Origin of the sequence: Nitrincola alkalilacustris (assembly GCF_008973755.1) — a bacterium.
In the GTDB taxonomy this organism is placed as follows: domain Bacteria; phylum Pseudomonadota; class Gammaproteobacteria; order Pseudomonadales; family Balneatricaceae; genus Nitrincola; species Nitrincola alkalilacustris.
On record NZ_WBOM01000001.1, the window covers coordinates 518,265 to 620,662 of the forward strand.

Here is a 102,398-nt window from a genome sequence, read left to right on the forward strand (position 1 = left end):
GTATCAGGGTGTCGTTACGTTCTTTGATATTCAGCTCGATCTGCTCGAGCAATGTCTGTTTCAGCCCGGTGGCGTTGGTCAGTTGATCCAGATCTCTGGCCTCAATGGCTGAGCGTTCTGCTTCCAACTGCAACTTCAGTTGCTCAAAAAGCAAAATGCCCTGGCGAACCAAGGCAAAGAATTCTTGTGTCAACTTATCGGACATATAGACTCATCAGTTGAAAAGTTTATCAAACTGCAACATCTTGTCTGCTATGCGACCGCTATCCACCTGATAGCTACCATCTGCGATGGCGGCTTTGATGCCGGCAATGCGCTCTGCATCAACATCAGGCACTGTGTCCAGACGTTTCCCGGCTTCCTGCAGTGCCTGGGCAGCATCACTCAGCTTAACGGTGTCACTGGCAAGCTGGTTCGGAGTGCTGTTATCACTCTTGTCGGCTACCTGTGAGTTGCGCTGCGATTCGGCACCTTTGCCGCGGGCTGCTGTCGTCTGGTTTGAGGACAGGCCGTTGAGATCTATAGCCATCCTGACATCCCTCGTAAACTGTTCATGCTAGGGTTATCGGTCAGGCTCTGGATTTCTTTAGGATTATCTTAAAGAATTTTTGCCTGAATATTTTCACGTCCCTGTAACACCGCATGGGCATGTTGCATACAGTGAAGTGTAGCGGAATGAGAGGGTTTCAGCCAGTCCTGCTCTGTCAGTGTTGTCGAGCTGCTGTCATGGAACCCGGACTACGCCGTTGCCAACCACTACGGCGCGCAGTTCAATTCCGGAACGCTCATTGCGTACCGAGATCTGCTCATTGATACGCCCATCTTCGAGCGCAACACCTGGAGTGCGGATCACTAATCCACCGCGCCTGGCCTCTATCGCAACACTGTCGCCACGATTGACTGCCAAAGCTGCTTCCAGCATGCGCGTCGTAATAATCTGATTGCTGCCGATATGGCGTCTGGCCAGTTTTCCAAGCAGGTCCTGCTCACGGGTAAAATACTCCTGGTTGAGGCGGGAAATATCCTGCTCCTGCATTTTCAGGTCTTGCGCTGAAATTCTGCCGTGCCTGACAATAGGACGAGCGGCGACAACTACCGTCATGAACTGGCGCACCTGCGCGGTTACGGTAATACTCCATTGAGGGGCGTTGCAGCTGGCTCTTGCCGTCACCCGTTGCCCACTGTTGAAGGGTAATGATATGGTCAGTGGATGGCTGCACTGAGGCAGGCCCAATGTCGGATTAACAGGTGAAACATTGACCTCAATCCGGCTGTCGGGCAGGCGGTTCTGGAACTCTTCCGTGATGAAGTGACTGACGGCCTGCTCAATCTCTTCGGCGGTTGTGGTTGCCGAAAAAGCAGGGGAAATCAAAAAAGTGGCGAAAAGCACGATAACTAGTGTTAAATTAAACATATTCACATGTGTGCTCTGTCCTAAGTGGCTGAACGCAACTCATAAAAAGAAAGCTTGGGGTTGATTGAATCATGTCAGGTATCCTGGATAGTGTAAACCTACGTACTCAGATGGTCGGGCAGAACCGCCTGGAGCTGCTGCTGTTCAGTCTTGAAACTTCGCAGCGTTATGGGATTAACGTGTTCAAGGTACGCGAGGTATTGCAGTGCCCTGACTTGACAGAAGTGCCGAGACAGACAACGGTTATCAAAGGGATGGCGCACATCCGTGGTGAAACCATTCCTGTGCTGGATCTGTCTGAGGCGATCGGTCGCCGGCCGATACCGCCAGAAGATGAGCGCTCCTGCTTTCTGATTGTTGCCGAGTATAATAAACGTACTCTTGCATTTCTGGTGCGTAAGGTCGACAGAATTCTGAATACCAACTGGGATCAGATCATGGCGCCACCGGCCGAGATAGGAACCGATAACTACCTGACAGCCGTATTTGAGCATGAGGGCAAGTTGATCGAGATCATCGATGTTGAGCAGATCCTGGCTGATCTCTATCCTGCGCCGACCGATGTCAGCGAAGATGTGGCCAGCAAGGATGTTCGCCAGGAAGCTCATCAGTACCATGTGCTGATATGCGATGACTCTGCTGTAGCGCGTAACCAGATGCAGAAAAGTCTCGAAAGCCTGGGGTTGAAGGTAACGGTCGCCAAGAATGGGCGTCAGGCCTGGATGCTGCTGAAGGAGATGGCTGACAAGGATGTGGATGTGACAGAGCATTTTCTGATGCTGATCTCCGATATCGAGATGCCGGAGATGGATGGTTACACCCTGACCTCCATGATCAGAGGTGACAGCCGGATGCAGAAAATGCATGTTGTGCTGCATACATCACTCAGTGGCGGATTCAACGTCTCGATGGTGAAAAAGGTTGGTGCTGATGGCTTTCTTGCCAAATTCAATCCTGATGAACTGGCTGGTGTCGTCGTCAGGCGTATGCAAGCGGTCAGATAACCTGACCCAACTTGAGGCTGCTTGAGTGAAGAGTGGATTTACGATCTCAACTGACGAGTTCAGGAGTTTCAGCCAGTTTCTGGAAAAGAGCTGCGGTATTTTGCTGGCCGACCACAAGCAGTATCTGGTTCAGAGTCGTCTGAACCGGATCATGCAGCAGGAGGGTTTCAGCAGCCTGTCGGAGCTGGTTTCCAAACTCAGTCAGTATGGCGGAACAACGCTGAAAGAGCAGGTCATCGATGCGATGACAACCAATGAAACGCTCTGGTTTCGTGATATCCATCCTTTCGATATTCTTCGTGACAAGCTCCTGCCGGAGATGACAGGAAGTGGCTCTCAAAAGTTGCGAATCTGGTCTGCTGCCTGTTCGACTGGTCAGGAGCCCTACTCCATCAGCATGGTGATGGAAGAGTATAAACAGATTAAGCCTGGTGCCTTGATGACGGCCCCTGAAATAGTGGCTACGGACATCTCAAGCAGTGTGCTGAATCAGGCTCGCCGTGGTGAGTATGAGATGCTGGCACTGGGGCGCGGTCTGTCTCAGGATCGCCTTAAGCGCTTTTTTCAGCAGTCGGCTGATGGTGTCTGGCAGGTCAGGCCTGAGATCAAAAGTCGGGTCAAATTTCAGAGCCTCAACTTGTTGGGTCAGTATTCGGCTCTGGGCCAGTTCGATATTATTTTCTGCCGTAACGTACTGATCTATTTCTCTTCTGATGTAAAGGCCGAGATCCTGCGCAAGATGCGTAAGCAGCTTAAAACCGGAGGGTATCTTGTGCTGGGTGCGTCTGAGTCCCTGTCCGGAATGCCTGATATCTACAAGATGATCCATTGCCGTCCCGGCATCATTTATCAGGCGATTTGATGCCGCTTCGGTTTCGTTTGGATTCACACTTGCCGCTCGGGCGGTAAATCATTGCCGCTTTAATGGCAAATGCCCTCTTCAACTACGCCCCTCTCTTTTTAAATCAATGACTTGAGTGTTATGGTACGCCTTTTGCATTTTTTCTGCATAGAGTGAGTTTTTGCAATCACAAAAGAGTTCAGAGGCGAGTATGGCAATCAATTTCAATAATGCACTAGGTATTCATCCCGACGCGCTGTTGGTGCACTCCCGTCGCAGTGAAATTATTGCCAATAATATTGCCAATGCAGATACACCAAACTTCAAGGCGCGTGATATCGATTTCAGATCAATACTGGCGGGTGAGCAGAGTGCTCTGGAGCCGGTGGCCTTGAAGGCAACCAAGGCGGGTCATTTTTCCTCTCTGGTGTCACCTGATTTTGCCGCGGATCTGCTCTATCGTCAGCCTTTGCAGCCATCTATCGATGGCAATACTGTAGAGGTGCAGGAGGAGATTGCACGCTTTACCGAAAACTCGATCCGCTTTCAGGCCTCCTTTGAGTTTTTGAACAGCAAGTTCAGTGGCCTCAACTCAGCGATCAAGGGTGAATAATCATGTCTTTATCTAATGTGTTCACTATCGCCGGTTCCGCCATGAGTGCTCAGACGATTCGTTTGAATACAACGGCCAGCAATATGGCGAATGCTGAAAGTGTCAGCTCAAACGAGGGTGAGACCTATCGTGCGCGTAAGCCTGTTTTTGCACTGCGCTCACCTGAAGAGTCTGTGATGCAGAGCGGTGAGTCAGGTTTGTCTCCAGGCCAGGGTGTTCAGGTGCTGGATATCGTTCAAAGCCAGGCGGCACTGCGTCAGGCGTATGAGCCGGATCACCCGATGGCCGATGAGCAGGGCTATGTGTTTTACCCAAATGTGAACATCATGGAGGAGATGGCAGACATGATTTCGGCGTCTCGCTCTTTCCAGATCAATGTTGATGTAATGAATACAACCAAACAGATGCTGCAGAAAACACTGACTCTGGGTCAGTGATCAGAGTCGGTGATTAAAGTTGAATAGAGGGTATACCTCATGAGTACTATTAACGGTACTGGTCAGAATGTTTTTGACAAGATAAATCAGAATAACCAGTCTGAGGCGCAGAAGGCCAATGGACAGGGCGACGAAAGTCAGATGTTCATGAAGCTGATGATTGCTCAACTGCAGAACCAGGATCCGACAAGTCCTGCGGACACGACCGACTTCATGCAGCAGATCTCCAGCATGACCATGGTCGAAAGCATGACGAGTCTGACCAAAACGGTTGAGAGCATGAGCAGTTCACTGCTCAGCTCTCAGGCTGCGCTGCAGGCTTCGGCCATGGTGGGTCGCAATGCCTACGTCAAGACAGATGTCGGCATTCTGGAGGAGGGGCGAGCGGTCCGCGGCATGGTGCCGCTTGAAACAAGCGTATCTGACCTGCGGGTATCAGTTTACGATGCCGGGGGCAACCTGGTTGATGCTGTCAATATGGGATCAAAAAGTGCTGGTGAGCATAACTTTGCCTGGGCTGGATTGGATCTTGGACCAGGCAAGTATCGCTTCGTTGCCGAGGTTCGCCAGGGGGATGGCGCGTATCAACCCGTTGAAAGTTATATTGCGCATACCGTCAACAGCGTGACGCTGGGACAGAACGGTATCGGTATGAAAGTTAATACAGATGGCGGATCGGTTGGTATCAACGACGTCAGACAGATTGGATAAATGAGAGGTTAGCCATGTCATTCAATACCGCCATTACAGGCCTCAAGGCCGCCTCCACCATGCTGGATGTGACGGGTAATAATATAGCCAACACCAGTACGGTGGGCTTCAAATCATCGCGCACTCAGTTTGGTGATATCTATGCCACCGCTGTTGTCGGTGCCGGTTCCAGTAATACGCCGGGTTCTGGTGTGACTGTATCAAGTATCTCGCAGGACTTCAGCGCCGGTACTATCGAGTTCACCAACAACAACCTGGACCTTGCGATCAATGGCTCAGGGTTTTTTCAGTTGGATGATGGCCAGGGTGGGGTGACTTACACCAGGGCCGGTAATTTTGAGCTCGATAAGGATGGCTTTATCATATCCAAGAGCGGCAAGTTTCTGCAGGGCTATGGGCTTGATGATGCCGGTAACCGCTTACCGATTGGTAATCTTGCGGTGACTCAAAAAGAGAGCCCGCCAAAAGCAACCGAAAGCATTGATCTGTCATTCAATATTGATGCGCGTGCTGATGCTACAAAGTTGCTGCCCGTCTACAACAAGGATCAACCAGGATCGTTTACCTATACGACAACTGTCAGAACCTTTGACAGTCTGGGTAATGAGCATACGATCAAGTATAACTTTGCCGAGCAGCGCCCTGTGAGGGAGACTTACTCATTTGATACTGATGGTGAGGCAACCATCAGGCTGTCTGGTGTAGACATTACGGTTGCGGATATCGGTGATATAATTCCTGGTGCTACTTTTGCTGATCAGCCTGCAAATGCGCAGGCATTAATTGCTGCATTGGAAGCCGCTGATGATCGTATTGACCCATATAGTTTGAGGTTGGATGGTACTGCGCTGACTTTTGAGTTGCATGCAAGAGCAACAGAGTCTGGTGATATTGTCGCTACCAAAACTGATACAACGCCACTTGAATTGAATGAGAGATCTGAGCGTCCAGCAAATGAGGTGAGGAGCTATGAAATCGGTGCAGGGGGTGATGGTCAGATTATCATTGGTGGTGTTGCTTTTACGGTTACCAGTACTGAAACACCCCAAGCGATAGCAACTCGCATAGCCGAAAGAGAGGCAGAAATTCTCGATCGAAATCCTGCTATTGAACAGATTGTTGCGGATGGTCCAAATATTCGTATCATCTTTAAAGCAGACGAGGGTAATATCGCCGCTAATCTCTTTCGGCCGGAGGTAACAGGCACAGCCAGTATTGGGGATGATTCCAGTGGTGAAATTGAACCAAACGAGGTGGTAGAGGGCGATAACTCCTATCGTGGTTTTTATCGAGTGTATGCCTACCTGAATGGTGAGGAATTGCTTGATCTTGGTAAGGTAAAGGATCCGGGAGAGCCTGGCCATACTGATGGTGAGACGGAAATTGGGCCTATACTGATTCAGTTCAGCCCGACTAACGGTTTGTTGCGCTCAGTCAATGGCCAGACCTTTCCTGCGGGTGGTCAGGTACCACCCATTACAATTTCAGGGGCTGACCCGGCCAACCCGTTGACAACGATTCAGTTGGATCTGACTAACTCGACTCAGTTTGCATCTGCGTCTATCGTCAAGAATCAACAGCAGGATGGTTACACAAAAGGCGACCTGATCGGTGTGACCTTTGCGCCAACCGGTGAGATGATTGCCTCCTTCAGTAATGGTCAGAATCAGGCGCTTGGCGTTGTGGCTTTTGCAACCTTCGAGAACCAGAATGGCCTGCAACCCAGTGGTGACACCGAATGGATAGCAACCCTGACATCGGGTAATGCGATTCTGAATCCACCGGGAACCGGTCTTAACGGTACACTGCGTTCAGCATCGCTGGAGCAGTCCAACGTGGATCTCTCGACCGAACTGGTGAACCTGATTCAGGCTCAGCGTAACTTCCAGGCTAACTCGAAAACCCTGGAAACCGCCAACAACATCACACAGACAATTCTGAATATCTGATCAGATTGTCTGAATTGCTGCAATGGGCGGCTCGGCGCATGGATGCTGAGCCGCTTTTTTCATCTTATCCCCCTTTGATTTCCTTGGCTGCCTGGTCTGTTTTCAGGTTATGGCACAGGCCTTGCATTATTTCTCTGTAGTAACTCTGGGCGGCAATTTTTTACCTTAGATATTTACCCATGAGACAGGAAAGATAATGGATAAGTCACTGTATATCGCCATGACTGGAGCCAGAGAGAATATGCTCGGGCAGCAGGTGCGAGCCAACAATCTTGCCAACGTCACCACCAATGGTTTCAAGGCCGATTTCGAGCAGGCGCGTGCCATGCGTGTCTTTGGCGAGGGGCATGCGTCACGTGTCTACTCACAGAGTGAGCGCCCGGGTACCAATCTCAGCAGTGGTGCATTGATTGAAACCGGCCGTAGCCTGGACATTGCCATTCATGGGCCAGGCTGGATTGCCGTTCAGTCGCCCGATGGGACTGAAGCCTACACGCGAGGTGGGGAGCTGCAGATCAATGCCGCTAACGAGTTGGTGACAGGCAATGGTTTGCCGGTGCTGGGTGCTGGTGGTGCGCCGATTGTTTTGCCACCGGCACAACAGATCGATATCTCTTACGATGGTGCAATCACTATTCGCCCTGAGGGTGACCCTGCTGCTGCACTGGCGCAGATTGATGTGATCAAGACGGTGCTGCCGGAACCGGGTACCTTTTTTAAAGGACCGGATGGCCTGATGCGCACAGATGCCATGGAGCCTTTACCTGTTGCAGAAGGCGTACAGTTGCGCTCCGGTTATGTTGAATCCAGTAATGTGAATGCCGTCAGTGAGCTGACATCCATCATCAGTCTGTCGAGACAGTTTTCCATGCAGGTGAAGATGATGAAGAATGCCGAAGAAAATTCGAATGCTGCAGGCAGAATATTGCAAAACTGATCTGGCTGATAATTAAAACAAGCGCTAATTGCTTCAGATGTAGCGCTGAGCTGTTAACTGAATTGGAGTGGACCCCATGCATGGTGCCTTACATGTTGCTAAAACCGGATTAAGTGCACAGGACACTAATCTGAAGATCATCTCAAACAACCTGGCAAACGTCAGTACGGTGGGGTTCAAGAAGGATCGTGCCGTCTTTGAAGATCTTCTGTATCAGATTCGTCGACAGCCGGGAGCCCAGAATGCTGAGGATACACAGTTGCCCTCAGGTTTGCAGGTAGGCAACGGGACCCGTCTGGTCAGCACGCAGAAGATGTTCCAGACGGGTGAGATGCAGGTCACGGATAATGCCTTTGATCTGGCGATAGGTGGTGCTGGTTTCTTTCAGGTGCTGCTGCCCAACGGGGAAACCGGATATACCCGCAATGGTCAGTTTCATCTGGGACCAGAGGGGCAATTGGTAACAGCTGAGGGTTTTCCACTTTTGCCCGAGATCAATGTTCCACAGGATGCTATCGAGGTGAGCATTGGTTCTGATGGCACAGTGCAGGCAGTCGTTGCTGGTCAAGTGGAGCTTGATGATCTTGGGCAGATCGAGTTGGCCAACTTTATCAACCCGCAAGGCTTACAGGCGTCAGGTGCCAATATTTTTATTGAAACTGCAGCCAGTGGTGCACCTCAGGTGGTTATTGCCGGGGAGGAGGGAACCGGTTTTATCAACCAAGGTTGGGTCGAAGGGTCCAACGTTAATGCCGTTGAAGAGCTGGTCAATATGATCACGACTCAGCGAGCGTACGAGATTAACTCCAAGGTGATCTCAACAGCAGATCAGATGCTGTCCTTCGCGACGCAGCAGCTGTAATCAGAGTAGTGAGTGAGCCTGGTCAGTCAGACCAGCTAGTTGGATCGGATGGTTGTAATGAGCGTAATGAGGTACGTGGCATGAAAATGGTGATCAGATCGACGCTGATGTTGCTGGCAGCCTGGTTGCTCAGCGGGTGTGTGAACAGCCCGCCTCAGCCGGACAACCCTTATTATGCGCCGGTGCAGCCGCAGATGATGCAGGCACCAAAGCCTGTAAATGGTGCCATCTATAATGCTTCCACCAGTATGAGCCTGTATGGCGACGGGCGTGGGCATAGGGTTGGCGACATTATCACGGTTAATCTCACTGAGCGGACGCAGTCATCGAAGAGCTCCAGCACCTCTACCGACCAGAGCACCAACGTCAATATCGGTGCACCCAATATTGCCGGTCGTGATATGGCGGTATTTGGCAACCCACTCAGCGCATCTGTCAGCGGTGGTGGCTCATTCGATGGCTCTGGTTCTTCTGATATGAGTAATCGTCTGACCGGCAACATCACTCTGACTGTTCATGAGATCTATCCTAATGGGGTGATGCTGGTGCGCGGTGAAAAGTGGCTGACCCTGAATCAGGGAGATGAGTATATCCGGGTAAGTGGTCTGGTTCGACCTCAGGATATCCGACCGGACAACACGATTGATTCCACGCGCCTGGCTGATGCGCGTATCAGCTACAGTGGCACAGGTGCAACTCATGATGCCAATGTGATGGGCTGGGTGACCAGATTTTTCTTCAGTCCGCTCTGGCCTTTTTGACGGTGGCCACTTTCAGATTGTCTTTTAAGACAGGAGATACAGGTATGAAACGCTTACTGATCATCATGCTGCTGGCTAGCCTCTACAGTACAACAGCCTTTGCCGAGCGTCTGAAGGATCTGGTCTCGGTATCCGGTGTTCGGAGCAACCAACTGGTGGGTTATGGCTTGGTCGTGGGCCTGGATGGCACAGGTGATAAAACCAATTTCACCTCACAGACCTTCCGTAACATGCTGAATAATTTCGGTGTGGCCATTCCGCCGAATATCAATCCCAACTCCAAGAATATTGCGGCCGTGGCCATTCATGCCGATCTGCCACCCTTTGCCAAGCCGGGTCAGATGATTGATGTGACCGTGTCGACCATCGGTGATGCCAAGAGCCTGCGCGGAGGCTCGCTGTTGATGTCCCCTCTTAAAGGTGCGGATGGCGAGGTTTATGCCATGGCACAGGGTAGTCTGATTGTGGCGGGGTTTGGCGCAGAAGGGCGCGACGGTTCACGCCTGTCGGTCAATGTGCCCAGTGTCGGGCGCATCCCCAATGGCGCGTCGGTGGAGCGTGTGGTGCCGAATGCTTTTTCTCAGGGTGACAGCCTGGTACTGAACCTGCACAACCCGGACTTTACTACGTCTCGGCGTGTTGCAGAGCAGATCAACAGTCTGCTGGGGCCAGACGTGGCAGCATCACTGGATGCGACATCGATCCGGGTCAGAGCGCCGCGCGATGCATCGCAGCGTGTCTCCTTCCTGTCGGTGCTGGAAAACCTGCGAGTTGAGCCGGCAGAGGAAACAGCCAAAATCATTATCAACTCACGCACCGGCACCATTGTGATTGGTCAGAATGTGCGCGTATCTCCTGTGGCGGTGACGCATGGTGGCCTGACGGTATCGATTACGGAAGAGTTTGATGTCGATCAGCCCAATATTCTGGGGCAGGGCAGGACGGTCGTCACCCCGCGGACAGGGATCGATATTGAAGAGGGATCAGGCAGAATGTTTGAGTTTGCGCCGGGCACCTCTCTGCAGGATATCGTAGAGGCTGTTAACCAGGTCGGGGCTGCACCGGGTGACCTGATGGCAATACTCGAAGCACTGAAGCAGGCTGGCGCACTGCGCGCCGAGCTGGTGGTGATCTGATATGGATATCAATAAATTCGGCCAGGCCAACCCACAGCTTTATACCGACCTGAATCAGTTGCAGTCGCTGAAAGCCAAGGCTAACAGTGATGAGAAGGCTGCGCTCAAAGAAGCGGCACAGCAGTTTGAACAGCTGTTCCTGAGCATGATGCTGAAAAGCATGCGGGAAGCGAATGCGGCATTCGGTGAGGATAACATCTTCAACAGCAGTGAGACTGAGCTGTTTCAGGAGATGCTGGACCAGCAATCTACCCTGAGTATGGCTAAAAGTGGGGGTATCGGTCTTGCTGATGTGCTGGTTCGACAGCTCAGCCAGGGGTTGGATATAAAACCCACGCAGGATGATGACGACGAGAAGCAGAACAAGTCGGATACCGAACAGATGCTCAACCGAGCATTTGATTCCACTGCAAATGCGGCAGCTTCTGCGATGTTGGGGCGTATCTATCAAAGCGGCCAGCAAGGCAGCCGGCAGGAAGATCCAACTGATATTGAAAATCCTGAAGGGTCAGAGGCACGGATTCAGGCAGGGGACGCAGTTGCAAATGGAACGGCGACAGATAAGACCATTCGCAATTCGGAACCTCTGCCGGGCAGGTTTGAATCACCCGAGCAGTTTGTCGAGGCGCTGCTGCCATTGGCAGAAGCAGTTGCAGGAGAGTTGGGTGTCGATCCAAAAGTACTACTGGCTCAGGCGGCTCTGGAGACGGGCTGGGGGCGTTTTATCACTCAAGATCAGCAGCGTAACAGCTATAACCTGTTCAATATCAAGACCGGCAGCCGCTGGGAAGGGGATCAGGTGCGTGTATCGACTCTGGAATACAACCAGGGCGTTCCTCAGCGGGAGATGGCCAGCTTCAGAGCCTACGATTCCTATGAGGACAGCTTCAGGGACTATGTCAATTTTTTGAAAAACAGCCCCCGTTATCAGATAGCGCTGGAGCACGCCGATAATCCAGCACGCTATCTTCAAGAGCTGCAGGCAGCAGGGTATGCGACTGATCCAGCCTATGCGGACAAGATCGAAAGAATATTTTCCGGTGCAATTCTGGCACAGGCTGGAACTGGCACGGCTCAAGATAGTTAATCGCTGGCCGATAACAGGACAGCAACGTTAAAGCAGTCATTGTGCTGCTGCGGGAGTAAGAGATGGCTTCATTATTGTCAATTGGTGTTCAGGCGGTTCGTGCCAATCAGGCAGCGCTGGGCGTTGTCGGCAACAATATCTCGAACGTCAATACACCGGGCTATACGCGCCAGATTCCTCAGTTTCAGAGCGAGCTGGGTGGTGGTGTCCGACAGGAGAGCACGCAGCGCATTGCCGATAAGTTCATCACAGCACGCGTCTGGGCGGATAACTCCCGATTTGAAGCGGCCAAATATTTTGAAGGCCTGGCAAATCAGCTCGATAATACCCTGGCGAGCGACAGTACCAGTCTTTCGCTGAAGCTGGATGACTACTTCGCAGCCCTGCAAGGGGCGAATGATGATCCCTCATCATTGACCAACAGAGAACTCTTCGTTGCAGAAGCCAATGCAACTGTGCGCCGTTATAACGATCTGTACCAGCGAATCTCGGAGCAAAGCTCAACAATCAATACCCGTATTCGTGAGCTGGCTGAAGAGATCACCAGTCAGTCTAAGCAGATAGCTGATTATAATGATCGCATTCGTATCGCTCAGGCAGCCGGTAAGGAGTCGTTCGAGTTGCTGGATCAGCGTGACGCGGCGATAAAGGAGCTGTCTTCGCTGATTGATATTCGAGTGATTGACCAGCCGACAGGAGAGGTCAGTATTTTCATCGGGAATGGACAACCTCTGGTTATTGGTCAGACTTCCAACCCGCTGGTGGCCAGGCCCAACGAGTTTGAGCCCAGCCAGTATGATGTGGGAGTTGTGATAGCCAACCGTTTCAACAGTCTTGATGGTCTGATATCAACCGGGCAGCTGGGTGGTGTGCTGGAGTATCGGGATGATGTGCTGAACAAGAGTCTGGATGAGCTTGGACGACTGGCAATCATCTTTGCAGACACCATGAACGAGCAGCACCTGAAGGGAATGGATCTGGACGGCAATATGGGCAAGTTGCTGTTTCGGGATGTCAACGACGGCGCTTTGGTTAAGTCGCGTTTGCAGTCAGAATTTGCGGATGGCGGCGTCAGAATCACCGACAGCTCAAAGCTGCTGCCCTCTGATTATAAGCTGGTTTTCACCTCCAGTGAGACATTCCGATTGACACGCCTGTCGGATGGAGCGAGCTGGACACAGGCATCTTTCAATGATGTAGGGGCGGATATCAATGATGTTGATTCAAACAAGGATATCTATTTTGATCCGGCCTCCGGTGACTTGCGGCTTGAAATAGACGGTTTCAGACTGGATATCAATAAACCGACCCCTTTTGTCACAAATGAAACCATGCTGGTCAAGCCGGTGCGAACGGGTGCGGAAGATATGCGGCTGGATATCAGCAGTGGGCGGCAGCTTGCGCTGGCGTCGCCGGTCTCAATAGCGGCTGAAGCGGGTAACACTGGCACAGGTGCAGTGACTGTAAAGGTGAGCGAGGTTAATCCACTGCAGTCTACACCGGAAAGCGCACTGTCCAACTTGCTGTTGTCGGATACGAACTTTTATATCAGACTGACCAAGGACTCCTCCAATCCCGACGAATACTCTGCGCAGTTACAGGATGAAGACGGTAATGCACCTCCACTGCTGCCACCGCCGCCGATGCTGACGGTTGATGCCACTGATCCTCGAAGCCTGGTGATCAGAAATGCAGACCCCGAACTGCCTGGTGAACTGGTAGTTTCTGTACAGGGCGTGCCGAATGATGGTGACGAATTCACTATCAACTTCAACTTTGAGGTTGATGGTGGTGATAAGGTCAATATCGGTATCTCCGATAACCGCAATGGTGTCATGCTGAGTGATCTGATGCGAGCCAAGACCTCACTTGAAGGCTCTTATCAGGATACCTATGGCCGACTGGTTGAGCGCGTGGGGATTACAACCCGCGTGGCCCAGATGGACCGGCAGGCCTCTGAATCCGTACTCAAGAACTCGATCAATCAGCGTGAAGAAACAAGTGGTGTCAATCTCGATGAAGAAGCTGTCAGATTGATTCAGTTCCAACAGGCCTATCAGGCCGCAGCGCAGCTCATTACCGCTTCGCAGCGGACCTTTGATGCTCTGATAAACTCAATATAAATGGGGAGGTAAGTGATGCGACTTTCAACCCAGCAGTTTTACATACAGAATCTGGATAATGTGAATCAGAGCAATGCGCGTCTGTTCAAGGTGCAGCAGCAGTTAGCTACCGGGCAGAAGCTGTCTCAACCATCGGATGATCCACTGGCTGCAACTCAGATCAATAAGTATGAGCGTGTAATTGCTCGAAATGAAGTATTTGCGAATAATGTTAATGTTTCTGAGCGCAGGCTAAGGCTTGAGGAGAGTACACTGACGGCAATCACCGAGTCAGTGCTTAATATCAAGGATCTGGCGATACAGGCGAATAATGGCGCCAATTCAGATAATGATCGTGCGATCATCGGTGAAGAGATGCGCCAGATTCTGGGGCAACTGGTTGGTGCATTGAATACCCGGGATGCGCAGGGTGAGTATCTTTTCTCGGGCTTCAAGGGAGGTACGGAACCTTATCAGCTTAATGCGGATGATAACTATGAATACAGGGGAGACTCCGGCCAGCGTTTTCTGGATATAGGAGAAAATGCCACGATTGCAGCCACTGATCCTGGCAGTACTCTGTTCGGGTCTGGTGAAGACAACCTGTTGAATGTCGTCAACAGCCTGGCGTCACTGTTGAAGGGTGACAGACCGCTGGATGCAGCATTTGAAACGATTACGGAAGAGGTGTCTGATCTTCAGGGGCAGGTTGATCAGTTCTTTGAAACACTGGTAACCAAGCGTTCGGAGCTGGGTGCCCGGCTGCGTGTGCTGGATGATCAACGTGATGCACTGGCAGATATCAAACTCTTCACCCAGAACACCCTGTCAAAATTCAAGGATACCGATTATTACGAAGCGACCAGTCAGTTACTATTGGAGCAGAATGCTCTGCAGGCCGCCTATGCCAGCTTCGGTAAAATACAGCAGCTTTCGCTGTTCAACTATGTGAATTGATATGGCAGTTGAATCGCTGGATAAACTGGAAGCTTTGCTGGAGCAGCAGGAAAAGGCGCTTGAAGCAGCAGATATTGAGAAGCTCACGGCGCTGGAGGCTGAAAAAGTTGAGTTGTTGCAACGATTGAATTGGCCTTCATTGGCGCAGCAGCCGGATACTCAGTCGCGCTTACAGTTGTTGATTAAGCAGAATGAATCGATAGCCGATCAATGCGCCAACATCAGGTCGGAACTGGCCAATAAAATCACCGAGTTTCAGCAGCACAACAAGGCCGCCCAGAGGTATGAAGACTTTTCCGGCTCATGACGTATTACCTGACAGCGCAATCTTCTGGATTGAGTGTGGGTTGACAAGGGACAAAAAGGCCACAATAAGCTAAAGTTTAATCAGTCACAGCCGATATATCCTCTATAGGTATACAATCGGCTGGATGAAAACAAGATTGGCTTCTGGCTAACAAGCGGAGAGTGGTCATGGCAATTGATTCTTCTATGGGCGCCACAGGTGCTGAACGGGTAATGCCCCAGCAAGGTGATGTCGGCCTTCGTGCAAAAGTGGAAGCCGGGCAGGTTGAGGCGCGTGCGGTCGAAGCCGCCTCTCAAAGCACGGCGCAGAAACGACCAGATCCAGAGGCAGAAGCCAACGCAGTGCAGGAGGCGGCCAAGCAGTTAAGCGGCTTTCTGAATGTTATCAACAGCGACCTGAACATCTCCGTAGACCGGGATGTCAATGCTACCGTCGTTAAAGTGATCAACCGTCAGAATGACGAAGTGATTCGGCAGATTCCCTCCGAGGAGGTGCTGTCATTGATGAGGCGGATGAACGAAATATCAGAACAGGTGTTCGGTGATTCAACTGGTGTTCTGATCAAAGACCAGGCCTGAGCACACTGTGTGAGGCGGTCTTAATTTGCTAAGTGGGGTGTAACAGTGTCTGGTATCTCTTTTTCAGGTGTGGGCTCGGGGCTTGATACCAAGGCTATCGTGAACGCATTGGTTGCTGCCGAGATGGTGCCTCAACGTGAAGCGCTGAAAACACGGCAGAGCAATATTACCAATCAGCTCTCGGCCTTCGGACGCCTTAGAAGTGCGATGACAGCCTTTCAGACCACTTTGAATGACCTGCGTAAAGAGACCAATTTCCAGCAGCGCTCGGCTACACTCAGCGACGATAAATATTTCGGTATCTCGACGACAGCAAAAGCGGTCCCAGGTCAGTTCAGTGTTGAAGTCCAGAGCCTGGCGGAGCCTCAGAAACTGATCACTCAGGCTGGAGCGTTTGCAACTTCCTCGTCTACTGTTGGGACTGGTTCACTTGAGATAACCTCTGGCAGTGACAGCTTCACTGTGAATATAGGTGAAGGGAGAAAAACACTGGCTGGTATTCGTGATGCCATCAATTCAAGCAAGAATAACAACAGTGTCAATGCCTCTATCGTCAATGTTGATGATGGTAATGGGGGGACTGAGGCTCGGTTGATACTGACTGCACGAAACCCCGGGCTGGATAATGAAATTTCAGTAGTGGCCAATGATACCGATGCTGGCAATGGGCCGAATGAAGGCCTGAACCGCCTTTCATCCTCCAATCTGGTTGAGCAGCAGGCTGCAACCGATGCTTTGATTCTGGTTGATGGATTGCCAGCGACGCGTTCCAGTAATTCAATTTCTGATGTTATTGATGGTGTGACGCTGGACCTCAAGCAAGCTGAGCTTGGTAAGCAGACTGTCGTAACGGTTGATATCGACAAAAAGAAAATAGGCGATAATGTTCAGAAATTTGTTGATGCCTACAACACGCTCCGTGGTGTGATGAGAGATCTGTCGGGCAATGAGAACAGTGCGCTGCTGGGCGACTCAACCCTCAGAACCTTGAATATTCAGATGCGTAACGAAATTTCATCACCCGTTGCTACGGCAGAAAGCAATAATAATATTCTGAGCCTGGTGGGTGTAACCATCAACAAAGATGGTCGAATGAGCCTGGATAGGACAAAACTCGATAAAGAGATAGATGCGAATCCCTCTTCCATTTCGTCTCTATTTGCCAGTGAAGATGGTGTGGCAAGTCGCTTGTATGATACTGTGCGCAGCTACACGCAGGCAGGTGGTTTGCTTGAGAACCGTACCAAAGGGCTGGATGCGCGGATGAAGTCTGCAAACAGTCAGGAGGAGCGTCTGGACTTGCGGGAAGAGAACCTTTTCAATCGTCTGTCGCGTCAATATAACGCCATGGACTCCCTGGTAGGGAGTATTCGCAGCTCCGGCGACTTTCTTGTGGCTCAATTATCGGCCATGAATAATAACCGCTTTTAATCTGATCTTGTGACTTTCGGGGAATGTATGAATAAGGGTATTAACCAGTACCAGCAAATTAATGTTGAAACCTCCCTGACCAATGCGAGTCCACATCGTCTGGTTCAGATGCTGTATGAAGGTGCGCTCACTAGCCTTTCAGCTGCGAAAGGTGCGCTAAAGAGCGGTACATCTGTACAGGCAGCTTCCCATTTGAAAAAAGCTGCGAATATCATTGCCGGGCTCGAAGAGGGGCTGGACTTTGACAAAGCCGGAGAAGAGGGGCGTCAGCTGGCCAGCAACCTGGAAAATCTCTATCAGTATATGCAGGATCAGCTGATCAGTGCTCAGGTTGAACAGAGTGAAGCTAAAATAGACCATATCATCAATCTGCTTGTTGAGCTCAAATCTGGCTGGGATCAGATTAAACCGGATGCGGCTGATGTCGGCTCTGCTGGCTGATCTGTTTGAAGAGAAGTACCCAATAGGGCGTAGTGACAGCTACGCCTTTGTTTTTTAAAAATATCTCTGTTTTCCTGCTTTATGCTCTGCATTGCATCTGTTTTACCCGCCTGAAAAAAAGTTTAAAAAAATCCTCAAGCAACACCTCTGACCGCCGATAACCTAATCACACGAGAGATTAAGTACGCACTTCTAGCGTAATGTGAGGAGATACAAAATGGCTAACGTCGTCGCAACAAACATGTTTTCACTGACCGCGCAGCGCAATCTGTCTACTACAGAAGGCGGAATGAAGACTGCGATGGAAAGATTGTCATCCGGTCTGCGCGTTAACAGCGCAAAGGATGACTCGGCTGGTCTGGCTATCGCAGAGCGTATGAACGCTCAGATTCGTGGTATGAACGTAGCCATTCGTAACTCAGCTGATGGTATTTCACTGGCTCAGACTGCTGAAGGCGCTCTGCAGCAGGTATCAGATACTCTGCAGCGTATGCGTGAGTTGGCGGTACAGTCTGCGAACGGTACAAACGCAACTACTGACCGTGCCAACCTGGATAAAGAGTTCTCTGAACTGGCTAAAGAAGTGGACCGTATTCTGGGTGCTACTCAGTTCAACAGCCGCGATATATTCACCTCTTCAGGCGCTGGTGCAACTGTCTTCCAGGTAGGTGCCAACAATGATGTCACCAACCAGATCACTGTCAGTACAACAGCACTGAGAAGTGCAGCTGCTATCACTGCTATCACCAGTGGTGGGTCAATTACTGCTGCTAATGCAACTTTGAGTGCCCAGCAGGCTGCTGCTCAGGCGATGATCGATACCATCGATACTGCAATTGATGAGATCACCACTCAGCGTGCGACTTACGGTGCTGCTATCAACCGTTTTGAAGCCACCATCATGAACCTGCGAAATGCGTCTGAAAACCAGTCAGCTTCACGCAGCCGTATCATGGATGCTGACTTTGCAGTTGAAACAGCACAGCTGACCAAGTCCCAGGTACTGCAGCAGTCCGGTATTGCGATTCTGTCGCAGGCCAACCAGGCGCCACAGGCTGTACTGGGTCTGCTCCGATAAGAAAGTCTTGAAGCAGAAAAAGGCAGCGAAAGCTGCCTTTTTTTTCGACTCTATGTCAGACTCGTTGGCTATTGCAAGTATTCGAAGAGGGCAGACAAAGGATGATACTGAGCTGGGTAAAAAATCAGTTTAATGAGCCATATCTGTTTGAACTTCATCGAGACAGGTTTGCGAACAGTTGCTCTTTCGATTTATATGAAAAGCGTTTTCAGAATTTATTGGTTCCAGGGCAGTTCACAGTGTTTGTGGGATCTGACTCAGGGTTGCTGATTCCATATCTTGAAGCACGTATTGAAAAAAATGCGTCAGAGAAATATCTGATCGTAGAGGAGCCAGCCGTATTGGCTGAGCTTGCAGATAAGGTATCTATCCAGTCAGACAATATCATTATGTGCACCCTGGATGCTTGGAGTGAGAGTCTGGATGCCCTGGGTTTTCAGCGCTTTATTTTCATGTCTAAAGTCAGGCTGCTGAAGTCGTTTGCCTGTATGGATAGTTATGCAGAATGTTATCAGGAACTATTCACGAGTGTTGAGAGCAGCTTTGTTCGAGAGAGACTGCTGATCCAGGCAAGCACTATCGGGAGCCGTAAATTTCTTGAGCTTCAGCTGATCAATGTCCCTGATTATCAGCATCCAGCAACAGAGATTGTGCCTGTCATTCAAGGTCGAGATGTTCTGATACTTGCAGGCGGGCCATCACTTGAGAATCTGCAGGATTGGCTTATAACACATCGAGAACACTTTATTATCATCGCAGTTACTCGCGTCGCCGGTTTTCTGAAGATACTGAATATCAAACCGGACTACTATATTACGGTCGACCCTAACCCCATAAGCTTTAGTATATCTAGAGATGCACTGGCGCATTCCGTTGATGTGCCACTGATCGCCTCTAATCATGCCAATGAGACGCTAGTGAGTAACTGGATCTCTCCTGTCTATACACTTGATGACCGTCTGGCTTGGCTATCTGATCTTAACTTGCCGTCTTTGCCCTCGGCAATGCCTACAGTTACCCATTCGGCCATATTAGTTGCGCTGGAAGCCAAAGCCCGAAGAATTTTTATGGCAGGCATGGATCTTTGCTATGGTAAAGGCCATAAGAGCCATGTGATTGGTACCGCTGAAGCAGCCAACGGTCCAAAGCTGAGCGGCAGGACTTTTCCAGTTAAAACTTACAGTGGTGCCATGGCAGAAACAGATAGCAGATTGTTGTTATCCATCCAGTTTGCGGAAAAGCTGGCTCAGGATGCTCATGAGCAGGGAGTACCGGTGTTTAACCTGTCATCACAGGCAGCGGTGGTTCCGGGTATCGAATATATGGACTGCAGCAACGTTTCGTTCGATGCCACCCAGGGGGCCGTATCACTGGACACGAAGGAGGATAATGCAGCGGATCAAGTGTACCTGCAAGCTTTACGTGCTGAGCTTCAGGCTTTTGATAATGACCTCGCTGGCTTGCAGGTACAGTTGAAAAGTCGTTCATCCAGCCTGCCCAGGCTGTTTAATCAGACAGGTGTGCTCAATAATTCCGTGTGGGATGAGGTCAAACAGATCGATGAGTTGGTTGCTGAACTGGGTGAATCCAGAGTACGTTTTTTCATGATCTGGGGCTTTGGGTATTTTTTCGAAACACTGGATAACAAGGCCATTGATCAGATCACTGCCCACGAGTTGCAGGGTTACTTCACCGCTCATTACAAAAATCACCTCCTCATTATCAAAGAGATTCGACAGACACTGAAGGTCGCCTTACAGAAGTGTGAACGCAGGCTCAAAGAGTTTGATTCAAATCATTTAGCTGAGCTAGTTGATGAATGGCTCGCAGTGGATGAGTATTTTCGAATTTATCATATGACAAAATTACATCCAGAGCTAAAAGATCAGTCGAATTATCAGTCAGTCTGCTTGCGTTTGGCATCTGCATATGACGCCCTTTCGGAAAAAATTGATGCTGAGGAGTATGCCCGTTGTAAGAGGAGGTCTGGTAAATCCAGTCTAATCCAAAAAGCGCTTGATATGTTCAAACGTGGAGCGATCGAGCAGCTTAAAGACATACAGCATCTGCTCCTGACAGATAATCACTCACGCTATCCCGCATCCTTGTATGATCTGGTAAGAGCCTATATTGCTGAACTTGAGAAGGATCCGGAGCAGGCGCTGTCTGCATATGAAAGTATTCTCATGCAGGAGGATCCTGAGTTGTTGATGCCGGTATTGAAGCGAGTTCTGGTTATCAGCAGTGAGCGTGGTGATCAGCAGCAGGCTTTGCAGGCCATAGAGTGCCTCAGTCTGTTGGATAAGACTTATCTCAAATATTATGCTGAGTTTCTACTGCGTACCGGTGATACAGACAGCGCGTTGGATAAACTGGCTGATTACCATCAGGCATATCCTAACGATATTGATAATCTTGCACGTATCGCCGAGATCTATCTGGATACCAATCATCCGGAGCAGGCTCAGGAGCTGATCAGTAATCTGCTCACGGAGTATCCGGATCATTATGGTGTTAAGCGTGTGGCGCAGAAAATTGCCAAGCGAGTGACATCCCATTGAAACAGGCTAGTGTGCATAAGGCGGTTGTGCCGGTATGAACTGTTTGACGCTGGTGCCTTTTTCAAAAGATCAGGCTGAGCTCACGCTGAGCTGGCGTAACCAGCAGCGGGTGAGGGAGAACTCAATCAATGATCAACAGATCGCACTCGAGGCACATCTGGCATTTATTGAGCAGTTGCAGCAGGATAGCAGCCGCGAATATTTTGTCATCAAGCTGGGTTGCAAAGGGACGGGGGTCATCTCCTTTACCGGTGTGGGATCTGCAGATGTAAGTTGGGGCTGTTATTTTGCGCAGGACACTCTGATACCAGGTCTGTTTGCAGCATTGCTCTTTATCGCAGCGGACCATGCATTTACACATATCGATGCAGAGCGATTGTGCAGTGAGGTGCTGGCGCACAATAAACAGCCTCAGCAAATGAATGCGTGGCTGGGGATTCCCGTGACGGGGCAGCATGAGATTGTCCGCAGCGGTGGTGTTCAGGTCAGTGTTCTGGAATATACACTTGGCCGCGAGCAGTGGCGCGAGATGAGAGAAGGTATGTTGAAAAAACTGCCCTCATCAGCCCGGCATCTGGCGCAGACCTATACTATTGAGAATAGAACATGAGTTACCGCGAAAAAATTGTTGAGTTACTGCATGAAGCACTTTTCATCACGGAGTCTGAGTTGAGTGGTGAGCTTCAGGATATGACCCCCTTACTGGGAACAGGTCTGGACTCACTCGGGTTTGCCATACTGGTTGCCAGACTGGAGGAGGAGCTTGGGTTTGATCCTTTTGTAGAGATGGACGAAGCGGTCTATCCACGGGTATTCGGGGAGTTTGTTGCCATCTATGACAAGCACTCTACCAACCATTAACCTGTATGAGGTTCTGACAGCGCTGCCAGGCGATCGCCCACTGTTGCAATATGAGCAGGAGTCACTGACAGCGGCAGAGTTGCTCGAACGTGTGGAAATGTACCGACAGCAGCAGGCGGCGCCAAGTGCCTTTGTGCTGCATGCAGGTAACCCTGTTGCTGCACTGATACAACTGATTGCGTTGGATGGTGTGGCGAGCCAGGTATTTCTGGTACCCGAGAGTCTGGCTGAGAGTGATGATTTTGCTCTGTTGTGCGAGCGGTTCAGTGACTATTGCAGTGCCTCTGGCCATAAACAGTCTGGTGCGACCCAGTGGTTACTGGCAACCTCCGGAACCACGGGAACCCCCAAGCTGATTGCGCATGATACTGCGAGTCTGACCCGTGCACTGAAACACAATCCCGAACGTGGAGCCGGTTATCGCTGGGGGCTGGTGTATGAACCCTTTCGCTTCGCCGGTCTTCAGGTACTGTTACAGAGTCTGATGGCGGGTTCCGAGCTGATTATCTGCCATCAATTGCCTTTTTCTGAGCAGTTGAGCTGCCTGAGGGATGCAAAGGTCAACGCCCTCTCTGCCACTCCGACCTTCTGGCGTAAGGTGCTGTTTCACGGCGGGCTTGAGGGCACCCCCCTGCAGCAGGTTACCCTTGGTGGTGAGCCGGTGGATCAGACGTTGCTGGATGCACTGCGCAAATATTTTCCTCAGGCACGCCTGACCCATATCTATGCTGCAACAGAAACCGGCGTGGGCTTCGCCGTGACCGATGGCCATGAAGGCTTTCCAGCCAGTTGGTTGCAGACAGGTGTTCGATCATCTACTGGGAATACTAAGCTAAAAGAGACCCCAGACGGCACTTTGGCGTTGGGACGTCCTGAGCAGATGGGCGGTGAATTTATCGACACAGGGGATCGGATTGAGCGTCGTGGGGAACGGATCGTTTTTATCGGGCGCCTGTCCGGTGCGATCAATGTGGGTGGTAACAAAGTGATGCCTGAAGAGGTGGAGCTGGTAATACGCCAGGTTCCGGGTGTTGCCGACGTGCGTGTTCAAGGCAAAGGCAGCTCCTTGGTCGGTGAGTTGGTGTCCTGTCAGATAGTGCCAACATCGGATGCTCCCGAGCCTGATCTGCTGAAACAGGCTATTCTGGAAACATGCAGGGCGTCACTGGCGCGTTTTAAAGTACCGGCCTTGATCGGGTTCACGACAGAGCTTGAAACAAACGCGACAGGTAAACTGGTCAGGAAATGAGATGGATAAGGTACTGATTACAGGAGGAACCCGGGGCTTGGGACTGGCAATCGCCAGACATCTGGTCGAGCGTGGATATGGTGTGATTATTGTTGGTCGCAGCCTGTCGGATGAGGCCGCACAGTGGCTGCAGTGTGAGGATAAGGCGTCGTTCGAGCCTTTCGACCTGACAGACATCGATCAGATTCATGATTTTGCCCAGACGATATCCAGGCGGCACGGGCGGCTCTATGGTCTGGTCAACAATGCTGCCCTGGGCCTGGATGGGGTATTGGCGACCATGCATGAGTCAGATATAGGCCAGGTGTTGCGCGTCAATATCGAAGCCCCGATTCTACTCACCAAATATCTGTTGCGTCCAATGTTGATCAATCAGCGCGGACGGGTGATCAATATCACATCCATTATCGGCAGTACGGGATTCAAGGGGTTGTCGGTGTATGGCGCGTCAAAAGCCGCACTGCATGGATTTACCCGTTCACTGGCACGTGAAGTCGGCAAAGCGGGCATTACGGTGAACAGTGTGGCGCCCGGCTATATGGAGACCAGCATGACTCAGGCGTTACAGGGGGATAAACTGGCCTCTATCAAACGTCGCAGCCCGTTAGGCAAACTGGCGGATGTCGATGATGTGGCGCAGATGGTAGGCTTTCTGATGGGGCCAGAGGCGGCTATGATCACAGGCACTGAAATCACGGTCGATGGCGGCAGCACCGCCTGAGCTTCAGGAGCGCAGTATGCAGATAAATGGCGTCAATATCGGCCCGGGTTACAGGCCTTATATTATTGCAGAGCTGTCTGCCAACCATAATGGCAGCCTTGAACGTGCGCTGGCTACGATCGATATGGCCAAGACGCGTGGCGCGGATGCGGTCAAAATACAGACCTATACCGCCGACACCATGACGCTTGACTGTGATCGCGATGAGTTTCTGATCAAGGGCGGGCTATGGGACGGCTATAACCTTTATCAGCTTTATCAGGAAGCACAGACCCCCTTTGAATGGCACGAAGCCCTCTTTGAACATGCCCGTCGCCTGGGTATTACGCTGTTCAGCACCCCTTTTGACGAAACAGCAGTCGATCTGCTAGAGAGCCTGAATGCACCTGCCTATAAGATCGCGTCCTTCGAGGCTGTGGATCTGCCACTGATTCGTTATGTGGCCGCGACGGGTAAACCCATGATTATCTCCACGGGTATGGCAGATGTTGAAGAGATCGGTGAAGCGGTGACTGCCGCCCGTGAAGGCGGCTGTCGGGATCTGGTCCTGCTGCACTGTATCAGTGGCTATCCGACGCCGATGGAGCAGGCCAATCTGCACACGCTGGTGGATATGTCCCGACGCTTCGGCGTACCGGTGGGCCTGTCGGATCATACTCTTGGTACTGTTGCCTCGGTTGCGGCTGTTGCGCTCGGGGCCTGCGTGATCGAGAAGCATGTCACCCTGAGCCGTCAGGATCCCGGCCCGGATGCCGCGTTTTCGCTGGAACCTGAAGAGTTGGAAAGACTGTGCCGGGATAGTCGTCTGGCCTGGGAGGCTCTGGGTAAGGCCGGATATGACCGGCGTGATGCCGAACAGACCAATTTACAGTACCGGCGCTCAGTCTATTTTGTAAAGGATATGGCGATCGGGGAGATCATTGCTGAGGAGCATATCCGGCGCATAAGGCCGGGGTTGGGATTGCCACCTAGAGATTATGAAGCGCTTCTGGGACGCAGGGTAAGCTGTAATATTACCCGAGGCACGCCTGTGCGGTGGGAGTTGCTGATGGAGGATAAGTCATGATCCGGACACTTCTGTTTGGTGCTGGTGCTGGTGCCCTTCTCTATCTGGAGAATGAACAACATAGGCGCAGTTTTATCGGGTTTATCGATAATGATACACGCAAGCATGGTACCGATTTTGCTGGCTTGCCTGTGTTACCTCCTGAGGGGATTGCTGAGCTGTCCTATGATGAAATTGTGATTACGACACAGTGGGCAACTGATGTACGTAAACAGTTGCTGGAGCAGTTTCACGTGCCCCCCGAGCGTGTCGTGATTCCACCCAAACAACAATTGAAAAAACCACAACCCTTTTTGGATCCGAGCACCTATACACTTGCCCAGTCTCTGGTCCGCTCTATCTGCATTGCAGCACATCGGGATGGCATACCCCTCGTGGTTGATTTTGGTACTCTGTTGGGAATTGTCCGAGAGGGTAATCTGTTGCCTTGGGATGATGATGTGGACTTCTCCATTCCATTGGAGCATGCCCCGAAATTGCTGCAATGGCTGCCGAGTGTCCTGCAGTCACTTGAGCTGCCGTCAGGCTGGTGGCTGGAGGTGCTGGAAAATCAGCAAGGTGAGTGTGCCAGTCTGCTACTCAAGTTTCCGTCTGACTCCGCTTCCTGCGTACCCTTTATCACATCGATCTGCAGTCGGCAAAATGAAGCGGGGTTCTCCCGGCATATGCCCAGTCTCGGTATGTGGTATGCACCGATAGATCATTTTGACAAAATGGACGTGATCAGTTGGAAGGGTGTCGAAGTGCAGGTACCTGCTGAATATGAGACTTATCTGACCTTTGTTTACGGTGACTGGAAAACACCCAAGCGAGATATCTCGCTGGAGGACTACAACCACTTGGGTGAGTCCAGCTATGATGCTTTTGCCGACGCCTGCTTCAGCGTCAGACGCCTGGAGTCATCCTGTGGTACAAATGTGGAGCAGCCATAAGGGTGAGTATGAGTGAGCTGGCTGCAAGCCTGGCCGTAATTAACTCTCGTTGGCCTACTGTGGGGGCCAGGTTGACCGCTGAGATGGCAGATCAGCACAGTGTGACTGGCGATACACCAGTGCCGGTGTTGGTGCATCAGGGGGTGCATTTATCCAGTGCGTTTGATCCCGTGCGGGAGGCTGCTGTTCAGGCATCAGTCGTAGAGAATGATGCGAATGAGGTTTGGGTCTATGGTGTTGGCTCAGGCCATCTGGCCGATCAGTTGTTGCAACGCCCTGCGCTTAAGTCGCTCTATCTGGTATTTTTCAATCACCAGCTACTTGCCGAATCACTGGCTGTCTATTCACATGATTGGATAGAAGATCCCCGTGTCAGACTGGTTTTTGCCGGGCATTTGAAACAAATTTCACGGCCGCGTGCGGTGATCTATGCTGAATTGATGCTTGCAGAGCCCGATGCTGTCAGTTTGCGCGATAGGGTTGTCATGGCACTCGATAACCGCTTAGTCTCAATGCGCCTCGATAAGCGACAGGCACAGTATGATCGACCAAATATTCTACAGAATCTGCCGATGGCTCTGAACGACCCTGGCGTAGATCAATTCTTTGATCAGCATAAAGGTGGCGTGATCACCGTCATAGCCGGTGGGCCGAGTGCGACAGCGTTCCTCAGTAACCCGGAGCCCTCGGATTGTCTGATAGTTGTCTCTACAGCCCTGAGGGCTGTGTTACAAGCAGGTCTGCAACCAGATATTGTTGTGGCCCTCGATGGGCACCCCGGCATGGTTGGGCATTTTGAAGGTGTTGCTCATCTGCCTGCCCTGCACCGTTCAACCCTGGTATACGCTCCGGCGATACCGCCCGCTATGCTGGCACTCTGGCTCGGCCCGCGTAGCGTATTTCGTCTGGATACGCCACTCTATCAAGGAGTTTCGGAGTGTAAAGCCCTGACAGCTCTCTTTTGCTCGGGAACCGTGACCCACAGTGCAATTGATCTGGCTGTACAGATGGGAGCGCGCGAAGTGAGGTTAGTGGGTGCAGATTTTGGCTTTCCGGATGGTTATACCCATGTTGAACACGCCAGCAAAAGACGGAAGGCCAATGGGCAGGTAGAGATCGAAAATGGGCATGGTGACCTCATTGAATCCAAGCCTGCATTGGTGGCTTATTTAAGGGACCTGGAAAGTTATATAGCACTCTACCCTAAGGTGAGGTTTGTATCGATGTCTCCGGAAGGGGCCCGTATAGACGGTGCTATACAGTTCAATGGGGGGGGGAGTGAGTGATTTGAAAAGGCAGGTAGAAGATATTGTTTATTACCTGCGCACGGGTGAGGTTGCATATGCTTATCATTTGTATCCCGCATTTCTGGCCAGTCTGATCTCTGCATTGAGCGATGAGCAGATGTTGTCTATCCATCCACTGCTCAATGAGATGCTCACAGCACAGGCACAGCAAAATAGTGTTTGGTTAGCAGACTTGCTTGAGTATATGTTGTTTGAGCAACTGACATAATCAATGAATGATCCTCCACACCAATTTTCTCAGAATCTTGAGACAGATACCTTCTACTCAACAATGCCGTACCCTTCCAGATATGTGATAACTTTTTCTACACATTCATCAATTGAGAGTTCTGCTGCTTTTAGCAGAATATCGGGATGTTCGGGTGCTTCATAAGGTGAATTAATTCCCGTAAAATCAGGAATCAGGCCCGCGCGGGCTTTTTTATACAACCCCTTAGGGTCTCGTTTTTCACAAACAGATAATGGAGTATCTACAAAGACTTCAATAAAGCTCTTGCCCGCAAGTTCACGCGCTTGAGCGCGATAAGCCCGAAATGGGGAGATCAGCGCAGCCCCCACAATCACACCAGCATCCACAAACAAGCGCGCCACTTCCGTGGTGCGTCGAATATTTTCAATACGATCCGCTTCGCTAAACTCCAAATCTCGATTGATTCCTTGCCGCAGGTTATCTCCATCCAGCAGGTAGGTATGAAAACCCATTTCAAAAAGGCGGCGATCTACTGCATTAGCAATAGTGGACTTGCCTGAACCAGATAGCCCTGTGTACCAGAGTAGGCAGGGTTTGTGGCCTTTCTGACAGCGTCGTTCTTCAGCGCTTACAGCAGCCTTATTCCATGTTGTGTTCTTCGTCATACTGTATTGTTCATAAAAAGACACCCTTAAACTTCACTTGCTGAAAGCCTGTTATTATGTCGCCTCAATCCGGATGCTCACTTCCGGAGCTCAGTTTCAGTCAAAGCATGTAAAAAGTCTTGTGTATCAAATGAGTATGGATAGTTCCCTGCTCTATCCGGTGTCAACATACTGTCCGTATGCTTGAGTAGTTGATCCAACGTAAGATATTTTTTCAGCTCACCGAGCAGATCCAGACTATCCAGTAGGGTTTGTGTCTGCCTGAGTATCTGCAGATGTACCGGATTATTTGTCATTCGCTCCAGATTTTGTTTAAGTAATCTAGGCAGGGTAAAGCTGCAAGCCAATCCATGCGGGACTCCAAAATGGCTGGTCACCGGATAGGAGATCGAATGGGCAATAGCGGTTCGGGTCTGGCTGATGGCAAGTCCCGCCAGTAAGCTTGCCTGCTGCATTTGTCCACGCATCGCCAGATCATCCGGATGCTTCAGTACAGCCGGTAAGGCTTTATTTGCCAGTAGCAGCGATTCGAAAGCGAAGGCCTCGCTTAAAGATGATCGATGACGATTCCACAAAGATTCCAACGCATGAGAAAGTGTATCCAACCCCGTATAGAGTGTTTCCCGATAGGGCAAAGTTAGGGTTAGAGTTGGGTCAAGCAATGCCTTTGTTGGGTAGATGCGCGGTGTGGTCAGCGAGTATTTCTTGTGCGCACTCATATCCCAGACCGTCGCGAAGGGGGTGACTTCCGCGCCGGTGCCTGATGTGGTCGGGATCACGATCAAGGGTAACTGATCCTGCCAGTTGTAGGCTTGCTGCTGGCGCAGGACGCTGTCCAGTGGTGTCTGCATTTTACAGGGCAAGGTGACTGAGAGAACTTTGGCTGCATCCAGTACACTGCCACCGCCCAAGGCGATAATCCCCTGAAATTTTTCCTGTTGGAGTTGCCCGGTGAGTGTGTCCAAGGCATCCAGATCAGGGTTCGGCTGAATCTGATCATGCACGTTCAGTTGCACGGGGCTCAATACGCTCTGTAATCGCGAGCTGATTCCGCGCCGGGTAAAGCCTGCGCTGGTCAGTAGCAACCAGCGTTCTCCTGTGACCAGCGTGGGGAGTTGATCAAGGGTTCCGGCTCCGCTTGTGATGCTAACCGGGTTGAAATATTGCCATTGCGCGTTATACATCTGCTGCTCTCATGAAGGCCCGCTTGTTCTCTTCTGGCGTACTGGTTGGTCTGCCCAAGTCATCGCGTGAGCCAACAGCAATGGTGATCTCCAGCAGTGCTGGACCGGATGACCCACTCAGGGACGCCCAAGCCTGTGCTATCTCATCAGTTGTGCTTGCTTGCCGGTAACCGCTATAACCGCAGGCCATCGTGATGGCGTGAAAGTCCAGCGAGTGGGCCACAGTAGGCTGCCCTCCAACTGACTCATGGGCGCCATTGTTCAGCAGCACATGGATCAGATTTGCGGGCTTCAGGCTACCAATAATTGGCAAGGCACCCAGGTGCATCAGCAGTGAGCCGTCGCCATCAATGCAGATAACGCGTTTGTCCGGATTACCCAACGCAACGCCAAGCGCAATCGAGGCCGTATGTCCCATCGCACCCACGGTCAGAAAATCACGCTGCGCCTCTCCTTTGCTGGCGCGTAGCTCAAATACTTCGCGTGAGGTTTTGCCAGTCGTGGAGACCACCAGATCATCTCCACTGAGTTCCAGCAGAGTCGCCAGTGCCATCTCACGTGTCAGTGAGTAGTTCGCAGCAGGTAGGTCCGCAGCAGGGAGGTTCGCATTAGAGAGACGGGTACTTTTATATTTGCTGAAGGTATCCTTGCGCACCAGCAGGGCAACTGGAGCATTACTTTGGGTCATCCGGGTAAGGGCTGCGCTGAGGGTTTCGCTCAGATCACTGTCGGCTTCCAGAATCCAGTAGGGGATCTCCAGCAGATCCAGCTGTGCTGGCGTGATTCGCCCCTGTTTCACATGCTGAGGCTCATCCTTGACGCCCGGCTCACCACGCCAGCCGATCACCATCAGCAGAGGGATGCGATAGACCTCAGGATCAGTCAGTGATGTGAGTGGATTGATGGTGTTACCGAGGCCTGAGTTCTGCATATAGACACAGGCATAGCGTCCGGTAGCCAGGTGGTAGCCTGCGGCAAGCGCCACCGCATTACCTTCGTTGGCTGTGATGATGTGCTCCTGCGCTGTACAGTGGTCATCAATATAGGCGCACAGATTGGCGAGCAGCGAGTCGGGAACTCCGGCAAAGAGTTGCACTCCGGCTTGCTTCAACGCCTGACAGAAGGCTTCGGGGGCAATCATCTACTTGGTTCCAGGTATCAGTTCGAGAATATCTTTCAGTGGCAGCATATCGGCATCACACTCTGCCGAGCGATGGTTCTCGAGGATAGATTTGGCTGTTTTCAGCATTGCGGGGTAGGCACTTCGCAGGAGCTGGTTGGCGTAGATGACGATATTGACGCCCTGCGACTGTAACTCCTCTTCTGTTACCGTATTGTAACTGGAAGGAACAGCAACCAGTGGCTTACGCTCTTCGAGGGTGTTATACAGCTTGCAGAAGGCGAAAATCTCATCGGGTGATTTTTCACGGCTGTGAATCATGATGCCATCGGCACCTGCTGCCAGATAGGCCTTGGCGCGCTCGAACGCATCATCCACACCTTTACCGAGTATCAGACTTTCGATTCTGGCAATGATCATGAAATCATTTGTTGCCTGCGCCTGTTTGCCCTGTCGGATCTTGTAACAGAAGTTCTCTATCGAGTCCTGTGTCTGGGGTACATCATTGCCCAATAGTGAGTTTTTCTTCAGACCGGTTTTGTCTTCGATGATGGCTGCAGATACGCCGAGGCGCTCCAGCGTTTTGATCGTGAAGGTAAAGTGCTCTGTCTGGCCGCCTGTATCAGCATCATAAATGATCGGTTTGGTGGTGACCTCAAGCACTTCATTCAGTGTGTTCATTCTTGAGGAGACATCGACCGCCTCGATATCGGGCTTGCCTTTGGCTGTTGAGTCGGTGAGGCTGCTGCCCCACATGCCATCAAACTCACGGCGGCCATTGGGCGTGTCGATATGTGTGTTTTCGATAATCAGCCCACTCAGTGCGTTGTGAATATCGATAAAGCGCAACAGTGGCTTGACCTTCAGCAGGCGTCGCAGTGATTTCAGTCGAACAGAGGGTGTGGTGCCTATCTCTTTCAGCGCCTTATTGAGCTTGGTGGAAGAGATACCTTCTGTATAGGGAACCTCGACCAGCTCGCCGCCCCACTGTGCCAGAGTATCGATAACGCGCTGGCGAGTCTGCTGCTGCACACCAGTTTTCCAGTCATCACCGTGCACGACATAGTCTGGCTTGAGTGCCAACAGATTGGGCACATAGTCCAGGGTTGTCTGAGGTATAACCTGCGCAACACCCTTAATGCTGTCAATCACTTGGCGGCGCTGTTCAAACTCCATGAAGGGTACGCGTTTGTAACTGGCAATGGCTTCATCCGTCAGCAGGCCTACAGTGACTTCACCAAGAGCAGCTGCCTTATGCAGAATATTCAAATGACCGGGATGTACCAGGTCTGCACTCATACCTACATATACTGATTTAGTCATTGTTGCTTCCTGAATATTTTACTTGTTCTGATTTTAATAAGTGCTCGGTCACGCGTTGAGCGCCAAGACCATCACAAATCTGGCTGAACCTTCTGCTCAGCAGAGGTAGCAAGGTACCCGAATCCTTCATGACTATATTTAGTTGTGATATCAGGCTGTGACTTATATTAAGCGGATCTAGCTTCAAAACCAGCTTATTGTTACTGAGTATCTGCAGCGCAAGTAGTTGATTATCAGCGATGCTGGTCATCATGGTCGGTATCCCCAGGCAAGCAGCTTCCCAACTGGTGCTGCCAGATGCACTGATACACAGATCACTCTGCGTCATTAATTCAGCCATGTTCGTGACATTGAGAAGGATATCGACTGGATAAGGGAAATCATGACTGATTTTCATGACATATTCTATGTGGGGTGCCTGGTTGCCCATTATGACGACCAGTTTGCAGTTCTCGGGCAGAGATGGGTAGTAGCCTAAGGTGTGCAGTACTTGTCCAGTCATGTTGCCAGGGTCAGTACCGCCGAAAGTGATCAGAATTTGCTGAAGTGCCTGCGCTTGAGGAGTGCCCTTTTGGCGTCTGCTGAGACTATGTTCTCGGTATTGAGCAAACTCCGCTCGTAATAAAGCGTAATGAGTGCCAGTTAAAATTTCACAATGCTCAGGTACGAGTTGCCTGTACTCGTCACTCTTGCGCTGATACGTCTGATCCAGCAGCAGGTCGCAGTCATGCGTTCTATCAGCCAGATCATCTATCACCATGATCTGGTCGCACGCCTGTCGTTGGGCGTGCTCCCAATAGGCATCCAACTGGTAGTGATCAACGATCAACCAGTCAGGTTTTGTATCAATCAGAATGGAATGGCTCTGATCGGCATCGCTACCTGAATCATTCAGTGTATTGACGGGAAAACCAGCGTTATGAATCCTGTCGATCTGATTGCCAGGTAGCGGTGAACAGATAAAGCTGATATCTGCTTCAGATTCTTTTAGAGCGTGTGCCAACGTCAGGCAGCGCATGACATGGCCACTGCCAATTTCGGTGGAAGCATCGGTTCTGAAAACTACTCGCATATGTGCAGGCCTGGATTTTCCACCAATTTTTTTATTTCGGGTAGCTAAACGTGTTGCGACATGTAATAACAAACAAAGCTGAACTGGAATGCTACCATATGAGTTTACCTCTTTTGCTCCTGACGGGCTGTTGATTTCTGCCCTCATCAGCTGAGCCTTTGGTAGACTGCCTGTCATGGCATCACAAACTAAAGACAGCAGTACCTAGGCCGATAAGCTACCTATAGCAGTCGGCGCAGGACCAAGGAGTGATATGAGTTTTATCCATCAACTTGCTGATGTCAGTAGTGATGACATAGGGCAAGGTACCAAGGTCTGGCAGTTTGCAGTCATCTTGAAGGGCGCTGCTATAGGGCAAGACTGCAATATTTGCGCTCACACATTCATCGAACAGGATGTAATTCTAGGCGATCGAGTTACAGTGAAGTCTGGAGTGTTTTTGTGGGCTGGGACACGCATCGGTCACGATGTTTTTATTGGTCCAAACGCAACCTTTACCAATGATATGTTCCCACGTTCCAAACAGTACCCTGCAGAGTTCAAGGGTGTTGTAGTGGAAGATGGAGCCAGTATTGGTGCAAACGCCACGCTGTTACCCGGTATCAGAATAGGTAAAGCTGCCATGGTTGGTGCTGGAGCTGTGGTTACAAAAGATGTACCAGCGGGCGTGGTGGTTGCTGGCAATCCAGCCCGAGTAATTCGTTCGATTGAGCGTACAGAACTGACCCAAAATTGTTGATTAAGGATATGCAATGTCGTTGATTCAGTTGCTTGAACTGCCAGCGTTTGGCGATGGGCGTGGTGATCTTGTCTCGATAGAGGCGGGCAAGCATATTCCTTTTCAGATCAAAAGAGTCTACTGCCTGTTTAACTTAGGTGACCATCCCCGAGGAATGCACTCGCACAGGAAATTACAACAACTTGCTTTTTGTGTCCATGGCAGTTGCCGTTTTGTGCTGGATGATGGAGCTCGCAGGGAGGATGTGGTTCTGTCTGGGCCTGCCAAAGGGCTACTGATCGGCAATCTAATCTGGCGCGAGATGCATGACTTCACAGATGACTGCGTCATCATGGTGTTGGCCAGTGAACATTACGACGAAGCCGACTATATCAGGGACTATGATACTTTTCTCGAAGTGGTGCGGGGCAAGGCAGTATGAAAGTCCCTTTTTTGAACCTTAAAGCCGTGAACGAACGATATCAGCAAGAGTTGCTTGAGGCCTGTGAGCGGGTAATCAAATCAGGCTGGTATATTAACGGACCTGAAGTTGAGGCTTTTGAGAAAGAGTTTGCAAATTACTGCGGGGCTGCAGCCTGTGTTGGTGTGGCAAATGGTTTGGATGCCCTCAGGTTGACATTATCTGCATGGAAAGTGCAGGGGCTGTTGCAGGACCAGGATGAAGTGATAGTCCCCGGTAATACGTTCATTGCCACGGTGCTGGCGATTACCGATAACAATTTGAAGCCAGTATTTGCTGAGCCAGACCCCGATAGTTTTTTGATCACTTCTGATACAGTCAAATCCGTCATAACAGACAAAAGCCGGGTGATTATCCCGGTGCATCTTTATGGGCAGCTGGTTGATATGCCACCGCTGCTTGAGTTAGCCCGTCAGCACCAGTTGCTGGTGCTGGAAGATTCCGCTCAGGCACATGGTGCTGGGCAAATGTCAAAACGTGCTGGCAGTTTTGGTCATGCGGCTGCGTTCAGTTTTTACCCGGGAAAAAACTTAGGTGCGTTGGGCGATGCTGGTGCTGTTACAACCAATGACCAGCAACTGGCTGAAGTCATTCGAGCATTGGGTAATTACGGGTCGCAACAGAAATACATTCATCAGCTGCAAGGGTGGAATAGTAGATTGGATGCAATTCAGGCGGCAATGCTGAGGGTCAAGCTTCGTTATCTGGAATCTGATATTCAAATACGACGCTCTATTGCACAACGCTATTTATCAGAGATTACTAACCCTTTAATTACGTTACCATATAGTGCAGAGCCAGCAAATCATGTCTGGCATTTGTTTGTGATAAAAGCAGATGAGCGAAGCAAGTTACAACAATGGCTCTCCGATCATGATATCGAAACGCTGGTTCATTATCCCTGTGCACCACATAAACAACAGGCTTACAAAGACTATGCCGATCTGAGTCGGCCGGTGACTGAGATGTTACAGCATCAGGTGCTGAGCCTACCTATAGATCCAACTATGACTGACACGCAAATAAATTGGGTCATAGAGCAATGTAATAAAAATTCTCTGCAAATGGTGAGTTGCTGTGATTAGGACAGTTTTGTTTGGAGCAGGTACTCAGGCAGAGTTGGTTTATAGCAATGAACTGGCTGAACGTGAGTTTGTTGCTGTTCTGGACAACAACGCAAAAATGCACGGTGGTCGTTTTAAATCACTGCCTGTGTTACCGCCTACTGCGCTGCACTCACTTGAATATGATCAGATCCTTATTACAACTCAAAGGGTAGATGAGGTCCGAGTTCAATTGATTGAAGAGCTGCATGTACTCCCGGATAAAATAGCGTTACCGCAGCGGCAGCTTAGCAAACAGTTGCAATCATTTCGCCATCAGCCAACTGCCGAGCTGGCAGCCTTACTGCTTAGTGAGATTTCTACAGCACCTGAGTTAGTTGGGGTGGACCTTATGGTTGACCTTAGCACGCTGCTTTTGCTGCTGCAGCAGCAGACGCTAAGTAAATATGAGTCTGATTTGCAATTCTCACTACCCTATTTACAGTTAACTCAGCTGTCCAAATTGTTACCAGCGGTCATGGAAAGAGCTGCGCCGTCACTGGAATACTCAATGAATAGCATGAGTCAACCACACCAGGAGGCCGTGGCGCTGGTTATTGAGGTAGCTCCAGTTAACGCTGAAGGGCGCCGCTTTAGCATGGTATTTCGTGGCCGATACGAGTATGACGGCATGATGATCGATTTGCCCAGTAGAGGGCTGTTTTATGTGCCAGATAATTTATGTCAACCATTACAGTTAAGAGCCTTTGGTACAATAATTACTAAGGTGCCGGAGCAAACGGAAGATTATCTTAACTTCATTTATGACGATTGGAAAACTGCGTCACTTAGCACGCCTCAAGTGCAGTACGCGCACAGAGGATTAGTGCAATCTTTTAATCAAAATATAATTTGGCCAGAAAAATTGTCAGGGCTGTTTAGTGAGCAAGAAGATGTAAGCGTTGTGACGGCAGTTTACAATCATGAAGAGACGCTGGCAGAAGCTTTGGATAGTGCCTTGTTACAAATATCACCATATAGTATGCGTATATATTGTTTTAACGATGCATCTACCGATAGCAGTGCAGAAATATTGGAAAAATATCAGGCTATTTTTTCCGATCGAATTACCGTTTTTACTAATCAGAAGAACCAAGGCTCTGGTAAAAGAAGTTTTTTGCTTCAACGCCCTGATATTATAGGTCGATACTGGGGGTTCGTGGCAGGGGATGACTTTTGGTTGGATGTTCAAAAAATTTACAGGCAAGCGGCTCATCTGGACAGTGAGCCTTTGGCTGTTGGATGCTGTTGCGATACAGTATTACTTGAACAGAGTATACAGAAAGAGAGTTTGATGGCAGCAGAGTTGGAGCGTTGGAACAGGTTTGATTTGTTGCTATATAGAGAAAAAATAAAGATGTACACCCATACATCAAGTATTCTGTGGCGTAACATCTGGTATGAACAGAGGGGGTTTTTTCTTCCGGCTGAGTTTGAAAAAAAATATGCATTTGGCGATTTTATGCTAAGCCACATGATGTTGTTACATGGTGGTGAGATGCACCGGATGAATCGCACCATGAGTTGTTATCGTTATACCGAAAAAGGCGTTTGGTCGTCACTGACGAAAGAGAAGCAATTTTTGGTACATCAGAAGGCTAAGAAGGGTGTCAGGCGTGCAGTACCATTGAGTTTTAAATTTTTACTAGCTTTACAACCACTAAGAAGGAAGTTGCATTTTTTAAAATACATTATACCTGGACCTTTGAATGAACGATAATGAAGAAATCGGCGGCTATTTTGGTCTTTGGTTGCCGGATGAGAAACCAATTCATGACCAAGCGGTAGCATTTAATTCTGCCCGAAGTGCTATCCGAGCGGTTCTACATGCTTGTGACAAGCGTGTAATATATATTCCATCTTATGTATGCGACTCTGTTATAAAAGCAGCGAGAGATGCGGGTTGCGAAGTGCGGCTATATGCTATAAATAACAATTTTATGCCGATTGATATTCCAGTAAATATAGCTGCTGATTTCTTGATACTTTATGTTAACTACTTTGGATTATGTGACAGTCAGGTCGACGAAATATTAAAAATTTATCCTGCAGATCAGGTGGTTATTGATAATAGTCATGCGCTTTATTCTTCAGTGACAGATGCCCTAGCAACTATTTATTCACCCCGCAAATTTGTAGGTTTACCTGATGGTGGCTTGGCATATGTAAGGTCATGTGTTGAACTTGAAAATTTCTATCCTGAAGATGAAGACTCCATTTCCAGAATGGATTATTTATTGCTCAGATATGGCTACAGTGCAAGGGATGGATATACTGCGTTTAACATTGCACGTGAATCCCTGAGTGATAATACGCCTAAGGCAATGTCTACTCTGACAAAGCGGCTAATGCGCAGCATCCCATGGCAGGAGGTGAAAGAGTGCCGGCAGAAAAATTATTTCGCTATGAAAGGTTTTTTTTCCGATATCAACTTAATACAATTTAAAGATGATAACTATGTGGCTCCTTTATGTTACCCACTTAGAGTATCTGAGCATAGCTTGAGTTGTGTTAAAAAAATCCTCTCAGAGAAAAATATATTTGCACCAACGTATTGGCCAGATGTTATTTCGCGGGCAGGTAAAGGGTCAATTGAATATCAGTTAGTTAAGCAAACTTTATTTTTACCAATTGATCAACGTTTGACGCAGCGGCATCTCGATATTGTTTGCCAGATAGTAGTAGATGCTTTGGCACTGAATGTTTAACGTTAAATTATTTTGAGCAGGTGAATATGAGCTTTAGTTACGATGAGCATGCTAGAGGTTGCAATCCAGATGATCTGCTGGTACAGATTTGTCGCACACATCAGGGGGAACCTGTATCGCAAGAGCAAATAAATTTAATTATTGACGCGATTAAAACAGGACTATCGCTTGATGAAGGCGATAGAGTGCTGGAGGTTGCTTGTGGTAATGGTAGTTTATCACATTATCTATTCGCCGACTGCAAGGGGTATTTAGGGTTTGATATATCGGATTTTTTGATAGAGGTTGCAAGAAAAAATTTTCAACGCGAACCTGATTTTATTTTTTTCCCTGCGTCAGTCATGTCAGGGTTAATGGCTGCTTCAAATTCTTACAGTTATAATAAGCTATTATGTTATGCTGCGGTGCAGTATATGAGTGATGAGTTGCTTGTTGATAAACTTAATTTTGTCAAGACGAATTTTCCATATATAAAGCGTATTTTTTGGGGTAATATTCCCGATAAAGAACAATCAAATAAGTTTTTTAAGCAGGTGGTTGTTAATGAGTCGGTACTAAATGATACGACAACAGCGATTGGAAAATGGCGTAGTCAGGAAGATATAAAGAGCATAGTAACTGAATCGGGCTGGAATTGTGAGTTCCAGAAAATGCCGCCCAATTTTTATGCAAGTGAATATCGATTCGATGCGGTGCTTACTTATGAATGAAATTTTAAAGCTCAGTGATGTGGTCTGGCTAAACGGCATGCCTCGATCTGGTACAACTTGGTTGTCTCAGGTATTTGCATCTGCTAAGGATGTGCGCTTGAAATTTTGTCCGCTGTTTTCCTATGAGTTTAAAAATATGTTGGATGAAAACAGTAGTACCGAGCAGTGGCAGTGGTTGTTTAATCAAACTTTTCATACATCATCTGATTACCTGGATCAGAATTATCTTCGTAAACAGGGGCTTGTTCCAGAATTTGAGCAACTGTTAGAACCTTCACATTTAGTGATTAAAACCACCCGCTTTCACCATTTAACACCTATTATATTGCACCTGAATGCTAACGTGAGGGTGGTACACTTGGTACGTGATCCTAGAGCCAGCATTGCATCATGGCTGAGCAACCCTTATGAATTCCCTGCTGAGGCAGATCCGGCTCAGCAGTGGCGGAGCGGCGCGTGCCGAAAAAATGGAGTTGGAGAGTTTTGGGGTTTCGATGACTGGAAAATGGTTACCCGGCAAGCCTTGCAACTTTCTGAGACATTTCCGGATCGTTTTATGCTGGTGTCGTACGATCAATTGATGAAAAATGTCTGTGGAGGGGTGCGCCAGGTTTTTGATTTTTGCCAGTTGACTTTTGATCAACAAACCGCTGATTTTATTGCGCAATCGCATAGTCGTCACGATGAAAATAAACGATCTGTATTTAAGCGGCCGGATAAAATTGCGCAGTGGCGCCAACTACTTGATCCCAGCATCATAGATGCCATCAACTCAGAAATTATTGGTACAGAACTTGAGTGCTTTTTGTATGATACCTAGCAAACGGAGCAATCAATTGAGTGTAAAGCGACGGATAGAAGATCTTGCCCTGCTCGGTGGTGCACCGCTCTTTAGTTCGCCTAAGTCAACCTCAAATTTACTTCGGCCAGATGTAGAACGATATCTTAGCTATTCCAGGTTGTTCTTCGAGCAAAAACAATATACGAATAATGGCCCGAATGTTAAAGCTTTACAGCAGCGATTGGCAGATTTTCATCAAACACAATATTGTTTGGTATTTTCTAGTGGCTTTTGGGCATTAGCGTTAGCTATAAGATATCTGAAATTAGCTGGACGTACTGAAATTATTATCCCATCACTAACATATCGGCGTATGACCGATATTTGTGCTTGGGCTGGTCTTGCTCCACGATTTTGTGAGGTGGACCCTAATACCTTAGCGATGACAGAGGAAACTGTACGGTCCTGCATCACACCACAAACAGCGCTGATACTAGGTGTCCACCCTATTGTCAACTGTGCTGAAGCGCAAAGATTGCAGGATATGGCCCAAGACTATGGCATCCCCCTGCTGTTTGATTCGGTTGAGTCAGTTTATGAGAGTTTGCCAGAAGGACGTATTGGCGGGTTTGGTCGTGCAGAATGTTTCTCATTACATGCCTGTAAGCTACTGAATGGATTTGGTGGAGGCTATCTTACAACCAACGATGAAATTTTAGCCAAGACTTTATCCGCACAGCGTGGATTCGGTTTTACCGCGATAGATCATATAGGAGTTCCTGGTGGTCTTAATGCGAAGCTAAACGAAATGCATGCAGCTATGGCGTTGGCAAGCTTAGATGATATTGAGCAGCAAGTTGTGTTAAACAGACAGCGTTATCAATGCTACCAGCAGGCACTTACTGCCGTACCTGGGATAAGCCTGTTGGCGTTTGACGAGACTCAGCGCTGTGGTTACAAGAATATTGTTGCTCGGATGGAAGATATTTGGCCACTAAGCAGGGCTGAGACTCTTCGTATTTTAAATGCTGAGCAGGTTTTGGCGCGTGCATATTACGACCCTCCGTTACACCATAAAACCATGCACTATCCTCATGTGACCGCGAACTTACCTCAGACAGATCGCTTGTCACAGAGCTTTGTGAATTTGCCATGTGGTCAGCAGGTTAGCACTGATGATATCAATAGTATCGCCAGCTTGATGATTTTTCTTTTTGAAAACTCCAATGAGATTAACTGTGCATTGCAGGAGACTCTGCTATGACCGACATCAGTGCACTGGCCATTTTGGGCGGGAGGCCAAGTTTTGAGCAGCCTATCAATGTAGGCCAGCTTTACTTTCCACAATGGCAACGCTATGAAGTAGCAATGAGAGGTATATTTGACCGGAATTATTACAATAATAATGGTCCGCTATTGACTCAGTTTGAGCAGCAGTTAGGGCATTTTTTCGGTGTTAAGCATGCTATTTGCGTGAGCAACGCCACTTTTGGCCTGATGATGCTGGTTGAGTCATTGGGGATTAGTGGAAAAGTTATTGTACCCTCTTTTACTTTTATTGCTTCAGTGCAGGCTCTGGCTTGGACGCAATTGACACCAGTTTTTTGTGATGTAGATGCAACAACACATCAGCTTGATCCGAAGAAAGTTAGCCAGTTGGTTGACGACGAGGTTTCAGCGGTACTGGCGGTCAATCTTTGGGGTGGTGCTTGCCAGATAATGGAGCTCGAGGCATTGTGTGAAGAGCACGACCTCAAGCTGTTATTTGACTCTGCCCATGCTACTGGCTGTGAGGTTGGTGGTAAAAAAATTGGCGGTTTTGGTAGTGCTGAAGTATTTTCCTTTCATGCCACGAAAATGCTTAGTACCACCGAGGGGGGATGTATTACAACAAATAATGATGATCTTGCTTCCCGGTTGAGATCAATGCGCCCTAGCTATGGTACGCCGCAGACACTAGATGATATAAAAGTTATTAATGCTCGCATGTCAGAGGCACAAGCGGCGATTGGTTTGCTGAATCTGGCAGACTTTGAAAAAAACAGGCAACATAATGAAGATATTTATCGGTGTTATGCCAGTGGTCTGAGTGGCATCACAGGAATACGACTGGTCAAACCTGCCGGTGTAAGCCGATCTAATTATCAGTACATTGTTGTGTTGGTTGAAGATGAAAGGTTTGGTATGACGCGAGATCAGTTGCAAAATGCCTTGATAGCAGAAAATGTTAACGCAAGGCGTTATTTTTATCCCGGTGTCCATCGGACAATTGAGTTTGAGCCATTTTTTTCTGCTCAAAATACTCCGCTACCGAGCACCGAAAAGCTTTGTCACTCTTGTTTGCAACTGCCGGTCGGTGCTGGTGTAACTATCCAAATAGCGGGTAAAATATGTGACCTCATAAAACGCATACAGCAACAGGCCAGCGCCATAAGCGGGCTGATAAACCGATGACGTTAGGCATTATGCAGCCATACTTTTTTCCATACCTAGGTCATTTTGCGCTGATAGCGGCCTGTGAGCGTTGGGTTGTATTTGATATTAGCCAGTATACCCGTAAAAGCTGGATGAACAGGAACCGTATTTTACACCCTAAACAAGGATGGCAGTATATTTCTGTACCTGTTGCGAACGCTACGCTTGGCATAGATACTTCTGAGGTGGTCGTACAGGATTTAGTTGCTAGTCGTGCAGCCTTGTTAGGCAAGCTCAGCCATTATAGTAGGGCTGCACCATACTACAAAGATGTAATTGCTCTAGTGCAAGAGTGTTTTGCTGCTGTCTCTGATAATCGTTTAGTAACGCTGAATACTCAGGCTCTTAAGGCTGTTACGACTTACCTGGGCATTCCTTTTAATTATGAGCTCTGTTCTGAGCTTGAACTCAAGTTCCCACCACAGATGAGGCCTGGTGATTGGGCATTGGAAATAAGCCGGCAGTATGGTGCTTCTGCTTATATTAATCCTGCTAGTGGCAGAGAATTATTTGATCCGGCAGCCTTTAGTTTATCATCTGTCAGACTAGGATTCTCTGAGTTTACTCCATTTGTTTATCCAACTGGAAATTTTTGTTATGAGCATGGAATGTCGATACTAGACGTTATGATGTGGTGTCCACCCGAAGTGATTAAACGTGCTGTGAGTACTCATCACAAGATTAACTACGCTTAGCAAGAAGATGCTATGAGAATATCAGCTTTTTAGCGGGTAACTTGGTAAGCTAGACTGATTTTGAAATCAGTGTTTTATTAGTTATTAATTGGTTATTTTATGACAGCGAAGCCACAGATTGTTATTTTTGGTGCAAGTAAGGGAGGCATAAGCGCCTATCACTACTTTAAAAATGATTATGAAATTGTTGCTTTTGCTGATAATGATGCAAAAAAACACGGCAAGAGCTTTCTTGGGAAGCCAGTCGTATCTGCCAAAGATCTGATTTCTCTTAAATTTGACAAAATTATTATAGCCAGTCTTTATGCTCTACACATTCACCGGCAACTAGTTTGCGAAGAGGGGATTTCTTCATCTTTAATAGTCCGATTGCCAGCGTCTTTTTTAGAAAAAGAGCAACCGCTGTACTATTTTTCAGGCTGTATAGTGGCAGGCTTTTGGATTTTTTTATTCATTGTATTTTCATTATTTTTGCTATACTGGCTGTAGTGTTTTTTCAAGCGTAACAGTGCATTCTATTGTTGCAAAATAATAATGTTTTATTTTTTCATGACTTGCTTTGTATTCCCTTTGCCAGTCACCATTATTGAGCAAGTATTGTTCTAACTGTTGCAGTAGCTGTGAAAAACTCTTAGTCATTGGACCGATAGAGGCAGATAGTAGTTCGTAATCAGGTAGTAACCCCGTGAATATTCGATATTCATCGAGATCATACGGGATTTGTATGATGGGGCGATCGAGTAATAAGTAGTCTATCATTACACCTGAGTAGTCACTTATCAGAATGTCGCAGCAATCAAGAATGGTGTTCAGATCACACTGAAAAGGCAGTGTCATGATGTGTGGTGATTGGGTCAATGTTGCATCAATTTCAGCTGCAGTCCGGCTCATCCCACGATGCTTATACTCCTGGTAAGAGCAGCTATGCCATTTGGTAACCAGTATCGCGTCGTGTTCTTTCAATAGTGCATTCAACGCATTAATATCATTTATACCAACTGCCCCTAAGAATCTGTCCATTCCGGTATCTCTCCAAGTTGGAAAGTATCCAATTACAGTTCTTTTACTTTGTGCAAGTTCCTGTCTTAATTGAAGTTCTGAAGTCGATAAATCAGGGTAATGGCTGCTAATAATTTGCTGATTTCTGGGTAAGTTTGAAGTAATAATATTTCCGCGGGGTAAATCGAATATCTCACTCAGATAGTCAAAATGAGGTGGGGTTGGGTGTGTTAAATATTTTTTATGGTATTGGCTGTCTTTGCGATACCACCAGTTATGAATACGATTTATTCTGTTATTACTTGGCCAAGGTTTCATATTGTCCAAACTTTTTAAAGGCACGCCATGCCACAAATTTAACCATTTTGCTCCGATACCAGTAAATTCACTTATATCTTTAATGCTGGTATCAAAAATATGCCAACTCGCTCTGAGACAGTACCAAATACCTAGCAGACTGATTGGGTGGTGACTGGGAATTCCAGCGCAAATTGCCTGAGCTCTTACTTCAGTAGAGGGTGATATCCAGACGATTTTTTGATTTGGCCATGTGCGTTTTGCCTGTAAAGCGAAGTGGCGAGCATTATCAGCAAAGCGTAGACCTTTAGAGCCACCTACCACCCAGATTTTTCTACTGCGTGGAATAAGCCAGGTGGCAATAAGCGCAGCATGATAATACCAATGGTAGACAAGAAACGTCCAAAAAATCTTCCAGTTCATTCAATACCTTGCTATGGTGACTTTTGATTAAAGTATATTAGAATTGTTACGCTTTAAATGAAATAGAAATTTACTGCAGGAATGATCATGAATGAGTTGCCCCGGGTATCACTGTTTATTTTCTGTTATCAGCAAACCGAGTTCATTGCTGCAGCGATTGAAGCCGCATTCAACCAAGATTATACAAATCTGCAAATTATCATTTCAGATGATGCCTCATCAGATGCGACATTCAGTATTGCGCAGGCCTTAGTAGCTGAATACCAGGGTCGTCATGAAATTATACTAAACCGTAATCCACAGAATCTCGGGATAGGGCGTCATTTTATTCATATTATGGAGGAGTTGGCTCAGGGAGAGTTGGTTGTCGCCTCTGCTGGCGATGATATTTCTGCACCGAACAGAGTCAGCCGAATCGTAGACGAGTGGCTTGCCAGTGGTAAGCCAGCGCTAATTGCACATGCCCTTGAAGAGATTGATGAGTATGGGCAGCCATTAATCAGCAGTCGTACGATACAGTATCAGGTGCAGTCCCAGCCAGACAAGTGGCCTAGAGAAATGGCCTTGCAAGAGTATCTGCAATACCCCTTTCCGCTACCCTATATTGGTGCAGCACTTGCTTATCGGCGCGATGTCTATCTGCAGTTCGGTACGCCTGCTGCCGAACCGTCTTATGAAGATCATCTCATGTATTTCAGGGCACTTCTCAGTGGTGGCATGCACTACTTTCCACAGGTGCTGGTTAAATACCGCCGTCACGCAAACAACTTTACTGCAAAACCGGCTAAACCAAAGCCTAAGGTGTTGAATATACCACTGTTGTATCAAAGCCTGCTAAGCAACCCTACAGAGTTTGCTGGTGATAAGGTTGGTGGGTTCCGGCTACACCAGATGATTACGCAACAGTGGCTTGACTACCGTAAGGCGGTACAACTGGGGATGATTACTGCTGATGTGTCCGTCGTCTCATTGCTGTGGCTACAATTGATATGGCGACATCACCGCTTCTTGCTGATGAAGGGCGGTTATTCTGCAAAGTTGCGCGTTTTGAGCTATGCAGCCAGTCAGGTGCTGTTGGCAATACGTAGTTGGTGCGGCAGCACCCGTTATGATTATCAGGATGGACTGTTGGCGGTGGATTACGCACCACCACTACGCACTGTGGTCTTCGGTGTGGGTTCTGGTGGTGAGCGCGCCTTAACTAACCTTAGCCCCGGTTTTCATGTGGAGGCGGTGTGCGACAATAACTCAAAGCTGCATGGTAGCCAATTTTGTGGCTTGCTGGTCATCAGCCCCCAGCAGTTAAAGGATGACATTGATAATATTGACTGCATTGTTATTGCCAGCACTTACTTCCATGAAATTAAAGAAAAGTTGACCGACGAATTGGGAGTTCCTGCCGAAAAAATAGCTCGGGCACCCTATATTAGTCTTACCCGTCGCTTCCCGGCTGGAATCACCGCAGCCCTTACATCTGCACTGGCAGTTACTGCGGTATTATTGCTGTTATCAGTAGTGGGGCTTGTGCTGTTCTAAGTTGTAACTTTAATCAGCCTTGGTGAGCACGCTGGCTCAGCGCAGCGAACAGATACTCTGCCATTATCCAGTCTTCCTCAGTATCGATGTCCTGTACCCGATAGCGAGGCAGTATCAGTGGTATTGAGCCTGCGCTGAACATGCTGCGTCCCGGTGTACACCAGGTTTTGGCGCTGGCCCAGTAAAACTGACCAGCGTCGTGCCAGGCCTCCTCAAGATCCTGTGAGCGTTTGCGAATATGCTCTGGAAAGATCGGTTCGCAGCCCTTGTCTGTCACTCTGATGGCACGCTGAATAGGGAAGGGGAAGGTTGTTGCTGTAAAGACCTGCTCCGCTTTACCTGATCTCAGTAGCGCTTGGCCATTTCTGAGGTCTTCGGGGCGGACGAAAGGGGCTGTGGCATACAGGCAGCACACGTCTTCAGGATCATGCCCCTCTTGCTGGAGCCATTCCACGGCATGTCGAGTGACGGCCCCGGTTCCGGTAAAGTCATCTGACAGCACCACGGGGCGCATGAAGGGTGTCGACGCACCATACGAGCGAGCCACCTCGGCAATTTCAGGATCATCGGTCGAAACGATTACCCGGTCAAAACAGCCACTTTTCAAAGCGGCTTCAATTGGCCAAACGATCATCGGCTTGCCGCAGAACAGCCTGATGTTTTTACGTGGAATCCGCTTGCTACCGCCACGAGCAGGAATAATGGCTACGTTCATGGGTGCAGAATCCCAGACAGTGTTTCAGCAACACGGGTCTGATCTTCATCCGTCAGTGTTGCATGTAGAGGTAGTGTGATAGCTTCACGATAATATGCTTCTGCTGCAGGGTAATCCCCCTCCCTGAAACCCATCTCCTGATAGTAGGGTTGGGTGTGCACGGGGATGTAGTGCAGATTGACACCTATGCCTGCAGCACGCATGGCTTCAAAAACTTCTCTGTGAGCCATCTGATGATCACTTTGCAGGCGGATAACATAAAGATGCCATGAGCTTTTGCTATCGGAGTGTTGTTGCAGTCTGCTCAGAGGCAGGTCTGTCAGCAGTTGGTCGTAGCGTGTGGCCAGTTGCTGGCGGCGTTGAATATACTGATCCAGGCGGTTCAGCTGTGATAACCCCAGCGCAGCCTGAAGGTCGGTCATACGGTAATTGAAGCCGAGCTCTATCTGTTGATAGTACCAGGCGCCATCTGGCTCATGTGTCATCTCGTCAGGGTCGCGCGTAATGCCATGGCTGCGCAGGCGAGCCATGTGTTTTGCCAGTGAGGAGTTACGTGTGGTAGCGACACCACCCTCTGCTGTCGTGATGATCTTGACCGGATGAAAGCTGAAGACCGTGATATCACTATAGCGACAATTGCCTACCGGCTCACCACGATACTGTGCGCCAATGGCATGCGAGGCATCCTCGATAATGCGAAAGCTGAACTTGTCGGCCAGGGCTCTGATCGCTGCCATGTCGCAGGGTTGTCCGCACAGGTGGACAGGGATAACAATGCTCGGCAGCTTTCCTTCCTGCTCCGCCTTGATCAGTTTGGTTTCAAGCGCTTTGGGGCAGAGGTTGCCTGTCTGTGGATCAATATCAACAAAATCAACCTGGGCACCGCAGTAGCGAGCGCAGTTGGCGGATGCAACAAAGGTGATTGGAGAGGTCCAGAGCCAGTCTCCTTCACTCAGATCCAGTGCCAGGCAGGCAAGGTGGAGGGCGGAGGTAGCGCTGTTGACCGCAACTGCATGGGGTACCCTGCAATAATTGGCAAGCGCTTGCTCAAAGTTCTGTACGGCAGGTCCCTGTGTCAGGAGGTCGGATTTCAGAACCTTGATAACAGCGTCTATGTCCTCTTGCTGTATGTCCTGCCGTCCGTAGGGGATCATGTTTAAACCTCTTCGCTCAGCTCGTTGTAACGTAATATTTCGTCCGGCGTCAGAAACTGTGGATTAGTACCGGAGTTGTATTCGAACCCCTGTGCTACCTCAATCCCGACTTCACCCAGCTCATTTGGTGAGAAATGATTGCTGCGTGAGTTATAGCGAATAGTAGGTCTAATGACATAGTGGTCACTAAACTCCAACGTCAGATGCGAGTCATCACTCGGGCACATGATCTCATGCAGTTTTTCACCCGGCCTGATGCCTATGGTTTTGAGTGGCATGCCTGGTGCGAGAGCTTCTGCCAGATCAGTGATCCGGATAGAGGGTATTTTGGGAACAAAGATCTCGCCACCATGCATGCGCTGAAAATTCTTCAGTACAAAATCCACGCCCTGTTGAAGAGTGATCCAGAAGCGGGTCATGCGCGGATCGGTAATCGGTAGGTGATCCGTTCCCTCTGCCAGCAGCTTGTTGAAGTAGGGGACCACCGAACCGCGTGAGCCAACGACATTGCCGTAGCGCACTACTGAAAACTGGGTTTTCAGTTTGCCTGCCATATTATTGGCGGCCACGAATAGCTTGTCGGATGCGAGTTTGGTAGCGCCATAAAGATTAACTGGGTTGGCGGCCTTATCAGTGGATAGTGCAATGACCTTGTCGACATTGTTTGCCAGTGCTGCATGGATAACATTCTCGGCGCCATGGATATTGGTCTTGATACACTCCATCGGGTTGTATTCGGCCGCAGGTACCTGTTTCAGGGCTGCCGCATGGATCACGAAGTCCACATCACGCATCGCCTGTACAAGCCGCTCCTTGTCCCGTACATCACCAATGAAATAGCGCATGCACTTCTGATCAAACACCTGCTGCATCTCATACTGCTTGAGCTCATCACGCGAGTAGATAATCAGGCGACGCGGTTGGTGGTGTTGCAGTAGCGTTTTGACATACTGGTGGCCGAATGAGCCTGTGCCACCGGTGATCAGGATAGACTTATTATTGAACATATTTTGTCTTCTTCTGGCTGCTTCAGGCACGCTACCGCCCGGAGGTGTGCATATCCTCAACAGCGGCACTGCATATAATTCAAGTCGTTACACTTAACTAAGTGTAGCCCTATCCTAAGTGATATCGGCCGAGTTGTGGAGTGTTTGAGTCTGAAGTTGTAGAGATGAGAAAAATTGGTTCTGTGAATGGACAATAAATTGACACATTCGGAATATATCACGATACTTGTGACTGAAAATTGACTATCTGGACTGGGCCATGGAATCCGTTAATACACAACTCATTCTGATTGATGATAATCGAGAGAGGCGTGAGCGCCTGATGGCGCTGTGTGAATTTGCCGGATTGAGTTGCAGGGGCTTCGAGTTTGTTGTCTGGCTGCAGGAAAGTCGCACGTTTGACTGGTCTGGCTGTTCACTGTTGATGCTGGGCGAAAGCAGCCTGCCGATTTCGTTGGCCAAATTTCTTCACGACCTCAACCCTGATTCGATCCGCACTCCGGTGCTGTTGCTGAACCGCTGGCAGGAGCTGGATCGGTTGGATGAACCTGTGGCGGCCTCAGTGATCGGTTATTTTGAGCCTCCCTATCGTCAGTCGCAGTTGCTGGATCTGTTGCATCGGGCTCAGGTGCTCAAGTCTGCTGGACTGAGCGAGCGGGTGGATACACAGTTTGATGGCCTGGTCGGGTCCAGTGCTGCCATGCAGCAGGTGCGTCGTCTTATTGCTCAGGTTGCGGATCGGGATATCGGCGTGTTGATTACCGGTGAATCCGGTACGGGTAAAGAGGTGGTTGCCAGAGCTCTGCATGATCACTCTGGGCGTTGTAACGGTCCCTTTGTACCGGTCAACTGTGGTGCCATACCTTCCGAGCTGTTGGAGAGTGAGCTGTTCGGGCATGAGAAAGGCGCTTTCACCGGTGCCATCTCCAGTCGGGCTGGGCGTTTTGAGTTGGCCGATGGTGGTACGCTGTTTCTGGATGAGATAGGGGATATGCCGTTGCCGATGCAGGTCAAACTGCTGCGTGTGTTGCAGGAGCGTCAGTTTGAGCGTGTAGGTGGCAGCAAAACTCTGGAGGTGGATGTGCGGATCATTGCCGCCACCCATAAGGATCTGGAGCAGATGATTGCTGAGGGTCAGTTCAGGGAGGATCTCTATTATCGTTTGAATATTTTCCCCATTGAGATGCCACCACTGAGAGAGCGGCTGGAGGATCTGCAGCAGTTGATCGGTGAGCTGTGTGGTCGTTTGCAGGCACAGGGTAATGGTCGGTTGCATCTGCACAGTTCGGCGATGGAATCGCTTTATCGCTATGCCTGGCCCGGTAATGTCCGTGAGCTGGCTAATCTGCTGGAACGGCTGACCATCATGTATCCGGATGGCGTAATTGGTGTGTCGGAGTTGCCACTGAAATTCCGACAGGTCGAAGAGCCAGACCCGGAGCGCTACCAGTTTGCCGCGCAGATGGCATTTGACAATGCGTCAATACCAGTCAATGGTCAGGCAGTTGAGGCGGTGCAGACTTTTGGTCAGACTTTTTGTCAGAGCGCTGGGTCGAATTCAGAGCCAGTGACCCTGCCACCACAAGGCCTGGATCTGAAAGAACATCTGGAAACTCTGGAGCGATCCCTGATTGAGCAGGCGCTGGATGCCACGGAGCAGGTGGTCGCCAGAGCTGCAAAACATCTCAGAATCAGACGCACCACACTGGTGGAGAAAATGCGTAAATATGGGATCTCCAGAGCATGACTGAGTCTGAGGAGCAGTTGCTGCTGCAGCGAATAAAGGATCTGGAGGCGCAGCTTGAGGCCGCACGTCAGGAGCAGCTTGAGGGGCGTCGATTGCGCAATATGATCGCACTGATGCCCAACGGTGTGTTGATCATCGATAATCGCGGGATGGTCAGTGAGTGTAATCCGGCGGCTGAGGCGTTGCTGGGTGTCGCTCTGGAAGGTGAATCCTGGCTCAGTATCATCACGGCCTGCTTTGCGCCGAGGCCGGATGATGGCCATGAAGTGTCGCTCAAGAACGGTAAGCGGGTAAGTCTGGCAACACTGGCGTTGCCGGATGAGCCAGGCCAGCTGGTGTTTATTTCCGACCAGACCCAGACCCGTGATCTGCAGGCCAAGTTGCACCACTATCAGCGTCTGTCTGAGATGGGGCGCATGATGGCTTCGCTGGCGCATCAGGTCAGAACTCCGCTCTCGGCAGCACTGCTCTATGCCAGTCACTTGATGGCGGATGAGGTCAGTGATGAGCAACGCATTCGCTTCGCCGGTAAGGTCAAGGCACGGCTGGTGCATCTGGAGCAGCAGGTGCGCGATATGCTGGTTTTCGCCAGAGGCGAGACGCGCCTTGAGAATCGCATCAGCAGTGATGATCTTCTGCTGCGCATAGAGGAACTGCTGGATCAGCCATTGGTTCAGTATGATGCCGACTGTGACTTTATCAATCAGGCACCAAGTCTTCAGCTACAGTGTAATCTGGAGATGCTGCTCGGAGCGCTGCTGAATCTGGTCAATAATGCCTTGCAGGCGGCCGGAAAAGGTTGCGAGCTGAGTGTGACGGTTTCGCAGGAGTCCGATAAGCTGCGAATCGCGGTCCGGGATGATGGGCCGGGTATGGATGAGTCCGAACTGCTGAAAGCGCAGGAGCCCTTTTATACCACCAAATCGCATGGTACGGGGCTGGGGCTGGCCATCGCGCATGCCATCGCGCGGGCGCATCATGGAGTGTTTGAGTTGCAATCCACGCCGGGCCAGGGAACTGTCGCGGCTTTCGTATTGCCCTGTATGCTGCTTGAATAGTGATCTGTAAATATTGAGTGAAATGATGCCAAGGATACTGATAGTTGAGGATGATCTGGACCTGCGGGAGGCACTGGTGGATACGCTGGCGCTGGCCGGTATTGATTATGTAGAGGCCGGAAATGGTGAGGAAGCCGTTGCTCTGCTGAAAGAGCAGACGGTGGATATGGTGATCAGTGACGTTAACATGCCCGGCATGGACGGCCATGAGTTGCTGGCATACCTCAGGCAGCAGTATCCGGTACTGCCGGTGGCTCTGATTACTGCTTACGGACAGGTCGAAAAAGCGGTGGATGCGATTCGCAAAGGAGCTGTCGATTATCTGATGAAGCCCTTTGAGCCGGAGCAGTTGATCGCGCTGATCCGGTCGCAGGTGTCAGGTGTGCCGGATAAGGGAGAGCGGCTGGAGCCTGTCGCGGAAGCACCCGGTTCGCGTCAGTTGCTGGAGCTGGCAAGGCGAGTGGCGACAACCGACTCGACCGTACTGATTACCGGGGAGTCAGGAACAGGTAAGGAGGTGCTGGCGCGTTATATTCATCAGCATTCAGCGCGTTCCGACCAGCCCTTTGTGGCGATCAACTGTGCAGCAATACCTGAAAATATGCTGGAAGCGACGCTGTTCGGGCATGAGAAGGGCGCTTTTACCGGCGCTTATGCCAGTGCACCGGGTAAGTTTGAGCAGGCCAACGGCGGGACTCTGTTGCTGGATGAGATCAGTGAGATGGATCTCGGGCTGCAGGCCAAGATACTGCGTGTGCTGCAGGAGCAGGAGGTCGAGCGTATCGGCGGCCGCAAACTGATCAAGCTGGATGTGCGGGTGCTGGCAACCAGTAACCGCAAGCTCGAAGAGTATGTTGCCGAAAAGCGCTTTCGCGAGGATCTGTACTATCGCTTGAATGTCTTTCCGCTGCAGTGGCAGCCCCTGCGCGAGCGGCGTGAGGATATTGTCCCACTGGCCAGGCAACTGCTGGAGCATCACGGGCGTAAAATGCGCCGTCAGGGAATGCGGCTCAGCTCAGAGGCTTGCGAATTGATCCAGCAGCATCAATGGCCGGGTAATGTGCGAGAGCTGGATAATGTGATTCAGCGCGCGATGATTCTGCAGTCTGGTGCAGTGATCATGCCTCAGGACCTGCATCTTGAAGCCGGTGCGATTCAGCTGTCCAGAGTGTTGGAGCCGACTGGCGAGCGACAGTCTGTGCCTGCTGTTGAGGAGGATGAGTCTGGTGGTTTGCTCGGGCAGGATCTGCGGCAACATGAGTACCAACTGATCATAGACGCGCTGCGACAGCATCGTGGCAGTCGCAAACTGGCCGCCGAACAGCTTGGCATCAGCCCGCGGACACTGCGTTACAAGCTGGCGCGCATGCGTGAAGAGGGCGTAGAGCCTGACATCTGATAGGCACCATTATGGGTGGTCGAAGTATCATATAGGACTAATGTAGCCCCCTTTCTCAGACGAATGTCTACTTATGGGCAGCTGACAGGATCTGTTTAAATCGGATCAAAGTTTGCCGCGCGCTATCAGAAATTCGTACTAAGCTGATTCTTACTGAGCTATTGGTTACAGTTTTCGCTACAGACATGGCGCCAAACACGATAAAAACAAATCTCAAGTGAAGGGCATTTTCATGAGTCAAGAAAACCTTTATCCCGTCGATCCGGCATTTGCTGCCAAGTCACATGCCGACAAAGCCACCTATGAGGCGATGTACGCCCAGTCAATTCAGGACCCTGATGCCTTCTGGGGTGAGCAGGGCAAGCGTCTTGACTGGATCAAGCCCTATACCAAGGTGAAAAACACCTCTTTTGATACGCACAATGTCTCCATCAAATGGTTTGAAGATGGCACGCTGAACGCATCAGCCAACTGCCTGGATCGCCATCTGGCGACCCGTGGCGATCAGGTGGCGATCATCTGGGAGGGCGACAGCCCCGACGAAGACCAGAAGATCACCTATCGCCAGTTGCATGAGAGTGTGTGTCGTTTTGCCAATGCACTCAAGGCACAGGGCATCAACAGGGGCGATGTGGTCACCATCTACATGCCGATGATCCCTGAAGCCGCTGTCGCGATGCTGGCCTGTACGCGTATCGGCGCGATCCACTCGGTCGTGTTCGGTGGCTTCTCGCCAGAGGCGCTGGCCAGTCGTGTCGAAGGCGCCCAGTCGAAGCTGGTGGTCACCTCCAACTACTCGCTGCGTGGGGGCAAGCAGATTCCGCTCAAAGCCAATGTCGATGAGGCTCTGAAAGAGCCGGGTGCGGCTAAGTATTGCGAAAAGGTGGTCGTGGTACAGCGCACCACGAAAGAGACTGCCTGGTTCCCAGAGCGTGATCTGTGGTATCACGAGATCACTGCAACAGCTTCTGCCGACTGCGCGCCGGAAGCGATGAACGCCGAAGATCCGATGTTCATCCTCTACACCTCCGGCTCCACCGGCATGCCGAAGGGGCTGCAGCACACCACCGGTGGTTACATGGTGTATGCCGCCATGACCCATCAGTATGTGTTCGATTATCACGAAGGGGATATCTACTGGTGTACCGCCGATGTCGGCTGGGTCACCGGTCACAGCTATATTGTCTATGGCCCGCTGGCCAATGGTGCTACCACCGTGATGTTCGAGGGTGTGCCCAACTATCCCGATAACAGCCGTTTTGGACGTGTGATCGAGAAGCACAAGGTTAATCAGTTCTACACCGCACCGACTGCGATCCGTGCACTGATGCAGCGCGGTGAGGATGTGCTGGGCGATGCTGATCTGTCCAGCCTGAAACTGCTGGGCTCGGTCGGTGAGCCGATCAACCCCGAAGCCTGGACCTGGTATCACCGCGTGTTCGGCAAGGGCCGCTGCCCGATCGTCGACACCTGGTGGCAGACCGAGACCGGCGGCATCATGATTGTGCCGCTACCGGGTGCCACTGATACCAAGCCTGGTTCAGCCACTCTGCCATTCTTCGGCGTACAGCCGGCGCTGGTGGATAACGAAGGCAAGGAAGTAGAAGGAGCCGGTGAAGGCAATCTGGTGATCAAGGACTCCTGGCCGGGTCAGAGCCGCTCCATCTGGGGTGATCATGAGCGCTTTGTGCAGACTTACTTCTCCACTTTCCCTGGCAGCTATGTCACCGGTGATGGTGTGCGCCGCGATGAAGACGGCTACTACTGGATCACAGGCCGTGTGGATGACGTGATCAACGTTTCCGGCCACCGTATGGGTACGGCAGAGATCGAATCGGCACTGGTGGCGCACGAAGCCGTGGCCGAGGCTGCCGTGGTGGGTTATCCACATGACCTCAAGGGTCAGGGGATCTATGTTTATGTCACGCTGAAGGCAGGTTATGACCACTCGGATGAGTTGAAAAAAGAGCTGCGTGACTGGGTACGTGCCGAGATCGGCCCGATCGCGTCACCGGATCTGATTCAGTTTGCGCCGGGCATGCCGAAAACCCGCTCTGGCAAGATCATGCGCCGCATCTTGCGCAAGATCGCCGAGGATGATTTCAGTGCTCTGGGGGATACCTCAACACTGGCAGATCCGACAGTGGTGGATAGCCTGATTGAAGAGCGTATGAATCGCAAAAGCTGATCTGAATCACACTAAATCACCCTCACGCCCTTCCGGTTGATACCGGAGGGGCGTTTTTGCATTTCATGCAGCGATAATATCCCGTATATTAACGGTTTAAACCTTGAGGTAATGTGTTCGCGTTACTTCGTGAGGATTGATCCGTTTTCGAATGCCAGCTCAGGAGAATAACGATATGCAACTGGCTCAGAAGGTAATAATTGCTGATGACCACCCGCTGTTTCGGGCAGCACTCAAGCAGGCTGTTCTTCAGGCCGCACCGGGGGTTCAGATAGTTGAGGCCGACTCACTTTCTGCCGTACAGGCCTGTGCTGAAGAGAACAGTGATGCCGACCTTATCCTTCTGGACATTCACATGCCGGGTGCTCATGGATTTTCCGGACTGGTTTTTCTGCGCGGCCAGCATCCCGGCATGCCGGTGATCGTGGTTTCTGGCAGTGAGGAGCCGCATGTGATGAAACGTGCCATGGATTATGGTGCGTCCGGTTTCATTCCCAAGTCGGCGCCTCTTGAAACCATCTCCGAGGCGATTACCGTGGTGTTGCAGGGCGATGAGTGGTTGCCTCAGGAGATCAGTGACAGTCTTGATGATGTCTCGGAAGAGGATTATCAGTTTGCCTCCGCCTTGGCATCGCTGACACCGCAACAGTTTCGTGTTCTGACCATGCTGACAGAAGGCCTGCTCAACAAGCAGATCGCTTATGAACTGAGTGTTTCGGAAGCGACCATCAAGGCGCATGTCACGGCGATTCTGCGCAAGCTCGGTGTACATAGCCGAACCCAGGCCGTGATTGCTGCTCAGCGGCTCGGTGTCGAGCCACCCAAGACCGAAATGTAAACACCTGCGAGCACACAGGCTCAGCGCATTCAGCGAGTCTGTGCAATCACCTTGTTTATCATTGCGCGCAGCGAGGCTGGCTTGATGGGTTTGGTCAGCAGGTGGGTTCCAAAGGCTTCAATCTCCTCTTTCACCTCATCTGTACGATCTGCGGTAATGACAATTGCAGGCACCGGTTTGGACCAAAGGGGCTGAAGCTGCTGCAGCGCCATGATGCCGGTATGTACCTCTCCCAGATGGTAGTCGGCCAGAATGATATCCGGCTGAAAGCCCAGTGTTGTAACCTTTTCCACCGCTTCATTACCCGACAGGGCTGTGCAGGTTTCACAGGACCAGCCTTGCAGGAGTGCAGACATTCCCTCCAGAATCTTCGGTTCGTTATCGATCACCAGTACCTTGATGCCGTTGAGTCCCTTGCTGCGTATCCAGCCGCGTTGCTCCGGCTTGCTGCGTACCGCCTTGTTGGGATCGCCCAGAGGAATGGTGACGCTGAACACCGAGCCTTTACCTGGCCAGGAGCGAACATCGATCTTATGCCCCAGTACCCGGGCGATACGCTCTGTGATGGCAAGTCCAAGCCCCAGGCCTTTTACCTCGCTGTGACGAGGGTTGTCGATACGCTTGAACTCTTCGAAGATCTCTTTCAGCTTGTCTGCCGGAATGCCGACACCTGTATCCCACACCTCAAGTCGAAGCGATTGGCCCCTGCGCCGCGCACCCATCAGAACCTTGCCGGATGAGGTATAGCGCATAGCGTTGGACAGAAAGTTCTGCAGGATTCTGCGCAGCAGAGTTGGATCAGAGAAAACGACCTGGCGGCAGTTGACGGAGCGGAAAGACAGGCACCTGTCCTTCGCCAGTGCACTGAACTCGGCACCGAGGTTCTGAAAGATAACGTCCAGCGCAAAATGGCTTGGTGCAGGTTCCAGTGCGCCGGCATCCAGCTTGGAGATATCCAGAATCGTTGTAATCAACTCCTCGGCTGCGTGCAGTGATCCGTCCAGATTGCTGACCAGTTGGCCTATCTCAGGATTATGGCTCTGCTGTGCCAATGCCGATGTGAACAGGCGGGCGGCATTGAGCGGCTGCAGCAGGTCGTGACTGGCTGCAGCCAGAAAGCGCGTTTTACCCAGGTTGGCCGCTTCGGCATCGGCCTTTGCCTGGCGTAACTCATCCTCCATCAATGCCCGGATGGTGTTCTCCTTGCGTAGCTCCTTGTTCACCACAGACAGGGCCTGAGTACGCTCGCGTACGCGCTGCTCCAGATTTTCATTGGTTTCCTGCAGGGCTATCTCGGCTTTGCGTCGCTCGGTGATATCCTGATAGAGCGTAAAGTAACCCAGCAGGTCGCCATGCTCACCCTGATGTGGAATATAGGTCACTTCGGCAAAACGTGGTGTGTCACTGGTACTCGGAAGCTCGATCTCAAAGCGCTGGCGCTCACCGGCGATCACTTTGTCAATATATTGACGTCTGAATTCGTACTCTTCGCTTGACAGTACGCGGTAGCAGGGCAGGCCAGAAACAGCATGGCGGTCGATATTATAGGTGTCGGCATAGGCCTTGTTAACGAACAGGTAGCGCCTGTCAGGGTCGAGATAAGCGATCAATACCGGAACATTATCCGTGTAGATACGGATATTCTGCTCACTTTCGCGCAGCGCCTCCTCGGTGCGCTTGTGCACCGTGATATCCATATAGGTGTTGACGTAACCACCGTTGGGCATGGGATTGCCACGCACTTCCAGCACCGTGCCATTCGGCCGATAGCGCTCGTAGGCGTGTGGGTTGCCTTTTCTGAGGGTTTTCAGGCGAACAGCGACATGCTCTTCGACATCGCCTGGCCCGTACTCGCCGTTGCGTGCGTTGTAGCGGAAGATATCTTCAGCCGGCCTGCCAACGCAGATCAGACCATCCGGGTAGTCGAATATCTCGGCATAGCGCTGGTTCCAGGCAACCAGTCGCAGCTGCTGATCAACCACGCTGATACCGAGGCTGATATTCTCGATGGTGGATTGTAGCAGGGAGCGGTTGAAGCGCAGAGCCTGCGAAGCCTCATCCACAATGGTGACGACATCGCCCAGTTGCATCTCCTTCCCGCGCAGTGTCGAGTCCATCACGATACGCGCAGACGACGCGCCGATAGCACCCGCCAGCAGGCGTTCGGTGTACTGAATCAACTCAGGCGCGGCCTTGTCGCCAGCCAGTGGCAGCTCCTCGTTACGTTGCAGTGCAAATCCGGTAAAGGCATGCTGGGTTCGGCTGCTGCCAAGAAAACGTTCGATCAGCATCTGCAGATCACCGACGGTGACATGGCCCAGCAGGCGCGAATGGTCAGACAGATCCTTGTTGTAGACATTGATATAGGCGCTGGCCTGAATTCGATCCACCAGGCGGGTAACCGACAGGCGTGAAACCAGTACAAAGAGCAGAATATTGACGCTCAAACTCCAGAATACACCGTGGGTCAGAGGGTTGAGCCCGCCCAGACCAAATAGTGAGGTGGGCTGCAGCCAGCTTGGCAGTTCTGAGCCGGGTGGCAGTAAGGCATCCAGCTCACCCGGCAGTATCTGCGCTGCACGCATGGTGGGTAGCACCAGCGTATAACACCATAGCAGCATGCCAGCCGTCATTCCTGCCAGTACGCCCTGGCGGGTACCGGCTTTCCAGTAGATGCCGCCGACAATTGCCGGCAGAAACTGAATGGCTGCCACAAATGCCAACAAGCCGAAAGAGGCCAGCGGACCATGATCTCCCAGAATGCGATAATAGAAATAGGCCATCAGCATCAGGCAGAAAATAGTGATGCGTCTTACTCTCAGCAGCAAGGCACCCAGATCACTGGAGCGGGATAGCTTGAGCCAGCGGATGCGCAGCAGCAGTGGCATGACAATATCGTTACACACCATGGTGGATAGCGTGATGCTGGCCACGATGACCATGCTGGTGGCCGCCGACAAACCACCGATAAAGGCGAAGATAGCCAGATACTCCCAGCCATGCACCAGGGGCAGCATCAGAACATAGGAGTCGGCATCGACCATACTGCCGGAAAAACTGTTCAGCCCGGCAACCGCAATCGGCAGTACAAACAAGCCCATCAGTATCAGGTAGACGGGGAAAAGCCAGCGCGCCATCAACAGGTTTCGTGGGTTGGTATTTTCGACAACTGTGACATGGAACTGGCGAGGCAGGCAGATGATGGCAGCGCAGGCCAGAATGATCTCTGTCAGGAAACTGCCTGAGAAAGGAGAGCTGAATTTGCTGTTATGGCGTAGCTGATCACTGACACTGCTCATCATCTCCGATATGCCACCAAACAGGCCGAACATGACAAAGAAGCCGACGGCAAGAAAGGCGGTCAGCTTGATGATCGACTCAAAGGCAACCGCAAGAACCAGCCCTGGATGATGCTCGGTTGCGTCAATATGCCGGGTGCCGAACAGAATTGAGAAGATCGCCATCAGTATTGCAACAAACAAAGCGGTATCGCTGCCCTTGCTGAGCGCTTCGGTAGCACCCGGAGCTATGGCGTTATAGCTGATCGCAACAGCCTTCAACTGCAGTGCGATATAGGGCATGGTGCCCAGAATCGCGATCAGTGTCACCAGCACAGCCAGGCTCTGGCTTTTGCCATAGCGTGAGGAGATAAAGTCGGAGATGGTGGTGATGTTCTGCTGTTTACTGACCAGTATGATTTTCTCAATCATGCGCCAGCCAAGCAGGAATACGATGACCGGCCCGACATAGGTTGCCATGAACTCCCATCCGGTGGAGGCGGCCCTGCCCACTGCGCCATAGAAGGTCCATGATGAGCAGTAGACTGCCAGCGACAGAGAGTAGATGACCGGGTGGCTCGCCCAGCGCATCCCGGTTTCGCTTTTGTCACCATAGTATGCAATTGCAAACAGCAGCAGCAGGTAGGCGATCGATATGAAGATGATAATCCAGCCGGAGAGCATAGTAGCGACTTCGATAGTGACGTTGGGACAAGTGTAACGCGTTATTGCAAGGGTTTGGCAGTCTGGCAGGAGCAAAATAACAACTTTGGCTCTTATACCATTGTATAGGAGTGTCATCACGACGCTCTCTTTTGTCTGCTGTTAACTCTATGATATTTATAGATATTCTCTTATTATTTGATGAAGGTCAAAAAAAGCTGAGACTAAAGTCGGGGATTTTCTGGACCAGACTGTTTGTTAGATTGAACCTGTCCTTTTCCGAGAAACCTCTCAATAACAACAAAATGGGGGAAAGCTGTTATGGCGGACCAATCTGATAAAGCGGCGTTGTACTGGAAGGCGAATCTGCGCCTGATAGTCATTAGCCTCGCAATCTGGGCCTTTGTGTCCTATGGCTGTGGAATACTCTTCCGCCCCTTGCTGGCCAATATTTCGATCGGGGGCACTGATCTGGGATTCTGGTTTGCGCAGCAAGGTTCGATTCTGACCTTTATCCTGCTGATCTTCTTCTACGCCTGGAGAATGAACACGCTCGATAAAGAACTGGGTGCAGGCGAGGAGTAATACCAGATGAGTCAATTTGCAATCAACCTCTTGTTCGTTGGTGCTTCTTTCGCCCTCTATATCGGTATCGCGGTATGGGCACGTGCCGGCTCAACCAAAGAGTTCTACGTTGCCGGTGGTGGGGTTAACCCGGTCACCAATGGTATGGCCACTGCGGCCGACTGGATGTCTGCGGCATCCTTCATCTCCATGGCGGGTCTGCTCTCCGTGGGTTATGTCAACTCCTCCTTCCTGATGGGTTGGACGGGTGGTTACGTACTGCTGGCGATGCTGCTGGCACCTTACCTGCGTAAGTTCGGCAAATTCACGGTACCCGATTTCATCGGTGATCGTTTCTACAGCCAGGGTGCTCGCCTCACGGCGGTTGTCTGTCTGATCATCATGTCGGTCACCTATGTTATCGGTCAGATGACCGGTGCTGGTGTTGCCTTCTCACGCTTCCTTGAAGTGAGCAGCTCGGCCGGTATCTGGATCGCGGCGGCTATAGTCTTCATCTACGCCGTATTCGGTGGTATGAAGGGTATCACCTATACTCAGGTGGCTCAGTATGTCGTACTGATTGTGGCCTACACCATTCCAGCCGTCTTCATCTCGCTGCAGTTGACCGGCAATCCTATCCCGATGTTCGGTATGTTCAGTGAGCACACTGAGTCTGGTCTGCCACTGTTGCAGAAGCTGGATGAAGTGGTTCGTGAGCTTGGCTTCCGTGATTACACTGCTGATGTTGATAACAAACTGAACATGGTGCTGTTCACCCTGTCTCTGATGATCGGTACTGCTGGTCTGCCACACGTTATCATCCGTTTCTTCACCGTACCTAAAGTCTCTGATGCCCGCTGGTCTGCCGGTTGGACACTGATCTTCATTGCGATCCTGTATCTGACAGCACCTGCTGTTGCATCCATGGCGCGTCTGAACCTGCTGACCACCATCTATCCTGATGGCCCGACTCAGCCGGCTCTGGAGTACGCCGATCGTCCTGACTGGGTTAAAACCTGGGAAACGACCGGTCTGATCCGCTTTGAAGACAAGAACAATGATGGACGCATCCAAATGTATGCCGACACGACGCCTGCAGGCATCGCAATTGCGCAGGAGCGTGGTTGGGAAGGCAACGAGTTGGTGGTGAATAACGATATCCTGGTTCTGGCTAACCCCGAAATCGCGAATCTTCCACCCTGGGTTATCGGTCTGATTGCAGCCGGTGGTATTGCAGCGGCACTCTCCACTGCGGCGGGTCTGTTGCTGGCGATCTCCTCTGCGATCAGTCATGACTTGATCAAGAACATCATCAATCCGAAGATATCTGAAAAAGGGGAGATGCTGGCAGCCCGTATCTCAATGGGTGGTGCCATACTCCTGGCAACCTATCTGGGCTTGAATCCACCCGGGTTCGCGGCGCAGGTGGTAGCACTGGCGTTTGGTATCGCAGCGGCATCACTCTTCCCTGCGCTGATGATGGGTATTTTCTCCAAGCGGGTGAACAGCAAGGGCGCAATTGCCGGTATGCTGACCGGTCTGATTGCAACCCTGCTCTATATCTTCACCTTCCTGGGCTGGTTCTTTATTCCAGGAACTGCCACTCTGGCTAACACGCCTGATAACTGGCTGTTCGGTATCTCTCCACTCTCCTTCGGTGCAGTGGGTGCGATGTTGAACTTCGCGGTCGCCTATGGCATATCAATGATGACTGAAGAGCCTCCACAGGAAATTCAGGATCTGGTTGAAAGTGTGCGCTCACCTCACGGTGCCGGCGGCGCAGTCAGCCACTGATCTCTCTCAGGCTTCAGGCTGATCAAGGCCCCCATATGGGGGCCTTTTTATTAAACCCACTTCTTGCTGATCTGCCATGCAGGCCTTGACGTCGCATGCATGCTCGGCAGAAGATGCGGTTTTGCTCACAGAAAGGAAATGTGCGATGTTCTGGGATTTAGTTGGTACTGTTTTTTCAGGCCTCGGGGCTGCGGGGGTTGCGTTTTTTTTGCGTGCCCTGAGCCGTAAGCGCTTGCCGGTCTGGCTTGTGCCTGTGTTTGCCGGTGTCGGAATGATGGCGTATCAGATCTATGGTGAGTACACCTGGTTCGATCACAAGCAGTCGCTGCTGCCAGCCGGGTCTGTCGTGCTTGAAACCCATGATGTGAAACTGCCCTGGCGCCCCTGGAGCTATCTGTTTCCGCAAACGCTGGAGTTTACTGTGCTGGATCAGGCTAACCTGCGCCGTATTGAGCAGGATGATCAGCAGATAGTCGAAATGGTGATCTACCGCTTTGAACGTCGCACCTACGACCGGGTTGAGATTGAGCCGCAACTGCTGAACTGTCTGACCGGCGATCTGGTGCCTCTGACAGAGCAGGGGCAGCCCCGACTGGAGCTTGCCACACGTATAGAGTTGGATAGTCGTCTCGCGCAGTTGACCTGCCGCTAGGCGGGCCATCCGGCATCGGTCGGTACCTCCGAGGCACTGGCGTTTCCGGTTAAGACTAATGTCGGGCTTCTCTTGGCCGCCTCCTTTGTTAGATTGATGGTTGCTGCTCTGATGGATCAGCAGATAATCAAAATAATAAAGTGAAGGGGGCGCCCATGCCCAAGCCCATGTCCACGCACCAGGATACTGTTCGCGCTTACTGGCGAGCTAATCTGCGCCTGATAGGTATCTATCTTGGAATCTGGTTTGCAGCTTCATATGGCTGCGGCATCCTCTTTGTTGATCTGCTGGATCAGTACAGTCTGTTCGGCTATCCGCTTGGCTTCTGGTTTGCACAGCAGGGCTCAATCTACGTGTTTGTACTGATTGTATGGGGCTATATGTTCAGTATGAACCGTCTGGATAAGCAGTACGATGTTCAGGAGTAGCGCGCCATTCAGGCATTCGGAGATGGCAGCATGACTCTCAATGTGCTGACTTTTCTGTTTATCGGCGCCTCCTTTGCACTTTATATCGGCATAGCCATATGGACTCGCGCCGGCTCAACGCGTGAGTTTTACATTGCCGGTGGTGGTGTTTCGCCCATGGCGAATGGAATGGCGACTGCAGCCGATTGGATGTCAGCGGCCTCATTTCTGTCTCTGGCTGGCGTTATTGCCTTTATGGGGCGGGATGGCTCTGCCTTTCTGATGGGCTGGACCGGTGGCTATGTGATGCTGGCTTTGCTGCTGGCGCCTTATCTGAGAAAGTTCGGTAAATTCACAGTTCCGGATTTTATCGGTGATCGCTACGACGCAAGCCTGGCCAGAGGCTTGGCACTGCTGTGCGCCATTCTGATCTCATTCATATATGTGGCCGGTCAGATGCGAGGCGTAGGGATTGTCTTCTCCCGCTATCTGCAGGTACAGATCGAGTGGGGTGTGCTGATCGGCATGGCGATAGTGTTCTGTTATGCCGTGCTGGGTGGTATGAAGGGGATCACCTACACCCAGGTGGCTCAGTACTGCGTGATGATCTGTGCTTTTCTGGTGCCTGCTCTGTTTTTGTCACTGCTGATGTCAGGGCATCTGCTGCCTCAGCTCGGGTTGGGTGCACAGCTGGATGATGGTCGGACAGTGCTGCAGACCCTGGATGAGATGCTGACCGAGCTGGGGTTTGATCCCTATACCCAGGGGCAAAGGTCTACCTGGGATCGCTTCATGCTGACGCTGGTGCTGATGTGTGGAACGGCTGGTCTGCCGCATATCATTGTACGTTTTTTTACCGTGCCGAATGTACGCGATGCCCGCGAGTCGGCCGGTTGGGCGCTGGTTTTCATTGCACTTCTGTACACCTCTGTGCCGGGTGTTGCCGCGTTTGGCAGGATCAATCTGATTCAGACGCTTAATGGACCTGATCAGCAGGGGGTTGCCTATGAGGCGATGCCGGACTGGTTCAGAACCTGGGAGGGTGCCGGTCTGATCGCCTGGCATGATCATAACGGCGATGGCCGGGTGCAGTACGCGGCGGGGAGCGTAGCTGATGGTGGGCGCCCTGTTTTCAGCGGTGAGCGTGGTGAGATGGGAGAGCGACTGCTGTCCAACCCTTCCAGCGGCGAGTTTGATCCGACACGGCAGCCGTTCGCATCCGAGATCTATATTGATCATGACATACTGGTGCTGGCAAATCCCGAGATAGCCATGTTGCCTGAATGGGTGGTAGCGCTGGTGGCGGCGGGTGCCGTTGCAGCTGCGCTGTCGACAGCGGCAGGGTTGTTACTCGTGATATCGACATCCGTATCGCATGATCTGATGAAGAGAACCCTGAGGCCGAACATGTCGGACAGGCAGGAGTTGCGCTTTGCGCGCTTGTCTGCAGTGCTGGCGCTGTTGTTGGCCGGCTATTTCGGGATTAACCCGCCGGGGTTTGTGGCTGAGGTGGTGGCGCTTGCATTCGGTCTGGCGGCTGCCACTGTTTTTCCGGCAATCGTGCTGGGAATCTTCTGTCGGCGCATGAATTCAGCCGGCGCAGTGAGCGGTATGCTGGTTGGTTTGTTCAGTACCCTGGCCTACGTGATCTACTTCAAGTTCATGGGTGGTCAGGAGGCCCAGTGGGTGCTGGGTGTGTCGCCCGAAGCCTTTGGTGCGTTGGCGATGGTGCTTAATTTTGCCACTGCCCTGGTGGTGATGTGTCTGACACCGGCTCCACCGGAGAGTGTGCAGAGGTTGATTGATAATGTCCGTATACCGCGTGGTACAAGATGGCAGTAGACGGGCGATAAGCAGAGTTTTTCATTCAGATTTTCAGGAGTATAGCGCATGCCCGATTCATTCAATATGGAGAATCTGCCGTTCAGTCTGCTGAGTGAGCAGGAGCAGAAACTGCTGCGCAACCATCTGGATATAGGCTATTTCCAACGAGGTGAAACGCTGATTGCAGCCGGTCAGGAACCTGAAGGGCTGTTTATCATCATGAAAGGACGGGTCGGTGAGAGTGATCTGTCGGATGCCTCGGGCGATACAGAGGAAAAGAGTCACAATGTGTTTGTCCATTATGAGGATGAGGACTATTTCGGTGGCTGGTCGGTCCTGAATGGCAAGGCAATCCATAACTTCATCGCTGTTGAAGAAACCATCTGCCATATTCTGCCAACACGGATACTGCTGGATCTGATTGCCGGGAACCCAATGTTTGCGGACTACTTCCAGCAGAATCTGACGGCCAAACGTGAGATCGCTGACCAGTATGGGCAAAGTCAGGATATGGCGGAGTTCATGCTGGCACGTATTACCGATGGCATCATACGTGAGCCTTTGATTGTGCCGGAAAAAACCAGCCTGCGTGAAGCCACTCAGTTGATGCGTGAGCATAAGGCTGACTGCGTGCTGGCAAAGCGCGGCAACCGCTATGGCATGGTGACGGGGACCGATCTGCTGGATGCTGTGGTACTGAATGGCAAACCATTGGAGGAGGATGTGGCGGATATCGCCAGTTACCGTCTGATCAGTATTGATCCTGAAGACTACCTGTTCAACGCCCTGATCATGATGACTCAGCAGCAGATTGAGCGTGTGGTCGTGATGCGGGGGAATGAGTTGTGTGGTGTTGTGGAACTGACTGATGTGTTGAGTCATTTTTCCAGCCACTCGCATGTGATCGGGTTGAGAGTGGAGCGAGCCAAAACGGTCGAAGAGTTGCGTCAGGCAGCTCGGGGGCTGACGGAGCTGATCAAGGCGCTGATCTCGACCGGTGTGCGCATTCGCTTCACGATGGAGCTGCTGGCTGCGATGAACGGGCGGATACTGGGGAAGCTGTTTGATCTTCTGATCCCGGTTGATATGCGACCACATGTCTGCCTGATCGTGATGGGTTCGGAAGGGCGGGGTGAGCAGATCATGAAAACGGATCAGGATAATGGGCTGATCTACAGAGATGGTCTTGACTGGCCGGGAATGCATGATGCCATGAAAATTTTCAGTGATACGCTGATCTCTTTTGGCTTCCCCCCTTGTCCCGGCAATATCATGGTATCCAATCCTGAGTGGGTTAACACTACCAGTGACTGGGCGGCGAAGCTCAGCCGCTGGGCAGAGAGTTGTGAAGGGACGTCCGTCATGAATCTGGCGATAGCGGTTGATGGCAAGCCCGTGGCAGGCAACAGTGCCCTGTTCAAGGCGGCCCGCGGCGCCTTTCTGCGCAATATTCGTAATAATGATATTTTCTATTCACATTTTGCCAGGGCATCGCTGAATTTCGAGACGCCTTTGACATTCTTTGGTAGCCTGAAGGATAAAGGGCAGCTGGATGTCAAGAAAGGGGGAGTGTTCCCGATCGTACATGGCGTCAGAACCATGGCGCTTGAGCACCGCATACTGGAAACCAATACCTTCAAGCGGATAGAGGCGCTGGTCGAGATGGGTCAGATGCAGAAGTCGATGGGCGATAATCTTTCTGAAGCTCTGGCACTGTTTATTCAGCAGCGTCTGAAGCAGCAGATAATAAGAGTGGATGAGAGTGATACGGGTATTGATGAAACACCAAACATGGTGGATCTGCAGAAGCTGTCCAAGCTGGATAGGGAGCTGTTGCGTGATGCCTTGCGCATCGTGAAGGATTTCAAAAAGTTTCTGACTTTACACTACCACCTGAGTAATTGAACGATGATTCTTCCGCGTACGATAAGACGCTTCAAGGAGCGACGAGAGCATCGGGATGGCCCTTATGCCGAGCTTTTTGAGGCCTATAAAGGAGATGAGGTTGTTTCGCTGGACTGTGAGACAACCAGTCTTGATGTTTCCAAGGCAGAAATTCTCTCCATAGGCGCTGTGCGTATAAAAGGGCGCAAGGTGATGACCAGCGATCGCCTGGATATACGTTTGAAACCACCTGCCAGTCTGACTGGAGAGTCCATCAAGATTCATAAGATACGGGCAGCAGACCTGGTTAACGGTATTGAGGTTGAGGAGGCGCTGGAGCAGGTGCTGGCCTTTGTAGGAAATCGTCCGATACTGGGCTATTACGTGAATTATGATATCAAGGTAATTGATAAGTTCATGCGCCCGATTTATGGGTTTGGTTTGCCAAACAAGGCTGTTGAGCTATCTCATGTGTATCACGACATCATCAAATGGAAAAGTATCGGCGGCGATATTGACCTGAGATTTGATACCATTTCAAAAAAGCTTGATGTTCCCATCATCGAGCGTCATACCGCACTGGGCGATGCTATTACTGTCGCGCTCATGTATGTGCGTCTCAAGCATGGTTCACCGCCTTCGGTTGGCTGAGAGCCGGCGCTGTCATATCTACTGAAGCAGGTATTGGCCTGTTTTTTGCATTATTCGTAGTTGGTGATTGGTCTGCCAGCATAAAGTGTCAATTTATTATCACTTTATGCGTCAGTCTTCTTGTAACCGCTCACCATGCAACTATAATGTCAAAAAAATGCCGTTTGTGGATGGGTTGTTAGCATGATTGAACGTGCCGATATCAACAGTGTTCTTGCTCAGATGAAAGCGTTGAGAGGGGAGGTGCAGCAGGGCGTTCGCCAGCTGGAGATCCCGGGCGCAATCCAGTCTGATAAGGCACCTGAGCGCACGGGCTTTGGAACCTTGCTGAAGTCAGCTGTCGATCAGGTCAACGAGCAGCAGAAGGTTGCCAATAATATGCGTGAGTCCTATGAGCGGGGTGATCCGGGTATCGATCTTCCTCAGGTGATGATTCAGGCACAAAAAGCGTCTGTTTCCTTTCAGGCCATGGTGCAGGTAAGGAATAGACTGGTTTCTGCATATGAAGAAATTTCAAAAATGCCAATTTGATCTGGGCCGAGCATAAATGGAAAACGCATCAGGGCAATTGGGTAACAGGGGTGGAATACTGGCGGGCTTTAACAGTCTCGGGATTCTGCGCCAACTGGGTTTGATGATAGGGCTTGCGGCCAGTGTCGCTATTGGCTTTTCAGTGGTCCTCTGGTCTCAGCAGCCTGATTACCGTGTGCTTTTTTCCAATATGGAGTTCGCGGATGCGAATCAGGTCATCGACCAGCTTCAGCTGTATAAGGTGCCCTACAAGTTTGATACCAGCTCAAGATCGATTCTGGTTCCGGAATCGCATGTTCATACCGCTCGGCTGCGTCTGGCTGCGGAAGGGATAACAGCCGATAAGACAGTTGGCTTTGAGCTTTTGGATAGGGAGCAGGGGCTGGGTACCAGTCAGTTCATGGAAACAACCCGGTATCGTCGGGGTCTTGAAGGTGAGTTAGCGCGTACTATCAGCAGCATGACCTCGGTGCGCAGTGCACGAGTGCATCTGGCAATACCCAAGGACACCGTTTTTATTCGCGATCAGCGCAAACCGCGGGCATCTGTGTTTCTGGATCTTTTTTCCGGTCGCCAGCTTGAGCGTGATCAGGTGGCGGCTATTGCCAATCTTATTGCGTCCAGCATACCCGAGCTTGATGTTCAGGACGTAACCGTGGTGGATCAGCGTGGGCGTTTACTGAATACGCGTGATGTTGATGTGGATGTGGTGCTCGCGGCCAGGCAGCTTGAATACACCCGCCAGGTGGAAGATACCCTGGTCAATCGCGTCAACAGTATTCTGCAGCCTGTGGTCGGGTTGGGTAACTTCCGGGCGGAAGTGTCTGCTGATATCGATTTTACACAGATAGAGCAGGCAGATGAGCTTTATAACTCGGATCTGCCTTCACTGCGCAGTGAGCAGACAATGGAGGAGCGGCGAGCTGCAGGGGCGCAACCCGCTGGCGTGCCGGGTGCTCTGGCCAATCAGCCTCCGGGAGCAGCTACCGTGCCTGAGGTTGCCAATGGTGAAGGTGGTGTGCAGCAGGCTGTGAGTGGTACCAGTCGGAATCAGGCAACCCGTAACTTTGAGCTGGATCGCAGTGTCAGTTACACGCGGCATCAGATGGGGCGTGTCAATCGTTTGACAGTTGCTGTGGTGGTGGATGATCTGCCGGTAACAGACCCGGAAACCGGTACGCGTACCCGTGCAGCCTGGACGGAGGCGGAACTGGAGCGGCTGCGTCTTCTGGTGCAGAACGCTGTCGGCTTCTCGGCGCTCCGAGGAGACAGTATCGATGTTATCAATTCGCCTTTTATTGCTGATGAGCCATTTGAATTTGACGAGCCGGCATTTTGGGAAAGTGATCTTTTCTGGACGCTTATAAAGCAGTTGATGGGGGCCATCTTCGTGCTGGTTCTGATTCTCGGAGTACTGCGCCCCATACTCAAGAATATTACCGAAGCTGGGCAGAACAAGCCTTCCGGTGGCCTTGGGGCAGCCGGTGAAATATCGGCCGAGCTTGATCAGTTGGCAACCTCCGGGGTTGCCGATGACCGGGTGACTTTCAGCGGTACTGAGAGTGGTGTTTTGCCTACCCCGAACGAGAGCTTTGATTATCAGTTGAATGCTATTCGTAGTATGGTGGCTGAGGATCCTGCGCGAGTGGCGCAGGCGGTGAAGCAGTGGGTTGTGGAAAATGAGTGAGCTGAACAGTATTGAGAAGGCAGCGGTGCTGCTGATCAGTCTGGGAGAAAATGACGCTGCCGATATACTCAAGCATCTGGGACCGAAAGAGGTGCAGATGATCGGCGAGGCGATGTCGCGTCTGGATAACATTCCGCAATCGAAGGTTGAGGCTGTTGTCAGTGATTTTCTCAATGTTGTCGGTGATCAGACGGGTATCGGCATCAATAATGACCGCTATATCCGTACCATGCTCAATCGTGCGCTGGGTGAAGAGAAGGCCAAGACTCTGATTGATCGCATCCTGTTCAGCACCAATACTTCCGGCCTGGATACTCTCCGCTGGATGGACCCGCGACAGGTTGCTGAGATTATCCGCTTTGAGCACCCGCAGATACAGTCTGTCATCATCTCATATCTGGAGTCGGATCAGGCTGCCAGTGTATTGAGCTATTTTGATGATAAGGTCAGGCTCGACATCATGATGCGCATTGCCGCACTGGACCGTATTCAGCCGCAAGCACTTCAGGAATTGAATGATATGCTTGAAACCCAGTTCAGCGGCCCGCGCTCGACACAGTTGACCCAGATTGGTGGTGTCAAGGCGGCAGCCAATATCATGAACTTCATTGAGAGCAGTATTGAAGCTGAGTTGATGGAGAACATCAAGGAAACGGACGAATCCCTGGCCAGGCAGATTCAGGATCTGATGTTTGTATTTGATAATCTGATTGATGTGGATGATCGCGGCATTCAGGTCATTCTGCGCGAAATTCAGACAGATCAACTGGTGATTGCTCTGAAGGGGGCCGATACTGCACTGCAGGAAAAAATATTCAAGAATATGTCGAAGCGTGCTGCTGAGCTTCTGCGTGATGATCTGGAGGCCAAGGGACCGGTCCGGGTCAGTGAGGTAGAGATGGCGCAGAAGGAAATACTGTCAGTAGCCCGACGCCTGGCTGATGAGGGCGAGATCTCTCTGGGTGCCGGCGACGATATGATTTGATCAGCTCATGAAGCCTGAACAGAACCAACCCGTCAGAATTCCTGCCTCAGAGGTAGGAGAGATTGCCCTCTGGAAACTTCCTGAAATGAAGGGAGGGGGTGAAATGAAGGCGTTGCATCGCGAGCAGGCGCCTGAAGTGGTCGTGGTAGAGGAAGAGATAGTTGCCGAGAAAGTGACGCTTGCCGAGCTTGAAAAGATCCATGAAGAGGCTTATCAGGAGGGGTTGGGGGTCGGGCAAAAGGAGGGCTTTGAGCAAGGGCAGAAAGCTGGCTTTGAGCAGGGGGTCGAGCAGGGTATTGCTGCAGGTCAGGACCAGATCAGTGCTCGCCTGGTGTTGCTGGATTCGCTGATTGAAAAACTGCAGAAACCGCTGGCAGAGCAGGAGGCGGTGCTGGAGGAGGCGCTGGTTAAGCTGTCTCTCAAGCTTGCCGAGAGTGTTGTCAAAGCTGAGCTGAAGTCGCGTAGCGACCTTCTGGCGGCCAGTGTGCATGAAGCGCTGGCGCTTATACCGCAAGATAGCGGGGTAGTGAAGCTCTATCTTCATCCGGATGATTGTGAACGCTTTTCAGAGCTGCCGGATATTGAGAATCTGACGCTGATTGATGACCCTGAGTTGACCGAAGGGGGGTGTCGGGTCTCCTCCTCATATACGCATGTTGATTTCACCGTTGAGCAGCGTATTGCCGAAGTGGCCAGTCAGTTACTGTTGCGCCTGGGCTCCGGGTCAGCGTCTGACTCAGATTAACGGGGAGGGTACATGTCTCTGCATGAGCGCTTGAATCGTTATGCCAGTCTTGAATATGAGTCTGCGCGTCCACGGGCGCGAGGCCAGATCACGCGCCTGATAGGATTGACCCTGGAGGCAGTGGGGCTGCGCGTGGCGCTGGGCGACTATTGTCTGATAGAGGTGACACCGACGCTTAGTGTTGAGGCTGAGGTGGTCGGCTTTTCCGGCGATCGTGTCTACCTGATGCCGCTGGATGCTGTCGACGGCCTGCAGCCAGGTGCTGTTGTCAGGCCTCAGGCGGGTGCGAGTATGGTGCCCGTTGGTTTTGGTCTGCTCGGGCGTGTTCTCAACGGCATAGGTAAGCCTCTGGATGGAAAAGGGCCGCTGGATGCGGAGGATTATGTCCCGCTAGCAGGTGAAACCATCAATCCGCTTAAGCGCCACCCTATTGATACTCCACTTGATGTTGGCATTCGTGCCATCAATGGCCTGCTGACGGTAGGGTGCGGACAGCGTCTGGGGCTGTTTGCCGGCAGTGGTGTCGGCAAGTCGGTGCTGCTTGGGATGATGACGCGCTATACCGAGGCAGAGATCACAGTCGTCGGGTTGATCGGTGAGCGTGGTCGAGAGGTGAGGGAGTTCATTGATCACAGTCTTGGTCCGGAAGGGATGGCCAAATCTGTGGTTGTTGCGTCCCCGGCTGATGACTCGCCATTGATGAGGTTGCGTGCGGCGCAGTTGGCTACGCGGATTGCAGAGTATTTCAGGAGCCGCGGCAAGAAGGTTCTGCTGTTGATGGACTCCTTGACCCGTTATGCCCAGGCGCAGCGCGAGATAGCGCTGGCGATAGGTGAGCCGCCAGCCACCAAGGGGTATCCGCCATCAGTTTTTGCCCGGTTGCCGAAGCTGGTTGAGCGTGCCGGTAATGGTGAGCATAACGCGGGCTCCATAACAGCTTTCTATACGGTTCTGACGGAAGGGGATGATCAGCAGGATCCAATTGCGGATGCGGCGCGTGCGATTCTGGACGGACATATCGTATTGTCACGATCACTGGCAGAGCAGGGGCACTATCCTGCCATCGATATTGAAGCTTCCATCAGCAGGGCGATGCCTCAGATTATCGATTCGGCACAGTATAATCTCGCCATGCAGTTTCGTCGTTACTACTCGAAGTATCAGCAGAATGCCGACCTGGTGTCTGTAGGTGCTTATGCACGGGGTAGTGACCCCCTGATGGATAGAGCGATTGAACTCCTGCCGATGCTGAATGCCTATCTGCAACAGGGGATGCAGGAGGAGATGCTGTATCAGCGCAGCGTGCAGGAGCTGGCGATGGTTTTGTCGCCACCACCGACGAATGAGAAGGCAACACCGACCACGCGTCGCTGACCCGTGTTTCATGAATGCGCGTGCGGTTCATGTAATATCTGGGTTAACAGGGTGAAAATATGAAAAAAAAGCGCTCTCAGCGCCTGAATGTGGTTCTGGACCTTGCTCGCCGTAAGCGCGAGATGGCGGATCGTTACATGGCAGAAAGTCGTCAAAGGGTTGTACAGGGTGAGCAGCAGAAAAAACAGCTTGAGATCTATCTGCAGGAATATCAGGAGCAGTTCACCAGGGCTGGGCAGTCTGGATTGACTGCGGTTGCGATGCAGACGCATCGCTTTTTCATTGCCAAGATACAGGATGCTCTGCTGAAGCAGGAGGAGACGCTGAAACAGGCCAGATACCAGCTGGAAATGGTAACGGAGCACTGGCGGCAGGCCTACAGACATTTCCAGGCGATTGAAAAACTGCAGGTCAAGGCGCTTGCGGCAGAGCAGCAGTTGCAGGATAAAAGGCTGCAAAGTGAAATTGATGAACGTTCGCAGTTGCAGCGTGCCAGAGGAATATAAGTTGTACCGGCCATCCATCCGTAGATGTGTAAGGAAGGGAAAGTAGAGCTGGCCTTGAAATTGCATAGTCTCTGTAACTATTTATTCAGGAGAGATGCATGGCCGCGCAACTGACCGGTTTTATGTTATCCGGCCCGACTTTGGCACTCAGTCTGCCAGCTTCTGCTGCTGTCTCAGGGCAGCCGGGTGCGCAGCACGCAGGCGGGCAACTGCAGGCCGCGGGCTTTTCCATATGGCTTGGGCAGGCTCAGGCTGCGTCTGCTGGAGCCTCCAGTATTTCGCAGGCTGGTGGCGAAAGTTTGCCGCAGGATGGCATGCAATTGCCGCCTTTTCCTGTTAAAAACGGCAAAACTCAGGATGCAGCAGATGGTCGTGGGTATGATCTTAAAAGTGGCAATGAGAGTGGTTCGGCGACTCCTGGATGGCTGTTCAGCGGTAATAACCTGAATTTTGATTCAGGTGAGTCTGCTGGAGCCTCTACTCAGCCATCTGATGACACCCAAATGATGCTGGATACTGAGGATCTTGATGCTCTTCTGTCTCTGCTATCGCCACAAGAAGATGATGGCGGGCAGGCAGCCTCTCGGCCTGATGCGATTTCAGCTGTTTTGGCGCGTCTGCAAGACTTGTTAAATGGTGGCGGATGGCAATTCGATAGTGATGCTGAGCAGCTCGGCATTGACAGCTCTACCAGAGAAAAGCTGGCAGAGTGGCTGGATGCTCTGAGTGCGCTTCTCAATGACCCGGATAGCGAGCACGAAGGCAAAGGAGCTGATCTGTTGCAGGCTCTTTTCGGTGAGCTTGATACGAACGGTTTGCCGCCTGAACTGACCGCCGAGCAGTTGGCGAGGATTGAGGTTGCATTGCAGCAGTTACAGCAGGCTTTGCAGCAGGCGCTTCAGGCTGAATCTGAGCAGGCTGACATGATTGCCGATGGTCGCCTGCTTGCTCGTGAAGCGTTGGAAAAAGTGCTTGAGCTGTTGTCCGAAAGGCTGGCTCAGGTTAGAGAGCAGGGTGAGATTTCACGTGAGCGCATTTCAGCCAATATGTCAGTTGGCGTTGACGGGCAGGCGGGTCGTCAGTTGGAGGCTCAGGCGCGTGCAGAGAGTTTGGCTGCTGCAGAAGACCGGGCCCAGGCTAAGGCTGTGGCTGATGCGGTCAGGACGGACGCAATGAGAGCTGCCGAAGAGGTCAGAGCTGGCAGGGTTGATGTTGTTGAATCAATCAAGACGGAGGACAGGATGACTTCTGAGGCTGCCAGGGCTGAGCGCTTATCTGTTACCCCGCCGCCGGGTATTCAGCCTGACACAAAGCAATCCGAAATGGATGGCCGGTCTCAGGCTTCGTTAGTCAACCGAGCGCCTGAATCCTTGCAGTCCTCTTCGACGCCTCCTCCCTTGCATGAGCGCCAGGGTCCACTACCAGCTACTCCTGAGCAGCAAAATACCGACCGTGCAAGAGCGGCCTTTACAGATCAGTTGCTCCCGCAGGAGCGAGGTGTGGATCAGAAGGTATCTGGTGAAGCGCTCAAGCAGAGTGATGTTCCCCAGCAGTCTGTCAGGCTGGAGTCCGGGCTGACGTCAACACCGGCTCAGAGTACGATGGCTGCCAATAGTGTGCCTGCCGATGCAACTACTGCAGCCAAGCAGGCTGCATTGGCGCAGCAGTTGCAGAATCCCGCCTGGGCAAGGGCGATGGGTGAGCGTGCCATCATGATGACGCAACAGGGGCCAAGGTTTGCGGAGATCAGGCTGGACCCTCCTGAATTGGGAGCATTGAAGATCAGAGTGCATATTTTGCCAGGTGATCAGGTCAGCCTCAGCTTCAGCTCGCCAAACGCAGCTGTTCGTGATGCTCTGGAGCAGAACATGCCGAGATTGAGGGAGATGTTCGCTGAGCAGGGGCTGAATCTGATGGATTCATCTGTGTCAGATCAGGCTCAGGAGGATAGGGCGCGGCAGAATGCGCAGCGCTCAGGGGACTATCGCAGTGGTGATGAAAGCGAAGAGATGCTAGAGCAAGGGGGGCAAAACGGCCGTCGATTGGGGCTTGTTGACTATTATGCCTGATCAGGATGCTTCAGCCTGAAAATCAGTGTGTTATATTAACCTCATAACCCGGAAGTTTCTGTAGCAGTTATGAGGTTGGTATGGCAGACGAAAACGAACAGGAAGAAGGTGCAGCAGCACCGAAGTCAAAAAAGAAGCTGTTTATCATTTTGGGCGCGGCAATACTGCTGGTTGTGTTGATTGGTGGTGGGGCAGGTGCTTATTTTTTCCTTTTCGACAAAGAGCCCGCTGAACCGGTCAGGCAGGAAGCGATCTATACTAAAGTACGCACGCTTGAAGGGCGCCCATCCTTTGTGGCATCGCTTCAGGCTGAGGGTGGCAGTCGCCACTTCATGCAGATATACGTTGAGGCAAAAAGTCGCGATCAGAAAGTGGCGGATGCGCTCGATGCTCACATGCCATTGATTGTAGCGCGCCTGAATGCCCTTTTTACTACTCAATCCGTTCAGCGACTGCGTACCGTAGAGGGCAAGCGTGCCTTGAAATCTGAAGGTACTGAACTGGTTCAGCAGATCATGATGGAAAAGATCGGTGAGCCGGGAATTGAGACACTACTCTTCACCGACTTTGTAATGCAGTAGCGGAGCGCACCTATGTCAGTCAAGGATCTGCTTTCGCAGGATGAGATCGATGCGCTGTTGCATGGTGTCGATGATGGCGACGTAGAAACCGATGATGCTGAGGTCGACGATGGCAGCGGCGTAAGGCTTTATGATCTTGCCAGTCAGGAGCGAATCGTTCGTGGGCGCATGCCTACGCTTGAAATGGTCAACGAGCGCTTTGCCCGACAGGCACGTGTCACGCTTTTCAACCTGTTGCGCCGCACGGCTGATGTAACCGTCGGCGGCGTGCAGGTGATGAAGTATGGCGACTATATTCACACCCTTTATGTTCCTACCAGTATGACGCTGATGCGAGTGCATCCCTGGCGAGGTACTGCCTTGCTGATCATGGATGCCAAGCTGGTGTTCAAGCTCGTGGATCAGTTTTTCGGTGGTGATGGTCGTCATGCCAAGATAGAGGGGCGTGATTTTACACCGACTGAAACCCGCCTCGTGTATAAAACCGTGCATCAGCTCTTCAGTGATCTTGTGGATGCCTGGCGCCCAGTGGCAAGTGTGCGTTTTGAGCAGGTGGGGCATGAGTTGAATCCTGCCATGGCGAATGTGGTTAACCCCAGTGAAGTGGTGGTTGTCAGTACCTTTCAGGTGGATCTTGAAGGGGGGAGTGGCGAATTTCACGTTACGTTGCCCTACTCCATGATTGAGCCTATTCGAGATCAGTTGATGTCATCCTTTCAGAGCAGCGAAACCGAGAAGGATGATCGCTGGCTCACCTCCTTGCGCCGCGACATAATGCTGGCGGATCTTGATATTGAAGTGGTGGTGGCAGAGAAAGAGATGACGCTCAGGGATGTCATGGAATTTGAAGTGGGTGATGTGATCCCGATCGATATTCCCGATATGCTGATGCTTAAGGCTAATAATGTCCCGATGTTTACCTGCCAACTTGGTACTTCGCGTGGTAATCTTGCAGTTAAAGTGGTCGAGCCTGTAAAGCGGGTTGAAGAGTAAACACTGATGGTGCGGAGATAGCGGATTGTGAGTGACGAGAATAACGATGTAGATCAGCAGGCGCTCGCGGACGAATGGGCAGCGGCCATGGAGGAGCAGACAGGTTCGGGCGATGATGTCGACATTGATGCGCTTGCCGATGCGGTTGGCCAGGGGCAGGCGAAAGCCGTTCAGTTGGACGAACTGAAAGACGAGTCTGCTCCTGTTTCTGATGGAAAGCTGGATGTTATTCTGGATATTCCGGTGATGCTTACTGTTGAGGTTGGTGGGACCGATATTGCGATACGCAATCTGCTGCAGTTGAGTCAGGGATCGGTGGTCGAGTTGGATCGGGTGGCTGGTGAGCCGCTCGATGTTAAGGTTAACGGAACGCTGATTGCCAGTGGTGAGGTTGTAGTTGTCAATGATCGCTATGGTATTCGGCTGACGGATGTGATCAGTCCGCAAGAGCGAATTCGGCGTTTGAAATAGTGGCTATCCCTTTACTATCTCGTTTTATCTCTGCTCTCCTTGTCTATCTGCCTCTGAGCGTGATGGCGGAAACACCTGCGCCTGCGATGCGCATGGCTGAGCCCATTTCGCCGGGAGCAGTTCTGCAGATGTTGCTGGGTCTGGCGCTGGTTTTGCTGGTCATCTTTGGCTTGGGTTGGTTGCTGCGACGAGTTTCGGTTTTGCCTGGTCAGCATCCGAAGCTTAAAATCGTGGCATCACTTGCCTTGAGTAATCGAGAACGTGTGGTGCTGGTGCAAGTGGGTGATGAGCAGGTGTTGTTGGGGGTGGCTCAAGGCCAGGTCAGTCTTATCAAATCATTTGATGAGCCGGTGATTGAGCCGGTTGTCAGAGGGTCTTCCGAGTTTTCGAAACGGTTGCAGCAGGCGCTTAAAAAGGAGCGATCCTCATGAGGCTGTTGCTGCTTCTGATTATGCTGTTCAGTATGCCGGCTGTCGCGCAGACATTTGATACGGGCATTCCGGCGGTTACCATGACTGTCGGAGAGGATGGTCAGACGGATTACAGCGTAACGCTGCAGATTCTTGCGCTGATGACATTGCTGACTTTCCTGCCGGCAATGCTTTTGATGATGACCTCGTTTACCCGCATAGTGATAGTGTTCGCGATGTTGCGTCAGGCGCTTGGGCTGCAACAGACACCATCCAATCAGGTGGTGATCGGTCTGTCTCTTTTTCTGACGCTGTTTATCATGACGCCTGTTCTGGATCAGGTGAATGATCGTGCTCTGCAGCCCTATATCGCGGAAGAGATTACGGCAATGGAAGCGATAACTGAAGCAGGGGCTCCTTTCCATGCCTTCATGATTCGAAATACGCGAGAAAGCGACCTCAACCTGTTCATGCGTATCTCTGATACGCCGATGGTTGACGCACCCGAGGATGTGCCTTTCACGGTGTTGATTCCCGCTTTCGTAACGAGTGAGCTTAAAACGGCGTTTCAGATAGGCTTTATGCTCTTTATCCCTTTTCTGGTTATTGATCTGGTTGTTGCCAGTGTCTTGATGGCCATGGGTATGATGATGCTGTCTCCTATTATCGTATCCCTGCCCTTCAAGGTGATGCTGTTTGTGCTGGTTGATGGCTGGGCAATGGTTGTCGGAACGCTGGCTGCCAGTTTCGGCGTATAGAGGAGGTTATATGACAGTTGAAATGACGCTGGACCTCTACGGTAATGCTTTCTGGCTGGTTATTATTATTGTGGTGGTGATAGTGGGGCCTGCACTGGTTGTGGGTCTGGCGATCTCGGTTTTTCAAGCGGCGACTCAAATCAACGAGCAGACGCTGAGCTTTCTGCCGCGTCTTGTCGTGACACTTCTGGCGGTGATGTATGCCGGGCCCTGGATTGTCATGCAGATCATGGACCTGTTTCAGTTCTTCTTCCTGAATATCCCAAGACTGATCGGGTAGCGGGATGTTTGTATCCATCGCCGAAATAGAGCAGATGGTAGCCAATTTTCTGTGGCCCCTGTTCCGTATCGGTTCCTTCTTCATGGCTATTCCGATTATCGGTACTCAACTGGTCCCTCAGCGAGTGCGTTTGGGATTGGCTATTGCCGTGACGGTTGTGCTGATGCCGGTGTTGCCGGATATGCCTCGTCTGGAAGGATTGTCCCTTGCCACCTGGGTAGTGATTGCTCAACAGATTGTCATAGGTACGGTTTTCGGGTTTACGCTGCACCTGCTGTTTCAGTCGTTTGTTGCCGGGGCGCAGATTATTGCAATGCAGTCAGGGCTGGGTTTTTCGCAGATGAGTGACCCGGCCAACGGGATCAGTATCGTAGTAGTTGCTCAGTTTTATTTGATGATGAGCACGCTGCTGTTTCTGGCGATGAATGGTCATCTGGTGATGATTGAGATACTGGTGCGCAGTTTTTTTGTAATCCCTGTGGGCGAGAGTGGATTCACTCCAGATATTTTCATGCGCGTAGCGTTATCACTCAGTTGGTTGTTTGTCGGTGCGCTGGTGATGGCACTGCCTGCATCCATTGCGTTGTTGACGATCAACTTGGCGTTTGGTGTGATGACCAAGGCGGCTCCTCAGTTGAATATCTTTGCCATCGGGTTTCCTTTCTCAATGCTGATGGGGCTGCTGTTTCACTGGATAAATATTCCTATATTCTATGACCATTACATACGTATGAGCGATTTTGTGCTCGACTTTATTGCCGGATTCCTGAATGGGGGAGCCTTGCTGAATGGCTGAAGAATCGGGTCAGGAAAAATCACAAGAACCCACGTCGAAGCGTATTCAGGATGCGCGTAACAAGGGGGATATACCGCGCTCGCGTGAGTTGAATACCTTTACGCTACTGATGGCTGCGGCATTCTCAGCCATACTGTTTGGCAGTATGCTGGCCAGTGCGCTGATGGAGATGATGAAGTACAACTTCTCACTGCGTGGGGATGAGATATGGGATGTTTCTTATATGGTCAAGCATCTCTTTGAGTCCCTGTACATGTCCTTTTTCAGTCTCTGGGGGTTTTTTCTGCTGGTGTTCATGGTCACACTGCTGACGCCCATGTTCATGGGGGGGTGGAACTTCAGTACGGATGCTCTGCAGCCCAAGGGGAGTCGTCTGGACCCTATAGCGGGCATAAAACGCATGTTTTCCGGTAACTCGTTGGTGGAGTTGTTCAAGGCGATAGGAAAGGTGCTGATAGTGGGTTCTGTGGCTGTGATAGTGCTGTTTGCAGCCAGGCATGAGTTGGTGTCGTTGACCAGTGAGGCGGTCGAGCCAGCGACGGTGCATGCTGTAGAGATTCTGAAATGGATATTCCTGGCACTGGCGGCATCCATCTTGATTATTGTGCTCATAGATGTGCCCTGGCAGCACTACAGCTATAACAAGAAGTTGAAAATGACCATGCAGGAAGTCAAGGATGAGCACAAGAATACAGAGGGTAAGCCAGAGGTAAAGCGGCGAATCCGTCAGCTTCAGTTCGAAGTTTCGCAGCGTAAAATGATGTCTGAGGTACCAACGGCTGATGTCGTGATCACCAACCCGACCCATTATGCTGTGGCTATTCGTTATGATCAGTCGTCCAGTGATGCACCGATCGTTATTGCCAAGGGAGCTGATTTTGTTGCTCTGAAAATACGTGAAATTGCGAAGGAGCATGATGTCCCGATCCTCTCTTCCCCTGCGCTGGCGCGTGCCCTTTTCTATGCGACGGAAATAAATGAAGAGGTGCCATCCGGTCTTTATACCGCAGTTGCGCAGGTGCTTGCCTATGTTTTCCAGATGAGGACCTTCAAAATCGGTACAGGCAAGCAGCCGGTGCCTCCGCGAGAAGCTGAACTTAAAATTCCAGACAACATGAGGGTGGATGAAGAGTAGTGCTGGCGCAATTCTTGCATCTAATCTTGCTGACTGCATTTGTTGTGTCAAATAATTGACCAATCGAGGATTGGAAGTCAATTTTTCAGGCTGATCAAATGTTTGCAATCTAAAATGATGTTTTTTTGACGGTTGAAGCAAGTGGATCGAGTAGCCTTTCTGCAAAATGTGCGCAGTATCAGCCATGGAAATATTGGTATTCCCTTGCTGTTGCTTGTCATTTTGGCGATGGTTACGCTGCCAGTCCCGCCGTTCATGCTCGATGTGTTCTTTACCTTCAACATCGCGCTTTCAATTGTTGTCCTGCTTGTTTGTATTTATGCCTTGCGTCCTCTCGATTTTGCGGTCTTTCCAACCATTCTGCTTGCTGCCACGCTGCTGAGGCTGGCGCTCAACGTTGCTTCCACGCGTGTGGTTCTGTTGCGTGGCCATGAAGGCGGTGATGCGGCGGGTCAGGTGATCAAGGCGTTTGGTGAGGTGGTTGTTGGTGGTAACTATGTTGTCGGTATCGTGGTATTCCTGATACTGGTCATCATCAACTTTGTGGTAGTAACCAAGGGTGCTGGACGTATTTCCGAGGTGAGCGCGCGTTTTACCCTGGATGCCATGCCCGGTAAACAGATGGCAATTGACGCCGATGTTAACTCCGGGTTGATCACGCAGGAAGAGGCGCAGCAGCGGCGTCAGGATATTACTCAGGAAGCAGATTTCTATGGGGCTATGGACGGTGCGTCGAAATTTGTCCGAGGGGATGCGGTTGCGGGTATTCTCATTCTGGTGATCAACCTCATCGGTGGGCTTGCGATCGGTATGCTGCAGCATGATCTTGATTTCGAAACCGCATTGCGAAATTACTCGTTGTTGACCATTGGAGACGGCCTGGTGGCACAGCTGCCCTCGTTGCTGCTGTCCACAGCGGCGGCTGTAATGGTGACGCGCGCGAACTCATCGGAGGAGATGGGGGATCAGGTGTTCCGGCAGATGTTTTCATCTCCAAGGGCGCTGATGGTGGCGGCAGGTGTGATTGCCGTTATCGGTATCGTTCCCGGGATGCCGCACTTTGCCTTTCTGTCACTGGCTGCGATTGCCGGGGGGGTTGGTTGGCTGATTCATAAAAAGCAGTTGCTGAAACAGCAGGAAGCAGCAGAGCAGGCCGTCTTGCCTGAGTCTCCACCCGAGGAGGAGCATAAAGATCTGAACTGGGATGATGTCATGCCGGTTGATATGATCGGGCTTGAGGTCGGCTACCGCCTGATACCCATGGTCGACAAGATGCAGGGAGGGCAGTTGCTGAGCAGGATCAAGGGTGTTCGCAAAAAGCTGTCACAGGATCTGGGTTTTCTGGTGCCTTCTGTGCATATTAGAGATAATCTGGATCTGATGCCGGGTGCATACAGAATTACGCTCATGGGCGTGATTTCGGGTGAGTCTGAAGTATATCCCGATCGAGAGCTTGCAATTAACCCCGGCCAGGTGTTTGGTACCCTGAAAGGGGTTGCGGTCAAGGACCCTGCTTTTGGTCTGGATGCGGTCTGGATAGAAAAGGGCCAGAAGGAGCATGCTCAGACACTGGGTTATACAGTTGTGGATGCCAGCACTGTTGTGGCCACTCATCTGAATCAGATTCTGCAGGTGAATGCACATTCGTTGCTCGGACATGAGGAGGTTCAGCAGCTGCTGGATCTCTTGACCAAGCATTCACCCAAGCTGGTTGAAGAGTTGATTCCGAAAAAGGTCAGCATCAGTGTGTTGCTGAAAGTGCTGCAGAACTTGCTGATGGAGCAGGTATCGTTGAAGGATTTTCGCTCGATTGCCGAGGCATTGGCTGAGGCATCTGACCGCTCGGCTGCCGACCCGCTGGCGCTCACGGCTGCTGTGCGGGTGGCCTTGTCTCGATTGATAGTGCAGAGTATCAATGGCGCGGATCCGGAACTGCCGGTGATTACGCTGGATCCGTCGCTTGAACAGATGCTGCTGGGCTCTATGCAACAGGGGGCGCAGTCAGAGGAGGTGGCGGTGTTGGAGCCGGGGATGGCTGAGAGGCTTCAGACATCACTTGGTCAGGCAGCGCAGCAGCAGGAGATTGCCGGGAAGCCTTCTGTTCTGCTGGTGTCTGCGCCAATCAGACCGCTCATGGCACGTTTTGTGCGCTATGGTGATCGTCAGATACATGTGCTCTCTTATCAGGAAATACCGGAAAATAAGAAAATTACCATTGTGGCAACGGTAGGAGGTGGCAATGGCTGACAGGGAAAAGACTTCGGGCTCGCTGCCGATAAGGAAGGGTTATGAAAGTTAAGCGTATTTTTGCACCGGACATGCGCCAGGCGATGCGTCGTGTTCGTGATGAAATAGGTCCCGATGCCGTGATCATCTCCAATCATCGAGTTGCCGGTGGAGTGGAGGTTGTCGCTGCCAGAGAGCAGGAGTATGAGTTGGCTCAGGCCGAGCTTAAGCGCTCGCGTCAGCAGAGTCAGCGAAAGTCCTCAGTAGCAAGGTCGGAGCCATCGCGCAATGAAGAGCTTGAGGCTGAGCTGAGGCGTGCCCAGTTCCGTATCGCTGAGGTAAGAGAAAGATCCGAACAGCCGCAGCCATCTGTAGACATGAATGCCAATCGGCAGATGGATGATGATGAGAGTGAAGATTTGCGCTTTATTCTTGATTCCCTCAAAGAGCGGCAGAAAGAGCGTAACAAGGAATCATCCCGTCAACCGCGGGTCGGGCTTGATCATGAGGTATCAAGTGGGGAAAGGGCTGCCTCGGCTGCTGGGCAGGAGTCTCAGCAGATGATGATGTCTATGCAGCAAGAGATTCATCAACTGCGAGCTCTGCTTGAGCGTCAGATGGTGCAGCCGTCAGCATCGAAGGTTGCGGATCAGCCGGCTTTTGATAATGCTCAGGCAGCCCGTATCGGTGGTCGTCTGGAGCAGATGGGCCTTGGGCGTCGCCTGGTGCAGCAGATCATGACGGGTATCGAGCCGGACCTTCCGGTGGATAAAGCCTGGCGTAACTCGCTTGGCAAGCTCGCAGAAGCCATCCCTGTGGTGGGTGAGGAGTTTATCGCACGAGGTGGTATGGTTGTCTTTGTCGGCCCGACAGGTGTAGGGAAAACTACGACCATTGGAAAGCTGGCTGCTCGCTATGTGCTGCAGCATGGCAGCTCAAGCCTGGCGCTGGTAACAACAGACTGTTACCGCATCGCGGCCCATGAGCAATTAAGAACTTTTGGGCGTATTCTTGATGTGCCGGTTCGGGTGGTGGATGAGAACCATAATCTTGAAGAGGTGTTGACTTCCCTGCGCGGAAAGCGACTTGTATTGATTGATACGGCCGGAATGAATGCGCGTGATCCGGCAGGGCAGCAGCAGATGGAGTCTCTGGCTTCAGTCTCAATGCGGCTGAAAAAACTGCTGGTACTGTCCTGTTCCAGTCAGCGGCAGTTGCTTGAAAGCGCTTATGAGAACTATAAGGAACTGGGGCTTAATGGTTGTGTGCTGAGTAAAATGGATGAGTCAGGGAGTTTGGGTGAGGCCCTGACTGTTGCAATAGAAAAACAGCTACCTGTGGCTTATGTCACGGATGGTCAGCGTATACCGGACGATATCGTTGTGGCTCAGCGCCGTGACCTGGTCAGTCGTGCGGTTGTAACTTCGCAGCGTGATAATGAGCGCTCCCGGGATTCGGATGAGGATGGCCGTTTTTTTCAGGCGGGCTAAGGTGCCAGAGAATTGAATATGAAGCGTACGCATCCCGTCAAGGTTATCGCAGTCACAGGTGGCAAGGGTGGTGTCGGTAAGACTAACGTATCTGTGAATCTGTCTGTCGCTCTCAGTGAAATGGGGCGTCGGGTTGTTCTGATGGATGCGGATCTTGGGCTGGCCAATGTGGATGTGTTGCTGGGTCTTCGTCCCAAGAAAAATATCGCCAATGTTCTGTCTGGAGAGTGTTCTCTGCTGGAGGTGCTGGTGGAGGCAGCGGAGAATCTATGGATAGTACCGGCGTCTTCCGGAACCCAGGAGATGACAGCGCTGAGTGTGCATGAGCATGCTGAGTTGATCCATGCTTTCAATGATATCTCCGATCAGATGGATGTATTGATTGTTGATACGGCTGCTGGCATTTCCGAATCGGTTGTCAGCTTTGTAAGGGCTGCTCAGGAAGTGCTCGTTGTCGTCTGCGATGAACCAACCTCCATTACTGATGCGTATGCTCTGATAAAGCTTTTGAATCGTGATTATCAGATGACCCGCTTTCGCGTGCTTGCCAACATGGTGCGGGCTGAGGCCGAGGGTAGAAACATGTTCAGCAAGTTATTGACCGTGACGGATCGCTTTCTTGATGTTACGCTTCAATACGTTGGCTCAATACCTTATGATGAGTCGATCAGAAAGGCTGTGCAGAAACAAAAGGCTGTCATGAAAGCCTTTCCTACTTGTAAGTCTGCGCTGGCCTATCGTCAGTTGGCTAACAAGGTGGATGAGTGGCCTGTACAGAATAGTCCCCGAGGTCACCTGGAGTTCTTTGTTGAACGCCTGGTAAACAAGGGTTGAGTTTTAGCGCTGACGAAGAAGCAGTATGTACAATCAGCTGCAGTTTACATCGACTCACGAACTGATTGATCAGTATGCCCCTCTGGTTAAACGCATCGCTCATCATTTGATGGCGCGCTTGCCTTCCAATGTAATCCTGGATGATCTGGTTCAGGCGGGCATGATTGGTCTGCTGGAAGCGGCCAGAAAGTTTGACCCCGGTAAGGGGGCGAGCTTTGAAACCTACGCCGGGATCAGAATTCGTGGTTCAATCATAGATGAAGTGCGCCGTGGAGACTGGACGCCGCGCTCTGTGCATCGTAATGGGCGCAGAGTCACCGAGGCTATCCATCAGATAGAAGCCAGGCTGGGGCGTGATGCCAGTGATGCTGAGGTTGCAGCTGAATTGGGCGTTTCCGTTACTGAGTATCATGCCCTTCTACAGGACTCCCTTGACAGTCGGCTGTTCAGTATAGATGAGCTTGCTCACAATGATGATGACAGCGTCGGCATGCAGTTCGAGGGTGATGATCCCGGGCCGATGATGCAGCTTCAGGACAGTAATTTTCGTCAGGCCCTTGCTGATGCCATCAGTAATCTGCCTGAACGTGAAAAGCTTGTATTGGCGCTATACTACGATGAAGAACTGAATTTGAAAGAGATTGGCAGCATATTGGGTGTCAGTGAATCCAGGGTCAGCCAGATCCATACTCAGGCTGCATTGCGTTTGAAAAGTCGTTTGCGAGAATGGCATTAGCTATTTTATTTGTTATTACCCGCAAGCGTGATTAGTATTGGATGTTATAGTTTGATTCGATAGTGTTTGAATGTGGGGGAGAGTGTCTTGAAGAAAGACATAAAAATACTTGTTGTGGATGATTTTTCTACAATGAGGCGCATTATCAAAAATCTGCTGCGGGACCTCGGCTTTACAAATGTAGATGAAGCGGACGACGGTAAAACAGCGCTTCCGATTTTGCAGCAGGGGCGAATTGATTTTCTGATCACCGACTGGAATATGCCGGGTATGACAGGCATCGATCTCCTCAAGGCGGTTCGTGCCGATCCTAATCTGTCACATATTCCGGTTCTGATGGTGACGGCGGAGGCTAAGAAAGAGCAGATCATTGCTGCAGCCCAGGCGGGCGTCAATGGTTATGTGATTAAACCGTTTACGGCTGTTGTGCTGAAAGAGAAGATTGAAAAGATTTTTGAGCGTATTGGCTGATCATCCGTATAGAGAGTTCCAATTATGATAAAAAATCTCTCCGTTCTGGAGTTTGAAGGCCTGGAAGAATTGCTGAAAATCAAGGCACAGGAGTTGGTCGCAACGCTCGATGCCGGAGACCTGCTGAAGGCAGTGGAGCTTATCAACGAGTTGCAGCAGGCCCGACATCAGGTGTTCTACAATGAGGTCGGTCATCTGACCCGCGGCCTGCATGAGGCAATCAAATCCTTCTCGTCAGATATCGATGAGAAAATCGTCGATGATATGGGGAAGAAAATTCCCTCCATGACGGATGCCTCTGATCGTCTTGCTTATGTTATTGAGCTGACAGATAAAAACTCACATGAAACCATGGATCGCGTGGATCGCTCCCTGAGTCTGGTGGATCGCCTGGATAATCAGAGTGAGCGATTTCGTGATCTATTGATGCTGGTAGGGCAGCTCGAGGGTGAGTTCAAAGGACTTGCCGGTGTATATGACCGTACCTGCTCCGTTAAAAACGAATCAGAAAAAACGATTGAAGAGCTGCGTAATGTCCTGACAGACATTTTGGTATCACAGAGTGTTCAGGATATTACGGGGCAGCTGATACGCCGTGTCATAAATCTGATGACACAGGTTGAAAAACAGTTGGTTAAGTTGATGGAAATGTCCTCAAAGGTCGAGCGCCTGAGGGGAATGGATATTGATGCTGTAGCAGATGATGATAAAGAGCCGGAGGCTGCCGATGCCATTGCGGCTCAGGGGCCGCAGCTTAAGAAAAAAGAGGCAGGAGCGGTCAGTAATCAGGATGATGTGGACGAGTTGCTGTCTAGTCTGGGTTTTTGATGAGGGGATCACGATATGAGTTTGGATGTTGATCAGGAAATTCTGGAAGATTTCCTCGTTGAAGCGGGTGAGATCCTTGAGCTGCTGTCGGAGCAGTTGGTTGAGCTGGAACAGCGTCCTGATGACAAAGATCTTCTGAATGCGATATTCAGGGGGTTTCATACGGTCAAGGGTGGTGCCGGTTTTCTGCAGCTTAATGCCATGGTTGATTGCTGTCATAAAGCGGAAAACCTGTTTGACCTGCTGCGTAACGGTGATATCAAGATAACGCCAGAGCTGATGGATGCCGTTCTTCAGGCGCTCGATGCCGTAAATCTGATGTTTGATAATGTTCGCAACGGTGTTGAGCCGCAGCCCGCCTCTGATGAGTTGATGGCGAGGCTGACTGCCTACACTTCCGGTGACGTTCCGCCGGCCGCAGTTGCGGCTGAACCTGCACCCGCGCCAGTCTCGACGCCGGCTCCGGCTAACCCTAATACGCCGAATGACGAGTTCGACATGCTCCTCAGTGATCTGGCGGTGAGTCATCAGAGTTCTGAGGGTTCCTCCAGTAGAGCAGAGACATCAGCGACAGATGATGATTTGATTACTGAAGATGAGTTTGACGCGCTTTTGGACGAGTTGCATGGTGCGAAAGGTGCGCCGGGTATTGCGAAACCAGCCGAGGTGTCCAAGCCTTCTGAGACAGCATCATCTGCAGCATCGAGTCATAGTGACGAGATTACCGATGATGAGTTCGAGTCTCTGCTGGATGATTTACAGTCTCAGGGCAAAGGAGCGTTTGCTTTTCTGGCGGGCTCGAACGAGGGAGGAGGGGGGCAGGAAAGTTCAGTTGCAGTAGCTCCCGTGAAAGTGGCTGCTCCGGCTACACCCAATAAGGTAGCTCCACCAAAAGCGCCGCTGGATGATTTTGAATCGGACAGTCCTGCTGTTGAGGTTACAGGTCGTACACCGCAGAAGGTTGTGCAGGAAAGCAATGTTCGCGTTGACACAGCGTTGCTTGACAAGATCATGAACATGGTTGGTGAGCTGGTGCTGGTCCGAAATCGACTGGTACGTCTTGGTGGTGCTGCCGAAAACGAAGATATGGGTAAGGCGCTGGGCACGTTGGATATGGTGACGGCTGACTTGCAAAGTTCCGTCATGAAGACGCGTATGCAGCCGGTGAAGAAGGTGTTCGGGCGGTTCCCGCGTCTTATTCGCGACCTCTCGCGCAGCCTCAATAAAGAGATACGCCTTGAGCTTCGGGGCGAAGAAACCGATCTGGATAAAAACCTTGTTGAAGCCTTGGCTGATCCGCTGATCCACCTTGTGCGCAATGCAGTTGATCACGGTATTGAAGATCCGGATGAGCGCGAGCGGATGGGTAAGCCCAGAGAGGGGCATGTTCTGCTTTCTGCCGAGCAGGAGGGTGACCACATCCTGCTGATTATCAGGGATGATGGTTCGGGAATGGACCCGGAAAAACTGCGTGCGCTGGCAATCAAGCGCGGTATGCTGGATGCTGAGTCGGCTGCGCGCCTGTCTGATCAGGAGTGTTTTCATCTGATCTTCCATGCAGGCTTCTCGACCAAAACCGAGATATCCGATGTATCCGGGCGTGGTGTCGGTATGGATGTGGTCAAGACCAAGATCACTCAGCTGAATGGTACGCTGGGAATCGACTCCATCCTTGGTCAGGGTACACAGATCGCGATTCAGGTGCCTCTTACGCTGGCTATCATGCCGACCTTGATGGTTGTGCTGGAGAATCAGGCATTCGCGCTGCCACTGGTGAATGTCAACGAAATATTCAACCTTGATCTTACCAAAACCAATATAGTTGATGGTCAGCAGGTGATCATCGTGCGCGATCAGGCGCTCCCGCTTTTCCATCTGAAACGCTGGATGGTCAAGGGCTGTGAAAATGAGGCGCTGCCGGATCAGGGGCATGTTGTTATCGTTTCTGTTGGCACTGCGCGCGTAGGCTTTGTGGTGGATCAACTGGTCGGGCAGGAGGAGGTGGTGATCAAGCCACTGGGCTCGATTCTGCACGGTACGCAGGGTCTCTCGGGTGCGACTATTACTGGTGATGGTCGTATTGCACTCATTATCGATATACCGAATCTTCTGAAACGCTATGCTTCAACCTGATCCGGTACGGCTGTTGACGGAAAAACTATGGCAGTAACAGTACTGATCGTTGATGACTCTGGGTTTTTTCGAAATCGAATAGAAGAAACCCTGAAGGATGATGGTCGCATTCAGGTCGTTGGCACTGCTGTCAACGGTAAGGAGGCTGTTGAAAAAGCACGGCTACTGAAGCCTGATGTGATTACCATGGATGTCGAAATGCCGCAGCTCAATGGTATTGAGGCTGTGCGTATTATCATGCGTGAGTGTCCAACCAACGTGATGATGCTGTCATCTCTGACTCATGAGGGTGCGCGGGTGACTCTGCAGGCTCTGGAGGCGGGTGCTGTTGACTATCTGCCAAAGGATATCAGAGCCTGGATGGATCGCTCCAACACGCTTAGAAAGGAGTTGGTAGATCGTATTGTCGCGCTTGGCAAGTCTCGTCGCTACCGTGCTTCGCTCCCTTTCGGGCGATCCTCATCCAGTGAGCAGTCGGGCTCCAGTATGGTTTTCCGGCCACAGCGGCCTAAAACGGATACACAGCAACAGTCAGTAGCCAGAACACCAGAACCCCGTTCATCGGCTGCAGCGGGATTGGCATCACGATCAGTTGCGGATACCAGAGGGGCTGCTACTGCTGTATCCAAAGTGCGGGTTCCGGATTGCAGGCTGGTTGTTATCGCTTCCTCAACTGGCGGCCCTGCTGCCTTGCAAAAAATCATTACGGCCTTACCTGCCAGCTTCCCTTACCCTATTCTGTTGGTGCAGCATATGCCAAAGACCTTTACCAAGGTCTTTGCTGAGAGGCTGGATCAGCAGTCGCGTATCAGAGTGAAGGAGGCTGAGGATAATGATCGTCTCGAGCCGGGGCTGGCGCTGCTTTGCCCTGGGGGTATGCAGATGATGATTGATCCTCGACAGACTGGCAGGGTGAAAATACTGGAGGGTGATGAACGCCTCACCTATAAACCAAGTGCTGATGTGACCTATGCCTCCGTTGCCAAAACCTATGGCTCCGGTGCGCTGGGTATCATTCTTACCGGAATGGGTGCTGATGGTTGTGATGGAGCCAGGCTTCTTAAGCAGGCGGGCTCAACCATGTGGGCACAGAGTAAAGAGACTTGCACCATCTATGGTATGCCGCAAGCGGTGGTAAACGCTGGTCTGGCGGATGCGATTCTGGATCTTGATGATATCAGTGATCTGCTGGCGGGCAAGCAGCGCTAGGATTGGTGCCATTTTTTCAGACATACTCGGACAATCCTCAGGGAAAATACTATGCAGGTATGGGCGGTTGCTAATCAAAAAGGTGGGGTTGGTAAAACCACGACGGTTGTAACACTTGCCGGGCTTCTGGCTGAGGTCGGCTACCGGGTACTGCTTGTTGACCTTGATCCTCATGGCTCGCTGACCAGTTATTTCAGACTTGATCCGGATGAGTTGGATGAAAGTGTTTATGATCTGTTTGAGCAGGTCGAGTTGAACCCGCCATTGGTCAGAGGGTTGATTCAGCGCAGCTCACATGAAAGCATCGATATCATGCCTGCTTCAACAGCACTTGCAACGCTGGAGCGAAAAGCCGTAGGAAAAGAGGGGTTAGGGTTGCAGGTGTCTAAAGCACTCAGATTCGTGCGGGAAGAGTATGATTTTGTTCTGATAGACAGCCCGCCTGTGCTGGGTGTGTTGATGGTAAATGCGCTCGCTGCCTGTACGCACCTGTTGGTGCCTGTACAGACAGAATTTCTGGCTTTAAAAGGGCTTGAGCGCATGGTGAGAACAATTGAGATGATCAATCGTGCCAGAAAAAATAAGCTGGGATATACGATTTTGCCAACTTTCTATGATCGACGCACCCAGGCTTCAGTTACCAGTCTGCGAGAACTCTATCGGTTATATCCGGATGCTGTATCCAGTGCAGTGGTGCCAGTAGATACAAAGTTCAGGAATGCCAGCCTCAAAGGCTTGGTGCCTTCATCGATGGATGCAGGTAGTCGTGGGGTGCATGCTTATGCACGTCTGCTCAGAGGTCTTCTGGAGCGGTGCAAGCAGGAGTAACCTATGGCTGATCAGAAACGTGTGGTTTATGAATATCTTGAGGCTCTGCTTGCTGATCCGGCTGCAGGTTCGGATGAGCTGCTGAATGAGCAGGGTGCTGAGCAAAAGCAGCTAGAGGAAAATGCTGTATTGCCTGAGGGTGAGCTCTTTTCGGAAGAGACTGTTGCTGATCCAGGGCTGGTGACTGAGGCTATAGTAGAGCCAGAAGAGCCAGAAGAGCCAGAAGTACCTGAAAGTGCTGCCAGCGAGCCGGAGCCTGTTCATGAAGAACAGTCGATAGCGGATGAGTGGCCTGAAGAACCCTATGTTGATGTAGTGAAGGACCAATCCGTGCAACCATCAGTCAGTGGCGCGGATGATCTCTATGCTCAGGAATATGAGAGCATGATGAAGTGTGTGCTGGTCAGGGTGCAGGGGCTGAGCCTTGCGATCCCGGTGGACTACATTGATGGTGCCGTGCATATAACGACAATCTCGATGAGTATTGAGATGAATCATGACTGGATACTGGGGAGGTTCGGACCTCAGCATGATCGCACAACTGTTGTTGATACGGCGCGATGGGTAATACCTGATACCTACTCACTCGAAAAGTCCAGTTATTCGGATATCATTATCCTTAGCGGTCGCGATTGGGCGCTGGCTTGTGATGAGCTGGTCAAATCCATTAACATTCCCCGCAGCGCTATCAATTTCAATGCCAACAAAGAGGCGCGGGCCTGGTTGTTGGGGACTTACATGCCTGAGCGTTGTGCCATTCTTGATATAGATCAGTTGGTCGATGAGTTCGAGCTGATGATAATCTGATCTCCAAATCAGGCGAGGTGAGTGCTTGCTGAGGAGCTCTCCCTAAACTGATATAAAGGCAGTCTATGACCTATTGGGATGCTTCTGTGAGTGAATATCTGACATTGATACTGGTCATATTTGCACTGCTGGCAGTAGTATCCAGCGTGACCGCAGTCTATGTTTTAGTACGACTCAATCGTCAGGAGCGTCGCTTTCGCGCGCTGATCAACGTACTGAGAAATGAGATTCACGTGATGACCAATAGCTCCATAGGAATGGGCAAGCGACTGGTTGCAGTGGAACATAAACTCAATCTGACGGTCGATAAGCAGCAGGAGTTGGAGAATCGCGATCCTGGTGTGATGGCATACAATCAGGCAGCTCGTCTGATGGAGATGGGTGCCGGTGTTGATGATCTTGTAAAAAGCTGCGGTATTGGGCGTCCCGAGGCTGAGCTGATGGCTCTTTTACACAAAGAGCTGCATACGGGGCAGAGCCTGCCGCATAAGCATTAGCCCGGAATAGACTGATGAGTGTTACCACACCAATGAATCGATCGTTTTGATTGACTGCTGTTCAGTAATTCCTCCTTCACGTATAATCCGCACTTTTATCGACCTTAGTTTAATTTTGGGGAATATCTGACCATGGCTGTTGAACGTACACTCTCTATCATCAAACCTGATGCTGTAGCAAAGAATGTGATCGGCGAAATTCTGACACGCTTCGAAAAAGCAGGTCTGAAAATCATCAAGATGGAAATGAAATCTCTGTCCAAAGCAGATGCAGAAGGCTTTTATGCAGAGCATAAAGAGCGTCCGTTCTTTGCGGATCTGGTTGCATTCATGACTTCCGGTCCTGTTGTTGTTCAGGTTCTTGAGGGTGAAAATGCCGTACTGCTTAACCGCGATCTGATGGGAGCTACCAATCCTAAAGAAGCAGCTGAAGGTACTATCCGTAAAGATTTTGCTGAGTCCATCGATGCCAACGCAGTGCATGGCTCTGACTCTGTTGCATCTGCAGAAAGAGAAATCAAGTACTTTTTCGGCTAAGCTTATATGGTAAGTTTACAGGCCATCTAATACTGATGGCCTTGTTTTGAGTGTTAAGTAAATCAGGTAAAGACCATGTCTCATTCAAAGGTTAATCTGCTGGGCCTGTCTCCGGCTAAACTCGAAGCTTTCTTTGATGAGCTTGGAGAGAAGCGCTTTCGCGCGACTCAAGTACTGAAGTGGCTGCATCAGCACGGTGCAAGCAGTTTCGATGAGATGACAAATATCAGTAAGTCGCTTCGTGCCAAACTGGAGGAAGTGGCTGAAATTCGAGAATCTGAAGTCGTCTTCGAAAAATTCTCTGCTGACGGCACTCGTAAGTGGGTGATCAAGGTGGAGGGAGGGTCAAGTGTTGAGGCGGTTCTTATACCGGAAGGTGCGCGCAAGACTTTGTGTGTGTCTTCTCAGGTGGGGTGCTCGCTTGACTGCAGTTTCTGTTCGACTGGCAAGCAGGGCTTCAATCGAAGCCTGAGCAGCGCCGAGATCATAGGCCAGATTCGAACGGCAATCCGCTCTTTTGGTCCCTTTGACCCAGCGGGTGAAAGGCGTGTAACCAATGTCGTATTCATGGGCATGGGTGAGCCGCTGATGAATTTCAATAATGTCATGGATGCTGCGGCACTCATGATGGATGATAATGCATACGGTCTGTCCAAGCGCCGTGTTACGATCAGTACTGCAGGTGTGGTGCCGGCGCTGGACAAGATGGTTGGCCTTACCGATGTGTCTCTGGCCATCTCTTTGCATGCGCCTACTGATGAGCTGCGCAGTCAACTGGTACCGGTTAACAAGCGTTACCCTATAAAAGATTTGCTGGACTCGGCTAATCGTTATCTGCAGAGTCTCAGTGACAAGCGTGTTGCAACTATTGAGTATACCTTGATGGCCGGAGTTAATGATCAGCCAGAGCATGCACGCCAACTCGTTAAAGTGTTGCGCCAGATTCCCTGTAAACTCAATCTGATACCTTTCAACCCTTTCCCCAATTCCGGGTATGAGCGCCCATCTGAAGATGCGATCGCGGCGTTCAAGCAGATAGTACTTACCTCAGGTATCATTACCACTGTCAGAAAAACGCGGGGAGAGGATGTCGATGCAGCCTGCGGACAGTTGGTCGGTCAGGTTGATGATAGAACCAGACGTAGCCAAAAGTATATTCCTGTGATACAAGAAGAGGTTAGCAGAGACAAGAGCTTCCATTTCTAGGAGTAGTGTGTGAAGCCAAGGCGTGTAGTATTGATAATGTTGCTTCTGACTCTGGCTGGCTGTGGCGCACAGAGCAGAGTACCGGTTACTGGTGCAGAGGCCGCTCCTGATGCTGCTTTGCAGGCATATACCCAGTTGGGGCTGCAGTATCTTCAGGCAGGTGATACAGTAAGTGCAAAAGGCTCGTTGCAGCGAGCGATTGCCATCGATCCGAAATATGGTCCAGCATATAATGCCATGGCGTTGGTGTTTCAGGTTGAAAGAGACCTTGATCTGGCAGAGGAGTATTTCAGGAAGTCGGTTGAATTTGAGCCAATGAACGCAATGATCCATAACAATTTCGGGGCATTCTTGTTTGCTCAGCAACGTTATGAGGAAGCGTGCAGGCACCTGGCCAGGGCGACCGAAGATCCCTTTTATCCTTTACGGGCTCAGGCCTTTGAAAACCTGGGGCGCTGCTACCGCATCATAGAGCGCCCGGATGTGGCTGAGCATGCGTTTCGAAGAGCGCTGGATCTCAGTCATAATCGTCCGATCGCTCAGATAGAGCTGGCTGATCTGCTCTTGGTCAGTGGTAACAGTCCTGAAGCTGCTTTCTGGTTCAGGCAGTTTCGTGATCTGGTGGATCAGCGGCGTGTAGAGCACACGCCATTGAGTCTATGGGTAGGTATACGTGTTGCAAGGGAGAGTCGTGATGCCAGTCTGGCTACGACCTATTCGCTGTTACTTAGAAATCTCTTCCCTGATTCGGAAGAGTACAGGCAATTTAAGGAGGCTGCACATTGAGTAGTGAGCAGCAGGAATACTCAGAGCAGCTTTTTGCTGGTGAGCAGTTTACTCAGGCGCGTGAAGCCCTGGGGTTAAGTGTTGAGCAGATTTCTCAGGAGTTGAATCTTTCAGTCAAGATCCTGCGTGCTATCGAGTCCGGCACTCCGCAAACGCTGCCAAACCCGGTGTTTGTACGGGGCTATATTCGTAATTACGCGAAGCGGCTCGGCTTGGATCCTGATCTGTCGGCACGACAGTTTGAGGCCATTCCCGGGGTCAATCTGACACCGACTTCGGTTCGTTCTGCTGTATCCATGGGTACGCGTGATCAGAATAGAAGTCCTTTCATGCGTGTATTGACCTGGTTGCTTGTGCTGGCCGTCATCGCAGCAGCTCTTTGGTGGTCTGGTGACCAATACGGTTTATTTGAACAGGGTACAGAAGCGCCGCCAGAGAGGCCGGCTGATGCTGTCGTCGTGATTGAGCACGAATCCACTTCACCTGCAGTAACGGGACAGGTTCCGACTTTTGAAGCGCCTGTGCAGCAGGAGTCGCAGCCATTGTCCTCTGAGTCATCAGTAGTACTGACTGAAGAGCCTGTTGAGTTTTTGCCGCAGACACAGGTTTCTGAGGAGCTTCCGACTCAGTCTGAGGTTGAGGTTGCTGAGGCTCTCCCACAGGCTGAGGAAGCTACAGAGTCGGCCTCTCAGGTCGAACTCACTGCTTCGGGCCTGATGGTAAGCTTTATTGATGATTGCTGGGTACAGATCAGAGATGCCGAAGGTGCCTCTTTGTTCGCTGGAGTAGCCAGAGCCGGTAGTGATCTGGATCTGCAGGGTGTTGAGCCACTATCCGTTGTGATCGGCCGGGTCGATGCGGTTGGTAGCATCACCTATAAGGGCGAGTCTATTGATTTGCAGAGCATGAGTAATCGAAATGTAGCCCGCTTCAATCTGCCCCTCCGCTAAAAATTTTTTCTACAGGATACAGGTAACAGAGTTGGCCAAGATCAAAGCTATTCGAGGCATGAATGATATCCTGCCAGAGCAGACCAGGCTCTGGCAGTTTTTTGAAAGTAAGATTCGTACAGTCCTCGGTACTTATGGGTATGACGAAATCCGGATGCCGATGGTGGAATCCACAGATCTGTTCAAACGCTCGATCGGTGAAGTGACGGATATTGTTGAAAAGGAGATGTATACCTTCGATGATCGTAATGGCGACAGCCTGACGCTGAGGCCGGAAGGTACGGCAAGTTGTGTGCGCGCCTGTGAAGAGCATGGTCTGCTGTATAACCAGACACAGCGCCTGTGGTATATGGGACCCATGTTCAGATATGAGCGACCGCAGAAAGGACGTTATCGTCAGTTTCACCAGATAGGTGCCGAAACCTTCGGCATGACCGGGCCGGATATCGACGCTGAGCTGATTCTGATGAGTGCGCGGTTCTGGCGTGAGCTGGGGATACAGGATATTGTGACACTTCAGTTGAATACACTGGGGAGTCTAGCGGCCAGGAATGACTATCGCGAAGCATTGGTAGCCTATCTTTCGCAGAATATGGAACAGCTGGATGAGGATAGTAAACGCCGTCTGACGACCAACCCGCTGCGTATTCTGGATAGCAAAAATCCGCAAACGCAGGCTTTGCTGGATGGTGCGCCAAATCTGCATGACTTTCTGGATCAGGAATCCAGGGAGCATTTTGAGGCGTTGCGTACCTTGCTTGACAGGGCCGGGCTGAAGTACGAGATCAATCAGCGGCTGGTTCGAGGTCTGGATTACTATGGCAAAACCGTTTTCGAATGGGTGACTGATCATCTCGGAGCGCAGGGCACTATCTGCGCCGGTGGTCGTTATGATGGACTGGTTGAGCAGTTGGGTGGCCGTCCGGTTCCCGCTGTTGGTTTTGCTATGGGTGTGGAGCGCCTGATACTGCTGATTGAGGCTGCAGGTAGTGTGCCTGATAATCTACAGCAGAAGGTGGACCTGTTTGTTGCTGTCGCTGGTGCCGGCGCCGAGTCTGAAGGCTTGCTGCTGGCTGAACGTTTGCGAAGTGACATGCAACTGAGAATACAGCTTAACTGTGGCGGTGGCAGTCTGAAAAGTCAGTTGAAGCGGGCAGATAAGAGTGGTGCTCCCTATGCTTTGTTGCTGGGTGAGGATGAGCTGCTGGCTGGCAAGATAGTGATCAAGCCTCTGAGGGGGCAGGGTGAGCAGCATCTGGTCGATATGGCGGAGCTAACTGCCGTGTTGAAAGAAATAAATCTTGGTAAAGGTTTGGAGAATTAAAGCGTGGCGGAACTTCGGACAGAAGAAGAGCAGATTGAAGCGATCAAGAGCTGGTGGAAGGAAAATGGCAAATCATTATTGCTGAGTATTCTTGTCGTTGTGTCCGCTGTTGTCGGATGGAAAAGCTGGCAACAATATCAGGTAAATCAGGCTTCCCAGGCATCAGCCCTATATCAGAATCTCGTGGATGCAGTCATACAGACTGTCGGGAATCAGGCTGATGCTGGTGCGGTGAGTACTGCGGAGCATCTGAGCGAGCGTCTTAAAGGCGACTTCACTAAGACCTCTTATGCGCAGTTTGCTGCTTTACTCATGGCGCGTGTTGCTGTGGAGCAAGGTGATCTGAGTCGTGCGCAGCAGGAGTTGGATTGGTTGCTGGATGGTCGTGCCGAAGGGGATATCCTGCGTGTGGCGAACCTGCGTAAAGGTCGAGTGTTGGCTGAGTTGGGGCTTGTCGATGATGCAATAGCGCTGCTTCAAAATGCTGATGCTGGAGCTTTTGAATCAGGGTATCAAGAGTTGCTGGGTGATCTATACAGCATGTCCGGGCGCGTGGATCAGGCGCGGGCTGCATATAACAGAGCTCTTGAGGTGAGTCAGACATCTCAGGGGCAGGCAATTTTGCGCATGAAGCGTGATGACTTGGGGATTGAGGTTGATTCATGATGAAAAGCTTGCGTGGTCTGTTGCTGATATGCTGTGCGGCTCTGATCTCAGCCTGTGGTTTCTGGGGTGGGGTGGAAGAGGTTAAACCGAATCCGCTGGTGGACTTTACGGCGGAGAACAGTGTTTCTGTTGTCTGGAGCAGCTCTATTGGTAGTGGTCCAGGTCGTAAATACCATCAGATGAGACCTGCCATAGACGGTAATCGGATCTTTGCTGCCGATAGCAAGGGCTTGGTTGTAGCGCTTGATCGTAGTAATGGGCAGCGTCATTGGAGTGTCAATCTTAAAGATACGCTCATGGGTGGTGTCGGTGCAGGTTATGGCAAGGTGTTTGTCACAACTGAGTCAGGGCTGCTGGTTGCCCTGGATGCAAGTGATGGCACAGAGGTATGGCGTCGACAGTTGGCGTCTGAAGTAACATCTCCAGCGCAAGCCAACCCGGATATCGTTGTCGCCCAGTTGGTCAGTGGTCGTCTTACCGCACTTGATCTGAGAACGGGTGAGCATCGCTGGACCTATGATGCACAGATTCCATCCCTGACACTGCGTGGTACAAGCTCTCCGCTGGTTACCAGTGATGTTACCTTTGCCGGCTTTGCGAATGGACGTTTCCTGGCTCTGCAAAATGATAATGGGTCCGTCTTGTGGGATCAGCGTATATCACTGACTGAAGGGCGCTCTGAGCTTGAGCGTATAGTCGATGTTGATGGGCGTGCCATACTGCTGGATAACCTGCTCTATGTGGTTGGTTATCAGGGGCGTCTGGTAGCGATTAACCCTTTCAATGCACAGGTGATATGGGCGCTGGATATGTCCAGCTATCGTAGCCTGGCAAGTGGGTTCGGTAATCTTTATGTTGCTGAAGCCAACGATTTTGTGCAGGCGGTCGATGCAGGCAGTAGCGCCAGTGTATGGCGACAGACAAACCTTGAAAATCGACAACTGACCTCGCCCGGAGTGTTGGGTCGCACGGTAGTGGTTGGTGATTATGAAGGGTATCTGCATTTCATGTCGCAGACAGATGGGCGCTTCATGGCGCGCTATCGTGTTGACTCTTCAGGTTTGAGAGGCGATATGCTGGTTGTTGATGACACGCTCTATGTATTGAGTAATGCTGGCCGTTTGATGGCGCTCCGGCTGAACTGATTGGTTTAAAATTTCAGGCGGCGGCTTTCTGCATTATGTGGATAGCCGCCGTTTTGTTTATCAGGTAAAAACTATGCTTCCTGTTATTGCTCTCGTAGGGCGTCCGAATGTTGGCAAATCGACGCTTTTTAACCGACTGACGCGCTCTCGTGATGCGTTGGTTGCCGACCTGCCTGGTTTGACGCGAGACAGAAAATATGGCGAAGGCCGTATTGGTGGTTGCGATTATATTGTCATTGATACGGGTGGTATCACCGGGGATGAGGATGGCATCGATAAAGTGATGGCCAAACAGTCTCTCGTTGCCATGGATGAAGCGGATGTTGTTCTTTTTCTTGTGGACGGTCGTGCAGGACTGAATCCAGCCGATCAATTGATTGCAGATCATCTGCGCCGAATGAACAAACGCTGCTATCTGGTGGTAAACAAGACCGATGGTATCGATCCTGATGTTGCCATGGGTGATTTCTATGCCCTTGGAATTGCTGATCTGTATCCCATAGCTGCCTCTCATGGGCGCGGAGTCATGAGTCTGGTTGAAGAGGTTCTCAAGCCCTACATTGTTGAGGATGATGGCTCAGAAGAGGCGGAGGCTGAAGAGAAGGAGAGAGATCGCTCCATCCGTATCGCTGTGATCGGCAGGCCGAATGTCGGTAAGTCAACGCTGGTCAATCGCTTGTTGGGCGAAGAGCGAGTGGTGGTGTTTGATCAGGCAGGAACCACCCGTGACAGTATCTATATTCCCTACGAACGCGATGACCGCAAGTATACGCTGATTGATACAGCGGGAGTGCGTCGTAGAAAGCACATCACTGAAGTGGTTGAAAAATTCTCCATTGTAAAAGCGCTGCAGGCGATACGAGATGCCAATGTCGTTATCATGGTAATTGATGCGCGTGAAGGTGTGACAGATCAGGACTTGCACTTGCTGGGCTTTGTGATAGATGCAGGGAGGGCGATGGTCGTCACACTGAACAAATGGGATGGCATGGATCAGGATCAGAAAAATGCTACCAAGGAGAAGATTGAGCGTAAACTGAGTTTTGCAGAGTTTGCGCGTTTTCACTTCATCTCTGCGTTGCATGGTTCAGGTGTAGGCAACCTCTACAAATCGATACATGAGGCCTATGACTCGGCGTTTGCCAAGTGGAGTACCAACCGCCTGACAACCTTGCTTGAAGATGTCGTGGCTGATCATCAGCCGCCGACGGTCAATAATTACCGTATCAAGTTGAGGTATGCGCACCAGGGAGGCTCTAACCCGCCGATCATTGTCGTGCATGGCAATCAGACCGATGCGCTACCCAACTCCTACAAGCGTTATCTGGAGAACCGGTTTATCAACCTGTTGAAGGTAAAGGGTACACCGATCAGGTTTGAGTTCAAGACCGGTGATAACCCCTTTGCCGGCAAGAAAAACAAGCTTTCAGGCAGGCAGCTCGCCAAGAAAGAGCGAAACAAGGATCATATCCAGAAAATCAAACACCGTGCCAAGAAAAAGGCTCAGCGACGTGACTGAGCAGGCTGAGCTGAAGAACATGCCGATCGGGGTTTTTGACTCGGGTGTAGGTGGTTTGACTGTTCTGAATGAGATTCGCCGAGTGCTGCCGGGTGAGGATCTGATCTATCTCGGTGATACAGCCAGGGTGCCTTATGGCACCAAGAGCTCGGTATCCATTACCCGTTATGCAGAGCAGGCACTGCGTGCTTTGCAGAGTCATAAGATCAAGGCGTTGGTTATTGCCTGTAACACAGTGTCAGCGGTAGCGCTTGATCCTCTGCGTGCAGCGCATCCCGAACTACCGATTTTCGGCGTTGTCGAGCCAGGTGCGGCAGTGGCATGTCGTACCAGTAAGGCTGGGCATATTGGCGTGATCGCGACGGAAAGCACAATAAACAATCTTGCATACCATAAGGCAATCATTTCACGTCGACCTGATGCGACTGTCAGGGGAAGGGCCTGCTCGCTTTTTGTTGCGCTGGCTGAAGAGGGCTGGCATCAGGGTGAATTGGTTGAAAGTATCGTGCGTGAGTCGTTGGGGAATCTGCTGCATGCCGACGGCGATAATGCTCTGGACACGCTGGTGCTGGGTTGCACCCATTTTCCGGCACTCAGGGAAGCAATTCAGAATGTAGTCGGTAATGGTGTGGTGTTGGTAGATTCAGCAGTGACTACTGCTGATGCGCTGGCGGCAACTTTGGCAGATTTCAATCTGTGTGCTGCAAGGGAGGTTTCTGGGCATGTGCGTTTTCTGGTAACTGATGGGCCTGAGCGCTTCGCACGCGTAGCTCCGCATTTTTTCTCAGAGACAGTCGATGTCTCGAAAGTGGAGCTGGTTGATATCCAGCATTTTGGCTCAGATCAGATATTATAAATATTTCTGCAATTAGTCGTTGACTTAAATCTCAGCCTCTGTAGAATTCGCCTCCTCGATTGAGGTGCTGGCCCGCAAGGGAGCAGTCACCAGGATGGGTTCACAGTAGTTAAAGATTTGTTTTTAAATTGTTTTAAGTGAATTTATCGGTTGTTGAGTGAGTGCGCGGATCGACATGAAAATGATCGAAAAGCTGAAAAAACTCCTTGACAATGAATCGGCAGGCGCTAGAATATGCGCCTCGCTTGAGACGAAACTCAAGCCGCTCTTTAACAAGTTGATCAGGTAATACAAGTGGGCGCTTGTCGAGGTTAAGCACACAAGCTTAATCAGACAAGTAACCTAAATTCATTTAGTGTTGTTTTTGTCTGAGCATGCATTAA

The 102,398-nt window shown here is 51.0% G+C and carries 99 protein-coding genes (1 of these 99 only partly in view); 86 read left to right on the plus strand and 13 right to left on the minus strand.

What is annotated here, in order from left to right:
- The 3 genes from F7R27_RS02360 to flgA form a co-directional block, all read right to left on the minus strand.
- Positions 1–205: the beginning of a flagella synthesis protein FlgN gene (locus F7R27_RS02360; protein WP_151702598.1), read on the minus strand. The gene continues 281 nt to the left of window position 1, outside the view; 205 of the gene's 486 nt are visible here — the first part of the coding sequence; it begins with the start codon at positions 203–205; the stop codon falls past the left edge of the window.
- A 9-nt stretch (positions 206–214) separates the two neighbouring features.
- Positions 215–529 carry a flagellar biosynthesis anti-sigma factor FlgM gene (gene flgM, locus F7R27_RS02365; RefSeq protein WP_151702599.1) on the minus strand — a complete coding sequence of 105 codons (315 nt, stop codon included), beginning with the start codon at positions 527–529 and terminating at the stop codon, positions 215–217.
- A gap of 195 nt (positions 530–724) precedes the next feature.
- The gene (gene flgA / locus F7R27_RS02370; protein WP_240776187.1) at positions 725–1,414 is read right to left on the minus strand and encodes a flagellar basal body P-ring formation chaperone FlgA; all 690 of its coding nucleotides are present in this window, start codon (positions 1,412–1,414) and stop codon (positions 725–727) included.
- A gap of 71 nt (positions 1,415–1,485) precedes the next feature.
- Between flgA and F7R27_RS02375 the strand changes: the two genes are divergently transcribed.
- From F7R27_RS02375 to F7R27_RS02505, 27 genes are all read left to right on the plus strand, one after another.
- A complete protein-coding gene (locus F7R27_RS02375) occupies positions 1,486–2,418 on the plus strand; it encodes a chemotaxis protein CheV (RefSeq protein ID WP_151702601.1) in 933 nt (310 codons plus the stop codon).
- A 25-nt stretch (positions 2,419–2,443) separates the two neighbouring features.
- A complete protein-coding gene (locus F7R27_RS02380) occupies positions 2,444–3,280 on the plus strand; it encodes a CheR family methyltransferase (protein WP_151702602.1) in 837 nt (278 codons plus the stop codon).
- Between the two features lie 190 nt (positions 3,281–3,470).
- Positions 3,471–3,872, plus strand: a complete 402-nt coding sequence (flgB, locus tag F7R27_RS02385) for a flagellar basal body rod protein FlgB (protein WP_151702603.1) — start codon at positions 3,471–3,473, stop codon at positions 3,870–3,872.
- 2 nt (positions 3,873–3,874) lie between these two features.
- Positions 3,875–4,309 carry a flagellar basal body rod protein FlgC gene (gene flgC, locus F7R27_RS02390; RefSeq protein WP_151702604.1) on the plus strand — a complete coding sequence of 145 codons (435 nt, stop codon included), beginning with the start codon at positions 3,875–3,877 and terminating at the stop codon, positions 4,307–4,309.
- A 39-nt stretch (positions 4,310–4,348) separates the two neighbouring features.
- Positions 4,349–5,020: a flagellar hook capping FlgD N-terminal domain-containing protein gene (locus F7R27_RS02395; RefSeq protein ID WP_151702605.1), complete on the plus strand. Its 672-nt coding sequence runs from the start codon at positions 4,349–4,351 to the stop codon at positions 5,018–5,020.
- A gap of 14 nt (positions 5,021–5,034) precedes the next feature.
- Positions 5,035–6,969: a flagellar hook protein FlgE gene (locus F7R27_RS02400; protein ID WP_151702606.1), complete on the plus strand. Its 1,935-nt coding sequence runs from the start codon at positions 5,035–5,037 to the stop codon at positions 6,967–6,969.
- A gap of 196 nt (positions 6,970–7,165) precedes the next feature.
- Complete coding sequence (locus tag F7R27_RS02405) at positions 7,166–7,906, plus strand: flagellar basal body rod protein FlgF (protein WP_151702607.1); 741 nt, start codon at positions 7,166–7,168, stop codon at positions 7,904–7,906.
- A gap of 76 nt (positions 7,907–7,982) precedes the next feature.
- Positions 7,983–8,768, plus strand: a complete 786-nt coding sequence (flgG, locus tag F7R27_RS02410) for a flagellar basal-body rod protein FlgG (RefSeq protein ID WP_151702608.1) — start codon at positions 7,983–7,985, stop codon at positions 8,766–8,768.
- An 80-nt stretch (positions 8,769–8,848) separates the two neighbouring features.
- Positions 8,849–9,529, plus strand: coding sequence for a flagellar basal body L-ring protein FlgH (flgH, locus tag F7R27_RS02415; protein WP_151702609.1), 681 nt, complete (start codon positions 8,849–8,851; stop codon positions 9,527–9,529).
- Positions 9,530–9,573: 44 nt separating this feature from the next.
- Positions 9,574–10,665: a flagellar basal body P-ring protein FlgI gene (locus tag F7R27_RS02420; protein WP_151702610.1), complete on the plus strand. Its 1,092-nt coding sequence runs from the start codon at positions 9,574–9,576 to the stop codon at positions 10,663–10,665.
- Position 10,666: 1 nt separating this feature from the next.
- The gene (flgJ, locus tag F7R27_RS02425) at positions 10,667–11,752 is read left to right on the plus strand and encodes a flagellar assembly peptidoglycan hydrolase FlgJ (protein ID WP_151702611.1); all 1,086 of its coding nucleotides are present in this window, start codon (positions 10,667–10,669) and stop codon (positions 11,750–11,752) included.
- Positions 11,753–11,814: 62 nt separating this feature from the next.
- A complete protein-coding gene (gene flgK, locus F7R27_RS02430) occupies positions 11,815–13,875 on the plus strand; it encodes a flagellar hook-associated protein FlgK (RefSeq protein WP_151702612.1) in 2,061 nt (686 codons plus the stop codon).
- Positions 13,876–13,890: 15 nt separating this feature from the next.
- On the plus strand, positions 13,891–14,811 hold the full coding sequence (flgL, locus tag F7R27_RS02435) for a flagellar hook-associated protein FlgL (RefSeq protein ID WP_151702613.1): 921 nt from the start codon (positions 13,891–13,893) through the stop codon (positions 14,809–14,811).
- A gap of 1 nt (position 14,812) precedes the next feature.
- Entirely contained in the window at positions 14,813–15,118 is a 306-nt protein-coding gene (gene fliT, locus F7R27_RS02440; RefSeq protein WP_151702614.1) for a flagellar protein FliT, read from the plus strand.
- Positions 15,119–15,285: 167 nt separating this feature from the next.
- Positions 15,286–15,696, plus strand: coding sequence for a flagellar protein FlaG (locus tag F7R27_RS02445; protein WP_151702615.1), 411 nt, complete (start codon positions 15,286–15,288; stop codon positions 15,694–15,696).
- Positions 15,697–15,741: 45 nt separating this feature from the next.
- Complete coding sequence (gene fliD / locus F7R27_RS02450; protein WP_151702616.1) at positions 15,742–17,127, plus strand: flagellar filament capping protein FliD; 1,386 nt, start codon at positions 15,742–15,744, stop codon at positions 17,125–17,127.
- Positions 17,128–17,154: 27 nt separating this feature from the next.
- Positions 17,155–17,568 (plus strand): flagellar export chaperone FliS, encoded by a 414-nt coding sequence (gene fliS / locus F7R27_RS02455; protein WP_151702617.1) that lies wholly within the window; start codon positions 17,155–17,157, stop codon positions 17,566–17,568.
- A gap of 217 nt (positions 17,569–17,785) precedes the next feature.
- The gene (locus F7R27_RS02460; RefSeq protein WP_151702618.1) at positions 17,786–18,646 is read left to right on the plus strand and encodes a flagellin N-terminal helical domain-containing protein; all 861 of its coding nucleotides are present in this window, start codon (positions 17,786–17,788) and stop codon (positions 18,644–18,646) included.
- Positions 18,647–18,885: 239 nt separating this feature from the next.
- Positions 18,886–21,207: a 6-hydroxymethylpterin diphosphokinase MptE-like protein gene (locus tag F7R27_RS02465; protein ID WP_168927403.1), complete on the plus strand. Its 2,322-nt coding sequence runs from the start codon at positions 18,886–18,888 to the stop codon at positions 21,205–21,207.
- 34 nt (positions 21,208–21,241) lie between these two features.
- Entirely contained in the window at positions 21,242–21,817 is a 576-nt protein-coding gene (locus F7R27_RS02470) for a GNAT family N-acetyltransferase (protein WP_151702620.1), read from the plus strand.
- On the plus strand, positions 21,814–22,068 hold the full coding sequence (locus tag F7R27_RS02475) for an acyl carrier protein (RefSeq protein ID WP_151702621.1): 255 nt from the start codon (positions 21,814–21,816) through the stop codon (positions 22,066–22,068). The genes F7R27_RS02470 and F7R27_RS02475 overlap by 4 nt, the downstream gene beginning before the upstream one ends.
- On the plus strand, positions 22,043–23,317 hold the full coding sequence (locus F7R27_RS02480) for an AMP-binding protein (RefSeq protein ID WP_151702622.1): 1,275 nt from the start codon (positions 22,043–22,045) through the stop codon (positions 23,315–23,317). The genes F7R27_RS02475 and F7R27_RS02480 overlap by 26 nt, the downstream gene beginning before the upstream one ends.
- Before the next feature lies 1 nt (position 23,318).
- Positions 23,319–24,038 (plus strand): SDR family NAD(P)-dependent oxidoreductase, encoded by a 720-nt coding sequence (locus F7R27_RS02485; protein WP_151702623.1) that lies wholly within the window; start codon positions 23,319–23,321, stop codon positions 24,036–24,038.
- Positions 24,039–24,054: 16 nt separating this feature from the next.
- On the plus strand, positions 24,055–25,104 hold the full coding sequence (gene pseI, locus F7R27_RS02490) for a pseudaminic acid synthase (RefSeq protein WP_151702624.1): 1,050 nt from the start codon (positions 24,055–24,057) through the stop codon (positions 25,102–25,104).
- Positions 25,101–26,036 (plus strand): LicD family protein, encoded by a 936-nt coding sequence (locus tag F7R27_RS02495; protein WP_151702625.1) that lies wholly within the window; start codon positions 25,101–25,103, stop codon positions 26,034–26,036. Before pseI ends, F7R27_RS02495 begins: the two co-directional genes overlap by 4 nt.
- Positions 26,037–26,119: 83 nt before the next feature.
- Positions 26,120–27,322, plus strand: a complete 1,203-nt coding sequence (locus F7R27_RS02500; RefSeq protein ID WP_168927404.1) for a motility associated factor glycosyltransferase family protein — start codon at positions 26,120–26,122, stop codon at positions 27,320–27,322.
- On the plus strand, positions 27,315–27,551 hold the full coding sequence (locus tag F7R27_RS02505) for a hypothetical protein (RefSeq protein ID WP_151702627.1): 237 nt from the start codon (positions 27,315–27,317) through the stop codon (positions 27,549–27,551). Before F7R27_RS02500 ends, F7R27_RS02505 begins: the two co-directional genes overlap by 8 nt.
- 53 nt (positions 27,552–27,604) lie before the next feature.
- Here F7R27_RS02505 and cysC read toward each other — a convergent pair whose 3' ends face one another.
- From cysC to pseG, 5 genes are all read right to left on the minus strand, one after another.
- Positions 27,605–28,198, minus strand: a complete 594-nt coding sequence (gene cysC, locus F7R27_RS02510) for an adenylyl-sulfate kinase (RefSeq protein ID WP_151702628.1) — start codon at positions 28,196–28,198, stop codon at positions 27,605–27,607.
- 77 nt (positions 28,199–28,275) lie between these two features.
- On the minus strand, positions 28,276–29,382 hold the full coding sequence (locus tag F7R27_RS02515; RefSeq protein WP_151702629.1) for a phosphonoacetaldehyde reductase: 1,107 nt from the start codon (positions 29,380–29,382) through the stop codon (positions 28,276–28,278).
- The gene (aepY, locus tag F7R27_RS02520; protein WP_151702630.1) at positions 29,375–30,523 is read right to left on the minus strand and encodes a phosphonopyruvate decarboxylase; all 1,149 of its coding nucleotides are present in this window, start codon (positions 30,521–30,523) and stop codon (positions 29,375–29,377) included. Before aepY ends, F7R27_RS02515 begins: the two co-directional genes overlap by 8 nt.
- The gene (aepX, locus tag F7R27_RS02525; RefSeq protein ID WP_151702631.1) at positions 30,524–31,825 is read right to left on the minus strand and encodes a phosphoenolpyruvate mutase; all 1,302 of its coding nucleotides are present in this window, start codon (positions 31,823–31,825) and stop codon (positions 30,524–30,526) included.
- Positions 31,818–33,044 carry a UDP-2,4-diacetamido-2,4,6-trideoxy-beta-L-altropyranose hydrolase gene (pseG, locus tag F7R27_RS02530; RefSeq protein WP_168927405.1) on the minus strand — a complete coding sequence of 409 codons (1,227 nt, stop codon included), beginning with the start codon at positions 33,042–33,044 and terminating at the stop codon, positions 31,818–31,820. Before pseG ends, aepX begins: the two co-directional genes overlap by 8 nt.
- Before the next feature lie 106 nt (positions 33,045–33,150).
- Between pseG and F7R27_RS18895 the strand changes: the two genes are divergently transcribed.
- From F7R27_RS18895 to F7R27_RS02585, 11 genes are all read left to right on the plus strand, one after another.
- Positions 33,151–33,636: an acyltransferase gene (locus tag F7R27_RS18895; protein WP_151702633.1), complete on the plus strand. Its 486-nt coding sequence runs from the start codon at positions 33,151–33,153 to the stop codon at positions 33,634–33,636.
- 13 nt (positions 33,637–33,649) lie between these two features.
- Positions 33,650–34,057 (plus strand): sugar 3,4-ketoisomerase, encoded by a 408-nt coding sequence (locus F7R27_RS02540; protein ID WP_151702634.1) that lies wholly within the window; start codon positions 33,650–33,652, stop codon positions 34,055–34,057.
- Complete coding sequence (locus tag F7R27_RS02545) at positions 34,054–35,181, plus strand: DegT/DnrJ/EryC1/StrS family aminotransferase (protein ID WP_151702635.1); 1,128 nt, start codon at positions 34,054–34,056, stop codon at positions 35,179–35,181. The genes F7R27_RS02540 and F7R27_RS02545 overlap by 4 nt, the downstream gene beginning before the upstream one ends.
- Positions 35,174–36,919, plus strand: a complete 1,746-nt coding sequence (locus F7R27_RS02550) for a glycosyltransferase family 2 protein (protein WP_151702636.1) — start codon at positions 35,174–35,176, stop codon at positions 36,917–36,919. The genes F7R27_RS02545 and F7R27_RS02550 overlap by 8 nt, the downstream gene beginning before the upstream one ends.
- On the plus strand, positions 36,909–37,907 hold the full coding sequence (locus tag F7R27_RS02555; protein ID WP_151702637.1) for a hypothetical protein: 999 nt from the start codon (positions 36,909–36,911) through the stop codon (positions 37,905–37,907). The genes F7R27_RS02550 and F7R27_RS02555 overlap by 11 nt, the downstream gene beginning before the upstream one ends.
- A 26-nt stretch (positions 37,908–37,933) precedes the next feature.
- The gene (locus tag F7R27_RS02560; protein WP_151702638.1) at positions 37,934–38,617 is read left to right on the plus strand and encodes a class I SAM-dependent methyltransferase; all 684 of its coding nucleotides are present in this window, start codon (positions 37,934–37,936) and stop codon (positions 38,615–38,617) included.
- Entirely contained in the window at positions 38,610–39,437 is an 828-nt protein-coding gene (locus F7R27_RS02565; protein ID WP_151702639.1) for a sulfotransferase, read from the plus strand. The genes F7R27_RS02560 and F7R27_RS02565 overlap by 8 nt, the downstream gene beginning before the upstream one ends.
- Positions 39,438–39,453: 16 nt before the next feature.
- On the plus strand, positions 39,454–40,662 hold the full coding sequence (locus tag F7R27_RS02570) for an aminotransferase class I/II-fold pyridoxal phosphate-dependent enzyme (protein ID WP_206060344.1): 1,209 nt from the start codon (positions 39,454–39,456) through the stop codon (positions 40,660–40,662).
- Positions 40,659–41,852: an aminotransferase class I/II-fold pyridoxal phosphate-dependent enzyme gene (locus F7R27_RS02575; RefSeq protein ID WP_151702640.1), complete on the plus strand. Its 1,194-nt coding sequence runs from the start codon at positions 40,659–40,661 to the stop codon at positions 41,850–41,852. Before F7R27_RS02570 ends, F7R27_RS02575 begins: the two co-directional genes overlap by 4 nt.
- Positions 41,849–42,568, plus strand: coding sequence for a WbqC family protein (locus F7R27_RS02580; protein WP_206060345.1), 720 nt, complete (start codon positions 41,849–41,851; stop codon positions 42,566–42,568). Before F7R27_RS02575 ends, F7R27_RS02580 begins: the two co-directional genes overlap by 4 nt.
- Positions 42,569–42,667: 99 nt before the next feature.
- Positions 42,668–43,057, plus strand: a complete 390-nt coding sequence (locus tag F7R27_RS02585) for a nucleoside-diphosphate sugar epimerase/dehydratase (RefSeq protein ID WP_151702641.1) — start codon at positions 42,668–42,670, stop codon at positions 43,055–43,057.
- Here F7R27_RS02585 and F7R27_RS02590 read toward each other — a convergent pair.
- Positions 43,043–44,287 (minus strand): CDP-glycerol glycerophosphotransferase family protein, encoded by a 1,245-nt coding sequence (locus F7R27_RS02590; RefSeq protein WP_151702642.1) that lies wholly within the window; start codon positions 44,285–44,287, stop codon positions 43,043–43,045. The two genes, F7R27_RS02585 and F7R27_RS02590, sit on opposite strands and share 15 nt — an antisense overlap.
- 87 nt (positions 44,288–44,374) lie before the next feature.
- On the opposite strand from F7R27_RS02590, the gene F7R27_RS02595 reads away from it, so the two are divergent.
- The gene (locus F7R27_RS02595) at positions 44,375–45,823 is read left to right on the plus strand and encodes a glycosyltransferase (RefSeq protein WP_168927406.1); all 1,449 of its coding nucleotides are present in this window, start codon (positions 44,375–44,377) and stop codon (positions 45,821–45,823) included.
- A 13-nt stretch (positions 45,824–45,836) separates the two neighbouring features.
- Here the strand turns inward: F7R27_RS02595 and pseF are convergent, their stop codons facing one another.
- From pseF to pseB, 3 genes are read right to left on the minus strand one after another with little or no spacing between them, the layout of a single operon-like run.
- Positions 45,837–46,538: a pseudaminic acid cytidylyltransferase gene (gene pseF / locus F7R27_RS02600; RefSeq protein ID WP_151702644.1), complete on the minus strand. Its 702-nt coding sequence runs from the start codon at positions 46,536–46,538 to the stop codon at positions 45,837–45,839.
- Complete coding sequence (gene pseC / locus F7R27_RS02605) at positions 46,535–47,692, minus strand: UDP-4-amino-4,6-dideoxy-N-acetyl-beta-L-altrosamine transaminase (protein ID WP_151702645.1); 1,158 nt, start codon at positions 47,690–47,692, stop codon at positions 46,535–46,537. Before pseC ends, pseF begins: the two co-directional genes overlap by 4 nt.
- A gap of 2 nt (positions 47,693–47,694) precedes the next feature.
- Positions 47,695–48,699 carry a UDP-N-acetylglucosamine 4,6-dehydratase (inverting) gene (gene pseB, locus F7R27_RS02610; protein ID WP_151702646.1) on the minus strand — a complete coding sequence of 335 codons (1,005 nt, stop codon included), beginning with the start codon at positions 48,697–48,699 and terminating at the stop codon, positions 47,695–47,697.
- 259 nt (positions 48,700–48,958) lie between these two features.
- Here pseB and F7R27_RS02615 point away from each other — a divergent pair, with 259 nt between their 5' ends.
- The 5 genes from F7R27_RS02615 to F7R27_RS02635 all read left to right on the plus strand — a co-directional run bounded on the left by F7R27_RS02615 (position 48,959) and on the right by F7R27_RS02635 (position 55,929).
- Positions 48,959–50,446: a sigma-54 interaction domain-containing protein gene (locus F7R27_RS02615; protein WP_151702647.1), complete on the plus strand. Its 1,488-nt coding sequence runs from the start codon at positions 48,959–48,961 to the stop codon at positions 50,444–50,446.
- Positions 50,443–51,504: a sensor histidine kinase gene (locus F7R27_RS02620; RefSeq protein ID WP_151702648.1), complete on the plus strand. Its 1,062-nt coding sequence runs from the start codon at positions 50,443–50,445 to the stop codon at positions 51,502–51,504. Before F7R27_RS02615 ends, F7R27_RS02620 begins: the two co-directional genes overlap by 4 nt.
- Before the next feature lie 22 nt (positions 51,505–51,526).
- Positions 51,527–52,903, plus strand: a complete 1,377-nt coding sequence (locus tag F7R27_RS02625) for a sigma-54-dependent transcriptional regulator (protein ID WP_151702649.1) — start codon at positions 51,527–51,529, stop codon at positions 52,901–52,903.
- Positions 52,904–53,135: 232 nt separating this feature from the next.
- Complete coding sequence (gene acs / locus F7R27_RS02630) at positions 53,136–55,091, plus strand: acetate--CoA ligase (RefSeq protein ID WP_151702650.1); 1,956 nt, start codon at positions 53,136–53,138, stop codon at positions 55,089–55,091.
- A 175-nt stretch (positions 55,092–55,266) separates the two neighbouring features.
- On the plus strand, positions 55,267–55,929 hold the full coding sequence (locus F7R27_RS02635; protein ID WP_151702651.1) for a response regulator transcription factor: 663 nt from the start codon (positions 55,267–55,269) through the stop codon (positions 55,927–55,929).
- Positions 55,930–55,958: 29 nt separating this feature from the next.
- On the opposite strand, the gene F7R27_RS02640 is transcribed toward F7R27_RS02635, so the two are convergent.
- Positions 55,959–60,008 (minus strand): hybrid sensor histidine kinase/response regulator, encoded by a 4,050-nt coding sequence (locus F7R27_RS02640; protein ID WP_420846608.1) that lies wholly within the window; start codon positions 60,006–60,008, stop codon positions 55,959–55,961.
- A 183-nt stretch (positions 60,009–60,191) separates the two neighbouring features.
- Between F7R27_RS02640 and F7R27_RS02645 the strand changes: the two genes are divergently transcribed.
- From F7R27_RS02645 to murI, 42 genes are all read left to right on the plus strand, one after another.
- Positions 60,192–60,455 (plus strand): DUF4212 domain-containing protein, encoded by a 264-nt coding sequence (locus F7R27_RS02645; RefSeq protein WP_151702652.1) that lies wholly within the window; start codon positions 60,192–60,194, stop codon positions 60,453–60,455.
- Positions 60,456–60,461: 6 nt separating this feature from the next.
- Positions 60,462–62,228 (plus strand): sodium:solute symporter family protein, encoded by a 1,767-nt coding sequence (locus F7R27_RS02650; RefSeq protein WP_151702653.1) that lies wholly within the window; start codon positions 60,462–60,464, stop codon positions 62,226–62,228.
- A 145-nt stretch (positions 62,229–62,373) separates the two neighbouring features.
- The gene (locus F7R27_RS02655) at positions 62,374–62,880 is read left to right on the plus strand and encodes a hypothetical protein (RefSeq protein WP_151702654.1); all 507 of its coding nucleotides are present in this window, start codon (positions 62,374–62,376) and stop codon (positions 62,878–62,880) included.
- Positions 62,881–63,035: 155 nt separating this feature from the next.
- Positions 63,036–63,308 (plus strand): DUF4212 domain-containing protein, encoded by a 273-nt coding sequence (locus F7R27_RS02660; RefSeq protein WP_240776176.1) that lies wholly within the window; start codon positions 63,036–63,038, stop codon positions 63,306–63,308.
- 30 nt (positions 63,309–63,338) lie between these two features.
- The gene (locus F7R27_RS02665; RefSeq protein WP_151702655.1) at positions 63,339–65,129 is read left to right on the plus strand and encodes a sodium:solute symporter family protein; all 1,791 of its coding nucleotides are present in this window, start codon (positions 63,339–63,341) and stop codon (positions 65,127–65,129) included.
- A 48-nt stretch (positions 65,130–65,177) separates the two neighbouring features.
- Positions 65,178–67,016: a putative nucleotidyltransferase substrate binding domain-containing protein gene (locus F7R27_RS02670; protein ID WP_151702656.1), complete on the plus strand. Its 1,839-nt coding sequence runs from the start codon at positions 65,178–65,180 to the stop codon at positions 67,014–67,016.
- Between the two features lie 3 nt (positions 67,017–67,019).
- The gene (locus F7R27_RS02675) at positions 67,020–67,646 is read left to right on the plus strand and encodes a 3'-5' exonuclease (protein WP_151702657.1); all 627 of its coding nucleotides are present in this window, start codon (positions 67,020–67,022) and stop codon (positions 67,644–67,646) included.
- A 183-nt stretch (positions 67,647–67,829) separates the two neighbouring features.
- Entirely contained in the window at positions 67,830–68,177 is a 348-nt protein-coding gene (gene fliE, locus F7R27_RS02680) for a flagellar hook-basal body complex protein FliE (RefSeq protein ID WP_151702658.1), read from the plus strand.
- A 16-nt stretch (positions 68,178–68,193) separates the two neighbouring features.
- Positions 68,194–69,864, plus strand: a complete 1,671-nt coding sequence (fliF, locus tag F7R27_RS02685; protein WP_151702659.1) for a flagellar basal-body MS-ring/collar protein FliF — start codon at positions 68,194–68,196, stop codon at positions 69,862–69,864.
- On the plus strand, positions 69,857–70,849 hold the full coding sequence (gene fliG, locus F7R27_RS02690) for a flagellar motor switch protein FliG (protein WP_151702660.1): 993 nt from the start codon (positions 69,857–69,859) through the stop codon (positions 70,847–70,849). Before fliF ends, fliG begins: the two co-directional genes overlap by 8 nt.
- Before the next feature lie 103 nt (positions 70,850–70,952).
- On the plus strand, positions 70,953–71,594 hold the full coding sequence (locus F7R27_RS02695; RefSeq protein WP_168927407.1) for a flagellar assembly protein FliH: 642 nt from the start codon (positions 70,953–70,955) through the stop codon (positions 71,592–71,594).
- Between the two features lie 12 nt (positions 71,595–71,606).
- Positions 71,607–72,968 carry a flagellar protein export ATPase FliI gene (gene fliI, locus F7R27_RS02700; RefSeq protein ID WP_151702662.1) on the plus strand — a complete coding sequence of 454 codons (1,362 nt, stop codon included), beginning with the start codon at positions 71,607–71,609 and terminating at the stop codon, positions 72,966–72,968.
- Between the two features lie 59 nt (positions 72,969–73,027).
- A complete protein-coding gene (fliJ, locus tag F7R27_RS02705; protein ID WP_151702663.1) occupies positions 73,028–73,474 on the plus strand; it encodes a flagellar export protein FliJ in 447 nt (148 codons plus the stop codon).
- Positions 73,475–73,572: 98 nt separating this feature from the next.
- The gene (locus F7R27_RS02710) at positions 73,573–75,543 is read left to right on the plus strand and encodes a flagellar hook-length control protein FliK (RefSeq protein ID WP_151702664.1); all 1,971 of its coding nucleotides are present in this window, start codon (positions 73,573–73,575) and stop codon (positions 75,541–75,543) included.
- Between the two features lie 80 nt (positions 75,544–75,623).
- Positions 75,624–76,124 (plus strand): flagellar basal body-associated FliL family protein, encoded by a 501-nt coding sequence (locus F7R27_RS02715; protein WP_151702665.1) that lies wholly within the window; start codon positions 75,624–75,626, stop codon positions 76,122–76,124.
- A 12-nt stretch (positions 76,125–76,136) separates the two neighbouring features.
- Entirely contained in the window at positions 76,137–77,117 is a 981-nt protein-coding gene (gene fliM / locus F7R27_RS02720) for a flagellar motor switch protein FliM (protein ID WP_151702666.1), read from the plus strand.
- A gap of 27 nt (positions 77,118–77,144) precedes the next feature.
- Complete coding sequence (gene fliN, locus F7R27_RS02725; RefSeq protein WP_151702667.1) at positions 77,145–77,588, plus strand: flagellar motor switch protein FliN; 444 nt, start codon at positions 77,145–77,147, stop codon at positions 77,586–77,588.
- A 62-nt stretch (positions 77,589–77,650) separates the two neighbouring features.
- Positions 77,651–78,019, plus strand: a complete 369-nt coding sequence (fliO, locus tag F7R27_RS02730) for a flagellar biosynthetic protein FliO (RefSeq protein WP_151702668.1) — start codon at positions 77,651–77,653, stop codon at positions 78,017–78,019.
- On the plus strand, positions 78,016–78,756 hold the full coding sequence (fliP, locus tag F7R27_RS02735; RefSeq protein WP_151702669.1) for a flagellar type III secretion system pore protein FliP: 741 nt from the start codon (positions 78,016–78,018) through the stop codon (positions 78,754–78,756). The genes fliO and fliP overlap by 4 nt, the downstream gene beginning before the upstream one ends.
- Before the next feature lie 10 nt (positions 78,757–78,766).
- Positions 78,767–79,036 (plus strand): flagellar biosynthesis protein FliQ, encoded by a 270-nt coding sequence (fliQ, locus tag F7R27_RS02740; protein ID WP_151702670.1) that lies wholly within the window; start codon positions 78,767–78,769, stop codon positions 79,034–79,036.
- A gap of 4 nt (positions 79,037–79,040) precedes the next feature.
- Complete coding sequence (gene fliR / locus F7R27_RS02745) at positions 79,041–79,832, plus strand: flagellar biosynthetic protein FliR (protein WP_151702671.1); 792 nt, start codon at positions 79,041–79,043, stop codon at positions 79,830–79,832.
- Entirely contained in the window at positions 79,825–80,967 is a 1,143-nt protein-coding gene (gene flhB, locus F7R27_RS02750; protein WP_151702672.1) for a flagellar biosynthesis protein FlhB, read from the plus strand. Before fliR ends, flhB begins: the two co-directional genes overlap by 8 nt.
- A 141-nt stretch (positions 80,968–81,108) precedes the next feature.
- Complete coding sequence (gene flhA, locus F7R27_RS02755; protein ID WP_151702673.1) at positions 81,109–83,214, plus strand: flagellar biosynthesis protein FlhA; 2,106 nt, start codon at positions 81,109–81,111, stop codon at positions 83,212–83,214.
- A 41-nt stretch (positions 83,215–83,255) separates the two neighbouring features.
- Entirely contained in the window at positions 83,256–84,683 is a 1,428-nt protein-coding gene (gene flhF / locus F7R27_RS02760) for a flagellar biosynthesis GTPase FlhF (protein WP_151702674.1), read from the plus strand.
- An 18-nt stretch (positions 84,684–84,701) separates the two neighbouring features.
- Positions 84,702–85,517 carry a MinD/ParA family protein gene (locus tag F7R27_RS02765; RefSeq protein ID WP_151702675.1) on the plus strand — a complete coding sequence of 272 codons (816 nt, stop codon included), beginning with the start codon at positions 84,702–84,704 and terminating at the stop codon, positions 85,515–85,517.
- Between the two features lie 25 nt (positions 85,518–85,542).
- The gene (locus tag F7R27_RS02770) at positions 85,543–86,253 is read left to right on the plus strand and encodes an RNA polymerase sigma factor FliA (RefSeq protein WP_151702676.1); all 711 of its coding nucleotides are present in this window, start codon (positions 85,543–85,545) and stop codon (positions 86,251–86,253) included.
- An 87-nt stretch (positions 86,254–86,340) separates the two neighbouring features.
- Positions 86,341–86,724: a chemotaxis response regulator CheY gene (gene cheY / locus F7R27_RS02775; RefSeq protein ID WP_151702677.1), complete on the plus strand. Its 384-nt coding sequence runs from the start codon at positions 86,341–86,343 to the stop codon at positions 86,722–86,724.
- Between the two features lie 24 nt (positions 86,725–86,748).
- A complete protein-coding gene (locus tag F7R27_RS02780; RefSeq protein WP_151702678.1) occupies positions 86,749–87,552 on the plus strand; it encodes a protein phosphatase CheZ in 804 nt (267 codons plus the stop codon).
- A 15-nt stretch (positions 87,553–87,567) separates the two neighbouring features.
- Positions 87,568–89,685: a chemotaxis protein CheA gene (locus F7R27_RS02785; RefSeq protein WP_151702679.1), complete on the plus strand. Its 2,118-nt coding sequence runs from the start codon at positions 87,568–87,570 to the stop codon at positions 89,683–89,685.
- A 27-nt stretch (positions 89,686–89,712) separates the two neighbouring features.
- Positions 89,713–90,894 carry a protein-glutamate methylesterase/protein-glutamine glutaminase gene (locus tag F7R27_RS02790; protein ID WP_151702680.1) on the plus strand — a complete coding sequence of 394 codons (1,182 nt, stop codon included), beginning with the start codon at positions 89,713–89,715 and terminating at the stop codon, positions 90,892–90,894.
- 51 nt (positions 90,895–90,945) lie between these two features.
- Positions 90,946–91,722, plus strand: a complete 777-nt coding sequence (locus F7R27_RS02795) for a ParA family protein (protein ID WP_151702681.1) — start codon at positions 90,946–90,948, stop codon at positions 91,720–91,722.
- A 3-nt stretch (positions 91,723–91,725) separates the two neighbouring features.
- Positions 91,726–92,529, plus strand: coding sequence for a chemotaxis protein CheW (locus F7R27_RS02800; RefSeq protein WP_151702682.1), 804 nt, complete (start codon positions 91,726–91,728; stop codon positions 92,527–92,529).
- Positions 92,530–92,615: 86 nt separating this feature from the next.
- Entirely contained in the window at positions 92,616–93,026 is a 411-nt protein-coding gene (locus F7R27_RS02805) for a DUF2802 domain-containing protein (RefSeq protein WP_240776177.1), read from the plus strand.
- 132 nt (positions 93,027–93,158) lie between these two features.
- Complete coding sequence (gene ndk, locus F7R27_RS02810) at positions 93,159–93,563, plus strand: nucleoside-diphosphate kinase (protein WP_151702684.1); 405 nt, start codon at positions 93,159–93,161, stop codon at positions 93,561–93,563.
- A 75-nt stretch (positions 93,564–93,638) separates the two neighbouring features.
- A complete protein-coding gene (rlmN, locus tag F7R27_RS02815) occupies positions 93,639–94,769 on the plus strand; it encodes a dual-specificity RNA methyltransferase RlmN (protein WP_151702685.1) in 1,131 nt (376 codons plus the stop codon).
- A 36-nt stretch (positions 94,770–94,805) separates the two neighbouring features.
- A complete protein-coding gene (pilW, locus tag F7R27_RS02820) occupies positions 94,806–95,555 on the plus strand; it encodes a type IV pilus biogenesis/stability protein PilW (RefSeq protein WP_151702686.1) in 750 nt (249 codons plus the stop codon).
- Entirely contained in the window at positions 95,552–96,505 is a 954-nt protein-coding gene (locus F7R27_RS02825) for a RodZ domain-containing protein (protein ID WP_151702687.1), read from the plus strand. The genes pilW and F7R27_RS02825 overlap by 4 nt, the downstream gene beginning before the upstream one ends.
- A 58-nt stretch (positions 96,506–96,563) precedes the next feature.
- Positions 96,564–97,829 (plus strand): histidine--tRNA ligase, encoded by a 1,266-nt coding sequence (gene hisS / locus F7R27_RS02830; protein ID WP_420846610.1) that lies wholly within the window; start codon positions 96,564–96,566, stop codon positions 97,827–97,829.
- Positions 97,830–97,832: 3 nt separating this feature from the next.
- Positions 97,833–98,495: a YfgM family protein gene (locus F7R27_RS02835; RefSeq protein WP_151702689.1), complete on the plus strand. Its 663-nt coding sequence runs from the start codon at positions 97,833–97,835 to the stop codon at positions 98,493–98,495.
- Positions 98,492–99,640: an outer membrane protein assembly factor BamB gene (gene bamB, locus F7R27_RS02840; RefSeq protein ID WP_240776178.1), complete on the plus strand. Its 1,149-nt coding sequence runs from the start codon at positions 98,492–98,494 to the stop codon at positions 99,638–99,640. Before F7R27_RS02835 ends, bamB begins: the two co-directional genes overlap by 4 nt.
- A 73-nt stretch (positions 99,641–99,713) precedes the next feature.
- Positions 99,714–101,159, plus strand: a complete 1,446-nt coding sequence (gene der, locus F7R27_RS02845) for a ribosome biogenesis GTPase Der (RefSeq protein ID WP_151702690.1) — start codon at positions 99,714–99,716, stop codon at positions 101,157–101,159.
- On the plus strand, positions 101,152–102,015 hold the full coding sequence (gene murI / locus F7R27_RS02850) for a glutamate racemase (RefSeq protein ID WP_151702691.1): 864 nt from the start codon (positions 101,152–101,154) through the stop codon (positions 102,013–102,015). The genes der and murI overlap by 8 nt, the downstream gene beginning before the upstream one ends.
- The last annotated feature ends 383 nt before the right edge of the window (positions 102,016–102,398 follow it).

Excerpts from the sequence above, each read along its gene's own strand:
- fliG (WP_151702660.1), top strand. The coding sequence starts at position 69,857 with ATGAGTGAGCTGAACAGTATTGAGAAGGCAGCGGTGCTGCTGATCAGT.
- pseI (WP_151702624.1), top strand. The coding sequence starts at position 24,055 with ATGCAGATAAATGGCGTCAATATCGGCCCGGGTTACAGGCCTTATATT.
- pilW (WP_151702686.1), top strand. The coding sequence starts at position 94,806 with ATGTTGCTTCTGACTCTGGCTGGCTGTGGCGCACAGAGCAGAGTACCG.
- F7R27_RS02780 (WP_151702678.1), top strand. The coding sequence starts at position 86,749 with ATGATAAAAAATCTCTCCGTTCTGGAGTTTGAAGGCCTGGAAGAATTG.
- F7R27_RS02405 (WP_151702607.1), top strand. The coding sequence starts at position 7,166 with ATGGATAAGTCACTGTATATCGCCATGACTGGAGCCAGAGAGAATATG.
- F7R27_RS02395 (WP_151702605.1), top strand. The coding sequence starts at position 4,349 with ATGAGTACTATTAACGGTACTGGTCAGAATGTTTTTGACAAGATAAAT.
- fliJ (WP_151702663.1), top strand. The coding sequence starts at position 73,028 with ATGAAAAAAAAGCGCTCTCAGCGCCTGAATGTGGTTCTGGACCTTGCT.
- fliQ (WP_151702670.1), top strand. The coding sequence starts at position 78,767 with ATGACAGTTGAAATGACGCTGGACCTCTACGGTAATGCTTTCTGGCTG.
- fliP (WP_151702669.1), top strand. The coding sequence starts at position 78,016 with ATGAGGCTGTTGCTGCTTCTGATTATGCTGTTCAGTATGCCGGCTGTC.
- cysC (WP_151702628.1), bottom strand. The coding sequence starts at position 28,198 with ATGACGAAGAACACAACATGGAATAAGGCTGCTGTAAGCGCTGAAGAA.
- F7R27_RS02545 (WP_151702635.1), top strand. The coding sequence starts at position 34,054 with ATGAAAGTCCCTTTTTTGAACCTTAAAGCCGTGAACGAACGATATCAG.
- F7R27_RS02585 (WP_151702641.1), top strand. The coding sequence starts at position 42,668 with ATGACAGCGAAGCCACAGATTGTTATTTTTGGTGCAAGTAAGGGAGGC.
- F7R27_RS02555 (WP_151702637.1), top strand. The coding sequence starts at position 36,909 with ATGAACGATAATGAAGAAATCGGCGGCTATTTTGGTCTTTGGTTGCCG.
- F7R27_RS02765 (WP_151702675.1), top strand. The coding sequence starts at position 84,702 with ATGAAGCGTACGCATCCCGTCAAGGTTATCGCAGTCACAGGTGGCAAG.
- F7R27_RS02590 (WP_151702642.1), bottom strand. The coding sequence starts at position 44,287 with ATGAACTGGAAGATTTTTTGGACGTTTCTTGTCTACCATTGGTATTAT.
- aepX (WP_151702631.1), bottom strand. The coding sequence starts at position 31,825 with ATGACTAAATCAGTATATGTAGGTATGAGTGCAGACCTGGTACATCCC.
- acs (WP_151702650.1), top strand. The coding sequence starts at position 53,136 with ATGAGTCAAGAAAACCTTTATCCCGTCGATCCGGCATTTGCTGCCAAG.
- F7R27_RS02640 (WP_420846608.1), bottom strand. The coding sequence starts at position 60,008 with ATGACACTCCTATACAATGGTATAAGAGCCAAAGTTGTTATTTTGCTC.
- rlmN (WP_151702685.1), top strand. The coding sequence starts at position 93,639 with ATGTCTCATTCAAAGGTTAATCTGCTGGGCCTGTCTCCGGCTAAACTC.
- F7R27_RS02695 (WP_168927407.1), top strand. The coding sequence starts at position 70,953 with ATGAAGGCGTTGCATCGCGAGCAGGCGCCTGAAGTGGTCGTGGTAGAG.
- F7R27_RS02655 (WP_151702654.1), top strand. The coding sequence starts at position 62,374 with ATGTTCTGGGATTTAGTTGGTACTGTTTTTTCAGGCCTCGGGGCTGCG.
- fliE (WP_151702658.1), top strand. The coding sequence starts at position 67,830 with ATGATTGAACGTGCCGATATCAACAGTGTTCTTGCTCAGATGAAAGCG.
- flhF (WP_151702674.1), top strand. The coding sequence starts at position 83,256 with ATGAAAGTTAAGCGTATTTTTGCACCGGACATGCGCCAGGCGATGCGT.
- F7R27_RS02785 (WP_151702679.1), top strand. The coding sequence starts at position 87,568 with ATGAGTTTGGATGTTGATCAGGAAATTCTGGAAGATTTCCTCGTTGAA.
- F7R27_RS02420 (WP_151702610.1), top strand. The coding sequence starts at position 9,574 with ATGAAACGCTTACTGATCATCATGCTGCTGGCTAGCCTCTACAGTACA.
- flgC (WP_151702604.1), top strand. The coding sequence starts at position 3,875 with ATGTCTTTATCTAATGTGTTCACTATCGCCGGTTCCGCCATGAGTGCT.
- F7R27_RS02770 (WP_151702676.1), top strand. The coding sequence starts at position 85,543 with ATGTACAATCAGCTGCAGTTTACATCGACTCACGAACTGATTGATCAG.
- hisS (WP_420846610.1), top strand. The coding sequence starts at position 96,564 with ATGAATGATATCCTGCCAGAGCAGACCAGGCTCTGGCAGTTTTTTGAA.
- pseF (WP_151702644.1), bottom strand. The coding sequence starts at position 46,538 with ATGAACGTAGCCATTATTCCTGCTCGTGGCGGTAGCAAGCGGATTCCA.
- F7R27_RS02515 (WP_151702629.1), bottom strand. The coding sequence starts at position 29,382 with ATGTATAACGCGCAATGGCAATATTTCAACCCGGTTAGCATCACAAGC.
- F7R27_RS02670 (WP_151702656.1), top strand. The coding sequence starts at position 65,178 with ATGCCCGATTCATTCAATATGGAGAATCTGCCGTTCAGTCTGCTGAGT.
- flhB (WP_151702672.1), top strand. The coding sequence starts at position 79,825 with ATGGCTGAAGAATCGGGTCAGGAAAAATCACAAGAACCCACGTCGAAG.
- F7R27_RS02675 (WP_151702657.1), top strand. The coding sequence starts at position 67,020 with ATGATTCTTCCGCGTACGATAAGACGCTTCAAGGAGCGACGAGAGCAT.
- F7R27_RS02400 (WP_151702606.1), top strand. The coding sequence starts at position 5,035 with ATGTCATTCAATACCGCCATTACAGGCCTCAAGGCCGCCTCCACCATG.
- F7R27_RS02710 (WP_151702664.1), top strand. The coding sequence starts at position 73,573 with ATGGCCGCGCAACTGACCGGTTTTATGTTATCCGGCCCGACTTTGGCA.
- F7R27_RS02485 (WP_151702623.1), top strand. The coding sequence starts at position 23,319 with ATGGATAAGGTACTGATTACAGGAGGAACCCGGGGCTTGGGACTGGCA.
- fliO (WP_151702668.1), top strand. The coding sequence starts at position 77,651 with ATGGCGGAAACACCTGCGCCTGCGATGCGCATGGCTGAGCCCATTTCG.
- F7R27_RS02575 (WP_151702640.1), top strand. The coding sequence starts at position 40,659 with ATGACCGACATCAGTGCACTGGCCATTTTGGGCGGGAGGCCAAGTTTT.
- flgK (WP_151702612.1), top strand. The coding sequence starts at position 11,815 with ATGGCTTCATTATTGTCAATTGGTGTTCAGGCGGTTCGTGCCAATCAG.
- F7R27_RS02615 (WP_151702647.1), top strand. The coding sequence starts at position 48,959 with ATGGAATCCGTTAATACACAACTCATTCTGATTGATGATAATCGAGAG.
- F7R27_RS02460 (WP_151702618.1), top strand. The coding sequence starts at position 17,786 with ATGGCTAACGTCGTCGCAACAAACATGTTTTCACTGACCGCGCAGCGC.
- pseB (WP_151702646.1), bottom strand. The coding sequence starts at position 48,699 with ATGTTCAATAATAAGTCTATCCTGATCACCGGTGGCACAGGCTCATTC.
- flgH (WP_151702609.1), top strand. The coding sequence starts at position 8,849 with ATGAAAATGGTGATCAGATCGACGCTGATGTTGCTGGCAGCCTGGTTG.
- F7R27_RS02665 (WP_151702655.1), top strand. The coding sequence starts at position 63,339 with ATGACTCTCAATGTGCTGACTTTTCTGTTTATCGGCGCCTCCTTTGCA.
- F7R27_RS02650 (WP_151702653.1), top strand. The coding sequence starts at position 60,462 with ATGAGTCAATTTGCAATCAACCTCTTGTTCGTTGGTGCTTCTTTCGCC.
- F7R27_RS02595 (WP_168927406.1), top strand. The coding sequence starts at position 44,375 with ATGAATGAGTTGCCCCGGGTATCACTGTTTATTTTCTGTTATCAGCAA.
- fliI (WP_151702662.1), top strand. The coding sequence starts at position 71,607 with ATGTCTCTGCATGAGCGCTTGAATCGTTATGCCAGTCTTGAATATGAG.
- F7R27_RS02480 (WP_151702622.1), top strand. The coding sequence starts at position 22,043 with ATGACAAGCACTCTACCAACCATTAACCTGTATGAGGTTCTGACAGCG.
- flgA (WP_240776187.1), bottom strand. The coding sequence starts at position 1,414 with ATGTTTAATTTAACACTAGTTATCGTGCTTTTCGCCACTTTTTTGATT.
- flgB (WP_151702603.1), top strand. The coding sequence starts at position 3,471 with ATGGCAATCAATTTCAATAATGCACTAGGTATTCATCCCGACGCGCTG.
- flgJ (WP_151702611.1), top strand. The coding sequence starts at position 10,667 with ATGGATATCAATAAATTCGGCCAGGCCAACCCACAGCTTTATACCGAC.
- F7R27_RS02795 (WP_151702681.1), top strand. The coding sequence starts at position 90,946 with ATGCAGGTATGGGCGGTTGCTAATCAAAAAGGTGGGGTTGGTAAAACC.
- flgL (WP_151702613.1), top strand. The coding sequence starts at position 13,891 with ATGCGACTTTCAACCCAGCAGTTTTACATACAGAATCTGGATAATGTG.
- F7R27_RS02540 (WP_151702634.1), top strand. The coding sequence starts at position 33,650 with ATGTCGTTGATTCAGTTGCTTGAACTGCCAGCGTTTGGCGATGGGCGT.
- F7R27_RS02495 (WP_151702625.1), top strand. The coding sequence starts at position 25,101 with ATGATCCGGACACTTCTGTTTGGTGCTGGTGCTGGTGCCCTTCTCTAT.
- F7R27_RS02715 (WP_151702665.1), top strand. The coding sequence starts at position 75,624 with ATGGCAGACGAAAACGAACAGGAAGAAGGTGCAGCAGCACCGAAGTCA.
- F7R27_RS02800 (WP_151702682.1), top strand. The coding sequence starts at position 91,726 with ATGGCTGATCAGAAACGTGTGGTTTATGAATATCTTGAGGCTCTGCTT.
- F7R27_RS02560 (WP_151702638.1), top strand. The coding sequence starts at position 37,934 with ATGAGCTTTAGTTACGATGAGCATGCTAGAGGTTGCAATCCAGATGAT.
- aepY (WP_151702630.1), bottom strand. The coding sequence starts at position 30,523 with ATGATTGCCCCCGAAGCCTTCTGTCAGGCGTTGAAGCAAGCCGGAGTG.
- F7R27_RS02475 (WP_151702621.1), top strand. The coding sequence starts at position 21,814 with ATGAGTTACCGCGAAAAAATTGTTGAGTTACTGCATGAAGCACTTTTC.
- F7R27_RS02580 (WP_206060345.1), top strand. The coding sequence starts at position 41,849 with ATGACGTTAGGCATTATGCAGCCATACTTTTTTCCATACCTAGGTCAT.
- fliT (WP_151702614.1), top strand. The coding sequence starts at position 14,813 with ATGGCAGTTGAATCGCTGGATAAACTGGAAGCTTTGCTGGAGCAGCAG.
- F7R27_RS02470 (WP_151702620.1), top strand. The coding sequence starts at position 21,242 with ATGAACTGTTTGACGCTGGTGCCTTTTTCAAAAGATCAGGCTGAGCTC.
- F7R27_RS02375 (WP_151702601.1), top strand. The coding sequence starts at position 1,486 with ATGTCAGGTATCCTGGATAGTGTAAACCTACGTACTCAGATGGTCGGG.
- F7R27_RS02645 (WP_151702652.1), top strand. The coding sequence starts at position 60,192 with ATGGCGGACCAATCTGATAAAGCGGCGTTGTACTGGAAGGCGAATCTG.
- fliR (WP_151702671.1), top strand. The coding sequence starts at position 79,041 with ATGTTTGTATCCATCGCCGAAATAGAGCAGATGGTAGCCAATTTTCTG.
- fliM (WP_151702666.1), top strand. The coding sequence starts at position 76,137 with ATGTCAGTCAAGGATCTGCTTTCGCAGGATGAGATCGATGCGCTGTTG.
- F7R27_RS02790 (WP_151702680.1), top strand. The coding sequence starts at position 89,713 with ATGGCAGTAACAGTACTGATCGTTGATGACTCTGGGTTTTTTCGAAAT.
- fliF (WP_151702659.1), top strand. The coding sequence starts at position 68,194 with ATGGAAAACGCATCAGGGCAATTGGGTAACAGGGGTGGAATACTGGCG.
- F7R27_RS02620 (WP_151702648.1), top strand. The coding sequence starts at position 50,443 with ATGACTGAGTCTGAGGAGCAGTTGCTGCTGCAGCGAATAAAGGATCTG.
- flgM (WP_151702599.1), bottom strand. The coding sequence starts at position 529 with ATGGCTATAGATCTCAACGGCCTGTCCTCAAACCAGACGACAGCAGCC.
- bamB (WP_240776178.1), top strand. The coding sequence starts at position 98,492 with ATGATGAAAAGCTTGCGTGGTCTGTTGCTGATATGCTGTGCGGCTCTG.
- F7R27_RS18895 (WP_151702633.1), top strand. The coding sequence starts at position 33,151 with ATGAGTTTTATCCATCAACTTGCTGATGTCAGTAGTGATGACATAGGG.
- F7R27_RS02625 (WP_151702649.1), top strand. The coding sequence starts at position 51,527 with ATGATGCCAAGGATACTGATAGTTGAGGATGATCTGGACCTGCGGGAG.
- F7R27_RS02500 (WP_168927404.1), top strand. The coding sequence starts at position 26,120 with ATGGCAGATCAGCACAGTGTGACTGGCGATACACCAGTGCCGGTGTTG.
- pseC (WP_151702645.1), bottom strand. The coding sequence starts at position 47,692 with ATGATCCCCTACGGACGGCAGGACATACAGCAAGAGGACATAGACGCT.
- F7R27_RS02660 (WP_240776176.1), top strand. The coding sequence starts at position 63,036 with ATGCCCAAGCCCATGTCCACGCACCAGGATACTGTTCGCGCTTACTGG.
- pseG (WP_168927405.1), bottom strand. The coding sequence starts at position 33,044 with ATGAGGGCAGAAATCAACAGCCCGTCAGGAGCAAAAGAGGTAAACTCA.
- fliS (WP_151702617.1), top strand. The coding sequence starts at position 17,155 with ATGAATAAGGGTATTAACCAGTACCAGCAAATTAATGTTGAAACCTCC.
- der (WP_151702690.1), top strand. The coding sequence starts at position 99,714 with ATGCTTCCTGTTATTGCTCTCGTAGGGCGTCCGAATGTTGGCAAATCG.
- F7R27_RS02635 (WP_151702651.1), top strand. The coding sequence starts at position 55,267 with ATGCAACTGGCTCAGAAGGTAATAATTGCTGATGACCACCCGCTGTTT.
- F7R27_RS02445 (WP_151702615.1), top strand. The coding sequence starts at position 15,286 with ATGGCAATTGATTCTTCTATGGGCGCCACAGGTGCTGAACGGGTAATG.
- ndk (WP_151702684.1), top strand. The coding sequence starts at position 93,159 with ATGGCTGTTGAACGTACACTCTCTATCATCAAACCTGATGCTGTAGCA.
- F7R27_RS02565 (WP_151702639.1), top strand. The coding sequence starts at position 38,610 with ATGAATGAAATTTTAAAGCTCAGTGATGTGGTCTGGCTAAACGGCATG.
- flgG (WP_151702608.1), top strand. The coding sequence starts at position 7,983 with ATGCATGGTGCCTTACATGTTGCTAAAACCGGATTAAGTGCACAGGAC.